The following is an 84,088-nucleotide window of genomic DNA, read 5'->3' on the forward strand; positions in this document are numbered from 1 at the left end:
CCCCCCCCCCCCCCCCCCACCGCCGCCGGTCGAGAAGGTCTGGCATGTGGCTCTGGCCGGGCAGGTGACGGGTCCGTTCAGCCGCGCCAATCTGGGCCGGCAGGCCGCCGCCGGCAGCTTCAGCCGCGAGTCGCTCGTCTGGGCCCCGGGCCAGGACGGCTGGAAGCGCGCCGAGGAAATCACCGAGCTCGCACAGCTCTTCACCATCGCCCCGCCGCCGCCGCCCGAGGCCTGAGCACCCATGCCCGCCGCCCGTCGGCCGGAGGCCGAATTCCACTACCCCTGCGAATCCTGCGGGGCCGATCTGCGCTTCGCCCCCGGGCAGGAGCGGCTGGTCTGCGACCATTGCGGCCATGTGCAGGACATCCCCCGCGCCACCGGCCGCGGCGCGCGCACGCTGCACGAGCTGCCGCTGGAGCTCGGGCTGCAGGCGCGCCTCCCCGAAAGCGAGATCGAGGAGAGCCGCACCCTGTCCTGCCCGAACTGCGGCGCGGCGATCGAGATGCAGGGCGCGGCGCATGCCACCGAATGCCCCTATTGCGCGACCCCGGTCGTGACCGATACCGGCACGCGGCGGCAGATCAAGCCGCAGGGGCTGGTGCCGTTCCGGCTGACGGAGGAGGACGCGCGCGCGGCCCTCGGGCGCTGGCTCGGCAGCCTGTGGTTCGCGCCCTCCGGCATCGCGCAATATGCCCGGCGGGGGCGCAGGATGACCGGGATCTATGCCCCCTTCTGGACCTTCGACGCCCAGACCCGCACCGATTATGCAGGCCAGCGCGGCGATTACTGGTACGAAACCCGGCAGGTGCAGGTGATCATCGACGGCCGCCCCGAGATGCGCACCGAACAGGTGCGCCATGTGCGCTGGAGCCCGGTTTCAGGCCGCGTGGCCCGCGCCTTCGACGACGTGCTGATCTATGCCGCGCGCTCGCTCCGGCCCGCGCATGTGGACGGGCTCTGGCCCTGGAACCTGTCGGAGCTGACCGATTACCGGCCGGATTACCTGGCCGGGCTCGCCGCCGAAGGCTACACCGTGGATCTCAATGAGGGCCACCACCTCGCGCAGGCGGAGATGCTGCGGGTGATCCAGTCCGATGTGCGGCGCGATATCGGCGGCGACGAACAGCGCGTGCTGCGCATGGACCCGGCCTTCTCGGCCGAGACGTTCAAGCACATCCTGCTGCCGATCTGGACCGCGGCCTATCGCTTTCAGGGCCGCAGCTATACTTTCGTCGTCAATGCCCAGACCGGCCAGGTGCAGGGCGACAGGCCCTGGTCGCCCTGGAAGATCGCCGCCGCCGTGGCTGCCGCGCTCGTGGTCATCGGTGTGGTCTACTACCTGGACCGCTCGGGCCGCTTCTGATTGCGCGGGCGGGGGGCGGCGGATAATGCTGTTGGCGCAAACATCGGGGGGAGGACCGATATGATCCTGTGCTGCGGGGAGGCGCTGATCGACATGCTGCCGCGCGAGACGGCCGGAGGCGAGGCCTGCTTCGCCCCCTATCCGGGCGGCGCGGTGTTCAATACCGCGATCGCGCTCGGGCGGCTGGGCACGCCCGCAGGGCTGCTCTCCGGGATCTCCACCGACCTCTTCGGCGTGCAGCTGACCCGCGCCCTGGCTGCATCGCAGGTGCGCACCGATCTGGCGATCCGCTCGGATAGGCCGACGACCCTCGCCTTCGTGACCCTGACCGAGGGCCAGGCGCGCTACGCCTTCTACGACGAAAACACCGCCGGGCGGATGCTGGCCCCCACTGAGCTGCCCGCGATCCCGGCCGATGTGGCCGCGCTGTTCTTCGGGGGGATCTCGCTCGCCGTGGAGCCCTGCGCCACGGCCTATGAGGCGCTCGCGCTGCGCGAGGCACACCATCGCCTGCTGATGCTCGACCCGAATATCCGCCCCGGCTTCATCCGCGACGAAGCCGGATACCGTGCCCGCATCGCCCGGATGATCGCCGCGGCCGATATCGTGAAACTGTCGGACGAGGACCTGCGCTGGCTGGAAGGCCCGGGCGAGACCGAGGCCCTCGCCCGCGCGATCCTCGCCCGCGGGCCGCGGATCGTGTTCATCACCGAAGGCGCGAACGGTGCCTATGGCTTCAGCGCCACCGATGCGGTCTTCGTCCCGGCGCAGCGGGTGGCGGTGGTCGATACCGTGGGCGCAGGCGATACGTTCAACGCGGGCGTGCTGGCGGCGCTGCACCGGGTCGGTGCGCTCAGTAAGGCCGCTGTGGCCGCGGCCGACGGCGCCCTGATCGAGAGCTGCCTGCGGCTCGGTGTACTGGCAGCAAGCGTCACCGTCGGCCGCGCCGGCGCCAACCCGCCCTGGGCAAAGGAGCTGCCATGAGAACCCTGATCCAACGCGTCCGCCATGCCAGCGTGGAGGTCGATGGCCGCACAACCGGCGCCATCGGGCCGGGCCTGCTGATCCTTGTATGCGCGATGCAGGGCGATACCGAGGTACAGGCCGAGAAGCTGGCGGCGCGGGTCGCCAAATGCCGCATCTTCCGCGACGAGGCGGGCAAGATGAACCGCTCGGTGCTCGATATCGGCGGCGCCTGCCTGGTGGTCAGCCAGTTCACCCTGGCCGCCGATACCTCCACCGGCAACCGGCCGGGCTTCTCCTCCGCCGCCGCCCCCGATCTGGGCGAGAAGCTGTATCAGCATTTCAGTGCCGCGCTGCGCGGCTTCGGCCTGCCGGTCGAGAATGGCGAATTCGGCGCCGATATGGCGGTCAGCCTGCTGAACGACGGCCCGGTGACGATCTGGATGGATACCGCGGACCGGAACTGAACCCGGCCCGTTTTCTGCGCCGCAGCGGTTTTCCTTGACTTTCGCGCCGATCCGCCCCATCTGCTAGCCATCCGCAACCCCGCTGCCCGCGTGAGCAGCCGCGCCCGTCAGGCGCAAGGGGCGGACACCATGGCCTCACATCACGCGGGGGGCCGGCGGACCAAACGTCCGCGCCCCGCCCGCCCGCCGGTTCGCCGGCCTCCCCTTCTGCGCGCCCTCCCTGCGCGCCCATGAAAGACAGTCTTTTGGAAAACTTCGAAAACCTCGGCCTCGCGCCGATTCTGGTCCAGAATCTCACGCGCCTTGGCCTGACCAAGCCGACGCCGATTCAGGAACAGGGCATCCCCCATATCGTCCGCGGCCGCGACCTGCTCGGCCTCGCGCAGACCGGCACCGGCAAGACCGCGGCTTTCGGCCTGCCGATGCTCACCCGCATCATCGCCTATGGCAAACGCCCCGGGCCGAAAACGGTGCGCGCCCTCGTCCTCGCGCCCACCCGCGAACTCGCGACCCAGATCCACGAGAACCTGAGCGCCTTCGGCGAAGGCGCCCCGATCCGGATCCAGCGCGTCGTCGGCGGCGCCTCGATCAACGTGCAGACGGAAAAGCTCGCCAAGGGCACCGATGTGCTGATCGCCACCCCCGGCCGCCTGCTCGATCTGCTCGAACGCCGCGCGCTGGTGCTGTCGGAAACCAAATATCTGGTGCTCGACGAAGCCGACCAGATGCTCGACATCGGCTTCATCCACGCCCTGCGCCGGATCGCGAAGCTGATCCCGGCGGAGCGGCAGACGATGCTGTTCTCCGCCACCATGCCGAAGCTGATGGAGGAGCTCGCCCAGAGCTACCTGACCGACCCGGTCAAGGTGCAGGTCGCGCCGCCGGGCAAGGTCGCCGATAAGATCGAGCAGGGCATCCATTTCGTCAATCAGGGCGACAAGGCGACGCTGCTGTCGGAATACCTGGCCAAACACCCGGGCGAGCTCGCGGTGGTCTTCAACCGTACCAAACACGGTTCCGACAAGCTCGCGCGGCTCCTCGAAAACTGGGGCTTCTCCGTCGCAGCGATCCACGGCAACAAATCGCAAAACCAGCGTGAGCGCGCCCTGAGCGCCTTCCGCGCCGGCGAGATCCAGGTCCTGGTGGCAACCGACGTCGCCGCCCGCGGCCTCGATATCCCGCTCGTCGCCCATGTCTACAACTACGACCTGCCGAACGTGCCGGAAAACTATGTCCACCGCATCGGCCGGACCGCGCGCGCCGGCCGCAACGGCCGCGCCGTGGCCTTCTGCGCCCCGGCGGAAATGGACGATCTGAAGGCGATCCAGAAGGCGATGAACGCCAATATCCCGGTCATCGGCGGCGAACCGCACGCGGTGGTGGATGCGCCCCGCCCCGGCCAGTCCAAACAGGGCAAACGCCCGCATCGCGGCCATGGCGGCCAGGGTCAGGGCAAGCCGCAGGGCCAGCGCCCGCGCAGCGATGCCCCGCGCAAACCGGCCCGTGCCGCCGATGGCGGCGCGGCCCGCCCCCGTCGGCGCGGCGCCGCCGCGACGGCGGAGTAGAGCCAGAAAGGGGCCCCTCGGGGCCCCTTTGCCTTGTGGTCACGGCCGGTCCGGCGATCACTCCTGCAGATGCGCCTCCAGGAACCACAGCGCCTTGTCCAGGTCGCGCGAGGCCGCGGTGAAGATATCCGCCGCATCGGCATCGCCCGCCTCATCCGCGGCATCGATCGCCGCGCGCACCATATTCGCCACCTCGCCATAACGCGCGATCAGCGCCTTCAGGTGGTCCTTGATCGCGAAAATATCGGTCGGATAGGCCTTCAGCTCCGACGCCTCCGCCACCACCTGTGTCGTACCCAGGGCCGTACCGCCCAGCTGCACCGCCCGCTCCGCGATCGTGTCGGTATGGCCGTCCAGCGTCGCGCGGAACCCGTCCAGCATCTCGTGCACGGCAATGAACTGGATCCCCTTGAGGTTCCAATGCGCCTGCTTGGTCAGCAGCGCGAGGTCGATCATCGCCGCGAGATTCTTGTTCAAAAGGTCGATCACCGTCTTCTTGGCATTCGAGGGAACATCGTTGAGAGTCTTGTGCGCCGTCATCGCTTCACTCCTTTGCGTGCAGGCCGGCCCGCCGGCCGGTTCCCTGCGCCAACGCGCAGCCCGCGCCGATGTTCCCCCGCTTGCCCCGCCGCAGGCTTCGCGCTAACCCCGGGCCATGGCCAAGCTGTATTTCCACTATTCGACGATGAACGCGGGCAAGAGCACGATCCTGCTCCAGGCCTCCTACAACTATATCGAACGCGGGATGCAGACCTTCCTCGTCACCGCAGCACTCGATGGCCGCGCGGGCACCGGCCGCATCGCCAGCCGGATCGGCATCGGCGCGGATGCCGCGCTTTTCGGCCCCGCAACCGACATGTTCGCGCTGCTGGAGGCCCGCCTGGCCCAGGGCCCCTGCGCCTGCGTCTTCATCGACGAGGCGCAGTTCCTGTCGCAAGATCAGGTCTGGCAGCTCGCCCGCGCCGTCGACGATCTGAACCTGCCGGTGATGTGCTACGGGCTGCGCGTGGATTTCCGCGGTGCGCTGTTCCCGGGCTCGGCGGCCCTGCTCGCGCTTGCCGATGAGATGCGCGAGGTCCGCACCATCTGCCACTGCGGGCGCAAGGCGACGATGGTCGTGCGCCTCGGCGCCGACGGGCGCCCCGCCCATGAGGGCGCCCAGGTCCAGATCGGCGGCAACGAGACCTATGTCTCGCTCTGCCGCCGCCACTGGCGCGCGGCGATGGAGAGCTAGATCGCGTTCGGCGGCATCTGGCCGTCGCGGAACGCGATCAGATTGTCGAGCGCCATGAACCCCATCGCGTCGCGCACCTCCAGCGCCGCGGTGCCCAGATGCGGCAACAGCGTCACATTCTCCAGCCGCCGCAGCGCCTCCGGCACGAAGGGCTCCTTCTCGAACACGTCGAGCCCCGCCCCGGCGATCCGCCCGGCCTCCAGCGTCGCGATCAGCGCCGGCTCATCCACGATGTCCCCCCGCGCGATGTTGATGAAATGCGCATGGGCCTGCATCCGGGCGAATTCCGCAGCCCCGATCAGGTGATGCGTCTCGGGCGCGGCAGGCACCGCCACCACCACGAAATCCGATGCAGCGAGCAGCGCGTCGAGCGTCACCTGCCGCGCCGGGAAGCCAGCCTCTTTGGCCGAGCGGTTGTAGTACAGCACCTGCATGCCGAAGCCGAAATGGCAGCGCCGCGCGATCGCCGCGCCGATCCGCCCGAGCCCGATGATGCCCACCGTCTTGCCGGTCACATGCTGGCCCAGGAACTGCGTCGGCGTCCAGCCGGTCCAGGCGCCGGAGCGCACATAACGCTCGCCCGCGCCCGCCCGCCGTGCGCTCATGAGCAAGAGCGTCATCGCCACATCTGCCGTGGCATCGGTCACTGCGCCCGGTGTATTCGTCACCACGATGCCGCGCGCCTTCGCCGCCGCCGCGTCGATATGGTTGTAGCCCACGCCGAAATTCGAGACGATCCGCGCCCGCAGATCGCCTTGCAGCGCCTGCGCCGTCACCTTGTCGCCCAGCGTGACGAGGAGCGCATCATAGCCCTGCAGGGCCGCATGCGCCTCCTCCTCCGTCATCGGCACGGCGCCGTTGCGGAAGGTCACGTCGAATTCCGCCGCAGCCTTCGCCTCCACCGCAGGGGTCAGCTGGCGCGTCACCAGTAGCTTCATCAGAACAGCCTCCCGCCGATGGGCACATCCTGCCCCGGCCCGATCAACACCACTTCGCCGCTCTCGTCCGGCACGCCGAGCGTCAGCACCTCCGACATGAACGGCCCGATCTGCCGCGGCGGGAAATTCACCACCGCCAGCACCTGCCGCCCGACCAGCTCCTCGGGCGTGTAGTGCCGGGTGATCTGTGCGGAGGATTTCTTCTGCCCCAGTTCGCCGAAGTCGATCAGCAGCTTGTAGGCGGGCTTGCGCGCCTGCGGGAAGAGCTCCGCGGCCACGATCCGGCCAACCCGGATATCCACCTTCTGGAAATCGTCGAATGTGATCATTTGCCGAGCTCCCGCCCACGCGCCGCCGCAGCCTCCACCGCGCGCCGCAGCAGCGCCGGGAAGCCCGCCTCCGGATCCATCAGCACAGCCAGCGCCGCCGCCGTGGTGCCGCCCGGCGAGGTCACATTGACCCGCAGCTGCCCCGGATCTTCGTCCGATTGCATCGCCAGCGCCCCGGCCCCGGCCACGGTGGCCTTCGCCAGCTGCAAGGACAGCGCCTCGGGCAGGCCCTCGGCCACACCGGCCGCGGCCAGCGTCTCGATCAGATGGAACACATAGGCCGGGCCCGAGCCCGACACCGCCGTCACCGCGTCGATCTGCGCCTCGCTCTCCAGCCGCACCACGCCGCCCACCGCGCTCAGCAAGCCCTCGGCCAGCGCGAAGCCCGCCTCGCTCACGGCGCCGTTGCGGCAGATCGCGGTGATCCCCTGCCCGATCGCCGCGGGCGTGTTGGGCATCGCCCGCACGATCGGCACGCCCGCGCCGAACACCTCCTCGAAGGCCGAGATCCGGGTTCCGGCCGCGATCGAGACCACCAGCGTATCGGCGCCGATGCCCTGCAGCTGCGGCAGCGCCGCGCCCATCATCTGCGGCTTCACCGCCACCAGAACCACCGCCGGATGCGGCGGCAGCGGGGCGTTCAGCGCCGCGCCCGTCCCCTTCAGCCAGTCCGACGGATAGGGCTCGATCACATGCACCGCGGCAGGCGCGAGCCCGCCCCGCAGCCAGCCCGCCAGCAGCGCCGAACCCATCTTGCCGCAGCCCAGCAAGACCAGACCGCGCGCCTCGATTTGCGAAAAATCCATGCTATTCCCCTTTGCGAAGGGGACCTTAAGCCCGGCCGTAAGCCTCTGCAATGGCCACGTTCAGCGCCGCTTCGGGGGCCTCGTCGCCCCAGCAGGTGAGCTGCATCGCGGGGTAAAACCGCTCCGCCGCCATCACCGCCGCGCCGATCAGCCGGTCGATCTGGCCCTCTCCCGGCACCTGCCCGCCCGCGAGGATCAGCCCGTGGCGCCAGACCATCATCTTGTGCTCGCTCCAGTAGGTGAAGGCGCCGGTCCAGACCTGATCGTTGATGCGGTTCAGCAGATCGAGCAGCGCCGGCACCCGGCGCCGCGGCGGCTCCATCTCGAAGGTCGAGATCAGCCGCAGCGTCTCGTCCTGCACGGACCAGGCGAGGGTGATGGAATAGGTGCGCCACTGGCCCTGCACCACCATCGCGATCTGGTCCTCGGCGATCCGGTCGAAATCCCAGTCCTGCGCTTCGGCCAGCGTCTCGACCACGTCGATCGGATGGATATCCTCGGCGTAAAGATAGCTCTCGCTCAGCGCCATCGTTCCTGCGTCCCTGCCCCTTGACCGACCCTTGGGTTCATAGCCCTAGGTCTTGGTTCGTGCACCAGTCACGGCGTTGTGACCCGCCTGCTCTACAACATATCGTGGCTGCACGGAGTCAGTCTGTAAAGCAAATTCACGCGTTTTCGGGCCGGATACCGACGAATTCTGTGGACAAAATCACTTTTCCAGCAGGCCTGCGCCCACAGGAAAAACAATCCGCCCCTGACGCGGGGTCAGGGGCGGCACAATCATTACCTACACACTCGGAACAACTCGTTACACAGGCACTGTTTACCGAACAGATCAGCCGCGACGGCGGCGGAACAACGCGAAGCCGCCGAAGGCGCTGGCCATGAGCGGCAGCGCAGCCGGAAGCGGGACGGCGGGAAGTTCATTGGTCACGTTGGTGACCCCGAAGACGAAATCGTTGTAGTCGAAATCGCCCGCGATCGTGTCCTCGAAGGCGACCATGAAGCCCTTGTCAGCCACCAAACCCGCCCGGGCGTAATTGGTTCCCGTCAAAAAGGTGGTCGGCGAGGAGCCATAGCTGTTCAGGCTGAACACGATCTCGGTGCCCTTGGCGAACAGGCCTTCGAGCGTGACGGTCTTGCCGAAGGTATCGACCTTGTTGAAGAACAGCGGCTGGTCGGCCCCGTCGCGGACATAGAAGCCGAAGTTGTAGTTGGCGGCATCCGAGCCGATATAGGTCACGGTGACCGGGCCATCATTGGCCACATAGATATGCGCACTGGTGGCAGCGGCACCGGGGACGTAATCGCTGATGGTGACGGCGGCAGCGGGGAGGGCTGCGGCGAGCGCGATCACGGAAGCGGCAAGGGCGGATTTGAACATTTCACTCTCCAATATGACGACAGTATCTCCTCTTCATCGCCACCATCCGCATTTTCGCGGCGCCCGTCATTCTATTAGTTATCAAATGGTTAAACATGCCATTTTAACCAACCCCCGGTAAACACCCAGCCACTCCACACGAGAACTGGATACCACCCGGACACAATCACGGAAACTGCGTGTAAAATTGATTCGCTAACACGCCAGAGTTGTGCTCCGAACCATGCGCCCCAACCATGCGTTTGACTCGGACGACAGGCCCTCTAGACTGCGCGCCAGAACAGGAGCCACCCCATGTCCGAAACCGGCTATCAGGTCCTAGCCCGCAAATACCGCCCCGCGACCTTCGCCGATCTGATCGGGCAGGAGGACATGGTCCGCACGCTGAAGAACGCCTTCGCCGCAGACCGGATCGCGCATGCCTTCATCATGACCGGGGTGCGCGGCGTGGGCAAAACCACGACGGCGCGGATCATCGCCAAGGGGCTGAACTGCACCGGCGCGGACGGCAAGGGCGGCCCAACCACCGAGCCCTGCCTGCGCTGCGATAATTGCCGCGCCATCGCCGAAGGGCGCCATGTCGACGTGATCGAGATGGACGGCGCCTCGCAGACCAAGGTCGACGACATCCGCAACAACGTGCTCGACAGCGTGCATTACGCGCCGACCTCCGCGCGCTACAAGGTCTACATCATCGACGAAGTGCACATGCTGTCGAATTCGGCCTTCAATGCGCTGCTGAAGACGCTGGAGGAGCCGCCGGCGCATGTGAAATTCATCTTCGCCACCACCGAGATCCGCAAGGTGCCGGTGACGGTGCTGTCGCGCTGCCAAAGGTTCGACCTGCGCCGGATCGAGCCCGAGGTGATGATGGCCCATCTGGCGAAGGTGGCAGGGCTGGAGAGCGCACAGATCGCGCCCGATGCGCTGGCGCTGATCACGCGGGCGGCCGAAGGCTCGGTGCGCGATGCGATGTCGCTTCTGGATCAGGCGATCGCGCATGGCGCGGGCGAGACCACCGCCGACCAGGTCCGCGCGATGCTCGGCCTCGCGGACCGGGCGCGGGTGCTCGACCTGTTCGACATGGTGCTGAAGGGCGATGCGGCGGGCGCGCTCACGGAGCTGTCTGGCCAGTATTCGGACGGCGCCGACCCGATGGCGGTGCTGCGCGACCTGGCCGAGATCACCCATTGGGTCTCCGTGATCAAGATCACCCCCGAGGCCGCCGACGACCCGACCGTACCGCCCGAGGAGCGCACCCGCGGCCAGGCGATGGCGGCGGCGATCCCGATGCGGGTGCTGTCGCGCCTGTGGCAGATGCTGCTGAAGGCGATCGAGGAGGTTTCGGCCGCGCCGAATGCGATGATGGCGGCGGAAATGGCGCTGATCCGGATGACCCATGTGGCCGATCTGCCGGATCCGGAAACGCTGATGCGCAAGATCCAGCAAGGCAATGGCGCGGCGCGGGGCACACCGGCGCCGGGCGGCGGCGGCGCTCCGGCCACCACCCGCGCGCTGCTGAACGGGCCCGCGCTGCATGTGGCGCCATCGGGTGCTGCGGTGGCCGTGGCGGTGGCGGCGGGCGCGCTCGCGGCCTATGCGCGGTTCGAGGATGTGGTCGAGCTGATCCGCCGGATGCGCGACGTGAAGCTCCTCGTCGATGTGGAAAACGGGGTGCGGCTCGTAAGCTACGCCCCCGGCCGGATCGAATTCGAGCCCGCCCCCGGCGCCCCGCGCGAGCTGGCGGCCACGCTGCAGCAGCGGCTGCAGGGCTGGACCGGCGCCCGCTGGGGGGTGTCGATCGTGAACGAGGGCGGCGCCCCCACCATCGCCGCGGTCCGCGATGCCGACCGGCTCGCGGCCGAGGCCGAGGCACGCGCCACCAATCCGGTGGTGCAGGCGATTTTCGCCGCTTTCCCGGAGGCGGCATTCGAGGGCATCACATTGGCCCGCGACATCGTACAGGAACAGGCCCAGGAGGCCCTGCCCGAGGTCGAGGACGAATGGGACCCGTTCGAGGACGGTTGAGGAGAGAACGATGTTCAAGGGTTTGGGCCAGCTTGGCGACATGGCCAAGATGATGAAGGCCGCGAAGGAGATGCAGGAGCGGATGGCCGCGCTGCAGGAGGATCTGGGCCGGATCGTGGTCACCGGGGAGGCGGGCGCGGGCCTGGTGCAGGCGCGCGCGACCGCGCGGGGCGAGCTCACCGGGCTCAATATCGACCCCTCGATCCTGGTCGCCTCGGAGAAGGAGATCGTGGAGGATCTGATCCTCGCCGCGATCAAGGATGCGCAGGCGCGCGGCCGTCCGCGCTCAGGACGAACAGCGCAAGCTGCTCTCGGAGCTGGGCCTGCCCGCCGACATGAACCTGCCTCCGCTCTGACCGGCAATGACCGGGCGCGACGAGATCGAATCCCTGATCGGGCTGATGGCGCGGCTGCCGGGGCTCGGGCCGCGCTCGGCCCGGCGCGCGGTGCTGCATCTGCTGCGCAAGCGCACGGGGCTGATGGCGCCGCTGGCCTCTGCCATGGCCACGGTCGCCGAACAGGCGCGCGATTGCCCCATCTGCGGCAATATCTCCACCGGCGCCACCTGCGAGATCTGCGCCGATCCGGCGCGGGCCACCGGCGAGATCTGCGTGGTGGAGGATGTGGCGGACCTCTGGGCGATGGAGCGCGGCCATGCCTTCAAGGGCCGCTACCATGTGCTGGGCGGCGTGCTTTCGGCGCTCGATGCCATAGGGCCCGAAGAGCTGGGCATCCCGCGCCTCATCGCGCGGATCCAGGCGGAGGAGATCCGCGAGGTGATCCTCGCGCTCAATGCCACCGTGGAGGGCCAGACCACCGCGCATTACATCGCCGAGGCGATCGGCCCCGCAGGGCCACGCATCACCTCGCTCGCGCAGGGCGTCCCGATCGGGGGCGAGCTCGATTACCTCGACGACGGCACCATTTCGGCCGCCCTTCGCGCGCGCCGATCGTTCTGATGCCGACTTCCCCCGAAACCGCGGATTTCCTGCTGGAGCAGCTCGGCGGCCAGGTCCGGCTGCACCGGATGTTTGGCGAATATGCGGTGAAGGTCGGGGCGAAAACCGTGGGCCTGCTGTGCGACGATGCGCTTTTCGTGCGCCAGCTGCCGGAGGTGACGGCCTTCCTCGGCGATCCGGTCGCGGGCCTGCCCTACCCCGGCGCGAAACCCTGGTGGCGCATCGACCCGGACGCCTGGGAAGACAGCGACCGGCTCCGCGCGCTGATCGGCCTGCTGGCGGAGTTGCTGCCCGAGCCCACGCCGCGCGGCAGAAGACCGCGCCATTAACCCATCCGGCATTGATCCCCCTCCCCCCGGAGAGTATCACGGGGGAAATCACCACATGCCCGGGGACGATGGATGAACCGCCTGTATCACGTCGCACTCTCGCCCTTCTGCCGGAAGGTGCGCCTGACGCTCGCGGAGAAGAAGATCGAGGTCGAGCTGGTCGAGGAAAAGCCCTGGGACCCTTCGCCGGATTTCCTGCGCCGCAATCCGGCGGGCAAGGTGCCGGTGCTGCGGATGGGCGCCCTGACCATGGCCGAGAGCCAGGCCATCTGTGAATATGTCGAGGAGACCCATTCCACCCCGCCGCTGATGCCGCGCGATGCCGAGGGCCGCTTCGAGGTGCGCCGGGTCTGCGGCTGGTTCGACGACAAGTTCAACGCCGAGGTCACCCGCAAGATCATGGGCGAGCGGGTCTGGAAGCGGGTGATGAAGAAGGGCTATCCGGACAGCAAGACGGTGAAGGAAGGCCTCACCGCGATCAAGTATCACATCGACTATATGAGCTGGCTGCTCGATCAGCGCCGCTGGCTCGCGGGCGATGTGATGACGCTGGCGGATTTCACCGCCGCCGCGCATCTGAGCTGCCTCGACTATATCTCCGACGTGGACTGGGACCGCTCCGCCAACGTCAAGGACTGGTATGCCAAGATCAAGTCGCGCCCGGCCTTCCGCTCGCTGCTGGCCGATCAGCTGCCCGGCATGCCGCCCGCGCCGCAATATGCGGAACTCGATTTCTGAGCCGATAGCGGCGGGTCCCGCGGGGAGGGCATCCGCATGCAGGAGCTGAAGGCAGCGCTGGAAAGGCAGGCCCTCGCCGAGGGCTTTGCCAAGATGCGCGTGACCCGCCCCGATGCGATCCCCGAGGCGATGGGCCGGCTGCGCGCCTTCCTCGCCGAGGGCCAGCACGGCCAGATGGACTGGATGGCCGAGCGCGCGCACTGGCGCGGCGATCCGGCCGCGCTCTGGCCGGAGGCGCGCGCGGTGGTGATGCTGGCCGAAACCTATACCCCCGAGGCCGATCCCCGCGCCGCTACCCTTCTGCACGATCGCGGCGCGATCAGCGTCTATGCCCAGGGCAAGGATTACCACGACCTGGTGAAGCGGCGGCTGAAGCGGCTCGGACGCTGGCTGATCGAGGAAGCCCGCGGCCGGGGCAGCGCGGCCGAGATCAAGGTCTTCGTCGATACCGCGCCGGTGATGGAAAAGCCGCTGGCGCAGGCGGCGGGCCTCGGCTGGCAGGGCAAGCACACGAACCTTCTGGCGCGCGATCTGGGCAACTGGTTCTTTCTGGGGGCGATCTTCACCACGCTCGAGCTCCCCCCCGATGCGCCCGAGACCAGCCATTGCGGGCGCTGCACCGCCTGCCTCGATGCCTGCCCGACGCAGGCCTTCCCCGCGCCCTACCAGCTCGATGCACGGCGCTGTATTTCCTACCTGACGATCGAGCACCGCGGCCCGGTGGCGCCGGAGCTGCGCGGGCTCCTCGGCAACCGGATCTATGGCTGCGACGATTGCCTGGCCGCCTGCCCATGGAACAAGTTCGCCGCCACCGCGCGCGACATCGGCTATGCCGCGCGCCAGGGCAGCCCCCCGCTCGCGGAGCTGGCAGCCCTCGACGACACCGCCTTCCGTGCCCGATTCGCAGGCTCGCCGATCAAGCGCATCGGCCGCGACCGGATGGTGCGCAATGTGCTCTATGCGATCGGCAATTCGGACGATCCCACCCTCGCGCCCGCAGCCCGCGCCCGCCTCGCGGACCCGGACCCTGCCGTCGCCGAGGCCGCCCGCTGGGCGCTGGCGCGGCTGGGCATTGCGATTGTCGACAATCCTGATATGCCGGAGCCATGACCCCCGTCACCACCCCCACCCCCGCCTTCGGCAAAGGCATCGCGCTGAAGCTCGGCTCCGTCGCCGCCTTCACGGTGATGTTCGCGATGATGAAGGCGGTGGCCGACAGGGTGCCCCCGGGCGAAATGGTGTTCTTCCGCTCCGCCTTCGGCATCGTCCCGATCGTGATCTCGCTCGCGCTCAGCCACGAACTGTCGGGCGGGATCCGCGTGCAAAGCCCGCTGGCGCATATCCTGCGCGGGCTGATCGGTACCTGCTCCATGGGCCTCGGCTTCGCCGCGCTGGCCTTCCTGCCGCTGCCCGAAGCCACCGTGATCGGCTATGCCGCGCCGATCCTCACGGTGATCTTCGCAGCCCTCCTTCTGGGCGAGCAGGTGCGCCTCGTGCGCTCCGCCGCGGTGGTCCTCGGCATGATCGGGGTCGTCATCGTGCTCTGGCCCCAGCTCGAAGGCCAGGCCAGCCGCTCGGAGGCGATCGGCGCCGGGCTCGCGCTCTGCGGCGCCTGCTGCACCGCGCTGGTGATGATCCACATCCGCCGCATGGTGGGCACGGAGCGCACCTCCGCCATCGTGTTCTGGTTCTCCTTCACCGCGGCGACCCTGTCGCTGCTCACGCTTCCCTTCGGCTGGGTCCTGCCCACCCCGGGCGAAGCCGCGCTGCTCATCGGTGCGGGCCTCATCGGCGGCTGCGCCCAGATCCTGATGACCTCGGCCTATCGCTTCGCGGATGCCTCGGTGATCGCGCCGTTCGAATATACCTCCATCGTCGTGGCCCTCATCCTCGGCTATACCGTCTTCGGCGAGGTGCCCGCGCGCACCACGCTCATCGGGGCGGCGGTGGTGATCGCGGCCGGCGTGCTGATCATCTGGCGCGAGCACCAGCTCGGCCTCGAACGCCGCCGCCCGCGCAAGGCGACCACGCCACACGGATAGGCTGATTCCCGCCCTGCGACGCTTCGTCCGGGTGAAATAGGGCCGGATCGGTGCTATATGGGACGGACGTCAACAGTAGGAGGCTGCCATGACCCGCCACGTCATCGACCGCGCCGCGCCCAAAGCCGAAGGCGCCCGCGTGAAACACTTCCTCGAACTGGCCCGCCGCGAAGGGATCCATCCCGCGATCGTCGGCATGAGCCAGCGCCCCGTGGGCCGCACCGCGCGCAAGATCGAGGAATTCCTGCGCATCGACCGGCAGGAACGCCCCGCCCACTGAACAAGGCCTCAAAGCGCGCCCCGCGGGGCGCGCCTCTGCGTTGCCCCCTCAGGCGCGCACATGCGCCTCGTAGGTCTGGGCAATATCGCGCGCAAGTGCACCGACCTCGAACTGGAAGGCGCCGATCTGGCCCACGGGCGTCACCTCCGCCGCGGTCCCGGTCAGCCAGCATTGCTCGAATTCGGCAAGCTCCGTCGGCAGGATGTGGCGCTCGTGCACGGGGATGCCCTTCTGCCGCAGCAGCCCGATCACCGTCTGCCGGGTGAGCCCGTTCAGGAAGCAATCCGCCAGCGGCGTATGCACCGCGCCCTCCTTCACGAAGAAGATGTTCGCCCCCGTCGCCTCCGCCACATAGCCGCGGTAATCCATCATCAGCGCATCCGAACAGCCCTTCGCCTGCGCCGCATGCTTCGACATGGTGCAGATCATGTAGAGCCCCGCCGCCTTCGCCTCCGAGGGAATCGTGGCCGGATCCGGGCGGCGCCATTTGGAAATGTCGAGCTTCGCGCCCTTCATCTTCGCCTCGCCATAATAGGCGCCCCATTCCCAGCCCGCGATCGCCAGCCGCACCGGGTTGCCCGCCGCCGAAACCCCCATCTCGTCGCCCGCGCCGCGGAAGGCCACCGCCCGCACATAGGCGTCGCGCCAGCCGTTCACGCGCAGCATCTCGTATTTCGCGGCCTCGATCTCCTGCACGCTCCAGGGGATCTCCATGTCCAGCAGCTCCGCCGACCGGCGCAGCCGCATCGCATGTTCGACGCCCTTGAAGATGCGCCCGTTGTAGCACCGCTCTCCCTCGAAGACCGAGGAGGCATAGTGCAGCGCATGGGTCAGGACGTGGACCTGCGCCTTGCGCCATTCCACCATCTTGCCGTCCATCCAGATCCAGCCATCGCGGTCCTCATACGAGCCGGTCATTTCGTTCTCCTTTACCCAACCTCATTTTGCACAAGTTGCTCGATAACCGGCCATTCCGGTCATAATATTGCGCAAAACTTGCGCCGGGCTAACAATTGATTCTTGGAAAGTCAACAAGGCTGTCCTAAAATCGCGCAAAAGCGAGGAAGGTCACACATGGCAGACAGCGGCACGCAGGGCGGGGAAACCCTGCTGTTTCTCACCGACGAGCAGCTCCGGCGCGGCATCGAGGCGATGTTCTTCGCCTATCGCGGCTTCACCGCCGATCCGGACCGGATCCTGGAGAAGCATGGCTATGGCCGGGCCCACCACCGGGCGATTCACTTCATCAACCGCGAGCCCGGGCTGACGGTGACGACGCTGCTTTCGGTGCTGGGCGTGACGAAACAGTCGCTCAACCGGGTGCTGCGCGCGCTGATCGACGATGGCCTCGTGGAAAGCCGCATCGGCCGGCGCGACAAGCGCGCCCGGCATCTGCACCTGACCGGCACCGGCGAGGCGCTGGAGCGCGAGCTGTCCGAGGCGCAGCGGGCGCGGATGCGGGCAGCCTACCGCTCCGCCGGACCGCAGGCGGTGGCGGGCTTCCGCCAGGTGCTGGAAGCGATGATGGACAGCGACCTGCGCCGCCACTACCAGATGCTGAAGGACCAGAGCTGATGACCGACGCCAATGCGCCGCACCTGCTGATCGTCGATGACGACGAACGGATCCGGGGGCTTTTGCACAAGTTCCTGGCCCGGAACGGTTTTCTCGTCACGGCGGCGCGCGACGCGGCGCATGCGCGCAGGCTCCTGCTGGGGCTGGAATTCAACCTGATCGTGCTCGATGTGATGATGCCCGGCGAGGACGGGCTGAGCCTCACGCGCGATCTGCGGCGCAAGATGAGCACGCCGATCCTGCTGCTGACCGCGCGTGGCGAGACCCGGGAGCGAATCGAGGGGCTGGAGGCAGGTGCCGACGACTACCTGCCGAAGCCGTTCGAGCCGAAGGAGCTGCTGCTGCGGATCAACGCGATCCTGCGCCGGGTGCCCACCGAGGTACGGGCCGGGCCGAAGTTCATCTCCCTCGGGCCGCTGCGCTACGATCAGGACCGCGGCGAGCTGTGGCAGGGCGAAAGCCCGGTGCGGCTGACCGCGACTGAAGTCGCGCTGATGCGGATCTTCGCCGCCCGCGCGGGCGAGGTGGTGAGCCGCACCGACCTCATCGACGAGCTCGGCCGCGACCGCTCCGCCCCCGCCGAGGAGACCGGCGACCGCGCCGTCGATGTGCAGATCACCCGCCTGCGCCGCAAGATCGAACCCGATCCGCGCGAGCCGCGCTACCTGCAGACGGTGCGCGGCCTGGGCTACATGCTGGCCCCCGACTGAGCCCCCGGGCGGTGGCGCGCGCCTCTCCCCGCCGCCGCGACGGATCGCCGCAAGGCGTTTTCCCCAAGGAAATCACACTCCGGCATATAAACTGGCTGCTGGACTGACAAAAACGTGATTGCTACAAATCCAGAATGATCGGCGGCATGCGAGTGCGGCCCGTCACGTCGTATAGGCCCGGGGTCCGGGCAGGGAAGGAGTACATTCGTGTCCCACGCAGAAGACGCAGGCACCCGGAGGGATTTCCTCTACTACGCAACGGCGGGCACGGGCGCCGTGGCCGCGGGCGCGGCCATCTGGCCTCTGGTGAACCAGATGAACGCCTCGGCAGACGTCAAGGCGCTCGCCTCGATCTATGTCGATGTCTCGGGGGTCGAGACCGGCACCCAGCTCACGGTGAAATGGCGCGGCAAGCCGGTGTTTATCCGCCGCCGCACGCCCCAGGAGATCGAGGCCGGCCGCGCCGTGGATGTCAGCACGCTGACCGACAAGACCGCGGAAAACGCCAACAAGCCGGGCGCCGATGCCGCCGACCAGAACCGCACCCTCGATGAGGCCGGTGAATGGCTGGTGATGATGGGCGTGTGCACCCACCTCGGCTGCGTGCCGCTGGGCAACGGTTCGGGCGATTTCGGCGGCTGGTTCTGCCCCTGCCACGGCTCGCACTACGACACCGCCGGGCGGATCCGCAAAGGCCCCGCGCCGCGCAACCTCGATATCCCGGTGGCGAAGTTCACCGACGAAAAAACCATTCTTCTGGGTTGAGGAGGCGCGCATGTCCGGAATTCCCCACGACCATTACGAGCCCAAGACCGGCATCGAGAAATGGCTGCACGCGCGGCTCCCCGCCGTCGCGCTGATCTACGACACGATCATGATCCCCACCCCCAAGAACCTGAACTGGTGGTGGATCTGGGGCATCGTGCTCGCCTTCTGCCTCGGCCTGCAGATCGTCACCGGCATCGTCCTGGTGATGCATTACACCCCGCATGTCGATCTGGCCTTCGCCTCCGTCGAGCATATCATGCGCGATGTGAACGGCGGCTATGCGCTGCGCTACCTGCATGCGAACGGCGCCTCGCTGTTCTTCGTGGCCGTCTATATCCACATCTTCCGCGGCCTCTATTACGGCTCCTACAAGGCCCCGCGCGAGATCACCTGGATCGTCGGCATGATCATCTACCTGCTGATGATGGGCACCGCCTTCATGGGCTACGTTCTGCCCTGGGGGCAGATGTCGTTCTGGGGCGCCACGGTGATCACCGGCCTGTTCGGCGCCATCCCCGGCATCGGGCCCTCCATCCAGGCCTGGCTGCTGGGCGGCCCGGCGGTGGATAACGCCACGCTGAACCGCTTCTTCTCGCTGCACTACCTGCTGCCCTTCGTCATCGCCGGGCTGGTTCTGGTCCATATCTGGGCCTTCCACACCACCGGCAACAACAACCCGACCGGCGTCGAAGTGCGCCGCGACAGCAAGGAAAACGCGAAGAAGGACACCCTGCCCTTCTGGCCCTATTTCGTGATCAAGGACCTGTTCGCCCTGGCGCTGGTGCTGCTGGTGTTCTTCGCGGTGGTGGGCTTCATGCCCAATTACCTCGGCCACCCCGACAACTACATCGAGGCGAACCCGCTCGCCACGCCCGCGCATATCGTGCCCGAATGGTACTTCCTGCCGTTCTACGCGATCCTGCGCGCCTTCACGGCCGATGTCTGGGCGGTGATCCTCGTCAACAAGATCACCTTCGGCATCGTCGATGCGAAGTTCTTCGGCGTGCTGGCGATGTTCGGCGCGATCGCGGTGATGGCGCTGGCGCCCTGGCTCGATACGTCGAAGGTGCGCTCGGGGCAGTTCCGGCCGGTGTTCAAATGGTGGTTCTGGCTGCTGGTGCTCGATTTCGTCGTGCTGATGTGGGTGGGCGCGATGCCAACCGAATTCCCCTACGACTGGATCTCGCTGATCGGCGCCACCTACTGGTTTGCCTATTTCCTGGTGATCCTGCCCGTGCTGGGCCTCGTCGAGAAGCCGCTGCCGATGCCGGCGACGATCGAGGAGGACTTCAACAACCACTACGGCACCCCGGCGGAATGAGGACGAGGACCATGAAAAAACTTCTGATCACGGCCCTGTCCGCCATGCTGCTCTCCGCCCCGGTGATGGCGGCCGAGGGCGGCGCTCATGTCGAGGATTACGCCTTCAGCTTCGAAGGCCCCTTCGGCAAGTTCGACCAGCAGCAGCTGCGCCGCGGCTTCCAGGTGTACCGGGAAGTCTGCTCCGCCTGCCACGGGCTGAAATACGTCGCCATCCGCGCGCTGGCGGATGACGGCGGCCCGCAGATGGACCCGGACTGGGTGCGCAGCTTCGCCGCCACCCTGGACCCGGCGATCGACAAGGACACCGGCGAAGAGCGCCCGCGCAAGGAAACCGACCACTTCCCCAGCCGCAGCGGCGAGGGCATGGGGCCGGACCTCAGCCTGATGGCGAAGTCGCGCGCGGCCTTCCACGGCCCCTACGGCTCCGGCATCAACCAGCTGGTGCGCGGCATCGGCGGGCCGGAATACATCCACGCCCTGCTCACCGGCTTCACCGGCGAGACCAAGGAGGAAGCCGGCGCGACCTTCTACGAGAACCACATCTTCTCCACCGGCTGGATCACGATGCCGCCGCCGCTCAGCGACGATATCGTGACCTACGAGGACGGCACCCCCGCCACGGTGGAGCAGATGTCGGAAGACGTGGCGGCCTTCCTGATGTGGACGGCGGAGCCGAAGCTGATGCCGCGCAAGCAGATGGGCTTCACCGCCGTTCTGCTTCTGGGCCTGCTCACGGTGCTGCTCTATCTCACCAACAAGCGGCTCTGGGCGCCGCACAAGGGCAAGCACGGCACCGAAGCCTGAGGCACCGCCCCAAACCACCGGAACGCGCCCCTCGGGGCGCGTTTTCCATTGCGCGCCCTTGTGTTCGGCGCGCCGCAGGTCCACCCTGCCGCGGCAAAAGGAGACCTGATGACAAACCGTGCCCCCCGCCTCTGCGTCCTGATCGACGCCGACAACGTTCCCTCCGGCTATGCCGAAGCCATCTTCGAGGAGATCGCGGGCCTGGGCGAGGCCTCCGTTCGCCGCATCTATGGCGACTGGTCCGCCACCCGCCTCACCGGCTGGGCCAAGAAGATCGGCTCGCTCGGCATGGTCCCCGACCAGCAGTTCTCCAACACCAAGGGCAAGAACGCCTCCGACATCGGCCTGGTGATCGCGGCGATGGATTTCCTGCATTCCGGCCTGTTCGACGGATTCGTGCTGGTTTCGTCCGACAGCGATTTCACCCGCCTCGCAGCCCGGATCCGCGAACAGGGGCTCGATGTCTTCGGCATCGGCGAGAAGAAGACCCCGGCCGCCTTCCGCAATGCCTGCAAGCGCTTCATCTATGTGGAGAACCTGACCGGCGACACCGCCGAGATGCCCGAAGCCGAAGCGCCCCAGCCGGCCCGCGCGCCGCGCGCCGCGGAGCAGGCCCGCAGCGCCGCGCCAGACACGGCGCCCCCCGCCGGGCGCACGCCCGAGACCCCCCGGCCGGAGCCCGAGCACGACATCGCCCTGCCCGTGCTCCCGAGCTTCTCCGACGTTCTCGCCGCAAGCCGCCCGCAGCCGCTCCCGGCGGCCCGGGCGGTGCCGCTGATCCGCCGCGCGATGGAGCGGATCGACCAGGAAGCCGAATGGTATTCGCTGGGCCAGCTCGGGCAGTTCATCACCCAGGCCACGCCCGATTTCGACACCCGCACCTATGGCTGCGCCAAACTGTCGGACCTGATGCGCCGCACCGGCCAGTTCGAGCTGAAACAGGGCAGCGGCAACCACCTCCTGGTGCGCCTCATACCGCAGGGCTGAGCCCCCAACCGGGGCCCCTTCAGGCGGGCGCTCACCCTTCCGTGGCGGGCGCCCCCGTGCCATAGCGTGCCATGAACATCTCCACCGCGCCCTCCACGATCCGGCGGGCATCGCGCGCGCTCACCCCCGCCGTCACACCGAAGATCAGCCGGGCATGGATGTCGGCCTTGCACAGCTCGGCGAACTGGTCGGAGGCGAGGTCCACATCCTCGATGCGCAGCTCCCCGCGGGCCACGTATTCGCGCAGGTAATCGCCCAGCCGCGCGCGCAGCAGCATCGGCCCGGAATGGTAGAAATCATGCCCGATCTCGGGGAAGCGCTGCGCCTCGGCCACCCCGATGCGAAACATCGCCATGCCGAAATCCGAGGAGATGAACTCCACGATTCGCCCGCCCACATAGCGCAGCATTTCGGGCGCCCCGGCGAAGGTCGTGACCAGGCTCACCGCCTCGTTGGCCTGGCGCGTGCATTCGCTCTTCGCGGCCTCCAGGAACAGCAGCCGCTTGTCGGGGAAATAGCTGTAGAGCGTCGCCTTGGAGACGCCGGCCGCCGCGGCGATATCATCGACCGAGGCGCCCTCGAACCCGTCGCGCAGGAAAATCGTCCGGGCGCCTTCCGGCACCTGCTCGAACTTGCGCCCGCGACGGATCATCGGCTTTGTCTGGGACATGGCGTTCCTTGCGTGTTACCGCCGAACATAAACCCGGGAGTTCAGCTCCCGCAAGCCTCAGCCGATGCGCCCGCGCTGCCCGCCGGTCTGCGCGCGGTCGAGCAGCAGGTGGTCGAGGATCACGCAGGCCATCATCGCCTCCGCCACCGGCACCGCGCGGATGCCCACGCAGGGGTCGTGGCGGCCCTTGGTCACCACCTCCACATCCTGCCCGGCCACATCCACCGAAGCCCGCGGCGTCAGGATCGACGAAGTCGGCTTCACCGCAAAGCGCAGCACGATCGGCTCGCCAGTGGTGATGCCGCCCAGAATGCCGCCCGCGTGGTTGGAGCCATAGACGACCTCGCCCACGCCGCCCATGTGCATCTCGTCGGCATTGTCGGTGCCGGTCAGGCCCGCCGCCGCCATCCCCTCGCCGATTTCCACGCCCTTGACCGCATTGATCGACATCATCGCCGCGGCGAGGTCGCTGTCCATCTTGGCATAGATCGGCGCGCCGAGCCCCGGCGGCACATGCTCGGCCACCACCTCGATCATCGCGCCGACCGAATTGCGGTTCTTTCGGATCGCCTCCAGGTAATCCGACCACTCATCCACCACCGCCGCATCCGGGATGAAGAACGGGTTGCGCAGGATCTCCTCGCGCTCAAAACGCTCGCGCGCAATGTGCTTCACGCCCATCTGCACCATGTAGCCGGTGATGCGCAGCGCGGGCGCCATATGCGCCAGCACCGCCTGCGCCACGCCCCCTGCCGCGACCCGCGCCGCGGTCTCGCGCGCCGAGGAGCGCCCGCCGCCGCGATAGTCGCGAATGCCGTATTTCTGGTGATAGGTGATGTCGGCATGGCCCGGGCGGAACTGCTGGGCAATCTCGCCATAGTCCTTGCTGCGCTGATCGGTGTTCTCGATCATCAGCTGGATCGGCGTGCCGGTGGTGCGGCCCTCGAACACGCCCGACAGGATCTTCACCCGGTCGGGCTCCTGGCGCTGCGTCGTCATCTTGGATTGGCCCGGCCGGCGCCGGTCCAGGAACACTTGGATGAAGGCCTCGTCCAGCGGCACCCCGGGCGGGCAGCCATCCACCGTCGCCCCCAGTGCGGGCCCGTGGCTCTCGCCCCAGGTGGTGACGCGAAAGACATGTCCGAAGGTGTTGTAGCTCATCGCGGTCTCCCTTTGCCTTCGGGATAGCCGGGCGGGGCGCGGCGCTCAAGCGGATTCCCCTTGCGGGCCACGGGCCAGGCCCTATGCTGGCCGGACCTCGGGGTGCCCGGAGCAATCCGGCTGAGACGCGCAGGCGAACCCGCAGTACCTGATCCGGTTAAAACCGGCGGAGGGAAGGTATCCGGATTCACCGGCCTGCTCCGCCCAAAGGCCCTGGAGGACCGATGAAGAAATCCCTGATGCTCGCGGGTTGCCTGATGGCCGCCGCGCCCCTCGCGGCCCAGACGCCCGTGCTCACCGTCTATGCGCCCGAATATTTCACCTCCGAATGGGGCCCCGGCCCGAAGATCGAGGCGGGCTTCGAGAAGATCTGCGGCTGCGATCTGAATTTCGTCTCGGGCGACGTGCTGCCGCGGCTGCTGCTGGAGGGCGACCATACCACCGCCGATGCGGTGATCGGCCTGACCAGCGACGAGCTCGCCCGCGCCGATGCCACCGGCCTCTTCGCCCCGCACAACGAAGACCTGTCGCGGCTGACCATGCCCACCGTCTGGCAAGACCCGGTGTTCCTGCCCTTCGACTGGAGCGAGACCGCCTTCGTCTATGACAAGACCCGGCTGAAGGCCCCGCCCGCCTCGTTCCAGGCGCTGATCGACGCGCCCGACGATTTCAAGATCGCGATCCAGGATCCGCGCTCCTCGGTCTCGGGGCTGGCGCTGGTGCTCTGGGTGAAGGCCGTGTTCGGCAAAAAATCGGGCGAGGCCTGGGCGAAACTCGCGCCCAAGATCCTCACCGTCACCCCCGGCTGGTCGGAAAGCTACGGCCTGTTCACCGATGGCGAGGTCGATATGGTGCTCAGCTTCACCACCTCCCCCGCCTATCACATCATCGCCGAGCAGGACGATACCAAGGCCGCGCTGATCTTCCCGGAGGGGCACTATCTGCTCCCCGAACTGGCCGCGCAGCTGAAATCCACGAAGCAGCCGCAGCTCGCGCAGGCGTTCATGGATTACATCCTGTCGAACGATTTCCAGGCCATGATCGCCACCGCGAACTGGGCCTATCCGGTGGTGGAGAAGCCGGGCTTCCTGCCGCCAGATTTCGCAGCCCTGCCGAAGCCGCAAAAAACCCTCGTCTACAGCCGCGACGAAGCCGAAGCCCTGCGCGGCCCGGCCATCGAGGAATGGCGCCAGGCGCTGCGCAAATGATGCCCGCGCGGATCAGCGCAGCGCTCGTCGCGGCGCTGGTCCTCGGCCCGATCGCGGCGCTCGCCTGGCGCGGCGGCGGGCTTTCCGCGCTTGGCCCCGCCGATCTGGAGGCGCTGTGGTTCACGCTGTGGCAGGCGGCGGCCTCGGCTGCGCTGTCGTGCCTGTGCGCGGTGCCGGTCGCGCGCGCGCTGGCGCGGCGCCGCTTTGCCGGGCGCGGCCTCCTCATCGCGCTGATGGGGGCGCCGTTCCTGCTGCCCTCGGTGGTGGCGGTGATGGGGCTCATCGCCGTCTTTGGCCGCCGCGGGCTGGTTAACGCGGGGCTTGGCGCCCTCGGCCTGCCCGAACTCTCGCTCTATGGCGCGCAGGGCGTCATCGTCGCGCATGTGTTCTTCAACCTGCCGCTCGCGGTGCGGATGCTGCTGCACGGCTGGCAGGCGGTGCCCGCGGAGCGGCTCCGGCTCGCGGCCGCGCTCGGCTTCGGCCCGGCCGATATCGCCCGCCATATCGAGCGCCCGATGCTGCGCATGGTGCTGCCGGGGGCTTTCCTCGCCATCTTCCTCGTCTGCCTGACCTCCTTCGCCGTGGCGCTGATCCTCGGCGGCGGGCCGCGCGCCACCACGGTCGAGCTCGCCATCTACCAGGCCTTCCGCTTCGATGCCGATCTCGGCCGCGTGGCCGGGCTCGCGCTGATCCAGGTCGGGGTGTCGGTCGCGGCGCTCCTGCTGGCCGCGCGCGTCACCGCGCCCCCGGCCTTCGGCGCCGGGCTGGATCGTTCCCTCACGCTGCCGCCCCCCGGGGGCTGGCGCCGGCTGAAGGACGCAGCCGTGGTAGCCGCTGCCGCGCTGTTCCTGCTCCTGCCGCTCGGCGCCATTCTCGCGCGCGGGCTGCCGGGGCTTCCGGCGCTTCCCGCCCCGGTCTGGCAGGCGGCGGGCCTGTCGCTCGCCCTCGCCGCGGGCGCGACCGCACTCACCCTCGCCCTGACCCTGCCGCTCGCGCTCGCAGCCCCCCGCGCCCGCTGGGCCGAGCTCGCGGGCACGCTGCCCATGGCCGCCTCCTCGCTCGTCCTCGGCGCCGGGCTGTTCCTCATCGCGCGGCCCCTGGTGGCGCCCACGGCGCTTGCGCTCCCGGTCACGCTGCTGGCGAATGCGCTCCTCACGCTTCCCTTCGCGCTGCGCCTCCTGCTGCCCGAAGCCCGCGCGCTTGCCGCCGATTACGGCCGCCTCGCCGATGCGCTCGGCATGCAGGGGCTCGGGCGGCTGCGCTACCTCACCCTGCCGCGCCTCGCCCGCCCGCTGGGCTTCGCCGCGGGGCTTTCGGCCGCCTTCTCCATGGGCGATCTCGGCGTCATCACCCTGTTCTCCGATGGCCGCCGCCAGACCCTCCCGTTCGCCCTCTATCAGCTCATGGGCGCCTACCGGATGGATCAGGCCGCCGCGGCCGCCTGCCTGCTGATGGCGCTCACCTTCGGCCTGTTCTGGGCCTGCGACCGGATCGGACAGAATGCTCGCCCTGACTGACCTCACCCTCGCCCAGGGCGGCTTCCGCCTGCATGCCGATCTGCGCGTCGCCACCGGCGCGCGGGTGGCCCTGATCGGCCCCTCGGGCGCGGGCAAGACCACGCTTCTGTCCGCCATCGCAGGCTTCCTCGCGCCCGCCCGCGGCCGGATCCTGTGGAACGGCGCCGATATCACCGCCCTGCCGCCCGGCGCGCGCCCGCTCTCGATCCTGTTCCAGGACCAGAACCTGTTCCCCCATCTCACCGTCGCACAGAATCTCGGCCTCGGCCTCAGCCCGGCACTGCGGCTCTCCGCGGCCGACCGGGCCCGGATCGGCGCCGTGCTCGCCCGCGTGGGCCTCGAAGGGCTGGAGGCGCGCCGCCCCGCGGCACTTTCGGGCGGGCAGCAGTCGCGCGTGGCGCTCGCGCGCGCGCTCCTGCGCGCCCGGCCGCTCCTGCTGCTCGATGAGCCCTTCGCCGCCCTCGGCCCCGCACTGAAGGCCGAAATGCTCGATCTCGTCGCCGAAATCGCCCGCGATCAGGGCACCACCGTGCTGATGGTCAGCCACGATCCGCAGGATGCGCGCAGGCTCTGCCCCGAGACCATCGTGGTGGCCGGGGGCGAGGCCGCGCCGCCCCGCCCGACCGGCCCTCTCCTCGATGCGCCGCCGCCGGCGCTGCGCGCCTATCTCGGCGGCTGAGCCTCAGCCCGCCGGGCCAAGAAGCGCGCGCAGCTTCGGCAGCGCCGTTTCCAGAGGCTCCTGATAGGCGATCGTCTGCACGAAGCGCCCGTCGCGGCCGAACAGCATCACATAGGCCGTGTGGTCCATCGTATAGCTGTCGCCCTCGCCCACCTTCCGCGCGAAAATGCGAAAGTCCTTCAGCGCCTTGTCCACCTCGGCGCGGCTTCCGGTCACGCCGGTCACCCCCTCCGCCCAGGACAGATAATCGCGCAGCATCGCCACCGTGTCCCGCTCCGGGTCCACCGTCACGAAATAGACCTTCAGCCCCGCCGCCTGCGGCCCCAGCTCCTGCTTCCAGCTGGCAATGTCGCCCAGCGTCGTCGGGCAGACATCGGGGCAATGCGCATAGCCGAAGAACACTACAGAGGGCGCGCCCTGCAGCGAGGCCTCACTGAAGGCCCCGCCGTCGGTCGTCTCCAGCCGGTAGTCTCCGCGCCCGAGCGTGCTCTGGATCGAGCGGTCGAATCGCGGCGCGATCACCGCGAACCACAGCGTCGCCGCCAGCGCCAGCAGCACCAGCGTCCACGCCACCAGCCGGATCCGCGCGAGAGTGCTTTTCCCCGCCATCGCTCAGTGATCCATCTGCATGCCCTTGGCACCGGGCTTGAGCACCACCATCGGCACGCTCACCGCGCCCGCCTTCTCGAAGGTCAGCGTCACATTCACCGTCTCGCCCTCCTTCAGCGGCGCCTTCAGCCCGATGAACATCAGATGATAGCCCCCGGGCTTCAGCGCCACCTCGCCGCCCGCAGGCAGCGCGAGGCCCTCCGGCAGGGCGCGCATCTTCATCACATCGCCCTCCATCGCCATCTCATGCACCTCCACCGAGGCCGCGAAATCCGCGCTGCCCCCGGTCAGGCGGTCGGCGCTGGCGCCGGTATTGCGGATGGTCACGAAGCCGCCCGCCACCGGCGCGCCGGGCTGGGTGGCGCGGGTGAAGGCGCCGGACAGGCTCAGTGCCCCCGCCTGCACCTCGGCGCCATGGCTCATGCCCTCGGCCATCGCCGCCGGAGCACTCAGGCCGATCAGCGCGGCCACGAAAAGGGTATGGATTTTCATTGCAGTCTCCTTCGCCGCGCATGGGGCGGCGGTTGTGTTCGGGAAATGGGCGCGGCTCAGGCCGCGGGCGGGGCCCGCCCGCCCAGGGCCGGGTCGCGCACCCGGCGCACCGGCGCCACCGCCTCCGAAACCCTCCGCCCGATCCGCTGCCAGCCCGCCGGGCGCACCAGCCCCTGCGCCGCCGGCACCGGCATCGCCCCGGCGATGTGGCAGGCCGGGCAATCGGGCGCATGCACCGCGCCGGGCAGCCCGCCGCACACATCTCCGGGCGCGATCCCGGCCAGCGCCAGCGCCCGCACCGCTTCCTCGCGCAGCACCGGCGCACGATGCGCAAAGCCCAGCGCCGCCGAAGCGACGATCAGCGCCAGCACCACCAGGAGCCCACCCGGGCCTATGCGCAAAAGCCTCTGCATCGCGCCAGTCTAGCGGTTTCCGCCCGCCAGACCAGCCCCCCGCCAGCGCAGCCCCGCGGCATCGTGCCGCCCCGATGGACAATCCGCGCGAAGGCCGCCACTGTGGGCCCATGCTCCCGCCCGCCTATCGCCCCCTCGCCGCCTTCGCCGCCCCCGCCCGCCCGCGGGCGGAGCTGTGGCGCAGCCTGGCCGGGCTCGCGCTCATCGCCGGGCTCTACTGGCTCGCGGTGCTGGGCGGGCTGCACCTGCTGCGCGCGCTCTTCGGCGATCTGGCCTTCCTGCATGCGCTCGCGGCCATCGGCCGCGCCGCCAGCCCCGGCGCCATGGCGGTGGTGCTGGCAACTTTCGCGCCCCTCGCCATGGCGGTGCTGTTCGTCGCGCGCAGCCTGCACCGGCGCGGCCCCGCCACGCTGTTCGGCCCGGGGGCGGCCTCGGACGCGCTGCGCATCGCGCTGCCTCTCGCGGGGCTCGCGCTCGCGCTCATGCCGCTCGTGCTTCTGGATCCGCATGTGGGCCGCTCCACCCCGCTCGCTACGGTGCTGCTCTGGGCGCCGCTCGCGCTGCCGCTCCTCCTAGTGCAGGTCACCGCGGAGGAGCTGGTGTTCCGCGGCTACCTGCTGCAGCAGATTGCCGCGCGCACGCCCGCGCCCTGGGCCTGGATGGGGCTGCCCTCGCTTCTGTTCGGGGCGCTGCATTACGCCCCCGAAACCTATGGCCCGATGGCGCTCTGGCCGGTGGTCTGGGCGGTGCTGTTCGGCTGCCTCGCCGCCGATCTGACCGCGCGCACCGGCAATCTCGGCGGGGCGCTGGCGCTGCATTTCGCCAACAATTTCTCCGCCATCTTCCTCGTCGGGCTGTACGGAGACCTCGACGGCCTCGCGCTCTATACCGTGGTGATCAACCCGCGCGACCCGGCCATGCTGCTGCCCTATCTGGCCACGGATGCGGCAATGATCGTCGTCTCGTGGCTGGCCGCGCGGCTGATCCTGCGGGTCTGATTGCAATTCCCGCCCCGCCGGACTATCTGTCGCCACACGCTGCGGAGGGCTCAGGACCGATGAACTGGATCTCGAACTACGTCAAACCGAAGATCAACTCGCTGTTTTCGCGCCGCGAGATGCCGGAAAACCTGTGGACCAAGTGCCCCGAATGCGGGACCATGCTGTTCCACCGGGAGCTGGCCGAGAACCTGAACGTCTGTTCGAACTGCGACCATCACATGGCGATCAGCCCGCGGGCGCGCTTCGCCAACCTGTTCGACGGCGGCATTTTCTCCGAGGTCAAGGTGCCGGAGCCGATCGCGGACCCGCTGCATTTCCGCGACCAGAAGAAATACCCCGACCGGATGAAATCCGCGCAGAAATCCACCGGCGAGAAAGAAGCGATGCTGGTGGCCGAGGGCGAGATGGGCCGCACGCCCATCGTCGCCGTGGCGCAGGATTTCGCCTTCATGGGCGGCTCGATGGGCATGTATGTCGGCAATGCCATCGTGGCGGCCGCCGAACGCGCGGTGAAGCTGAAGCGCCCGCTGATCCTGTTCTCCGCCGCGGGCGGCGCGCGCATGCAGGAAGGCATCCTCAGCCTGATGCAGATGCCGCGCACCACCGTGGCCGTGCAGATGCTGAAGGAAGCGCACCTGCCCTATATCGTCGTGCTCACGCATCCGACGACGGGCGGCGTCACCGCTTCCTATGCGATGCTGGGCGATGTGCAGATCGCCGAGCCCAATGCGCTGATCTGCTTCGCCGGCCCCCGCGTCATCGAGCAAACCATCCGCGAGAAGCTGCCCGAAGGCTTCCAGCGCGCCGAATACCTGCTCGATCACGGCATGCTGGACCGGGTGACGCATCGCAAGAAACTGCGCGAGGAGCTGATCACGATCACCCGGATGCTGACCGGCGCGCCCCCCGCCGTGATCGCCGATCTGCCCGCGCCGGACAAGCCGGTCGAAGCCCCCGCGGCCTGATCCCGCACCTACCGATCCGCCGGGGCCCTGAGCCCCGGTTTTGCTTTGTGGCCCCGATCATGACCCAGACCCCGTCCCAGACATCCGACGAAATCCTCACCCGGCTGATGAGCCTGCACCCCAAGGTCATCGACCTGACGCTCGAGCGCGTGCACCGGCTCCTGGCCGCGCTCGGCCATCCGGAGCGCGCCCTGCCCCCGGTGATCCATATCGCCGGGACCAATGGCAAGGGCTCGACCCAGGCGATGATCCGCGCGGGCCTCGAGGCGCAGGGCAAGCGCGTGCATGCCTATACCTCGCCGCATCTGGCGCGGTTCCACGAGCGGATCCGCCTTGCGGGCACGCTGATCTCGGAGCCCGCGCTGACCGCGCTGCTCGATGAATGCTATGCGCAGAACGGCGGCGCGCCGATCACCTTCTTCGAGATCACCACCTGCGCGGCCTTCCTCGCCTTCGCCCGCACGCCCGCAGATTATACCCTGCTGGAAGTGGGCCTCGGCGGGCGGCTGGACGCGACGAACGTGATCGACCGCCCGGCCGCCACGATCATCACCCCGGTCTCGATCGACCATCAGCAGTTCCTGGGCGAGACCCTGCCCGAGATCGCGGGCGAAAAGGCCGGGATCATCAAGCGCGGCGTGCCCTGCATCGTCGGGCCGCAGGCGCCCGAGGGCCTCGCCGTGATCGAGGCGCGTGCCGAACGGCTCGGCGCGCCGCTTTTCGTCCATGGCCAGCACTGGACCGCCTTCGAGGAGCGGGGCCGCCTGATCTATCAGGACGAGAACGGCCTCATGGACCTGCCCCTGCCGAACCTGCCCGGCCCGCATCAGATAGAGAACGCGGGCGCGGCCATCGCGGCGCTGCGCGTGCTGGGCGCGGGCGCGGGCGCCGAGGCCGCCGTGAGCCGCGCCGGATGGCCCGCGCGGATGCAGCGCCTGCGCCGCGGGCCGCTGGCAGAAAGCGCGCCGGGGGTGGAGCTGTGGCTCGATGGCGGGCACAACCCGGCCGGGGGCGCCGCCGTGGCCGCGACGCTGGCGCGGATGCCCGCGCGGCCCACGCATCTGATCTGCGGCATGATCAACACCAAGGACGTGCTGGGCTACCTGCGCCCGCTGGCGGCGCAGGCCGCGAGCCTCACCGCGGTGACGATCCCCGAGGAGCCGAATGCTGTCGCCGCCGAAACCATCGCCGGCGATGCCCACGCGGCAGGCTTCGCCGCGGTGGGCATGGCGGCTTCGGTGCAAGACGCGCTCAAAGTCATCGCCGCGCAGGATCCGCAGGCGCGGGTGCTGATCTGCGGCTCGCTGTATCTGGCCGGGCGGGTGCTGCGCGACAACGGCTGAGGCACCGGATTAGCCGTGCTTCATCGATGGGCGGCGAAATAAGCGGAGCTTGATCCGGGCGAGGTGCATCGCGCTATGGCGCGGATCAGTGGCGCTTCATCCCGGGCGGCAGGTTAAGCAAAGCTGATCCGGCCCGCCGAACAATACCTGTGCGCTGCTGCGGGATAGGGCGCGGGCCCGCCCTGCCCTATCTTGGCCGCAACAGGAGACACAGCATGACCAACACCCTTGAATTCGGCCTCGACACGTTCGGGGACATCACCCGCGACGACACCGGCCCGCGCTCGGGCGCGCAGGTCATCCGCGACACCCTGGCCGAGGGCATCCTCGCCGATCAGACCGGGGTGGATTACTTCGGCCTCGGCGAGCACCACCGCCCCGATTTCGCGATTTCCTCGACCGAGCCGATCCTCGGCGCGCTGCTCGGGCAGACCGCGCGCATCAAGGGCGGCACCTCGGTGACGGTGCTGTCCTCGGATGATCCGATCCGCGTGTTCCAGCGCTTCGCCACGCTGAACGCGATCGCGCCGGGGCGCGCCGAAATCACCATCGGGCGCGGCTCCTTCACCGAGAGCTTCCCGCTGTTCGGCTATGACATGGCCGATTACGAGGAGCTGTTCCGCGAGAAATCGGACCTGCTGCACCGGCTGCTGACGGAGGAGAAGGTGAGCTTCGAGGGCAAGTTCAGCCCGAAGCTGTCGAATGTCACCGTCTATCCGCGCCCCGAAGCGCCGATCACGCTCTGGCGCGGCGTGGGCGGCAGCCCGCAATCGGTGGTGGAGGCGGCGATGAACGCCATGCCGCTGATGCTCGCCATCATCGGCGGGGATCCGGCGCGCTTCGCCCCCTTCGTGGACCTCTACAAGCGCGCGCATGAGCAGCTCGGCACGGCGATGCTGCCGGTGGGCGTGCATTCGCCCGGCCATGTCGGCCCGACGGATGCGGAGGCGCGCGAGGAGTTCTTCAAGGGCTATGCGAAGATGCACGAGATGGTCGGGCGCGCGCGTGGCTGGGGCCGGCTCAGCCGGGCGGCTTTCGATGCCGAGATCGAGCAGGGCTCGCTCTATATCGGCTCCCCCGAGACGGTGGCGCGCAAGATCGCCCGCACGGTGAAGGTGCTGAACCTGTCGCGGTTCACGCTGAAATATTCGTCGGGCCCGCAGGATTACCGCACCAACCTGCGCAATATCGAGCTTTATGGCACCAAGGTGATCCCGATGGTGCGGGAGCTTCTGGCGACCGAGACCGTCTGATCCGGCGGGCAGGCCCCGGCGCCACGGGCAAACCGGCGCTCCGCGATGCGGAGCGCGCCTTTCGTGGCGCGGCGAAGAGTGCCGGCCTTCGCGGGAACAGCCTCAGGGCCGCCTGCGCCGGATTGGGGCGCCTCTTCGCGGAGCTGCGGTGTTCGGGGCCGCGCACCGGGCGAGATGCCTTGGGGCGGGGCGGGTACCCGGCGCCGCGGCCGCTGCCTTTGAAGCCGCGCCATCTCATGCGCTGCGCCCTCTGCCCCGCTCCGCCGATCTCGCGCGCGGCGCCGCCTCATGCGCGGCGCCGTCTCTCGCCCCAGTACCACGGGGTCCTGCCGAGCGCGGCCTCAGGCCGGGCTGTGGCCCCAGTCCTTGTCCTGCATCTCGCGCAGGCGCGAGGCGGTGCGCTCGAATTCGAACGCGCCCTCGCCCTCGACATACAGCCGTTCGGGCGCGTCTGCGGCCGAGCAGATCAGCCGCACCTTCGCCTCGTAGAGCGCGTCGATCAGCGTCACGAACCGCTTGGCCTGGTTGAAGTTGGAGGCCGAAAGCTGCGGGATGTCGTCGATCATCAGGACCCGCATCGCATCGGCGATCGCGAGATAATCCGCCGGCCCGAGCGCATGGGCGCACAGATCCCAGAACGACGCCCGCCCGACCCCGGAATGGAACTGCGTGATCACCACCTCGCGCCCCTTCACCGCGATCTTCAGCGGCTGACCCGGGTCATGGCCGGTCAGCTCGCCCCAGAGCGCATCCATGGCGGCGGTGGCGGGCTTGCCCAGCGGCTCGAAATAGACCTGCGCGCCGGTCAGCCGGTGCTGGCGGTAATCGGTCTCGCTGGCGATCTCGCGCACGCTCAGCTCGCGGTTCAGGATCGCGATGAAGGGCAGGAACAGCTGCCGGTTCAGCCCGTTCTTGTACAGATCTTCGGGCGGGCGGTTCGAGGTGGTGACCACGGTGACCCCGCGCTTGAACAGCTCCTCGAACAGCCGCCCGACGATCATCGCATCGGCGATATCGGTGATCTGCATCTCGTCGAAGCACAGCAGCCGCACCTGATCGGCCACCTCACGCGCCACCGGCAGGAGCGCATCCTCGGCCTTGGCGCGGCGGGCAGCCTCGATTCGGGCCTGCATCTCCTGCATGAAGGCATGGAAATGCACCCGCCGCTTCGGCACATCGACCGCGCCGCAGAACAGATCCATCAGCATGGATTTGCCGCGCCCGACCCCGCCCCACAGATACAGCCCCTTCACCGGCTGCGGCACGGCCGCCTTGGTGAACATGGCGAGCAGGCCCGGCTTTCGCGGCGGCGGCGCGGCTTCCAGCTTCGCGCGGATCGCCTCCAGCTCCGGCAGCAGCGCGCGCTGCGCCGCATCGGCGCGCAGGGCCCCTTCGGCCACGCGCGCATCGTAGATCTGCATCAGGGTCTGGGTCATCTTGCTCTGCCGGTTCGAAATCCGGCGCACCTTGCCGCGAAGGGCGGCCTTGAGCAAGGCCGGGCGATGACATAGGTTGCGCGCGCAGCCCATGCCACGAGGAAACGTCATGACCAAGGCCCCGCAACGTCTGCATCTCGTCTTCGGTGGCGAGCTTGTCGACCCCGCCCGCTCGGAATTCAAGGATGTGAGCAAGATCCACATCGTCGGCATCTTCCCGAACTATGCCGCCGCCCATTCCGCCTGGAAGGCCGAGGCGCAGCGCACCGTGGACGACGCCCACACCCGCTATTTCATTGCCCACCTGCACCGCCTGCGCGACGAGGAATCGCCTGTTTCCTCGACCGAGGAACTGGGCGGCTGAGCCAGACCCCCGGATGCGCAGATCTCTTCTGCTGCGTCTGCGGCTGGCGCTGTCGCGCCCGCGCAGGCCAGGGCCCGCAACCCTGGCCGCGGTTGCGGCTGCGCGGCCCGAAGGCCCGCTGCTGTGGTTCGTGATCGAGCCGGTGCCGGAGATGGAGACGGCGGCCGCGCTGCTTTTGCGCCGGCTGCGCCAGCAGCGGCCGAACCTGACCTTGCTGGTGAGCGCGCCTGAGGCGATGGCGATGGCGCTGCCGCCGCGCACGATCCGGATCGACCCGGTCGAGGATGCGCCGTCGAGCATTGCGGCCCTGCTGGACCACTGGCAGCCCGAGCTGATCGTGCTGATGGGTAACCTCTTGCCGCCCGCGCTGGTGGAGACGGCCGAGGAAAGCGGCGTACCGGTGATGGCGGTGGATATGCGCCTGCCCGCCGGGGGCGAGAAGATGGGCTATCTGCGCCGCCGGATGGTGCGGGCGCTGCTGGCGCGGCTGGAGCGGATCAGCGTGCGCGATGCCGAGAGCCTGAGCCGGATCATCGCGAATGGCGCCGACCCGGCGCGCACGGAAATGGGGGGGGTGCTGTCGGAGCCGCCCGAGCCCTTGCATTGCTCGGAGGCCGAGCGCGCCTCCATCGCCGCCATCACCCGGACCCGGCCGGTCTGGCTCGCGGCCGCCGTGCCGCCAGAGGAGATGGCGCTGGTGCTGGAGGCCCATGCCCATGCGCTGCGCCACGCGCACCGGATGCTGCTGATCCTGGCGCCGGACCGCGACGGCACCGCCGATGCGCTGGCGCGCAGGCTCGATGCCGAAGGCTGGGTGGTGGGTCAGCGCACGATCGAGGCGGAGCCCGACGAGGACATGCAGATTTTCCTGGCCGACGATCCGCAGGAATTCGGGCTGTGGTACCGGATAGCGCCCGTCACCTATATGGGCGGCACGCTCACCGGCGGGGCGGAGCTGCCGCGCTCGCCGCTGGAGCCGGCGGCGCTTGGCTCGGCCATCGTGCATGGCGCGCAGACGGTGCCTTTCGCCCCCGATTACGCCCGGCTCGACGAGGCCCGCGCCGCCCGCGCGGTGGAGGATGCGCAGGGCCTCGGCACCGCGGTGGCCGATCTGATGGCGCCGGACCGGGCGGCGATGCTTGCGCATAATGCCTGGGCGATCACCTCCGGGGGCGCGGGCGCGGCGGAGGCGGTGGCGCGCGCGATCCTCGGCACGCTCGACGGGCGGGCCGCGTGATGGGCGCGCCGGGCTTCTGGTTCACCCCGCCCGACAGGCCCGCGGCGCTGGCGCGGCTGCTGGCGCCGCTGGGCTGGCTCTATGGCGCGGCCACGGCGCGGCGGGTGGCGCGCGCAGGGCTGCGCGTGGGGGTGCCGGTGATCTGCGTCGGCAATATCAACGCGGGCGGCACCGGCAAGACGCCCACGGTGATTGCCCTGGTGCAGCATCTGGCCGCGCGGGGGATTGCGGCGCATGTGGTCAGCCGCGGCCATGGCGGTAGCCTGGCGGGCCCGGTGCGGGTGGACGAGCGCCGGCATACCGCCGATCAGACCGGCGATGAGCCCCTGCTCATATCCGCCTTCGCGCCGGTCTGGGTCGCGCGGGACCGGGCTGCGGGCGCGCAGGCGGCGGTGGCGGCCGGGGCGCAGGCGGTGGTGCTGGATGACGGGCATCAGAACCCGGCGCTGGTGAAGGACCTGTCGATCGTGGTGGTGGATGCGGCGCGCGGCTTCGGCAATGGCCGCTGCCTGCCCGCGGGGCCGCTGCGCGAGCCGGTGGCGCGGGGCCTTGCGCGGGCGGATCTGTTGCTGTCGATCGGGGGCGAAGCGGCGCAGGCCGAATTTGCCGCGCGCTGGCCCCGGCCCGGCCTGCCGCATCTGAGGGGCCAGCTGCAGCCCCTGCAGACGGGGATGGACTGGCAGGGCCAGCGGGTTCTGGCCTTCGCAGGCATCGGCCATCCGGAGAAATTCTTCGCCACGCTGCGCGCGCTCGGGGCCGAGGTCGTGCGCGGCGAGGCGCTGGAGGACCATCAGCCCTTCGATCCGCGGCTGCTGATGCGGCTGGAAGCGGAGGCGCGGCTGATGGAAGCGCAGCTGGTGACCACGGAGAAGGACGCGGTGCGCCTGCCCGCGGACTTCCGCTCGCAGGTGCTGGCGCTGCCGGTGCGGCTGGTGCTGGCGGATACGGCGCCGCTCGATGCCGCGCTCGCCCGGATCGGGCTTTAGCCTGCGGGTATGGGGTTTGGGGCTTTACGCCCCTGCGGGCGTTCGCGGGTGCGGACCCTGCGGCCATTCACACGGGCTTTACGCGAACCGGGCACTGCGGGCTGCGCCCCCGCAGGCCGGACGTTTGCGGGCTCTTCGCCTGCGGGCTAGGCGTGCGCGGTCAGCGGACGTTTGGGGCCAGTCGCCCACGGGCCGGACGTTTGGGGCCACCCGCCCGTGGGCCGGATCTTAGCGGGCAGCGCACCCGCGGGCCGGGCGCCTGAGTTCAGCGAGGCCCGCGGGCGCGGCCTGCGGGCGCGTGGCCCGCGCTTCTCGCGCCCGCAGGTTTCACGCCAGCAGGGATCAGCCTGCGAGCTTTTCGTCGAGGATCTTCTTCAGGTCCTCGTAGCTCATGTTGGAGTATTTCTGGCCGTTGATCACGAAGCTCGGCGTGCCGTCGATCTGGTCGGCCTGAGCGTTCTTCTGGAAGGTCGCGACCATGGCCTGGGCGTGCTTCTGGTCGTTCATGCAGGTCTCGAGCTGCTCCTTGGTCAGACCGGCCTTCAGGCCGATCTTGCGCAGGTTGTCGGCGATGGTGGTCTCGGTGCCATCGCCAATCCAGTCCTTCTGGCCATCGAACAGCATGTCGGCGATGCCATAGTATTTCGGCGCGCCGCCGCATTGCGCGACCATGCCCGCCCAGAGGCCGAACTTGTCGAAATAGACTTCGCGCAGGATGAACTTGATCTTGCCGGTGTCGATGTAGTCCTTCTTCAGCGAAGGCCAGACGGTTTCGTGGAAATTCGCGCAATGCGGGCAGGTGAAGGAGGCATATTCGATCATCGTCACCTTGGCGTCGGCATTGCCGAGCGGGGTGTCGGGGAGGATCTCGGCGGCGTCCTGCGCGGCCGCGGGGGTGACGAAGCCCGTCTGTGCGGAGCCCCCGCGCGAGGTGATCCAGCCGCCGGTCACGGCGACGATGGCGGCACCTGCGATGCCGAGAAGGAGGGAGCGTCGGGTCATTGTCAGCCTTTCTTTTGCGCGGCGCGGGCCGCGGATCTTGCTAATACGTTTTCCGCCAGCCGTTCGAGGGCCTGGCGCAGTGTGTCGTCGGCGCAGCCCTCCGCGGTCGCGCGGGCGGCGGCCTGGACTTCGGGGCTGGGCGCGGGTTTGGGCTTCGGACTGTGCAGGAAGACCGCCTGGCCATCCTCAAAGCCGGTGGCGGCGGTCTGGGTCAGCACCACGCGGGAAATCGCGTTGTAGCCATAGCAGGCGTTGACCTTGGCGCGGATCTGCTCGCGGCTCATGTCCACGATCGGGGCGGCGGCGCCCTCCACCAGGAGCGTCAGCGTGGCGCCGAAACCGTTGCGGCCATAGCCCACCTTCACCGGGCGCGACATCCGGGCGATTTCCTCGCCCACCACCTCGGGCCAGTGGGTGAGCAGGCGCGACACGGCAAAGCCACGGGATTCGCCCGCGGTACGGATCCGCTCGCGCAGCAGGCGCGAGGCCGCCTCGAAGCCGCGGTTGCGGCGGGCGGCTTTCGGCGCGGCGGGGTATTCGTCGCTCCTCCCGGTCATTGCTGGCCCTGTCCTTCCCTGCGTTCGGCGCTATTCTAGAGCGGCTTCGGGGCAATGCCACCGGATTGATCACGGGGAGCATAAACATTGCGTTACGGTGAGGAAAGCGCGGCCGGGGCGGCGCTGCTCAGCTGGTATGACCTGCATGCGCGCGAAATGCCCTGGCGCATTGGCCCTGCGGCGCGTGCGGCGGGCGTGCGGCCCGATCCCTACCGGGTCTGGCTCTCCGAGGTGATGCTGCAGCAGACGACGGTGGCCGCGGTGCGCGAGTATTTCCGCCGCTTCACCGCGCGCTGGCCCACGGTGGAGGCGCTGGCAGCGGCCGAAGATGCCGAGGTGATGGCCGAATGGGCCGGGCTTGGCTATTATGCGCGCGCCCGCAACCTGCTGAAATGCGCGCGCGCCGTGGCCGGGCGGGGCGGGTTTCCCGAGACCGCCGAGGGGCTGCGCGCGCTGCCCGGCATCGGGCCCTATACCGCCGCGGCCGTGGCGGCCATCGCCCATGACGAGCCCGCCGTGGTGGTGGATGGCAATGTGGAGCGGGTGGTGGCGCGGCTCTGGGCGGTGGAGGCGCCGCTGCCCGGGGCAAAGCCGGAGCTGGTGCGGCTGGCGGGGCTTTTGACCCCGGCGCTGCGGCCGGGCGATCATGCCCAGGCGATGATGGACCTCGGCGCCACCATTTGCACCCCGCGCAACCCGTTGTGCGCACTCTGCCCGGTGGCGGGCTATTGCGATGCGCGCGCGCAGGGGATTGCGGCGGAGCTGCCGCGCAAGAGCCCGAAGCCCGTGAAGCCGGTGCGCGAGGGCTTCATCTATGTGGCGGCTTCGGAGCGGGGCGTGCTGCTGGAGCGGCGACCCGAAAAGGGCCTTCTGGGCGGCATGACCGGCTTTCCCGGCTCGGACTGGGGGGCAGCGCCCGCGCCCTGCCCGCCTCTGGCCGCGAACTGGGTCGAGGCGCCGCTGGTGCGCCATACCTTCACCCATTTTCACCTGCGGCTGCGGGTTTTCGCGGCCGAGGCCGAGGGGCCTGCTTTCACCCCGCGCGCGGCCTTCCGCCCCGCCGCCCTGCCCACGGTGATGCGCAAGGTCTGGGATTCGGCGCAGAGCGTGCTGCTGCCCTGAGCCGGGCGCGCCGCGGGGCGGAGCCTGTGCCCGCCGCGGATTGCCGTGCGCTTCGCGCGCCGGGCGGGCGAATGGCGCGCGAGGCCGGCGGATGGCGCACGGAGCGCGCGAACCGTGCACGAAGCGCTCAGGACGCGCGGATTGCGCGCCATGCGCGCATGGCTATCATGGCGCCAGATTGCGAGGCCCGATGAGCAGACCTACCCCCCCACTGGCACCTGTGCGCAGCCTGCGCCGGGCGCTGCCGTTCTGGATCTCGCTCGGGCTCGTGCCGCTGGCCTGGCTCGGGGCGGCCCTGGGGGGCTGGGTGCTGGCGCTGCTGCCGCTTTGCGCCTGGGCGCTGGTGACGGTGCTGGACGGGGTTCTGGGCGAGAACCCGGGCCAGCCGGACCCGGCCACGCCGGAGGCCGATCTGTTCTGGTACCGGCTGATCACGCTGATCTGGCTGCCGCTGCAGGCCGGTACGATCTACGGGCTGATCTGGTATCTGAGCCATGGCGCGGATCTGGGCCGGGGGGAGGCGCTTGCGCTGTTCTTCGGCGTGGGGGTGCTATCGGGCACGGTCGGGCTCGTCTATGCGCATGAGCTGATGCATCAGAAGAACCGGCTGGAGCGCTGGCTCGCCGATCTGCTGCTGGCCTCGGTGCTCTATGCGCATTTCCGCAGCGAGCATCTGCTGGTGCATCACCTCTGGGTGGGCACGCCGCGCGATGCGGTGACGGCGCGCTACAACGAGGGGTTTCACCGCTATTTCTGGCGGGTGCTGCGCGATTGCCCGGGCTCCGCCTGGCGGGCGGAGCGGGCGCTGCTGGCGCGGGCGGGGCGGCCGGTATGGCACCGGCGCAACCCGTTCTGGCGCTACGGCGCGCTGCAGGGGGCGGCGCTGGCGCTGGCCTATCTGTGCGGCGGCTGGGCGGGCGTCGGGCTTTTCGTGTTTCAGGGCGTGGTGGCGGTGTGGCTGCTGGAGCTCACCAATTATGTGGAGCATTACGGGCTGACGCGGGAGCACCTTGGCGCGGGGCGCTATGAGCCGGTGGCGCCGCGGCACAGCTGGAATTCGGCGCAGATGGCCTCGAACTGGCTGCTGATCAACCTGCAGCGCCATTCGGACCATCACGTCCGCCCGGACCGGCGCTTCCCCCTGCTGCAGACCTATGCACTGGAAGCCGCGCCGCAGCTGCCGCTGGGCTATCCGGCGATGACGACGCTGGCGATGATCCCGCCGCTGTGGCGGCGCCGGATGAACCCGCGGGTACGGGCCTGGCGGCGGCAGTTCTATCCGCATGTGGCGGATTGGGCGCCCTATAACCGCGGCACCAATCCGATGCCGGGGCGCGCGGACTGAGGCGCGTGCCGCTGCTCCGGGGCGCCGGAGACGATGCCTGCGCGGGGGCGCGTGGCGGCCGCGGCGTGGTGGGAATGCCGGGATCGGCGGCCTGCTGCGGGGGGCTTGGCCGGTGGCGCGCGAGGCACGAGGCGGGGCCGGGCCTCAGGTAACGACGCGCAGCGTGAGGTTGATCCGCCCGCCCTTCGGCAGCAGAAGCGAGGTGCCCGGCGCGATCCGGTCCACCCCGTGATGCAGGAGCCGCGCGGCGCCGCCCATGACCAGCACATCGCCCGAGCGCAACCAGAGGCGCTGCGTGCGCCCGCCGCGCTCGGCATTGCCGATCCGGAACAGGCCATCGTCGCCAAGGCTGATGGAGACGACGGGCTGCGAGAAATCGGCCTCGTCGCGGTCCTGATGCAGGCCCATGCGGGCCTCGGGGCCATAATAGTTCACGAGGCAGCATTCGGGCGCGCGCGCCGCGGGCGCCAGCGCGCGCCAGACGCTGAGGATGCTCTCGGGGATCGCGGGCCAGGGCGTGCCCGAGGGGTGGGTTTCGGCATAGCGGTAGCCGCGCCGATCGGAGACCCAGCCGAAGCGCCCGGCCGATGTCATCCGCACGCTCATCGGCCGGCCATGGGGCGTCATCGGCGAAAACAGCGGCGCGGCCTGCACGAGCGCGCGTAAATCCGCCACAATGGCGGCCTGTTCACCCTGCGTCAACCACGCGGAATAGTGAAGAAAACCCCGTATCCGGGCAGGTTCTGGCCGCCTTTCCGGGCAATCCGCAGAATCCGTCAATTGTTCCTTCCTTCCCCCCAGAGGAGTCCTTGCAGCCTGTTTTTTGCCTTCTTATATACGGCCAGAAGCCAGCGGGATCACCCCACCGGCAGTAACCGAAACCCTGGGATAGGGGACGGGGGCCTGATGGGACCCGGCCCCGCCAAATCGCCGAAAAGAAGAGGTATATACATGGCCAAAGTCATCGGGATCGACCTCGGGACCACGAACTCCTGCGTCGCCATCATGGATGGTTCGCAGCCGCGTGTGATCGAGAATTCGGAAGGCGCGCGCACGACGCCGTCGATCGTCGCCTTCACCGACAGCGAGCGCCTCGTCGGCCAGCCCGCCAAGCGGCAGGCGGTCACGAACCCGACCAACACCGTTTTCGCCGTGAAGCGCCTGATCGGGCGCCGCGTCACCGACGCCGAAGTCGAGAAGGACAAGAAGCTTGTCCCTTATTCGATCGTCGATGGCGGCAATGGCGATGCCTGGGTCGAGGTGAAGGGCGAGAAATTCTCCCCCGCGCAGATCTCTGCCGTCATCCTGCAGAAGATGAAGGAAACAGCGGAATCCTACTTGGGCGAAAGCGTCACCCAGGCGGTGATCACGGTTCCGGCCTATTTCAACGACGCGCAACGCCAGGCCACCAAGGACGCGGGCAAGATCGCGGGCCTCGAAGTGCTGCGCATCATCAACGAGCCGACGGCGGCCGCGCTGGCCTATGGCCTGGACAAGAAGGAAACCAAGACGATCGCGGTCTATGACCTCGGCGGCGGGACCTTCGACATCACCATCCTGGAGATCGACGACGGCCTGTTCGAAGTGAAATCGACCAACGGGGACACGTTCCTCGGCGGCGAGGACTTCGACATGCGGATCGTGACCTACCTCGCCGACGAGTTCAAGAAAGAGCACGGCGTCGACCTGACCAAGGACAAGATGGCGCTGCAGCGGCTGAAGGAAGCCGCCGAAAAGGCGAAGATCGAGCTCTCGTCCAGCCAGCAGACCGAAATCAACCAGCCGTTCATCTCGATGGACATGAAGACCGGCACGCCGCTGCACATGGTCATGAAGCTGACCCGTGCGAAGCTGGAAAGCCTGGTCGGCGACCTGATCAAGAAGTCGCTGAAGCCCTGTGAGGCCGCGCTGAAGGATGCGGGCGTCTCGAAGAGCGACATCGACGAGGTGGTTCTGGTCGGCGGGATGACCCGGATGCCGAAGGTGGTGGAAGCCGTGACCGAGTTCTTCGGCAAGGAACCCCACAAGGGCGTGAACCCGGATGAGGTCGTGGCGCTTGGTGCTGCGATTCAGGCGGGCGTGCTGCAGGGCGACGTGAAGGACGTGGTGCTGCTCGACGTGACGCCGCTGTCGCTGGGCATCGAGACGCTGGGCGGCGTGTTCACCCGGCTGATCGACCGCAACACCACGATCCCGACCAAGAAGAGCCAGATCTTCTCCACCGCCGAGGACAACCAGAACGCGGTGACGATCCGGGTCTTCCAGGGCGAGCGCGAAATGGCCGCGGACAACAAGCTGCTGGGCCAGTTCAACCTGGAGCAGATCCCGCCGGCCCCGCGTGGCGTGCCGCAGATCGAGGTGACCTTCGATATCGACGCGAACGGCATCGTGAGCGTGAGCGCGAAGGACAAGGGCACCGGCAAGTCGCAGAACATCACGATCCAGGCGTCGGGCGGGCTCACCGATGACGAGATCGAGAAGATGGTCAAGGATGCCGAGGCCAATGCCGAGGCCGACAAGAAGCGCAAGGAGCTGGTCGAGACCCGCAACCAAGGCGAAAGCCTGCTGCATTCGACCCGCAAATCGCTGGAAGACCATGGCGACAAGGTCGATGGCTCCACCGTCGAGGTGATCGAACTGGCGTGCAACGCGCTGGAAGAGGCGCTGAAGACCGAGGACGCCGGCAAGATCAAGGGCGCGATCAGCAACCTGACCGATGCCGCGATGAAGCTCGGCGAGGCGATCTACAAGGCGCAGCAATCCGAGGCCGACAAGGCCGAGGACGGCGAGGCCGAGGGTCGTGACGATGACGACATCGTCGATGCCGACTTCGAGGACATGGGCGACAACAAGCGCAAGTAAGCGCAACAGGACGGCGGAGCGGGCCCCTTGCGGGCCCGCTCTCCTGTCGAGAGGATTCCCATGGCAAAACGCGATTTCTACGAGGTTCTGGGCGTGGTGCGCACGGCCAGCGCCGAGGAGATCAAGAAGGCCTATCGCGGCAAGGCGAAGGAGCTTCACCCCGACCGCAACCAGGACAACCCGGATGCGGAGGCCCAGTTCAAGGAAGTGAACGAGGCCTATGAATGCCTGAAGGACGCCGAGCGCAAGGCGGCCTATGACCGCTATGGCCATGCGGCTTTCGAGGGCGGCATGGGCGGCGCGCGTGGCGGCTATGGCGGCCAGGGCGATTTCGCCTCGGCCTTCTCCGATGTGTTCGAAGACCTGTTCGGCGATTTCATGGGCGGGCGCGGCGGTGGCGGCGGCGGCCGCAGCCGGGCGGCGCGTGGCTCGGACCTGCGCTACAACCTGCGGGTCTCTCTGGAAGAAGCGTTCAAGGGCGTACAGAAGACGATCTCCGTCCCCGGATCCTCCGCCTGCACCGCCTGCAACGGCACCGGCGCCGAGGGCGGCGCCGAGCCACAGACCTGCCCGACCTGCGCCGGCATGGGCAAGGTCCGGGCGCAGAACGGCTTCTTCACGGTGGAGCGCACCTGCCCGACCTGCGGCGGCGCGGGCCAGGTGGTGAAGAACCCCTGCCGGGTCTGCCATGGCGCGGGCCGGGTGGAAAAGGAGCGCAACCTCTCCGTCAACATCCCCCCCGGGGTAGAGACCGGCACCCGGATCCGCCTGGCGGGCGAGGGCGAGGCGGGGATGCGCGGCGGGCCTTCGGGCGACCTCTACATCTTCATCGAGGTGCGCGAGCACAGCATCTTCCAGCGCGACGGGGTACACCTGTTCTGCCGGGTGCCGGTGAGCATCATCGCGGCGGCGCTTGGCGGCGAGGTCGAGGTGCCGACGATCGACGGCGGGCGCAGCCGGGTGAAGGTGCCTCCGGGCAGCCAGTCCGGCCGGCAGATGCGCCTGCGTGGCAAGGGCATGCCTGCGCTGCGCGGTGGCGGCGCGGGGGATATGGTGATCGAGCTTGCGGTGGAGACGCCGGTGAACCTGACGCCGCGGCAAAAGGAGCTGCTGCGTGAGTTCGAGAAGATCGAAGCCGAGAACAACCCGGAGGGGGCGTCCTTCTTCCAGAAGGTGCGCAATTTCTGGGACAGCATGACCGGCTGATGGCATGAAGATCCGGGCGCCCTGCGGGGCGCCCTTTGCGTTTCGGTACTGCGGGTGATGCGGGCGTTTACATAGCCGGGGGCCATTGTGTCGGGCGGGGGAGCTTTCGGGCGCTTGCATGGCAGGACCGCGCGGGAAGTGCGAGGCGAATGGGCGCCGGCGCTTTTCCCGGCTCTCCGTCTCATGATTAAGCCTTTGTTCACCATCCTGGCCGGATGATCGCGGCATGAGCCCGCATTTTCGCGAATCCCGGTCGCTGTTCGGTGACCCAGACGAAGCCCAGCCCGCGCCGCTGCCGGAGGGGGCGAAGCTGCCGTCTTACCTGCAGGACCACCGCCGGCGCCTGCGCGAGCGGTTCATGACGGGCGGCGCGGCGGCGATGCCGGATTACGAGCTGCTGGAGCTGGTACTGTTCCGCGCGATCCCGCGGCAGGATGTGAAGCCGCTGGCACGGCGCCTGCTGGAGGCCTTCGGGGATTTCGGCCGGGTGCTGGCCGCGCCCCCTGCCCGGCTGCGCGCGCTGCCGGGGGTGGGCGATGCGGTGGTGCAGGAGCTGAAGATCGTGGAGGCGGCGGCGCAGCGGCTGGCCCGCGCGCGGGTGATGCACCGGCCGGTGCTGTCGTCGTGGGATGCGCTGGTGGACTATTGCCACACCGCCATGGCCCATCGCGAGACCGAGCAGTTCCGGGTGCTGTATCTGGACCGCAAGAACGTGCTGATCGCGGATGAGGAGCAGGCGCGGGGCACGGTCGATCATGTGCCGGTCTATCCGCGCGAGGTGGCCAAACGGGCGCTGGAGCTCAATGCCTCGGCCCTGATCCTGGTGCACAACCACCCGTCGGGTGATCCGACGCCTTCGGAGGCCGATATCGCCGTGACCGAGCAGATGCGGCAGGCGGGCGCGGTCCTGGGCCTGACGCTGCATGACCATCTCATCATCGGCAAGAGCCGGGAGCTGAGCTTTCGCGCTGAAGGCTATCTCTAGCGCCCGCAAAGGCTTGGGCCGCAGGGATCGCCCGCGGCCCTGAGCGTCAGAGCTTGCCGTGGCAGTGCTTGAACTTCTCGCCCGAGCCACAGGGGCAGGGGTCGTTGCGGCCCGGGTTGCCCCAGGTGGTGGGGTCGCTCTCGTCGAAGCGCGGCGCGGCCAGCGCCTGCGGCGCGGGGGCCGCTTCGGGGGCCAGTGCGGCGCTGTCGTCCACCTGAATCCCCATCTGCTCCATCTGCTGCTGGAACAGGGCCTGACGCTCTTCCTCGGTCATCGGGCGGATCTGCGCGAGCCGCTTGGTCACGTCGAAGCGCAGCCCGTCGAGCATGCTCTCGAACAGCTGGAAGCCCTCGGTCTTGTATTCCGACAGCGGGTCACGCTGCGCATAGCCGCGGAAGCCCACGACCGAGCGCAGATGCTCGAGCGTCACCAGATGCTCGCGCCATTTGGTGTCGATCGCCTGCAGCAGGACCTGCTTCTCGATCACCTGCATGGTCTCCTGGCCGAAGCCCTCGGCCTTCTGCGCCATGTAGCCATCGGTCTCGGCCTCGATCCGCTCGACCAGAGCATGCTGATCGACGCCCTCCTCATGGGCCCAGTCCGCGATCGGCAGGTCCATGTTCAGGTTCTCGGCGACGGCGGCATGCATGCCCTCGACATCCCACTGGTCCGCATAGCTGCGCGGCGGCATGTGGCGGTCGACCAGATCGGAGATCACCTGCACGCGCATGTCACGGGCGATTTCGGAAATGTCGTCGGTCTCCATGATCTCGCGGCGCTGGCTGAAGATGGCCTTGCGCTGGTCGTTCATCACGTCGTCGAATTTCAGCAGCTGCTTGCGAATATCGAAGTTGCGCGCCTCGACCTTTCCCTGCGCGCGTTCGAGCGACTTGTTCACCCACGGGTGCACGATCGCCTCGCCTTCCTTCATGCCGAGCTTCGAGAGCACCGCGTCGAGCTTGTCGGAGCCGAAGATCCGCATCAGGTCGTCTTCGAGCGACAGGAAGAACAGCGAGCGGCCCGGGTCGCCCTGACGGCCCGAGCGGCCGCGCAGCTGGTTGTCGATCCGGCGCGATTCGTGGCGTTCGGTGCCAAGCACGAACAGCCCGCCGGCATCGAGCACCTTCTTCTTCTCGGCCGCATGCTCCGCCTCGATCCGGGCGCGGATCTCGTCGGGGTTGGCCTCGGGGTTGGCGGCGAGCTCCTCGAGCACCTTCATCTCGACATTGCCGCCGAGCTGGATATCGGTGCCGCGGCCGGCCATGTTGGTGGCGATGGTCACCGCGCCAAGGCGCCCGGCATCGGCGACGATCTTGGCCTCCTGCTCGTGCTGGCGGGCGTTCAGCACGCTGTGCGGGATGCCCTCCTGGTGCAGCAGCGCCGCGAGCATTTCGGATTTCTCGATCGAGGTGGTGCCCACCAGCATCGGCTGGCCCTTGTGATGGGCTTCCTTGATCGCCTCGACGACGGCGAGGTATTTCTCCCGCGCGGTGCGATAGACGCGGTCGTGCTCGTCCTTCCGCGCGATGGGCCGGTTCGTCGGCACTTCGACGACGCCGAGCTTGTAGATCTCGGCGAATTCCTCGGCCTCGGTCGTGCCGGTGCCGGTCATGCCCGAGAGTTTCTCATAGAGGCGGAAGTAGTTCTGGAAGGTGACGGAGGCGAGCGTCACGTTCTCGGGCTGGATCTGCACGCCCTCCTTCGCCTCGATCGCCTGGTGCAGGCCGTCGGAGAGGCGGCGCCCCTTCATCATCCGGCCGGTGAATTCGTCGATCAGCACCACCTCGCCATTGGCGACGACATAGTTCTGGTCCTTGTGGAACAGCTTGTGCGCGCGCAGGCCCTGGCCCAGGTGATGGACGAGCGAGGTCGATTCCGGGTCGTACAGCGTCTGGTCGGCGGGCAGCAGGCCCACTTCGTGGAGGCGGTTCTCCAGGTACTCGTTGCCGTCTTCGGTGAAGGTGGCGTTGCGGGTCTTCTCGTCGATCGAATAATGCTCGGGCTTCAGCTCGGGGATATATTTATCGACAAGTTTATAGAGTTCGGAGCGGTCCTGCGACGGGCCCGAGATGATCAGCGGCGTGCGCGCCTCGTCGATCAGGATGCTGTCCACCTCGTCGACGATGGCGAAGAAATGGCCGCGCTGCATCATCTCCTCGACGGAGCCCTTCATGTTGTCGCGCAGATAGTCGAAGCCGAGCTCGTTGTTGGTGGCATAGGTGATGTCGGCGGCATAGGCCGTGCGCTTCTCGTCATCGGCCTGGAACGGCACCACGACGCCGGTGCTGAGCCCGAGCGCACCATAGACCTTGCTCATCCATTCGCCGTCGCGCCGCGCGAGATAGTCGTTCACGGTGACGACATGCACGCCCTTGCCCGCGAGCGCGTTCAGATAGGCCGGGAAGGTGGCCATCAGGGTCTTGCCCTCGCCCGTCTTCATTTCGGCGATATTGCCCTGGTGCAGAAAGATCCCGCCCATCAGCTGCACGTCGAAGGCACGCAGGCCGAGCGCGCGGCGCGCGGCCTCGCGGCAGTTGGCGAAGGCCTCGGGCAGGATGCTGTCTAGGCTCTCGCCCTTCGCCTGCACCCGCTCCTGCAGCTCGCGGGTCTTGGCCCGGATCCCGGCATCGTCCAGCTTCTGGAATTCCGGCTCGAGCGCGTTGATCTTGGCGACCAGCGGACGGATCGATTTCACCTTGCGGTCGTTCGGCGTACCGAAGACCTTTTTCGCGATAGTTCCGAGGCCGAGCATTTTTTCCCCGCGGGTTCCGTCATGACCAAATCGTGTGAAACTTAGCCTTGCCGCCCAAGGTGCGCCCGCCTAGAACGGCTAGCGAAATAAAGGACGGCGCGCCTTCACAGGACCTATGGCGATGTAAGGGGAGCCTGTCTGAGTGTCAACGCTGCGGGCGTTCCGCGGCCATCACGGAGGCGTTCATGCCGAAACTGTCGAAACTCCTGGGCTCGGTCGCGATCGCCGCATGCCTCGCCGGCGCTGTCCATGCCGAAGACGCGAAGAAGCTCTCTGCGGAGACGGTCGTGGCCAAGGTGAACGGCACCGACATCACGCTGGGCCAGATGCTGACCGTGCGCGAGAGCCTGCCGCCCGAATACCTGCAGCTGCCCGATGACGTGCTGTTTGGCGGCATCCTCGACCAGCTGGTGCAGCAGACCGCGCTGGCCCAGATCGGCGAAGGCATGAAGACCCGCAAGGACGACATCGCGATGGAAGTCGAGCGGCGCGCCTATCTGGCCGGGACCGTGCTCGACAAGACCGCGAAGGATGCGGCCTCGGATGCGCTGGTGCAGAAGAGCTACGACGAGAAATATGCCAAGGCCGAGCCCGGCCTCGAATATCACGCCGCCCACATCATCGTGCCGACCGAGGACGAGGCCAAGGCGGTGAAGGCCGATATCGACGGCGGCAAGGATTTCGCCGACGAGGCCAAGGAAAAATCGCAAGACGGTGCGGCCGCGAATGGCGGCGATCTCGGCTGGTTCACGCTGGACAAGATGGTGCCCGAATTCTCCGAGGTGATCGCCAAGATGAAGGCGGGCGAAGTGACCGGGCCGATCCAGACGCAATACGGCTGGCATGTGGTGAAGCTCTATGAAAGCCGCCCGGCCGCGGCGCCAAAGCTCGACGAGGTGAAGGACCAGATCGCGGGCGAGCTGAAGCAGAAGGCCGTGCAGGACCGCGTGACCGATACGGTCAAGGCCGCTAAGGTCGAGAAGATGACGGACGGGATCGACCCGGCCGTGCTCAAGGACACCACGATCCTCGGCCAGTAAGGCCGGGATCCGCGCGGGGGGCGAGAGAGATGGCGAAGAAACGCGACCTGAAGGACAAGGTCGAGAAGCTGAAGGCCAAAGTCCGGGAGCTGAAGGCCCAGGTCGAGGATGTCGCGGATGAGGTCCTCGACGAGGTGGCCGAAAAGGCGACCGAGGTCCTGGTCAAGGTCAACAAGAAACTGAACCCGGTTTCGCCGCTCGCCCCCGCCGCCTTCCCGGAGCTGCCGGTGATCGAGGGCGTGGAGTTTGCCGCCATCGCCGCGGGCGTGCGCTATGCGGGGCGCACCGATGTGATGCTGGCGCGGATCGCGCCCGGCGCGGCCATTGCGGGCGTGTTCACCACCTCCTCCACGCGCGCGGCCTGCGTGCATGACTGCCAGGCGAAGCTGAAGCTCTCTGTGCCCGAGGGCGCGGGGGCGGCGATCGTCGTCAACTCCGGCAATGCCAATGCCTTTACCGGCACGCGCGGGCAGGAATCCGTCGATGCGGTGACCGGCGCGGTGGCGGCGGCGCTCGGGGTGCCGGCGTCGCGGGTGTTCTCCTCCTCGACCGGGGTGATCGGCGAGCCGATGCCGCATGAGCGCATCGTCGCGGCCATCGACGGGCTGAAGGCCGGGCTGGACCCGGCCGGGATGGAGGCGGCCGCGCGCGCGATCATGACCACCGACACCTTCCCGAAGGGCGCCTGCGCCGAAGTGGCGGGCGACGGCGGCACGATCCGCATCGCCGGGATCGCCAAGGGCTCGGGGATGATCGCGCCGAATATGGCAACGATGCTGGTCTATCTGTTCACCGATGCGAAGATTTCAGCGGCGAACCTGCAGAAGATCCTGTCGCGCAACACCGACGACACCTTCAATGCCATCACCGTGGACAGCGATACCTCGACCTCGGACGCGCTGCTGCTGGCGGCGACCGGCCGGAGCGCGGCCGCGGAGATCACCGACCTGCGCTCCAAGACCGCGCGGGCCTTCGAGGCGGCGCTGCGGGGCGTGATGCTGGACCTCGCGCAGCAGGTGGTGCGCGACGGCGAAGGCGCCACGAAGTTCATCGAGGTGCGGGTGACCGGCGCCGAGACCCCGGCCGATGCCGCCAAAGTGGCCTTCGCCACCGCGAATTCGCCGCTGGTGAAGACGGCCTGCGCGGGCGAGGACGCCAATTGGGGCCGCGTGGTGATGGCGGTGGGCAAATCCGGCGCCAGGGCCGACCGCGACAAGCTGCGGATCAGCTTCGGCGACATGGTTCTGGCCGAGAACGGCTGGCGCGTGCCCGATTACAGCGAGGAGGCGGCCTCGGCCTATATGAAGGGCGATACGCTGGTGATCGGCATCGACCTCGGGCTCGGCAAGGCCGCCAAGACCGTCTGGACCTGCGACCTGACGCACCGCTACATCGACATCAACGCGGACTATCGTTCGTGAGCGGCGGCTGCGGCCCCGAGGGCGCCCCGGCCCCCGCACCGGGGCGCATCGTTCTGGTCTCGGCCGTGGCGCTGATCGATGCCGACGGCCGGGTGCTGCTGGCGCAGCGGCCAGAGGGGAAGTCTCTGGCCGGGCTGTGGGAATTCCCGGGCGGCAAGGTGGAGACCGGCGAGACGCCCGAAGCCGCGCTGATCCGCGAGCTGAAGGAAGAGCTCGGGATCGACACCTGGCACAGCTGCCTCGCGCCGCTGGCCTTCGCCTCGCACAGCTACGCGGCGTTTCATCTGCTGATGCCGCTCTATGCCTGCCGCCGCTGGGAAGGAATCGCCCAGCCCCGCGAAGGGCAGAAACTGGCCTGGGTGCGCGCTGAAGCCCTGCGCGACTATCCGATGCCACCGGCCGATGAGCCGTTGATCCCGATTCTGCAACAATGGCTGTGAGACAAAAATAACACAGCGCCGGTTCGGGCATTTACCAAGCACCCTGAGAACACGCGCGCAATTCTTGTGCGGAACCGGCCGGATCGGGGTGCCTTCCTACCGCGAACCGGCCATTTTTCGCTTATTTTTCGGGCCAGAGATTCTTTCTGCAAAGCAACAAAAGTTTTCTCTGCGGCGCAGAAACGAACGAATGTTTCGCCATCGTGTCTTTTTCATTGGCATTTTGTGAAGATTTCTCCTATCAAGAACTTACAGGAACTGGAGGAAATCATGCTTCGCACTATCACAGTCGGGACCTGCGTTTCGGTGCAAGGCACGTTCGAAGCGCAATTGGACAATGGCCGTATCGTCGTCCGCGTCGACGATCGCCTTTTCGTGGGCCGGCCGGTCTCCAAATAGAGCCCGAACGCCTCGTAATCAGTACCTTGTTACCTACACCTATCCGGAACTCAGCACATTAAGGGGCCCCTCAGGGGCCCCTTTCTGTTGATGCCCGGCTGTGATCGTTGGCGATACGGGAACGATCCCCGAAACGCAAACGGGGCCGGCACTGCCGACCCCGTTGCATTTTCCAAGTCAGGCGCCGTTACAGGCTGCGCTCGACCTCTTCGCGTTCGAAGATTTCGATGACATCGCCGGGGCGGATATCGTCGTAGTTTTCGAAGGCCATGCCGCATTCCTGGCCCGAGATCACTTCCTTGACCTCGTCCTTGAAGCGCTTCAGCGTCTTCAGCGTGCCCTCGTGGACCACCACGTTGTCGCGCAGCAGGCGCACGCCCGCCGAACGGCGCGCCACGCCTTCGGTGACGAGGCAGCCCGCGACCTTGCCGACGCCGGAGACCTTGAAGACCTCCTTGATCGTGGCATAGCCGATGAAGTTCTCGCGAACCTCGTTCTTGAGCAGGCCGGAAGCGGCGGCTTTGATGTCGTCCACCAGATCGTAGATGATCGAGTAGTAGCGGATCTCCACGCCCTTCTGGTTCGCCGCGCCACGCGCCGGAGCATTGGCACGGACATTGAAGCCGATGACCGGCGCGCCCGAGGCTTCGGCCAGGCCGACGTCGCTCTCGGTGATCGCGCCGACGCCGGAATGGATGACGCGCACCCGCACCTCGTCGTTGCCGATCTTCTCCAGCGCCTGGACGATCGCTTCGGTGGAGCCCTGCACATCGGCCTTCACCACCACCTGCAGCTCCGCGACGTTCTCGTCAGCCTTGGCCTTGGCCATCAGCTGCTCGAGCGTGGTCGCGGCGCCGGCAGCGGCGCGCTTGTCCTTCGCGGCCTTGATCCGGTAATCGGCGATCTCGCGGGCCTGCGCTTCGGTCTCGACGACGTTGAGCACGTCCCCGGCCTCCGGCGTGCCGTTGATCCCCAGAACCTCGACCGGCACCGAGGGGCCGGCTTCGTCGACGCGGTCGCCCTTGTCGTTGATCAGCGCGCGCACCTTGCCCCACTGTTCGCCGACGACGAAGATATCGCCGCGCTTCAGCGTGCCGTTCTGCACCAGAACCGTCGCCACCGGCCCGCGGCCGACGTCGAGCTTCGCTTCGATCACCGCGCCCTGCGCCGCCCGCCTCGGGTTGGCGCTCAGCTCCAGGATTTCCGCCTGCAGCGCGATCGCTTCGAGCAGGTTGTCGAGCCCGAGGCCGGTCTTGGCCGAAACCTCGACGGTCTGGACCTCGCCGCCCATTTCCTCGACCACGACCTCATGCTGCAGCAGATCCGTGCGGACCTTCTGCGCATTCGCGGCCGGTTTGTCGACCTTGTTGATCGCGATGATCATCGGCACCTTGGCGGCCTTGGCGTGGTTGATCGCCTCAATCGTCTGCGGCATCACGGCGTCATCCGCGGCCACCACCAGCACGACGATATCCGTCACCTGGGCGCCACGGGCGCGCATCGAGGTGAAGGCCGCGTGGCCGGGGGTATCGAGGAAGGTGAGTACCGCGCCCGATTCCGTCGTCACCTGATAGGCGCCGATATGCTGGGTGATGCCCCCGGCTTCGCCCGAGACCACATTGGTCTTGCGGATCGCATCGAGAAGCGAGGTCTTGCCATGGTCGACGTGGCCCATGATCGTGATGATCGGCGGGCGCGCTTCCAGGTCCTCGGCCTTGTCGGCGACCTGGTCGATCACCTGTTCCACATCCGAATCGGACACGCGCACGGCACGGTGGCCGAATTCCTCGATCACCAGCTCGGCGGTATCGGCATCAATGGTCTGGTTCGCGGTGACCATCATGCCCATCTTCATCAGGGCCTTGATCACATCCGCGACGCGCTCAGCCATCCGGATCGCCAGCTCGGAGACCACGATGGTCTCCGGCAGCTGCACGTCGCGGGCCTGCTTTTCGGCCTTCTGGCCATAGCCCATCGCCTTCTGGCGGGCTTTCTCCTGCTTGCGCTTCATCGCGGCCAGCGAACGCTGACGCCCGCCCTCGCCGTCGATGTCCGACAGGCTCAGCTTGCCGGCGCGGCGGCCTTCGTCGCCCTTGCCCTTGGCATTGCGGTCGCGGTCGCCGCCGGAGCGGTCGTCGCGGTCGCGGTCGGTCTTGCGCGGGCCGACCACAGCCACACCCTTGGTCGCAGCGCGCGCCGCAGCGGCTTCTGCCGCCGCCGGATCGGCCGGGGCAGGCTTCGCCGCGGGCTTCGCGCGGACTTCTTCCTTGCGTTGCGCGCGCAGGGCTTCTTCGCGGGCCTTGCGCTCTTCTTCTTCGGCCTTCAGCCGCAGCGCCTCCTCGCGCTCGCGCTCTTCGCGCTCCTTGGCCTCGATCTCGGCCCGGCGGCGCTCGCGCTCTTCCTCACGGGCCTTTTCCTCGGCCTCGCGCTGTGCGATTTCCTCGGCCTCGCGGGCCTTGGCGGCGCGCAGAGCGGCCAGACGGCGCTCCATTTCCGCGTCCGAAATCCCGGCAGGACGGCGCGACGGATCGCCAAGCGCCGGGTTTCCGGGCTTGCCGCCGGTGGCACCGGGCTTCGGCACCACAACCTTCTTGCGTTTCGTCTCGACCACGACGTTCTTCGTACGCCCGTGGCTGAAGCTCTGCTTCACCGAACCGGGGCGCGCGCCGCCAAGGCCAAGAGGTTTTTTGCCGTCCGTATCGTTCATGCCGTCTTCGTATCCTTCATGGCGGGCTTGCCGCCGTCCTGCTTGCGCATGCCCGCAAGCCTTGCCGCTTCTGTAATCACCCGGGAAGTGAGTCCCCCAGCCGCAAGCGCGCCGTGTATCGCATGATCGCGACCGAAAGCCAAACCCAATTCCGCAGAAGTCAGGCAGCCGAACCAACGCCCGCCGGGAGGGGTCCACAATTTCCCCTTGCCCCGCTCGGATCCGTCCGACGCCTGGAACAGGACCTTGGCCTTGCCGTCGGCCAGCCAGCCCTTGACCTTTTCGAATCCGACGACTGCGTCGCCGGCTTTCCTCGCCAAGGAGATAAGCTCCACGACGCGATGTGCAAGCCCTTCCTCGACCAGATCGGCCAGATTTTCGGGAGCTTTCGCCGGAGCCTTGGCGCCGCGCGCGAACATGCCCTTGTCCGCCGCCTTCCGGATCAGGTCACGGTCCGCCGTGACCCAGATCCCCCGGCCCGGCAGCTTCTCCGCCAGGTCGGGGTAGATCATCCCGTCGGGGCCGAGCACGAATCGCACGAGCCCGGCCTTCGGCCCGACATCGCCCGAGACGATGCAGCGCCGTTCCGGCTCGTCGTTCGTTTTTTCCCGGCCCCCGCGAGTCATTCTTCGTCAGCCTCTTCCTCTTCGGCCTCGGCTTCCAGCTCGGACGGGTCGACCCAGCCCAGCTGCACCCGCGCCGTCATGATCATCGTTTGCGCGTCCTCGAGCGACACGCCGAATTTCTCCAGCAGGCCGTCGTCCTTCACGCGGCTGCCGTCGACCGTGGTCCAGCCGCCGGCCAGCTCCCAGTCTGCGCAGGTCGCGAAATCTTCCAGCGTCTTGACGCCGTCCTTGGCCAGCGCCTCGATCATCTGCGGGGTCAGGCCCTCGAAATCGAACAGCGACTGCTCGGCCCCGAGCTCCTTTGCCGCGGCGATCGCCTTGGCATTCTGCGCCTCGATATAATCGCGGGCGCGCGCCTGCAGCTCTTCGGCGGTGCCTTCGTCCACACCCTCGATCGACAGCAGCTCGTCGAGATCGACATAGGCCACTTCCTCGAGGTTGGTGAAGCCTTCGGCCACCAGCAGCTGGGCGAAGAATTCGTCCAGATCCAGCGCATCGACGAACAGTTTGGTCCGTTCGGCGAATTCGGCCTGACGGCGCTGAGATTCCTCGGCTTCGGTCAGGATGTCGATGTCGAGCCCGGTCAGCTGCGAGGCCAGGCGCACGTTCTGCCCGCGCCGCCCGATGGCGAGCGAGAGCTGCTCGTCGGGGACCACGACCTCGATCTTGCCCGCATCCTCATCCACAACCACTTTCGACACTTCGGCCGGCTGCAGCGCGTTCACGAGGAAGGTCGCCTGATCTTCGTTCCACGGAATGATGTCGATCTTCTCGCCCTGCAGCTCGCCGACCACCGCCTGCACGCGCGAGCCGCGCATACCGACGCAGGCGCCGACCGGGTCGATCGAATTGTCATGGCTGATCACCGCGATCTTCGCGCGCGAGCCCGGGTCGCGGGCCACGGCCTTGATCTCGATGATGTTGTCGTAGATTTCCGGCACTTCCATCTTGAACAGCTCGGCCATGAACTGCGGGTCGGTGCGGCTCAGGAAGATCTGCGGGCCGCGGGTCTCGCGGCGCACGTCCTTCACATAGGCGCGGATGCGGTCGTTCGGGCGGTAGCTCTCGCGGCCGATCTTCTCGTTGCGGCGCAGGATCGCCTCGCCACGGCCGATATCGACGATGATATTGCCGTATTCCTCGCGCTTGACCACGCCGTTGATGATCGTGCCCTTGCGGTCCTTGAATTCATCGAACTGGCGGTCGCGCTCGGCTTCGCGGACCTTCTGCAAGATCACCTGCTTGGCCGATTGCGCCGCGATCCGGCCGAGATCCACCGGCGGGACCTCGTCGATGATCTCGTCCCCGATCTCCGGATTGGAGCGGTACTGCTTCGCCTGCGCGACGGTCAGCTGCGCCTGGTAATTCTCCACCTCGTCATCGGCGACGACTGTGCGCACGCGCGAGAAGGTCGCCCGCCCGGTCTTGCGGTCGATCTGGACGCGGATGTCCATCTCGGCGCCGTAGCGCGACTTCGCCGCCCGCGCGAGGCTGTCCTCCATGGCCTGGATCACCAGATCCGGATCGATCATCTTCTCGCGCGCAACGGCTTCTGCCGTCTGCAGAAGCTCAAGCTGGTTGGCAGAGGTGATTGCCATGTCTCAGTTCTCCTCGTCGGGGGAAGTCGTTTCTTCTTCGATCTCGTCGAAAGCCGTCTCATCGACCGTCTCGGAGACTTTCTTCTGCCGGAGCATCTCCTCGATCAGCTCATCGGTCAGGATCAGCTTGGCATCGGCCAGCCAGTCGAACTGCAGGCCGATGGTCACCGGCGCGCCCTGCTCCTCGATCTCGATCAGCACCTCGTCGCCCTCGGTGCCGCGCAGGAAGCCCTTGAAGCGGCGGCGGCCGTCGATCTGCTCGGTGGTCTCGATCCGGGCCTCGTAATCGGCCCAGAGGTCGAAATCCTTCAGCCGGGTCAGCGGCCGGTCGATCCCCGGGGAGGAGACTTCCAGCGTGTATTTGTCCTCGATCGGATCCTCGACATCGAGCACGGCCGAGACGGCGGTAGAAATCGCCGCGCAATCGTCCACGTCGATCCCCCCTTCGGGCTTGTCCGCCATGATCTGCAAAAGCGGGTGCCGCCCGCCCTGCATGCGCAGGCGCACCAGTTCATAGCCCAGCCCCTCGATCACGGGGCCGACGATCTCTGCGATGCGCCGGTCGATCGCCGTCTTCGCGATCAGGGTGGTGGTGGGCAGGTCGGTCATGTTCCGATCCTCCGAATAACAAAAAACGGGCCGAAGCGGCCCGTTGATATTTCCCGGTGGGCGCCGGGTGTGGACCCCGACGCGCCGCTGTTGAACGCCATATAGGGCAAAGCGCCCGAGTCTGCAAGCCTTCAGGCGCCGGCTTCGTTGCGCGTCTTCAGCAGCGAGACCGCAATGCCGAGGCCGAGGATCGCGAAGGTGATGCCAAGCGACCAGACCGGCGGGAATTTGGCCCAGCCCATGAAATCGGCGATGAACATCTTCGAGCCGATGAACACCAGCAGGACCGAGAGCGCATATTTCAGATAAGCGAAGCGGTGCAGGATCGCCGAGAGCGCGAAATAGAGCGCGCGCAGCCCCAGCACGGCGAAGATGTTCGAGGTATAGACCACGAAGGGATCGGTGGTGATGGTGAACACCGCCGGCACGGAATCGACCGCGAAGATCACATCCGCCGCCTCGATCATGAGCAGCGCGAGCAGGAGCGGCGTCGCATGGCGCCGGATCCTGCCGCTGCGGTCGGGGGCCTGCACGGTGAAGGCATGGCCCTCGATCCGGTCAGTGACCGGGATCACCCGGCGCATCAGCTTCAGCAGCGGGTTCTTCGACAGGTCCGGATGGGCGTCGTCCTTGGTGAACAGCATCTTGATGCCGGTCAGGATCAGGAACACCGCGAACAGATAGAGCACCCAGTGATATTGCGCCACGATCGCCGCGCCAAAGCCGATCATCAGCCCGCGCAGCAAGATCACCCCGAGAATGCCCCAGAACAGCACCCGGTGCTGGTAGATCCGCGGGATCTTGAAGAAGCCGAAGATCAGCGCGATGACGAAGATGTTGTCGAGCGCCAGCGTCTTTTCGACCACGAAGGCGGTGAGATAATCCGCCGTGGCCTCGCCCCCCTTCAGCCACCACACGAAGCCCGAAAAGCCGAGCCCCAGGGTGATGTAGAGCGCCGACATCTTCAGGCTCTCGGCGACGCCGATCTCGTGATCGGTCTTGTTCAGGACCCCGAGGTCCAGCACCAGCAGCGCCAGCACCAGCCCGATGAATACCAGCCACATCCAGATCGGAGTGCCCAGGAAAAGCGATGTAATAAGTTCCAATGCGACCTCTTTCCGCTACACGCCGAGGTCAGCCAAGGGTTCCGGGCGGACATCGAGCGCACTCGATGCGGTCCGACATCACGTTGCGCGGGGCCTGCAACAGGCCGCGCGCGACGCCAGAGGGGCCCGGCCCGCCCCATGCAGATAGCGCAGGAGGGCGCAGTTTCAAGACTTCGTGATGGATTTCTTCTGCGGCTGCATCATCGGGCGGCCTGCTGCGCCTCGCGCAGCGCGGCCAGCGCCACGCCTGCCAGGGGCGCGGGAACGAAGACGTGATCGTGATGGAAGGCCGCGACCACGTTGCACGGCACATCCACCGCGGCCAGCGCCGCAGAGACGGCCGCGGTGAGCCCCACCCCATCGAGCGCGGAGACGACCTGCAGCGTGATCAGCGCCATCGGCGCATTGCAGGGCAGCCCATGCGCCCGCGCCACCGCCTCGGGCAGGATCAGCGACAGGCCCTCGGCCTCCAGAAATGTGCCGATGGCGCGCGCACAAAGATCCGGCCCTGGATCGGGCAGCGTGCAGAACACGAACCAGCCCGGCCGCAGCACGGGCGCCATCTGCGCGATCATCGCCTGCCGCGCGCGCACAGGCCCGGTCATGACAGGCGCAGCCGGTCCATCGCCGCGACCAGCGCCGCGGTGATCGCGGGCTCGCTGAGCGCATGGCCCGCCGCCGGCACCATGCGCAATTCGGCCCGCTTCCAGCCCCGCGCCAGCCGCCAGGCCGACACCGGCGGGCAGATCATATCCATCCGCCCCTGCACGATCACCGCTGGGATATGCTCGATCAGGGGGCGGTCCATCAGGATCTGGCCGTCTTCCTCGAGGAAGGCATCATGGGTGAAATAGTGGTTTTCCAGCCGCGAGAAGGCGCGGGCATAATCGGCCGGGGCCTCACCCGGGAAGCCGTCGTAATCCACCGAAGCCAGCGCGTTTTCCCACATCGCCCAATGGCGGCCGAAGCGCACCTCCTCGGCGTAATCGCCCGAGAACAGCCGCCGGTGATAGGCGGTGATCAGGTTGCCGCGCTCCGCCTCCGGGATCGGGCGGCAGAACTGCTCCCACAGATCGGGGAAAAACTGCCCCGCCCCGCCCGCGTAGAACCAGTCGAGCTCGGCCTTCGTCGCCAGGAACACGCCGCGCAGAATGAGGCCCTCCACCCGTTCGGGATGGGTCTGCGCATAGAGAAGCGCCAGCGTCGCGCCCCAGCTGCCGCCGAAGGCGAGCCAGCTCTCGATGCCCAGGGTTTCGCGGATCAGCTCGATATCGGCAATCAGATGCCAGGTGGTATTGGCCTCCACCGAGGCATGCGGGCGCGACTGGCCGCAGCCGCGCTGATCGAACAGAATGATGCGGTAATGCGCCGGATCGAAGAAGCGCCGCATCGCCGGGCTGCAGCCGCCCCCCGGCCCGCCGTGGAACACCACCACCGGCCGCCCCTGCGGATGGCCAGATTGCTCCACATAGATCCGGTGGCCATCGCCCACATCGAGAAAGCGCCGGTCGAAAGGCTCGATCGGCGGGTAGAGAAAGGCGCTGGCCGTGCGCTTTTGCCCTGCGTTTCTGTCCATGAGCGGACTATATAGCGGCGCAGGGCATCCCGCCATGGGGGGGAGCGCAGGAATTCCGGAGGGTGGCATGGAAACCGCGACGAAGACGATCGACCCGGCCGAGGTGGCGAAATTCGAGGCCATGGCGGCGGAATGGTGGGATCCGGCGGGGAAATTCAAGCCGCTGCACATGCTCAACCCCTGCCGGCTGGACTATATCACCCGCCAGATCGCGGCGCAGTTCGGGCGCGAGCTGACGGCGGAGCGCCCCTTCGCCGGGCTGCGGCTGCTCGATATCGGCTGCGGCGGCGGGCTGCTCGCGGAGCCGATGGCGCGGCTCGGGGCCACGGTGGTGGGCGCCGATGCCGCCGCGCGCAACATTCCGGTCGCGCGGCTTCATGCCGAGCAATCCGGGCTGGAGATCGACTACCGGCACTGCGCCGCCGAAGACATCGACGAGAGCTTCGACGTGGTGCTGGCGATGGAGATCATCGAGCATGTGGCCGATCCGCAGGGCTTTACCGATACCTGCGCGCGGCTTCTGCGGCCGGGCGGGCTGATGATCTGCTCCACGCTGAACCGCAACCCGAAGAGCTACCTGATGGCGATCATCGGCGCCGAGCGGGTGATGCGCTGGCTGCCGGTGGGCACGCATGACTGGGCGAAGTTCATCACGCCCGACGAGCTTTACGCGCTGATCCGCAAGGCCGGGCTGGAGCCTGTGGACCGCAAGGGCATGGTGTTCAACCCGGTCACCTGGGGCTGGAAGCTCTCGGAGCGGGACCTGTCGGTGAATTACGTCACGGCAAGCGTGAAGGCCTGAGGCGGCTCAGGCCTTCGGGCGGAAGGCCACGATCCGGGCGGGATCGGTCTCGATCCGGCCCGCGCCGATCAGATCGAGGCAATAGGGCACCGCGGCGAAGACCGCGTCGAGACAGGTGGCAATGGCGGCGGGCTTGCCCGGCAGGGTGATGATCAGGCTCCGGCCCGCGATCCCCGCCGTCTGGCGCGACAGGATCGCCGTGGGCACCTCGCGCAGCGAGGCGCGGCGCATCTCTTCGCCGAAGCCCTCGAGCTCCTTCTCGATCACATCGGCCACCGCTTCGGGGGTCTCGTCGCGCGGTGCAGGGCCGGTGCCGCCGGTGACGAGGATCAGATCCGCGCCCTCGGCCACCAGCTCGCGCAGCTTCCCGGCCACGCTGGCGCGCCCGTCGGGGATGATATGGCGCGTGATGCTCAGGGGCGAGGTGACCACGCCCCGGAGCCAGTCCTCGCAGCCCGGGCCGCCCTTGTCCTCATACAGCCCCGCGAAGGCGCGGTCCGATACGGTGACGATGGCGGCCCGCACCGTCATTTCTTCACACGGGCGTTGCGCGTCGCGATCAGCTTCAGGCGCAGCGCGTTCAGGTGGATGAAGCCCGCCGCATCGCGCTGATCGTAGGCGCCGGCGTCTTCCTCGAAGGTCACATGCTTTTCGCTGTAGAGCGAATAGTCCGACCAGCGCGCCACGGTGCGCACCGCGCCCTTGTAGAGCTTCAGCCGCACGGTGCCGGTCACATATTCCTGGGTCTTGTCGATCAGCGCCTGCAGCGCCTCGCGCTCGGGCGAGAACCAGAAGCCGTTGTAGACCAGCTCCGCATAGCGCGGCATGACCGAATCCTTCAGATGGCCCGCGCCGCTGTCGAGGGTTATCTGCTCGATGCCGCGGTGGGCCTCCAGCAGGATGGTGCCGCCGGGGGTTTCATAGACCCCGCGCGACTTCATCCCCACGAAGCGGTTTTCCACGAAATCGAGCAGGCCGATGCCGTGCTTGCCGCCATATTCGTTCAGCGCGGTCAGGATCGTCGCGGGCGACATCGCTTCGCCGTTGATCGCCACCGCATCGCCCTTCTCGAAGGTCACTTCGATGAATTCCGGCGTATCGGGCGCCTGCTCCACCGGCACGATGCGCTGCGCGACGTAATCGGGCGCCTCTTCGGCCGGGTTTTCCAGAACGGTGCCCTCGGAGGAAGTGTGCAGCAGGTTCGCATCTACGCTGAACGGGGCCTCGCCGCGCTTGTTCTTCGCGATCGGGATCTGGTTCTGTTCGGCGAATTCGAGCAGCTTCGTGCGCGAGGTCAGGTCCCACAGCCGCCAGGGCGCGATCACCTTGATCGACGGGTCGAGCGCGGCGACGCCGAGCTCGAAGCGGACCTGGTCATTGCCCTTGCCGGTGGCGCCATGCGCGACGGCATCGGCGCCGGTGCGCTGCGCGATCTCCACCAGATGCTTCGAAATCAGCGGCCGCGCGATCGAGGTCCCGAGCAGATACAGCCCCTCATAGACCGCATTGGCGCGGAACATCGGGAACACGAAGTCGCGCACGAATTCCTCGCGCAGATCGACGATATTGATGTTCTCGGGCTTGATGCCCAGCAGCTCGGCCTTGTGCCGCGCGGGCTCCAGTTCCTCGCCCTGGCCGAGATCGGCGGTGAAGGTCACCACCTCGCAGCCGTATTCGGTTTGCAGCCACTTGAGGATGATCGAGGTGTCGAGGCCGCCCGAATAGGCAAGCACGACTTTCTTCGGCGCAGACATGGGAAGGCCTCCGGTTGAACTTTTGCGGGCCGGGATAGTGCGTTTCGCCCTGTATCTCAAGGCCCGGCGGATGCGGAATTGTGCCCGTTACAAAGCGATTTCCCTTGCCTCGCCGCGGCGCGCGCGCCAAGAGCGATGATCATGACCCAATTCGCCCTTGCCGCCCTGGCCGCCACCCGCGCGCTGCGCACGCTCTTCGAGCCGACGCCGCTGCAGCGCAACGACTTCCTGTCCAAGCGTTTCGGGGCCGATATCTGGCTGAAGCGCGAGGACCTGACGCCGGTGCGCAGCTACAAGCTGCGGGGCGCCTTCACCGCCATGCGCAAGCGGCGCGAGGCCGATCCGGAGGCGCGGCATTTCGTCTGCGCATCGGCCGGGAACCACGCCCAGGGCATGGCCTTCGCCTGCCGCCATTTCGGGGTGAAGGGCACGATCTTCATGCCGGTGACCACGCCGCAGCAGAAGATCGACAAGACCCGCGCCTTCGGCGGCGATGCGGTGGAGATCGTGCTGACCGGCGATTATTTCGACCAGACGCTGGCCGCCTCGCAGCAGTTCTGCGCTGAGGCGGGCGCGCAGTTCCTCGCGCCCTTCGACGATGAGGCGGTGATCGAGGGCCAGGCCTCGGTCGCGGTGGAGATCCTCGATCAGCTCGGCCAGGCGCCCGATATGGTGATCGTGCCGGTGGGCGGCGGCGGCCTCGCGGCGGGCGTGACGGGCTATCTGCGTGCCACCGCACCCGGGACGGACTTCCGCTTCGTCGAGCCTCTGGGCGGGGCGAGCCTGACCGCAGCGGTGGATGCCGGCGCGCCGGTGACCATCACCCAGGTGAACAGTTTCGTCGACGGTGCCGCGGTGGCCCGGATCGGCGACCGGCCCTTTGCGGCGCTGGACTGGATCCGGCCCGAGCAGATCCTGCGCGCGCCCGAGGACCGGATCTGCATCACCATGATCGAGATGCTGAACGTCGAGGGGATCGTGCTGGAGCCGGCCGGGGCGCTCTCGGTCGACGTGCTGCCCGAACTCGCGGGGGATATCCGCGGCAAGACCGTCGTCTGCGTCACCTCCGGCGGGAATTTCGACTTCGAGCGGCTGCCCGAAGTGCGCGAGCGCGCTCAAAGGTTCTCCGGCCGCAAGAAATACTACATCCTGCGGATGCCGCAGCGCCCCGGCGCGCTGCGCGAATTCCTGCAGATGCTCGGGCCGGAGGATGATGTCGCGCGGTTCGAATATCTGAAAAAATCCGCGCGCAACTTCGGCTCTGTGCTGATCGGGATCGAGGCCAAGCGCCCGGAGGCTTTCACCGAGCTGACCGCGAAGCTCGATGCCGCGGGGTTCAGCTATCGCGACATCACCGATGATGCCGCCCTGGCCGAATTCCTGATCTGATGCCTGGTGCGCGGCGTTACGCGCGCGCCAGGAACTCCTCGCGCGATGCGAGATAGACCCCGCGCAGCGCGGGGAGATCGACCTCGTCCATCAGCCCGAGTGCGCAGAGTTTCTCTCCGGCATGGCACAGATCGCCGAACTGGCCGAACCCGAGATTCCAGGCCGAGCCGCGCAGGAAGTGGAGCCGCGCCCCAAGCTCCGCCGGATCGGTGTCAAGGATCTCCATCACCCCCTCCACCTCCTCCAGAAACAGCTCCACCACCTCGGAGAAATCATCTTCTCCGATCTCTTCGCGCAGCTCCGAAATGCGCCCCCAGTTGATCATCGTCCCTCTCCAAGCGGCAGCCCTTGTGGTGGCAGATTGCACCAAAACAATTTCTGGAGGCTTAAGCGGTTTTGCGGAAAACATTCACGAAATCTTAAGCGCGCGCCGCCAAGCTGCGGGCATAGGATGGAACATTCTGCGAAATACCTAGATCGGCGACAGGAACGTAATGCAACACGCGAGGCTTGCGACACCACACAAGGAGGCCTGCACCGTGCGGCGGGTGCTCGTCGTGGACGACAGCCGGATGGAGCGCCGCATCCTGACCGCGCAGCTCGTCCGGCATGGCTATGAGGTGATCGAGGCGAGCTCCGCGGAGGAAGCGCTGATGATCTGCGCCCAGGAGCCGCCGGATTTCGTCCTGTCGGACTGGCTCATGCCGGGGATGTCGGGAATCGAGTTCTGTCGTATCTTCCGCCGGATGGACCGGCCGAACTACGGCTATTTCGTGCTGCTCACCTCCAAGAACGACAAGAACGACGTCGCCGTCGGGCTGGAGAGCGGAGCGGACGACTTTCTGGCGAAGCCGGTCAACGGCGAGGAGCTGCGCGCGCGGCTGAGCGCCGGGGAGCGGATCTTGCGCATGGAGCGCGAGCTGACCGAGAAGAACCGCATGCTCGGCTCGGCGCTGCGCGAGTTGCAGGGGCTTTATGATTCGATCGATCGGGATCTTGTCGAGGCCTGCAAGCTCCAGCAAAGCCTGGTGAAGGAGAAGTTCCGCTCTTTCGGCAATGCGCAAGTGTCGCTGCTGCTGCAATCGTCGGGCCATGTCGGCGGCGATCTGGTCGGGTTCTTCCCGATCAACGCGCGCCGCATCGGCCTCTATGGTATCGACGTTTCTGGCCACGGCATCACATCGGCGCTGATGGCGGCGCGGATCTCCGGCTATCTCTCGGGCTCTTCACCGGATCAGAACATCGCGCTGGAGCAGACGGAGCTCGGGATTTACGACGCGCTCGAACCGGCCGTTCTGGCCGACACGCTGAACCGGCTCGTCTTTGATGAGCTGCGGACCGAAAGCTATTTTACGCTGATATATGCGGATGTCGATTTGATCTCTGGCAAAGTCTCGATGGTTCAGGCCGGCCATCCGATGCCCGCCGTGCTGCGCAGCGACAACAGCGTCGAATACCTGGGCACAGGCGGCCTGCCGATCGGCCTGATCGAAACGGCCAGTTACGAGACGATCGAAACGCAGCTCCGCCCGGGCGACCGCTTGCTGCTTGGCTCCGATGGCATCACCGAAGCCACGGCGGCAACCGGCCAGATGCTGGGCGAGACGGGCTTGGCGCAGCTGATGAGCGCCTGCGCGGGCCACCGCGGCACGGATTTTATCGATGCTCTCTATGCCAGCCTGCAGACATTCACCGGCACGCATCTGACCGACGATGTCTCGGCTGTCTTCTTCGAATTCGAGGGCTCGAAACAGAATGTGGATTGAGGCCGTGTAAGCCGGATCCGGGGGCGCGCCGCCCGCAGTTAACAGGCGGTGGGGCTCCCCGGCGCATGGCTGCTGACGACACGGCTTGGCAGACCCCGCGCACCGCATCGGCAAGCACGGAGATGCTCCAATGCCCGGCTCAAGCTTCAGGTGCGCAGGCCCAGAGCTTCAACCGTTACCAAGAAGACGACAGGGCATCCCGGCCGTTTCACATTGCGAACCGGAGCCCGCCTGACGCGAGGCGAAGCGTGGGCCTGGAGGCCGTTTTCCGCCGCTCATGCGCAATGCTGAAAGATCAAAGCAGACCGAGTCCCCGAAGCGCGAGGATCAGATGATGACGGTCGCCCGCATTCGGCACCAGTTCGACAGCCGCCTGCGGCTCCGCCCAGACTGCCCTGTGGCCAGCCTCGCGCGGCGGGCCGCGCCGCAGCACCGGCCGCGCCAGATAGACATGGCACAGCTTCTCCGCCCACATATCGTATTCCGGCATATAGACGAAGCGCCGGTAGGCGCCGATCCTGCGCGGAAGGCCGATGCTCCAACCGGTTTCCTCAAACACCTCGCGGTGCAGGGCGGCCACAGGCCCCTCACCCGGATCGACGCCCCCGCCCGGCAGTTGATATTCCGGCACCGGCGCGTCCTGATGCGTCAGCAGCACCGCACCGTCACGCACCAGTACCCCATAGGCCCCGGGCCGGCGCCGATAGGCCTGCCCCTGAACCACCCTCTCGCCGAACCGTCTCATCGCTGTTCCCTTGGGTCTGCGGTTGTCGCCACTATATAGGCGGGGTATGCCAGCCTCCGGGCTGAACGAAAACCCCGGGAAAACCATGACCACGCTTTCGCAAATCGCTTGGGACGATACCGTCCTGCCGTTCCAGCTCGACCGCTCCGACGTGCGGGGCCGCATCGCGCGGCTCGATGGCGTCCTGGAGCAGGTCCTCGCACAGCATGATTATCCGCCCGTCGTCGAGGCGCTGGTGGCCGAGGCCGCGCTCCTCACCGCGCTGATCGGACAGACGATCAAGCTCCGCTGGAAACTGTCGCTTCAGGTCCGCGGCAATGGCGCGATCCGCACCATCGCCACCGATTATTACGGCCCCGGTGAGGACGGCGCCCCCGCCCGCGTGCGCGGCTGGGCCAGCTTCGATGCGGCGGCGCTCGACCACGACGCCAGCCCCTTCGGCCAGATCGGTGAGGGCTATTTTGCCATTCTCATCGACCAGGGCGAGGGCACCATGCCCTATCAGGGCATCACGCCGCTCGACGGCGGATCTCTGGCCGCCTGCGCCGAGACCTATTTCGCGCAATCCGAGCAACTGCCCACCCGGTTCGAACTGGCCTACGGCCGCTCGATCCTGCCCGGTCAGGGCGAACGCTGGCGCGCGGGCGGCGTGATGCTGCAGATGATGCCGCAGGCGCCGGGCGTCGCGCGCGAGGGCTCGGGCGAAGGCGGCCTGCTGCGTCACTCCGACATCCTCGCCGGTGAGGAGGACGAGAACTGGGTCCGCGCCAATGTCCTGCTCGATACGGTCGAGGACATGGAGCTGATCGGCCCCTCGGTCGAGCTGACCTCGCTCCTCGTGCGCCTGTTCCACGAGGAGGTGCCGCGCGTGTTCGATCCGCAGCGGGTGGAGTTCGGCTGCACCTGCTCCGAGACCAAGGTCCGCGACAGCCTGGCGATCTATTCCGCCAAGGACATCGCCACCATGACCACCGAGGCCGGCACCGTCATCGCCGATTGCCAGTTCTGCGGCGCGCATTACGAATTCGATGCCGCCTCGCTCGGCTTCGAGGCCACGGTGAACCCCGATGGCTCGCCGCGGGAGGCGGGGGATGCCTGATCCGCTTGCCCCGGTCCGCGCGGCGCTGGCCCGGCCGGGGCGGCCCTCCTCGGATTACGATCTGAACCCGGAGCTGAGCCTGCCGGAGGGGCGCAAGCTGCGCCCGGCCGGGGTGCTGGTGGCGCTGGAGGAGGGCCCGGGCGGGCTCAGGCTGTGGCTGACCAAGCGCAGCTCGCAGCTGCGCCACCATCCGGGGCAGATCGCCTTCCCGGGCGGCAAGGTCGAATCGGGCGACCCGAGCCCGGTCTTCGCCGCCCTGCGCGAGGCGCAGGAGGAGATCGGCCTGCCGCCGGAGGCCGTCGAGGTTCTGGGTACGCTCGACCCGCATGAAACCGTCACCGGCTTCACCGTCACCCCGGTCATTGCCCGGCTGCGCGCGCCCTTCACCCCGGTGCCGGAGCCGGGTGAGGTCGAGGAGGTCTTTTCCGTCCCCTTCGCGCATCTCTCCGATCCACGGAATTTCCGCATCGAGAAGCGGATGTGGCGCGGCACCTGGCGGCACTATTATGTGGCGCCCTATGGCCCCTACTACATCTGGGGGGCCACAGCGCGGATCCTGCGCGCGCTGAGCGACCGGATGGCCCCATGCGGCTGAGCGCCCCCTGGATCGCGGCGGCGCATGTGCAGCGCGTGCTGGCGCTTCTGACGGGCGCCGGGCATCGCGGCCTCCTCGTCGGCGGCTGTGTGCGCAACGGGCTTCTGGGTGCGGAGGTCTCGGATATCGACATCGCCACCGATGCCCTGCCCGCCCGCGTGGTGGAGCTGGCGCGCGCCGCAGGGATCCGCTGCGTGCCAACGGGGATCGAGCATGGCACCGTGACCCTGATCGCCGAAGGCCTTCCGCATGAGGTCACCACCTTCCGCCGCGATGTGGAGACGGACGGGCGCCGCGCCACCGTGGCCTTCTCCGAGCGGCTGGAGGAGGACGCGGCGCGGCGCGACTTCACCATGAACGCGCTTTACGCCGAGGCCGATGGCACCGTGCTGGATCCGCTGGGCCTGGGGCTCGGGGATCTTACGCAGCGCCGGCTGCGCTTCGTGGGCGATCCGGCGGAGCGCATCCGCGAGGATTACCTGCGCATCCTGCGCTTCTTCCGCTTCACCGCATGGTATGGCGATCCGGCGCAGGGGATGGAGCCCGAGGGGCTCGCGGCCTGCGCAGCGCTCGCCGAAGGCATCGACACCCTCTCGCGCGAGCGCATCTGGCACGAGATGCGCAAGCTGCTGGCGGCCCCCGATCCGGCCCCGGCGGTGGCGGCCATGGCCGCCGCGGGCGTGCTCGCGCATGTAGTGCCCGGCGCCGATCCGCGGGCGCTGGCGCCCCTCGTGCATCTGGAGGCGGGTGCCGCCCCCGATCCGCTGCGCCGCCTCGCGGCTCTCGGCGGCGATGCGGGCGGGCTGCGCCTGTCGAAGGCCGAGGCCCGCCGCCTGCAGGCCCTGCGCGATGCCGCCCTTTCGGGCGACGGGGCGGAGCTGCTGGGATATCGCCTCGGGCAGGCGGATGGCATGGATGCCGCCCTGATCCGCGCGGCCCTTGCCGGGGTCGCGCCCGAACCGGCTCAGCGCATCGCCTTTGGCGCGGCGCAGCGCCTGCCCGTCACCGCGGCGGATCTGATGCCCGCGCTCTCCGGCCCCGCCCTCGGCGCGGCGCTGCGCGCCATGGAGGCGCGCTGGATCGCCTCCGGGTTCCGCCTGAGCCGCGACGAATTGCTGCGCTGACTTTGCCGCAGCCGCACTCCGGGCTATATCCGGAGCGACCCCACCGCGGGAGGAGCTCTGCGCATGACCCTCATCGACGCCTTCCGCCCTGCTGACGGGCCGCCCCCGCAGCGCCTCGGCGCCTTCTTCGGCTGGTGCCTGCGCGGCGCCTGGCCCGCGCTGTGGCTGGCGGGGGTGCTTTCGGCCGCAGCCGGGACGATGGAGGTCGTCTCCGCCTGGCTGCTCGGCCGGGTGATCGACGGCGTTCTGGCCTCCACCCCCGAGACGGTATTCGCCGAAAACGGCCTGCTGATCGGGCTTCTGGCGCTGTTCTACCTCGTGCTGCGGCCCGGGGTGTTCGGCCTGTCTTCGGCCGCGTCGAACCTGCTGATCAACCCGAATGTGATGCCGCTGGTGCTGTCGCGGCTGCACCGCTGGACGATGGGCCAGGCCGTCACCTTCTTCGACAACGATTTCGCCGGGCGCATCGCGCAAAAACAGATGCAGACCGCCCGCGCCGTGACCGATACCGCGACCGAAGTCATCAACACCGGCATGTTCGCGCTGGCTTCGGTGGTGGGCTCGGTCGCGCTGCTGGTGGGCATAGACAAATGGGCCGCGGTGGCGCTGTTCGTCTGGATGCTGCTCTATATCTGGCTGATCCGGGCGTTCCTGCCGCAGGTGCGCGCGCGCTCCGCCGCCCGCGCCGCGGCGCGCGCCATGGTCACCGGCCAGGTGGTGGATACGATCACCAACATCAAGACGGTGAAGCTCTTCGCCCATGCCGCGCATGAGGACCGCGTGGCCCTGGGCGCGATGCAGGAATTCCGCGAGAAGGCGCATGATTTCGGCCTGACATCGACCTGGTACCGGCTGGCGCAGATGGCGTTTTCGGGGCTGCTGCCGGTGCTGCTGATCGGGGGCACGGTGCTGTCGTGGCGCGCGGGCGCGGCCACGGCGGGCGATATCGCGGCTTCGGGCGCGATCGCGATGCGGATCTCGCAGATGTCGGGCTGGGTCAGCATGTCGCTGATGGGGATCTGGGGCTCGGTGGGCGAGGTCGAGGACGGGATGCACACTCTCGCGCGCAACCATGCCCTGACCGACAGCCCCGATGCCGTGGCGCTGCAGCGGGTGCAGGGCGCGATCGGGTTCGATCATGTGACCTTCGCCTATGGGCGCACCGTGGGCGGGCTCGATGACGTCACCCTAGAGATCCGGCCAGGCGAGCGGATCGGCATCGTCGGCGCTTCCGGCGCGGGCAAATCGACGCTGGTCGCCCTCCTGCTGCGGCTCTACGACGCCGAGCGCGGCTGTGTGCGCATCGACGGGCAGGACGTGCACGCCGTGACCCAGGAAAGCCTGCGCCGGCAGATCGGGATGGTCACGCAGGAGACCGCGATGTTCAACCGCTCCGCGCGCGAGAACATCCTTTATGGCCGCCCCGATGCCACCGAGGCCGAGATGATCGCCGCCGCCCGCGCCGCCGAGGCGCATGAGTTCATCCTCGGGCTGGTCGATTTCAAGGGCAACAAGGGCTATGACGCGACGCTTGGAGAGCGCGGGGTGAAGCTCTCGGGCGGGCAGCGGCAGCGGATCGCGCTGGCGCGGGCCTTCCTGAAGAACGCCCCGATCCTGGTGCTCGACGAGGCGACCTCGGCGCTCGACAGCGAAGTCGAGGCGCAGATCCAGGAGGCGCTCCGCCGGGTGATGGAGGGCAAGACGGTGCTTGCCATCGCGCACCGGCTCAGCACCATCGCCGAGATGGACCGGATCGTTGTGCTGGACCAAGGCCGGATCGTCGAACAGGGCACGCATGCCGAGCTGCTGGCCGGGCGCGGGCTCTATGCGCGCTACTGGGAGCGGCAGTCGGGCGGCTTCCTCGGCACCGAGGAGGAGGCCGCGGAATAGTGGCGCCCGGCCGCGGGCTTTGCTACACGGCGCCAAAGGAGCCCGCCCATGACCCTGACCATCGACCGCCTTTCGCTCCATGCCGACGGCGTGGCCCGCACCGCCACTGGCAGTGTGCATGTCGCCATGGCGCTGCCGGGCGAGGTGGTGGAGGGCGAGATCATCGACGGCCGGATCGCCCAGCCGCGGATCATCACGCCCTCGCCGGAGCGGGTGAAGCCGCCCTGCCCGCATTACCGCGCCTGCGGCGGCTGCCTGCTGCAGCATGCCTCCGACGGTTTCGTGGCGGGCTGGAAGGCCGAAGTGGTGCGCAGCGCGCTCGCCGGGCGGGGGATTACGGCACAGATCACGGCGGTGGAGACCTCGCCGTTGCAATCGCGCCGCCGGGCCACCTTCTCCGGCCGGCGCACGAAGAAGGGCACGCTGGTGGGCTTTCACGCCCGCGCCTCGGATACGGTGGTGGAGGTGCCGGGCTGCCTGATCCTGCGCCCGGAGCTGATGGCGGCGCTGCCCGCGCTCAATGAGGCCGCGGCGCTCGGCGCCTCGCGCAAGGGCGAGATCGGCTTCGCCCTCACCCTTTCCGAAGCGGGCGTCGAAGTGGCGGCGAAGGGCGGCAAGGAGATCGACGCGGCGCTGTTCGAGGCGCTGGCCGGGCTCGCGCACCGCCACGACCTCGCGCGGCTGAGCTGGGGCAGCGAGACCATCGCCGCACGCCGCCCCGCGCGGCAGAGCTTCGGCCGCGCCCGCGTCACCCCGCCCCCCGGCGCCTTCCTGCAGGCCACGGCCGAAGGCGAGGCGGCGCTCGTGGGCTTCGTGCGCGCGGCGGTGGGCGATGCGGCGCGGGTGGCCGATCTGTTCGCGGGCTGCGGCACCTTCGCGCTGCCGCTCGCGGCCGGGGCCGAGGTCCATGCGGTGGAGGGCGAAGCCACGATGCTCGCCGCGCTCGATCGCGGCTGGCGCGAATCGCAGGGGCTGAAGCGCGTCACCCACGAGACGCGCGACCTGTTCCGCCGCCCGCTCCTGCCCGATGAGCTGAACCGTTATGACGCCATCGTGATCGACCCGCCCCGCGCCGGCGCCGAGGCCCAGATCCGCGAAATCGCCGCCTCCGAGCTGCGCACCGTCGCACATGTCTCCTGCAATCCCCTAACTTTTGCGCGCGACGCACAGATTCTCGCCGAAGCCGGCTTCCGCATCGACCGGATGATCGTCGTCGATCAGTTCCGCTGGTCCGATCATGTCGAGCTTGCAGCGCTGTTCATCCGGTATTAGTGGGTTCGCTCAGATAAGCGCATCTGCTAGGATGCGAAAAAACGAGCAGTGAACACAGGCAAATCATGCAGCGACGCACCCTTCTGGCAGGGCTGTCGGGCCTTACCCTCCTCGCATCCTGCGGCGGGGATTCGGCGCGCTTCCTGCCCTATACCGGTCCGAAGATCACCCAGGTCCAAGTCTACAAGTCCCGCCGGAAGATGTATCTGATCTCCGGCAACACGGTGATCAAGGAATATGACGTCGCGCTCGGCGGCAATCCGCATGGCAAGAAGCGCTTCGAGGGCGATGGCAAGACGCCGGAAGGCCTCTATTTCATCGACCGGCACAACCCGCGCTCGGCCTATCACCTCTCGGTCGGGATCTCCTATCCGAACCCGCAGGACGTGGCCTATGCCCAGGCCAACAACCGCAAGCCGGGCGGCGATATCTTCATCCACGGCCGCGCAGGCAAGGACCGCGGCCGCGGCAAAGACTGGACCGCGGGCTGCATCGCCGTCACCGACGAGGAGATCGAGGATATCTACAAGATGATCACGGTCGGCACGCCGATCTGGATCTTCCCGTAAGGCGCGGATTGCGGCCCCCGCCGCCCGCCCCTATCCTCGCGCAGAACCAACGGAGGTCCCGATGAAATATGCTGCTGCCCTGGCGCTGGCGCTCACCCTTGCAGGCTGCGGCGGCGGCGAGCCTCTGGACGAGCTTTATACCCGTCAGGCCACCGCCGCCTGTCAGGCGCAGGGCCTGGCCGAGGGCACATCGGAATTCAAGGCCTGCTTCGGCCCGGCCTACGACCACGCCCGCGACGTCCGCTGACGGAACCCGCCCGCCCAGCCCGCGTTTCCTCTCCGACCGAAGGAGGGGTCACACCATGAAGGGTATCATCGCCTGGCTGCTCGGCGTGCCGATCTTCGTGATCATTCTGCTGTATCTGACCGGGATCTTCTGATCCGAAGCGCGCGCGCCCCTCAGGGCGCGCGTCTTGCATTACAGCCGGAACGGATCGGCCTTCGCCAGCCGGTCGAAGGCCATCAGCGTATCGATCAGCGCGGGCATCTGCTCCAGCCGCACCATATTGGGCCCGTCCGAAGGCGCATGGTCCGGGTCCTGATGGGTCTCGATGAATACGCCCGCAATCCCCATGCTCACCGCCGTGCGCGCCATCAGCGGCGCGAATTCGCGCTGCCCGCCCGAAGAGCCGCCCTGCCCGCCCGGCTGCTGCACCGAATGGGTGGCATCCATGATCACCGGATACCCCGTCTGCATCATGATCGGCAGCGAGCGCATATCGGCCACCAGCGTGTTGTAGCCAAAGCTCGCGCCGCGTTCGGTCAGCAGGATGTTCTCGTTGCCGGTGGAGGCGACCTTGTCGGCCACATTGGGCATGTCCCAAGGCGCGAGGAACTGGCCCTTCTTCACGTTCACCACGCAGCCGGTTTCGCCCGCCGCGATCAGCAGGTCGGTCTGGCGGCACAGGAAGGCCGGGATCTGGATCACATCGACCACCGCCGCCGCGGCCCGCGCCTGCTCGATATCGTGCACATCGGTCAGCACCGGGCAGCCGAAGCGTGCGCGCACCTCTTCCAGCATGCGCAGCCCCGCCTCCATGCCGACGCCGCGGCGCCCCTTCAGGCTGGTGCGGTTGGCCTTGTCGTAGCTGGCCTTGAACACGAATTGCGTGCCGGCCTTCGCGCAGGCCGCAGCCAGCGTTTCGGCGATCATCAGCGCATGATCGAGCGTTTCCAGCTGGCACGGCCCCGCGATCAGCGCCAACGGCTGGTCATTGCCGACGGTCAGACCGCCGATCCGGACATTCTTCATCACGCTCTCCTCTTTCGAGGCCTCAGCTGGAGACCTGCTCGCGCAGGATGGAGGCCGTCAGCGACAGCATGAGATATATCCCGGCAAAGATCAGAAAGGCCAGCAGCGTATCCTCGAAAGCGCGTGGATAGGTCGGCTCGTCGGGCGCGATCGGGCGCACGCCGGTCTCGAGATAGCGCACCTGCCTGTTGGCCTCGATCCGCGCGGCCTCCATCTGCTGCGCGGCGGCGGCCAGAAGCGCCTGCCGGGTCTCGAGATCCGCCTCCGCGATCCGCAGCTGCCCGGTCACCGCGGCAAGCGAGGCGCTTCCCGCAGCCGGTTTCGTCAGCTGCCCGCGCAGATCGGCGATGGTTTGCTGCAGCCGCTCGATATCGCCGCGCGCGCCCAGCACCCGCGAAGGATTCGGGCTCGGGTTATCGAGCAGCTGGCCCAGGTCCAGCTGCCGCGCCTGCAGCTGGGTCTGCAGCGTGGCGATCTGCTCCATCTGCAGGGCATTCTCGCTCACCGGATCGAGCACCCCCACCTTCTGCTGCAGCGCCAGCACCTTTTCCTGCGCGGCAAGCACCTTCGCCTCGGCATCCTCATAGCTCTCGCGGGCGCCGCGCATCTGGTCCTCGCGCAGCCGCGCCGTCAGCCGGTCCACCTGCTCCTCGGCATAGGAGATCAGCGCCTGCGAAAAGGCCATGGAGGCGCCCGGGTCCGCCGCCACCACCTCCATCCGGATCACCCCTTCCGAAGGATCGTAGCCGATCTTCACCCGGTCCTGATACAGCTTGAACGCGGCCTCGTTGGAGGCATCGGCCGGCAGGCGCTGCAGACGGTCGATCTGCGGCTGCTGGAAATGCGCCTTGAAGCCGTGCTCCCGGTCCAGCCGCTGCATCGCATCGCGCGATTGCAGATAGCTCTGCACGGTGATCGAATCCTGGTTGGTGGCCAGTTGCGTGCCGGCAAACAGCCCGCCAAGGCCCCCCGCGCCAGCGACCATGCCATCGGCCTTCTGGATCACGAATTCCGAATCGGTCGCGTACATCGGCGTCGCAATGGCAAAGAAGTACCCCCCCGCGATCAGCGTCGGCAGCAGCACGAACAGCGCCAGCCGCGCGCCCAGCAGCGCCATCTTGCGCCGCCGGCGCCGGGCGATGTCGCGCTGCATGCGCATGATCTCCGCGGCCCGCCCGGCCCCGGTGAGGGGCGCAGCCGGCGGCGGCACGATCGGCGGGGATTGCGGCAGTTGCGCGCGCATCCTGGCCCCGATCCGCGCCAGCGGCCCGCCCGGCGCGGGCACGGGCTCCTCGGCGGGCGTGATCTCGAACGACAGCAGCGCGGAGCGGTCGAACGGGTCGATGCCGCGGGCGCGCAGCTCGGTCACCGCCTCCTGGTCGCTCAGCACCTCGATCCCGTGCTTGCGCGCGATCCGCCGCGCGAGGCGCAGCTGCCAGCCGGTCGGCGTCTCGGCGGCCTCCGGCGCGGCCGGGCCCTCGGGCGCGGACGGACCCTCAGGCGCGGGCGGGGCCTCCGGCGGCACCGGGGCAAACAGCTCCGGGTCGAAGCCATCCTCGGCCCGGGGCGCCTCGGCGTCGGTCAGCTTGCGGATGCGGTAACGGGTGGCCTTAGGCGCTGTAGTCATACATCCGCTTCGCTTCTTCCAGAGTGTCGAACATGGTCAGCTGCCCGTCGCGCAGCACGGCCGCCGAGCGGCAGAATTTCTCCAGCGTCGCCGCCTGGTGCGAGACGACGACCACCGTGGCCTCCTGCAGGCGCTCGTACAGGATCTGCCCGGCGCGGCGGTTGAAGGCCACATCGGTGGTCGAGGGCATGCCCTCGTCGATCAGATAGACATCGAATTCCAGCGCCAGCAGCAACGCGAAGGTGAACCGCGCCCGCATCCCGGCGCTGAAGGTGCCCACCGGCATGTCGAAATATTCCTGCAGGTCGCAGAGCCAGCGGCAGAAGGCCTCCACATAATCCGGATCCAGCCCGTAGAGGCGGGCGATGTAGCGGGCATTTTCGCGCGCGGAATGGCGCGGCACCACCCCGCCCATGAAGCCCAGCGGGAACGATACGCGGCAGCTCTTGCGGATCTCGCCCTCGTCGGGCTTTTCCAGCCCGGCCATCATGTTGATGATCGTGGTCTTGCCGGTGCCGTTCGGTGCGAGAATGCCCAGCGAATGGCCCAGTTCCACCCGGAAGCTGGCGCGGTCCAGGATCACCTTGCGCTGCTTGCCCGTCCAGAAGGACTTGCTGACATTGACGAACTCGATTCCCCGCGACACGATCCGCTGCGCTCCGCCCCTGCACTGACCCCGCTTGCCGGGCTTACGATTTCAGTCCGGCATCATTATGTCCAAATCCGCACGACTATAGAGAGCACAGGCGAATGCGCCAGATGGAATGCAACGCATGAGCGAAACCGCGGCGGACCTCGGCGCCGAAATCACCGGCTGTCGCCTCTGCGCGGCGCGCTTCGCCGCCACCGCAACCGGGCATGCGCCGCGGCCGGTGGTGTGGTTCGGCGCGGGGGCGCGGCTGCTCATCGTGGGCCAGGCGCCCGGCGCGCGGGTCCATGCCTCCGGGCGGCCCTTCACCGACCCCTCGGGCGACCGGCTGCGCGACTGGATGGGCGTCGGCGCCGATGTATTCTACGACCGTACCCGGGTGGCGATCGTGCCGATGGCCTTCTGCTTTCCGGGCTATGATGCGAAGGGCGCAGACCTGCCGCCGCCGCCGCTCTGCGCCGCCACCTGGCGGGCGCGGGTGCTGGCCGCGCTCGGGCCGTTCGATCTCACGCTGCTGGTCGGGGGCGCCGCGCAGCGCTGGCACCTGGGCACGCGCAATGTCACCCAGGCGGTGGCGGGCTGGCGCGGCCATGCGCCCCGCGTGTTTCCCTTGCCACATCCGTCCTGGCGCAATACGGCATGGCTGAAACGCAACCCGTGGTTTGCGCAGGAGCTGCTGCCCGCGCTCCGCGCCCGGGTGAAGGAGGTGACATGACCCCATATGACCGCGCCCATGCCGCGATGGACGCCGACCCCGAGAACGAGGCGCTGCGCCTTGCGGTCTATGACCGGCTGGCCGATGCGGAGCTGTTCCTGCTGCTGGAGCACGAGCCCGATGCCGACAACGACATCATCCCCCAGGTGTTCGAGACCGAGGAGGGCGATTTCGTCCTGGCTTTCGATCTCGAGGAGCGGCTGGCGGCCTTCGGCGAGGGCCCCGCGCCCTATGCCGCGCTGCCGGGCCGGGTGATTGCGCAGCATCTGGCGGGCGAGAATATCGGGCTGGGCATCAACCTCGGCGTGGCCGACAGCGCCATGCTGCTCCCGCCCGAGGCGCTGGAATGGCTGACCCATACCCTGACCCACACCCCGGTTGCGGCCGAGGCGCGCCCGCTCGGGTTCGATGCGCCGGCGCTGCCGCCCGCGGTACTGGCGCTGCTGCTGCCGGCCTTCACGGCGAAGTTCGATCAGCTGGCGGGGCTTGCCTCGCATGCGCTGCTGGGCGGTGTCACCTATGAGGGCGGCCGGCGCGGCCATGTGCTGGCCTTCCTCGGCACGCCCGAACCCGCGCGCGCAGGCATCGCCAAGGCCATGCATGAGGCGCTGACCTTCTCCGGGCTGGAGGCGGGAGAGCTGGATGTGACCTTCCTCTCCGAGGAAGATCCGGCGGCGCAGGTTCTGCTTGAAAAGGCGCTGGTGCTGCATCTGCCCGAGGTGGAGGAAGATACCGCCCAGCATGTCCATGTCGGCCCCGGAATGGACCCGGACAAGCCGCCGGTGCTGCGCTGACAAGGCGCCGCCGCGCGGCGAGGGCCTTGCCCGTGACGGCCTGAGCAACCCCTTCGGGCGGCAGCACCAGCGGCACCCAAGGCTGCGCCTCGGGGAAACACGCGGGCACTTCACCGGGCAGAGCGCCAGGGCTGATCCTGCACATGGGGAGAGAGGTCACGGCGGCAGGGCTTGTCGGCCCCGCCTCCGGCGCGGGAATCCTCATGGCCCGGATGGCACCCGCCCGCCGTGCATGCCCCTCCAGTTTCTCCGCCATGCGCGGATGGGCCCGCCGCCCCCGTGCCAGGGGGCCGCGCCAGCGCGATGCAGCGCCCCCGGCCTCCGCGCTCCTGCCCCTGAACAGCATCAGATCCGTCGGCCCGTCGCGCGTGTTCGCCCGCCTTGTCGGCATAGTTTCCTAGGCCCGGGTCCAGATACGGGCCCGGCCGAAGCTCTGCCCCGCCCCGGCCTCAGCGCAGGCCGATTTCGGAGAGCGCCGCCTGCAGTTCGCGCGGCAGCGGGTCCTCGCGGTCGCGCCCGGCGCGCAGATCGGCCGGCGCATCCGCGGCCGCGAGATAGCGCCAGCCCTGGAACGGGCGGCGCGGCACGGCTTCGGTGCGCACCACCTCGCGGTCGAGCACGATCGCGCAGCGCGCGATGCCATCGGCCCCGATCACCTCCTCGAGCCCGATGATCCGCTGGCGCGCCAGAATCACGCCCTTGAACACCCAGTAGAGCGACCCGCCGTCGAGCACCTCCTCGGTGCGCTTCGGCCACATCCGCGTGACATGGCGGGCCGGCCCCTCGCCATAGGTGTGGGCCTGCCACTCCAGCAGATCCTCGACGCGCTCGGCGCCGACGCAGAGTTTGACGATGTGAATCATGCCCCATGGATACGCCCGCGCCCGCCGCGCCGCAACGCTGGTTTTCCGTCAAAGCCGCGCTATGGTGGTATTGCGCATACTGCCCCACCATATCTGGCCTTCCCGCATGCCGGAGGATCCGATGACCCGCTTTGCCGCCCCCATCGCCCAGCAGATCTGGGATATGAAGTACCGCCTGAAACAGGCCGATGGCACCCCCGTCGACCAGAGCGTGGAAGACAGCTGGCGCCGCGTGGCCCGCGCGCTGGCGGCGCAGGAGACGGCCCCGGAGCAATGGGAGCCCAAATTCTACGCCGCGCTGGAGGATTTCCGCTTCCTGCCCGCGGGGCGGATCCTGGCGGGCGCAGGCACGGGCCGCGCGGTGACGCTGTTCAACTGCTTCGTCATGGGCACGATCCCCGACAGCATGGAGGGCATCTTCCAGGCGCTGAAGGAGGCCGCGCTGACCATGCAGCAGGGCGGCGGCATCGGCTATGATTTCAGCACGATCCGGCCGAAGGGCGCGCTGGTCAGTTCGCTCGGCGCGGATGCCTCCGGGCCGCTGAGCTTCATGGATGTGTGGGACGCGATGTGCCGCACGATCATGTCTGCGGGCGCGCGGCGCGGCGCGATGATGGCCACGCTGCGCTGCGACCACCCCGACATCGAGGCGTTCATCACCGCGAAGCAGGACCCGAACCGGCTGCGGATGTTCAACCTCTCGGTGCTGGTGACGGACGCGTTCATGGCTGCGGTCGCGGCCGATGCGCCCTGGGCGCTGCGCTTCGGCGGAGAGGTGGTGCGCAGCCTGCCCGCCCGCGCGCTGTGGGACCGGATCATGCGCGCGACCTACGACTATGCGGAACCGGGTGTGATCTTCATCGACCGGATCAATGCGATGAACAACCTGCATTATGTGGAGAGCATCGCCGCCACCAACCCCTGCGGCGAGCAGCCGCTGCCGCCCTACGGCGCCTGCCTGCTCGGCTCCGTGAACCTCGCGCGGCTGGTGCGCGCGCCGTTCACGGCGGAGGCTGCGCTGGACCTGGAGGCGCTCGACGATCTGGTGGCGGTGGCGGTGCGGATGATGGACAACACCATCGACGCCTCGCGCTTCCCGCTGCCGCAGCAGGCGGCGGAGGCACGCGCGAAGCGGCGGATCGGGCTCGGTGTAACGGGGCTCGCGGATGCGCTGCTGATGCTGGGGCTGCGCTATGGCGCGGAGGAAGCGGCGCGCATCACGGAGCACTGGCTGCACCGGATCGCCCGCGCCGCCTACCAGGCCTCGGTGCAATTGGCGCAGGAGAAGGGGCCGTTTCCGCTGTTCGATGCCGAGGCCTATCTCGCCTCCGGCACGATGCAGCGGATGGATGACGATATCCGCGAGCAGATCCGCCGCCACGGCATCCGCAACGCGCTGCTGACCTCCATCGCGCCCACCGGGACGATCTCGCTCTATGCCGGGAATGTCTCCTCCGGGATCGAGCCGGTGTTCGCCTGGAGCTACCGCCGCAAGGTGCTGCAAAAGGACGGCAGCCGCAGCGAGGAGGAGGTGACGGATTATGCCGTGGCGCAATGGCGCGCGCTGAAGGGCGATGCCCCGCTGCCCGAATGGTTCGTGGATGCGCAGGGGCTCGCGCCCGCGGACCATGTGCGCATGCAGGCCGCGGCGCAGACATGGGTGGACAGCTCCATATCGAAAACGATCAACCTGCCCGAAGACATCTCCTTCGCCGCGTTCAAGGACGTGTACCTCGCCGCCTGGGAAAGCGGCTGCAAGGGCTGCACCACCTACCGGCCGAATGCGGTGACGGGATCGGTGCTTTCCGTGGCCCCGGCCGCGCCGGCGGGCCTGACCGAGCCGATCGCGCGGCCGCAGGCGCTGGAGGGCACCACCTACAAGCTGAAATGGCCCGGATCGGAACATGCGATCTACATTACCGTGAACGATATCGTCGCGGATGGGCGCCGGCCTTTTGAGGTGTTCATCAACTCGAAAAACATGGAGCATTTCGCCTGGACGGTGGCGCTGACGCGGATGATTTCGGCGGTGTTCCGCCGCGGCGGCGATGTGAGCTTCGTGGTGGAGGAGCTGAAGGCGGTCTTCGATCCGCGCGGCGGCGCCTGGATCGAGGGCAAATACATCCCCTCGATCCTCGCCGCGATCGGCGGTGTGATCGAGCGCCACCTGATCGAGATCGGCTTCATCCCGGGCGAGGGGCTCGGGCTGAAAAGCGACCCGGCCGCGCCGGCGGGTGGCCCCGTGCCCGAGGCCTGCCCCTCGTGCGGATCCTATGCGGTGCAGCGCGGCGAGGGCTGTCTCGTCTGCCCCGAATGCGGCTTTTCCGAATGCGGATGAGGCCCCGCTTGGCCTCGACAGGGTGGGTGCGCCACGGTAGAGAGGGCCGATGACAGAAAACACCCCCGACACCCCCCGGAAGGGCACGCCGAAACCCGCGGAAAACACCCGCGAGGAGCGGCTGCGCGCGGCGCTCAGGGCGAACCTGCAAAAGCGCAAGGCGCAGGCGCGCGGACGGGCCGCCGGGGACAATGAGGGGCAAGAGGACGGGTAGATGGATTCCATTCTCGTGCGCGGCAACGGGCCGCTGAACGGCCAGATTCCGATTGCCGGCGCCAAGAACGCCTGCCTCGCGCTGATGCCGGCAACGCTGCTCTCGGATGAGCCGCTGACGCTCACCAATGCGCCGCGGCTGAGCGACATCCGCACGATGACGCAGCTGCTGGCCTCGCTCGGCGCAGAAGTGTCCTCGCTGCAGGACGGCAAGGTGCTGGCGATGTCCTCGCACAGCGAGATCAACCCGGTCGCCGATTATGACATCGTGCGCAAGATGCGGGCCTCGAACCTGGTGCTCGGGCCGCTGCTGGCGCGGCTCGGCCATGCGGTGGTGTCGCTGCCGGGGGGCTGTGCGATCGGGGCGCGGCCGATGGATATCCATGTGGATGCGCTGGCCGCACTCGGGGCGGAGATCGAGCTGCGCGAGGGCTATCTGCATGCGAAGGCGCCGGGAGGGCTGAAGGGCGCGGTGCATGAAATGCGCTTTGCCTCCGTCGGCGCGACCGAGAACTTCCTGATGGCGGCATCGCTCGCGAAGGGCACTTCGGTGCTGCGCAATGCCGCGCGCGAGCCGGAGATCGTGGATCTGGCGCGCTGCCTGCGCAAGATGGGCGCCCAGATCGCGGGCGAAGGCACCTCCGAGATCGAGATCCAGGGTGTGGACCGGCTCCACGGCGCGACCCACCCGGTGGTGACCGACCGGATCGAGCTCGGCACCTATATGCTGGCCCCGGCCATCTGCGGCGGCGAGGTGGAATGCCTCGGCGGGCGGCTGGAGCTGGTGGAGAGCTTCGCCGAGAAGCTCGATGCCGCCGGGATCGCGGTGGAGGAAACCGCGACCGGCCTGAAGGTGCGCCGCAAGAACGGCCGGATCCGAGCGGTGGATGTGGTGACGGAGCCCTTCCCCGGCTTCCCGACCGACCTGCAGGCGCAGATCATGGCGCTGCTGTGCACGGCCGATGGAACCTCGGTGCTGGAGGAAAAGATCTTCGAGAACCGCTTCATGCATGCGCCGGAGCTGGTGCGGATGGGCGCGCAGATCGAGGTTCATGGCGGCCATGCCACCGTGCATGGCGTGGAGCGGCTGAAGGGGGCGCGGGTGATGGCGACGGACCTGCGCGCCTCGGTCTCGCTGATTTTGGCGGGGCTGGCGGCGGAGGGCGAGACCATCGTCAGCCGGGTGTATCACCTCGATCGCGGCTATGAGCGGGTCGAGGAAAAGCTGCGCGCGGTGGGCGCGCAGATCGAGCGCATAACGGGCGAGTAGCCCCGGGGAGGCGGCATGACGGATGCACGGTTCGAGGACGGGGGCGAGCAGCCGCTGACGCTGCGCGCGCAGACGCCGGAGGACCTGTCGGTGATCGCGGCACTGGCGCAGGACGCGGTCCTGACCGTGGGCGACATCGCCTGGGAGCCGAAATCGCGCCGCCTCGCCTTCCTGATCAACCGCTTCCGCTGGGAGGACCGCGCCGCCGCCGAGCGCGACAAGCGCCCCTATGAGCGGGTGCGGGCGCTGCTCGTCGTCTCCGATGTGACCCGCGTCGCCTCGCAGGGGATCGACCGGCACGACCGCGACACGGTGATCTCTCTGATCGACCTGACCTGGACCCCGGGCGCCGATGGCACCGGGGAGCTGCAGCTGGTTCTGGCGGGCGATGGCGCGATCGCGGTGCAGGCAGAATGCCTGTCGGTCGATCTGCGCGATGTCAGCCGCCCCTACCGCGCGGTGTCGGGGGCGGCGCCCTCGCATCCGGCCTGAGGCGGCTGCGTCGATTCCGGTTGCAGCGCGCCACCGCGCAGGCTAGAACGCCGGGCAAGGCGGGTATGATGTAATGGCAGCCTGTCAGCTTCCCAAGCTGAATGCGCGGGTTCGATTCCCGCTACCCGCTCCAATCCCCTATCGCTGACGCCGGGCCATGAAGGCCAGCCGCTCGAACAGATGCACATCCTGTTCGTTCTTCAGCAGCGCGCCATGCAGCTTCGGCAGCAGGTTGGCGCCATCCGCCTTCAGGTCCTCCGGCGCCAGATCCTCGGCCAGCAGCAGCTTCAGCCAGTCCAGCACCTCGGAAGTGGAGGGCTTCTTCTTCAGCCCCGGCGTCTCGCGGATCTCGTAGAAGCGGGTCAGCGCCGTGGCCAGCAGCGCCTCGCGGATCCCCGGGAAATGCACCCGCACGATCGCGGCCAGGGTCTCGGCATCGGGGAACTTGATGTAGTGGAAGAAGCAGCGCCGCAGGAAGGCATCGGGCAGCTCCTTCTCGTTGTTGGAGGTGATGATCACCACCGGCCGCTGCCGGGCGCGAATCGTCTCGCCGGTCTCGTAGATATGGAACTCCATCCGGTCGAGCTCCTG

Annotated in this window: 84 protein-coding genes, 1 tRNA gene, 3 pseudogenes and 1 riboswitch; of the genes and pseudogenes, 55 read left to right on the plus strand and 33 right to left on the minus strand. The window is 68.2% G+C overall.

All coding sequences use genetic code 11. The features are described 5' to 3' along the window. The 5 genes from ACOMG5_RS06780 to ACOMG5_RS06800 form a co-directional block, all read left to right on the plus strand. The coding region (locus tag ACOMG5_RS06780) for a DUF4339 domain-containing protein (protein ID WP_420343037.1) at positions 1-235 on the plus strand (235 nt) is incomplete at its 5' end. A gap of 6 nt (positions 236-241) precedes the next feature. Then, positions 242-1,363 carry a primosomal protein N' (replication factor Y) - superfamily II helicase gene (locus ACOMG5_RS06785; RefSeq protein ID WP_420343038.1) on the plus strand — a complete coding sequence of 374 codons (1,122 nt, stop codon included), beginning with the start codon at positions 242-244 and terminating at the stop codon, positions 1,361-1,363. A 60-nt stretch (positions 1,364-1,423) separates the two neighbouring features. Continuing rightward, on the plus strand, positions 1,424-2,347 hold the full coding sequence (locus tag ACOMG5_RS06790; protein ID WP_420343039.1) for a carbohydrate kinase family protein: 924 nt from the start codon (positions 1,424-1,426) through the stop codon (positions 2,345-2,347). Further along, positions 2,344-2,793: a D-aminoacyl-tRNA deacylase gene (gene dtd / locus ACOMG5_RS06795; RefSeq protein WP_420343040.1), complete on the plus strand. Its 450-nt coding sequence runs from the start codon at positions 2,344-2,346 to the stop codon at positions 2,791-2,793. Before ACOMG5_RS06790 ends, dtd begins: the two co-directional genes overlap by 4 nt. 230 nt (positions 2,794-3,023) lie before the next feature. Next, positions 3,024-4,358 (plus strand): DEAD/DEAH box helicase, encoded by a 1,335-nt coding sequence (locus ACOMG5_RS06800; RefSeq protein WP_420343041.1) that lies wholly within the window; start codon positions 3,024-3,026, stop codon positions 4,356-4,358. A gap of 57 nt (positions 4,359-4,415) precedes the next feature. Here ACOMG5_RS06800 and dps read toward each other — a convergent pair. Then, positions 4,416-4,910 (minus strand): annotated as a pseudogene (dps, locus tag ACOMG5_RS06805) (DNA starvation/stationary phase protection protein Dps); the annotation flags it as partial. A 103-nt stretch (positions 4,911-5,013) separates the two neighbouring features. On the opposite strand from dps, the gene ACOMG5_RS06810 reads away from it, so the two are divergent. Next, complete coding sequence (locus tag ACOMG5_RS06810; protein ID WP_420343042.1) at positions 5,014-5,592, plus strand: thymidine kinase; 579 nt, start codon at positions 5,014-5,016, stop codon at positions 5,590-5,592. On the opposite strand, the gene ACOMG5_RS06815 is transcribed toward ACOMG5_RS06810, so the two are convergent. The 5 genes from ACOMG5_RS06815 to ACOMG5_RS06835 form a co-directional block, all read right to left on the minus strand. After that, positions 5,589-6,530, minus strand: a complete 942-nt coding sequence (locus tag ACOMG5_RS06815) for a 2-hydroxyacid dehydrogenase (RefSeq protein ID WP_420343043.1) — start codon at positions 6,528-6,530, stop codon at positions 5,589-5,591. The two genes, ACOMG5_RS06810 and ACOMG5_RS06815, sit on opposite strands and share 4 nt — an antisense overlap. Then, the gene (locus ACOMG5_RS06820) at positions 6,530-6,859 is read right to left on the minus strand and encodes a tRNA-binding protein (protein ID WP_420343044.1); all 330 of its coding nucleotides are present in this window, start codon (positions 6,857-6,859) and stop codon (positions 6,530-6,532) included. Before ACOMG5_RS06820 ends, ACOMG5_RS06815 begins: the two co-directional genes overlap by 1 nt. Then, positions 6,856-7,665 carry a pyrroline-5-carboxylate reductase gene (gene proC / locus ACOMG5_RS06825; RefSeq protein ID WP_420343045.1) on the minus strand — a complete coding sequence of 270 codons (810 nt, stop codon included), beginning with the start codon at positions 7,663-7,665 and terminating at the stop codon, positions 6,856-6,858. The genes ACOMG5_RS06820 and proC overlap by 4 nt, the downstream gene beginning before the upstream one ends. 25 nt (positions 7,666-7,690) lie before the next feature. Continuing rightward, a complete protein-coding gene (locus ACOMG5_RS06830; protein WP_420343046.1) occupies positions 7,691-8,194 on the minus strand; it encodes a YbjN domain-containing protein in 504 nt (167 codons plus the stop codon). A gap of 306 nt (positions 8,195-8,500) precedes the next feature. Continuing rightward, positions 8,501-9,049 (minus strand): VPLPA-CTERM sorting domain-containing protein, encoded by a 549-nt coding sequence (locus tag ACOMG5_RS06835; RefSeq protein ID WP_420343047.1) that lies wholly within the window; start codon positions 9,047-9,049, stop codon positions 8,501-8,503. Between the two features lie 288 nt (positions 9,050-9,337). Here ACOMG5_RS06835 and ACOMG5_RS06840 point away from each other — a divergent pair. The 8 genes and pseudogenes from ACOMG5_RS06840 to ACOMG5_RS06875 form a co-directional block, all read left to right on the plus strand. After that, positions 9,338-11,077, plus strand: a pseudogene (locus ACOMG5_RS06840) (DNA polymerase III subunit gamma/tau); the annotation flags it as partial. 10 nt (positions 11,078-11,087) lie between these two features. Further along, positions 11,088-11,433 (plus strand): annotated as a pseudogene (locus ACOMG5_RS06845) (YbaB/EbfC family nucleoid-associated protein). A gap of 6 nt (positions 11,434-11,439) precedes the next feature. Beyond that, complete coding sequence (recR, locus tag ACOMG5_RS06850; protein WP_420343048.1) at positions 11,440-12,036, plus strand: recombination mediator RecR; 597 nt, start codon at positions 11,440-11,442, stop codon at positions 12,034-12,036. Then, positions 12,036-12,365, plus strand: coding sequence for a TfoX/Sxy family protein (locus ACOMG5_RS06855; RefSeq protein ID WP_420343049.1), 330 nt, complete (start codon positions 12,036-12,038; stop codon positions 12,363-12,365). The genes recR and ACOMG5_RS06855 overlap by 1 nt, the downstream gene beginning before the upstream one ends. Before the next feature lie 72 nt (positions 12,366-12,437). Further along, on the plus strand, positions 12,438-13,103 hold the full coding sequence (locus tag ACOMG5_RS06860; protein WP_420343050.1) for a glutathione S-transferase family protein: 666 nt from the start codon (positions 12,438-12,440) through the stop codon (positions 13,101-13,103). Positions 13,104-13,139: 36 nt separating this feature from the next. Continuing rightward, positions 13,140-14,213, plus strand: coding sequence for a tRNA epoxyqueuosine(34) reductase QueG (gene queG, locus ACOMG5_RS06865; RefSeq protein WP_420343051.1), 1,074 nt, complete (start codon positions 13,140-13,142; stop codon positions 14,211-14,213). Then, entirely contained in the window at positions 14,210-15,145 is a 936-nt protein-coding gene (locus ACOMG5_RS06870) for a DMT family transporter (RefSeq protein ID WP_420343052.1), read from the plus strand. The genes queG and ACOMG5_RS06870 overlap by 4 nt, the downstream gene beginning before the upstream one ends. 88 nt (positions 15,146-15,233) lie before the next feature. Next, positions 15,234-15,425, plus strand: coding sequence for a hypothetical protein (locus ACOMG5_RS06875; protein WP_420343053.1), 192 nt, complete (start codon positions 15,234-15,236; stop codon positions 15,423-15,425). Between the two features lie 48 nt (positions 15,426-15,473). Here ACOMG5_RS06875 and ACOMG5_RS06880 read toward each other — a convergent pair whose 3' ends face one another. Continuing rightward, positions 15,474-16,343: a branched-chain amino acid aminotransferase gene (locus ACOMG5_RS06880; protein WP_420343054.1), complete on the minus strand. Its 870-nt coding sequence runs from the start codon at positions 16,341-16,343 to the stop codon at positions 15,474-15,476. Positions 16,344-16,499: 156 nt separating this feature from the next. Between ACOMG5_RS06880 and ACOMG5_RS06885 the strand changes: the two genes are divergently transcribed. From ACOMG5_RS06885 to ACOMG5_RS06910, 6 genes are all read left to right on the plus strand, one after another. Continuing rightward, on the plus strand, positions 16,500-17,000 hold the full coding sequence (locus ACOMG5_RS06885; protein ID WP_420343055.1) for a MarR family winged helix-turn-helix transcriptional regulator: 501 nt from the start codon (positions 16,500-16,502) through the stop codon (positions 16,998-17,000). Next, complete coding sequence (locus ACOMG5_RS06890) at positions 17,000-17,710, plus strand: response regulator (protein WP_420343056.1); 711 nt, start codon at positions 17,000-17,002, stop codon at positions 17,708-17,710. Before ACOMG5_RS06885 ends, ACOMG5_RS06890 begins: the two co-directional genes overlap by 1 nt. A 207-nt stretch (positions 17,711-17,917) precedes the next feature. After that, positions 17,918-18,475: a ubiquinol-cytochrome c reductase iron-sulfur subunit gene (gene petA / locus ACOMG5_RS06895; protein ID WP_420343057.1), complete on the plus strand. Its 558-nt coding sequence runs from the start codon at positions 17,918-17,920 to the stop codon at positions 18,473-18,475. A gap of 10 nt (positions 18,476-18,485) precedes the next feature. Further along, positions 18,486-19,799, plus strand: coding sequence for a cytochrome b (gene petB, locus ACOMG5_RS06900; protein ID WP_420343058.1), 1,314 nt, complete (start codon positions 18,486-18,488; stop codon positions 19,797-19,799). An 11-nt stretch (positions 19,800-19,810) separates the two neighbouring features. Further along, a complete protein-coding gene (locus tag ACOMG5_RS06905; RefSeq protein WP_420343059.1) occupies positions 19,811-20,605 on the plus strand; it encodes a cytochrome c1 in 795 nt (264 codons plus the stop codon). Positions 20,606-20,710: 105 nt separating this feature from the next. Then, positions 20,711-21,592, plus strand: a complete 882-nt coding sequence (locus tag ACOMG5_RS06910) for an NYN domain-containing protein (RefSeq protein ID WP_420343118.1) — start codon at positions 20,711-20,713, stop codon at positions 21,590-21,592. Between the two features lie 31 nt (positions 21,593-21,623). Here the strand turns inward: ACOMG5_RS06910 and ACOMG5_RS06915 are convergent, their stop codons facing one another. Next, on the minus strand, positions 21,624-22,262 hold the full coding sequence (locus tag ACOMG5_RS06915) for a TetR/AcrR family transcriptional regulator (protein ID WP_420343060.1): 639 nt from the start codon (positions 22,260-22,262) through the stop codon (positions 21,624-21,626). 57 nt (positions 22,263-22,319) lie between these two features. Next, positions 22,320-23,423 (minus strand): chorismate synthase, encoded by a 1,104-nt coding sequence (gene aroC, locus ACOMG5_RS06920; protein ID WP_420343061.1) that lies wholly within the window; start codon positions 23,421-23,423, stop codon positions 22,320-22,322. An 88-nt stretch (positions 23,424-23,511) separates the two neighbouring features. Beyond that, a riboswitch (TPP riboswitch) is annotated at positions 23,512-23,615 on the plus strand. A gap of 32 nt (positions 23,616-23,647) precedes the next feature. Here aroC and ACOMG5_RS06925 point away from each other — a divergent pair. From ACOMG5_RS06925 to ACOMG5_RS06935, 3 genes are read left to right on the plus strand one after another with little or no spacing between them, the layout of a single operon-like run. Beyond that, positions 23,648-24,631: a thiamine ABC transporter substrate-binding protein gene (locus ACOMG5_RS06925; protein ID WP_420343062.1), complete on the plus strand. Its 984-nt coding sequence runs from the start codon at positions 23,648-23,650 to the stop codon at positions 24,629-24,631. Continuing rightward, entirely contained in the window at positions 24,631-26,148 is a 1,518-nt protein-coding gene (locus tag ACOMG5_RS06930; protein ID WP_420343063.1) for a thiamine/thiamine pyrophosphate ABC transporter permease ThiP, read from the plus strand. Before ACOMG5_RS06925 ends, ACOMG5_RS06930 begins: the two co-directional genes overlap by 1 nt. Then, positions 26,132-26,827, plus strand: a complete 696-nt coding sequence (locus ACOMG5_RS06935; RefSeq protein WP_420343064.1) for an ATP-binding cassette domain-containing protein — start codon at positions 26,132-26,134, stop codon at positions 26,825-26,827. The genes ACOMG5_RS06930 and ACOMG5_RS06935 overlap by 17 nt, the downstream gene beginning before the upstream one ends. 3 nt (positions 26,828-26,830) lie before the next feature. On the opposite strand, the gene ACOMG5_RS06940 is transcribed toward ACOMG5_RS06935, so the two are convergent. Genes ACOMG5_RS06940 through ACOMG5_RS06950 form a run of 3 tightly spaced genes read right to left on the minus strand, consistent with a single transcriptional unit; the run spans position 26,831 to position 28,341 of the window. Then, the gene (locus ACOMG5_RS06940; RefSeq protein WP_420343065.1) at positions 26,831-27,436 is read right to left on the minus strand and encodes an SCO family protein; all 606 of its coding nucleotides are present in this window, start codon (positions 27,434-27,436) and stop codon (positions 26,831-26,833) included. Between the two features lie 3 nt (positions 27,437-27,439). Continuing rightward, positions 27,440-27,928, minus strand: a complete 489-nt coding sequence (locus ACOMG5_RS06945; protein WP_420343066.1) for a copper chaperone PCu(A)C — start codon at positions 27,926-27,928, stop codon at positions 27,440-27,442. Between the two features lie 56 nt (positions 27,929-27,984). Continuing rightward, positions 27,985-28,341 carry a hypothetical protein gene (locus tag ACOMG5_RS06950; protein ID WP_420343067.1) on the minus strand — a complete coding sequence of 119 codons (357 nt, stop codon included), beginning with the start codon at positions 28,339-28,341 and terminating at the stop codon, positions 27,985-27,987. A 110-nt stretch (positions 28,342-28,451) separates the two neighbouring features. Between ACOMG5_RS06950 and ACOMG5_RS06955 the strand changes: the two genes are divergently transcribed. The 4 genes from ACOMG5_RS06955 to ACOMG5_RS06970 all read left to right on the plus strand — a co-directional run bounded on the left by ACOMG5_RS06955 (position 28,452) and on the right by ACOMG5_RS06970 (position 32,903). After that, positions 28,452-29,339: a CPBP family intramembrane glutamic endopeptidase gene (locus ACOMG5_RS06955; protein WP_420343068.1), complete on the plus strand. Its 888-nt coding sequence runs from the start codon at positions 28,452-28,454 to the stop codon at positions 29,337-29,339. 59 nt (positions 29,340-29,398) lie between these two features. Next, positions 29,399-30,307 carry an acetyl-CoA carboxylase, carboxyltransferase subunit beta gene (gene accD, locus ACOMG5_RS06960; protein WP_420343069.1) on the plus strand — a complete coding sequence of 303 codons (909 nt, stop codon included), beginning with the start codon at positions 29,399-29,401 and terminating at the stop codon, positions 30,305-30,307. A gap of 59 nt (positions 30,308-30,366) precedes the next feature. Further along, on the plus strand, positions 30,367-31,650 hold the full coding sequence (locus ACOMG5_RS06965; RefSeq protein ID WP_420343070.1) for a bifunctional folylpolyglutamate synthase/dihydrofolate synthase: 1,284 nt from the start codon (positions 30,367-30,369) through the stop codon (positions 31,648-31,650). Positions 31,651-31,865: 215 nt separating this feature from the next. Beyond that, positions 31,866-32,903: an LLM class flavin-dependent oxidoreductase gene (locus tag ACOMG5_RS06970; protein ID WP_420343071.1), complete on the plus strand. Its 1,038-nt coding sequence runs from the start codon at positions 31,866-31,868 to the stop codon at positions 32,901-32,903. Between the two features lie 341 nt (positions 32,904-33,244). On the opposite strand, the gene zapE is transcribed toward ACOMG5_RS06970, so the two are convergent. Further along, positions 33,245-34,339: a cell division protein ZapE gene (gene zapE, locus ACOMG5_RS06975; protein ID WP_420343119.1), complete on the minus strand. Its 1,095-nt coding sequence runs from the start codon at positions 34,337-34,339 to the stop codon at positions 33,245-33,247. Positions 34,340-34,448: 109 nt separating this feature from the next. Here zapE and ACOMG5_RS06980 point away from each other — a divergent pair, with 109 nt between their 5' ends. From ACOMG5_RS06980 to lpxK, 3 genes are read left to right on the plus strand one after another with little or no spacing between them, the layout of a single operon-like run. Then, positions 34,449-34,703 (plus strand): DUF4170 domain-containing protein, encoded by a 255-nt coding sequence (locus ACOMG5_RS06980; protein ID WP_420343072.1) that lies wholly within the window; start codon positions 34,449-34,451, stop codon positions 34,701-34,703. A 13-nt stretch (positions 34,704-34,716) separates the two neighbouring features. Further along, on the plus strand, positions 34,717-35,940 hold the full coding sequence (locus ACOMG5_RS06985; protein ID WP_420343073.1) for a 3-deoxy-D-manno-octulosonic acid transferase: 1,224 nt from the start codon (positions 34,717-34,719) through the stop codon (positions 35,938-35,940). After that, on the plus strand, positions 35,940-36,926 hold the full coding sequence (gene lpxK / locus ACOMG5_RS06990; RefSeq protein WP_420343074.1) for a tetraacyldisaccharide 4'-kinase: 987 nt from the start codon (positions 35,940-35,942) through the stop codon (positions 36,924-36,926). Before ACOMG5_RS06985 ends, lpxK begins: the two co-directional genes overlap by 1 nt. A 342-nt stretch (positions 36,927-37,268) precedes the next feature. On the opposite strand, the gene ACOMG5_RS06995 is transcribed toward lpxK, so the two are convergent. Continuing rightward, on the minus strand, positions 37,269-37,928 hold the full coding sequence (locus tag ACOMG5_RS06995; RefSeq protein ID WP_420343075.1) for a DsbA family protein: 660 nt from the start codon (positions 37,926-37,928) through the stop codon (positions 37,269-37,271). Between the two features lie 2 nt (positions 37,929-37,930). Further along, complete coding sequence (locus ACOMG5_RS07000) at positions 37,931-38,485, minus strand: DUF721 domain-containing protein (protein WP_420343076.1); 555 nt, start codon at positions 38,483-38,485, stop codon at positions 37,931-37,933. Between the two features lie 87 nt (positions 38,486-38,572). Between ACOMG5_RS07000 and ACOMG5_RS07005 the strand changes: the two genes are divergently transcribed. After that, positions 38,573-39,607 (plus strand): A/G-specific adenine glycosylase, encoded by a 1,035-nt coding sequence (locus ACOMG5_RS07005; RefSeq protein WP_420343077.1) that lies wholly within the window; start codon positions 38,573-38,575, stop codon positions 39,605-39,607. Between the two features lie 190 nt (positions 39,608-39,797). After that, positions 39,798-40,952, plus strand: coding sequence for an alkane 1-monooxygenase (locus ACOMG5_RS07010; RefSeq protein WP_420343078.1), 1,155 nt, complete (start codon positions 39,798-39,800; stop codon positions 40,950-40,952). Between the two features lie 144 nt (positions 40,953-41,096). Here the strand turns inward: ACOMG5_RS07010 and ACOMG5_RS07015 are convergent, their stop codons facing one another. Beyond that, a complete protein-coding gene (locus tag ACOMG5_RS07015; protein WP_420343120.1) occupies positions 41,097-41,684 on the minus strand; it encodes an alpha-ketoglutarate-dependent dioxygenase AlkB family protein in 588 nt (195 codons plus the stop codon). Between the two features lie 219 nt (positions 41,685-41,903). Here ACOMG5_RS07015 and dnaK point away from each other — a divergent pair, with 219 nt between their 5' ends. From dnaK to radC, 3 genes are all read left to right on the plus strand, one after another. Further along, positions 41,904-43,814 (plus strand): molecular chaperone DnaK, encoded by a 1,911-nt coding sequence (gene dnaK, locus ACOMG5_RS07020; RefSeq protein ID WP_420343079.1) that lies wholly within the window; start codon positions 41,904-41,906, stop codon positions 43,812-43,814. A gap of 60 nt (positions 43,815-43,874) precedes the next feature. After that, entirely contained in the window at positions 43,875-45,020 is a 1,146-nt protein-coding gene (dnaJ, locus tag ACOMG5_RS07025; protein WP_420343080.1) for a molecular chaperone DnaJ, read from the plus strand. A gap of 226 nt (positions 45,021-45,246) precedes the next feature. Continuing rightward, on the plus strand, positions 45,247-46,005 hold the full coding sequence (gene radC, locus ACOMG5_RS07030) for a RadC family protein (protein ID WP_420343081.1): 759 nt from the start codon (positions 45,247-45,249) through the stop codon (positions 46,003-46,005). A 46-nt stretch (positions 46,006-46,051) separates the two neighbouring features. On the opposite strand, the gene secA is transcribed toward radC, so the two are convergent. Continuing rightward, positions 46,052-48,757, minus strand: a complete 2,706-nt coding sequence (gene secA / locus ACOMG5_RS07035) for a preprotein translocase subunit SecA (protein WP_420343082.1) — start codon at positions 48,755-48,757, stop codon at positions 46,052-46,054. A gap of 185 nt (positions 48,758-48,942) precedes the next feature. Here secA and ACOMG5_RS07040 point away from each other — a divergent pair, with 185 nt between their 5' ends. The 3 genes from ACOMG5_RS07040 to ACOMG5_RS07050 are packed head-to-tail and all read left to right on the plus strand — an operon-like array spanning position 48,943 to position 51,658. After that, entirely contained in the window at positions 48,943-49,797 is an 855-nt protein-coding gene (locus ACOMG5_RS07040) for a peptidylprolyl isomerase (protein ID WP_420343083.1), read from the plus strand. 29 nt (positions 49,798-49,826) lie between these two features. Continuing rightward, a complete protein-coding gene (gene argJ / locus ACOMG5_RS07045; RefSeq protein WP_420343084.1) occupies positions 49,827-51,218 on the plus strand; it encodes a bifunctional glutamate N-acetyltransferase/amino-acid acetyltransferase ArgJ in 1,392 nt (463 codons plus the stop codon). Then, a complete protein-coding gene (locus ACOMG5_RS07050) occupies positions 51,215-51,658 on the plus strand; it encodes a (deoxy)nucleoside triphosphate pyrophosphohydrolase (RefSeq protein ID WP_420343085.1) in 444 nt (147 codons plus the stop codon). The genes argJ and ACOMG5_RS07050 overlap by 4 nt, the downstream gene beginning before the upstream one ends. A gap of 586 nt (positions 51,659-52,244) precedes the next feature. On the opposite strand, the gene infB is transcribed toward ACOMG5_RS07050, so the two are convergent. The 7 genes from infB to pip form a co-directional block, all read right to left on the minus strand. Then, complete coding sequence (gene infB, locus ACOMG5_RS07055; RefSeq protein ID WP_420343086.1) at positions 52,245-54,764, minus strand: translation initiation factor IF-2; 2,520 nt, start codon at positions 54,762-54,764, stop codon at positions 52,245-52,247. Then, a complete protein-coding gene (locus ACOMG5_RS07060) occupies positions 54,761-55,390 on the minus strand; it encodes an RNA-binding protein (protein ID WP_420343087.1) in 630 nt (209 codons plus the stop codon). The genes infB and ACOMG5_RS07060 overlap by 4 nt, the downstream gene beginning before the upstream one ends. Further along, on the minus strand, positions 55,387-56,988 hold the full coding sequence (gene nusA, locus ACOMG5_RS07065) for a transcription termination factor NusA (RefSeq protein WP_420343088.1): 1,602 nt from the start codon (positions 56,986-56,988) through the stop codon (positions 55,387-55,389). Before nusA ends, ACOMG5_RS07060 begins: the two co-directional genes overlap by 4 nt. A gap of 3 nt (positions 56,989-56,991) precedes the next feature. Next, positions 56,992-57,597, minus strand: a complete 606-nt coding sequence (rimP, locus tag ACOMG5_RS07070; protein ID WP_420343089.1) for a ribosome maturation factor RimP — start codon at positions 57,595-57,597, stop codon at positions 56,992-56,994. 131 nt (positions 57,598-57,728) lie between these two features. Further along, the gene (locus ACOMG5_RS07075; protein ID WP_420343090.1) at positions 57,729-58,661 is read right to left on the minus strand and encodes a TerC family protein; all 933 of its coding nucleotides are present in this window, start codon (positions 58,659-58,661) and stop codon (positions 57,729-57,731) included. Between the two features lie 242 nt (positions 58,662-58,903). Next, complete coding sequence (locus ACOMG5_RS07080) at positions 58,904-59,308, minus strand: ACT domain-containing protein (RefSeq protein WP_420343091.1); 405 nt, start codon at positions 59,306-59,308, stop codon at positions 58,904-58,906. Continuing rightward, positions 59,305-60,279 (minus strand): prolyl aminopeptidase, encoded by a 975-nt coding sequence (gene pip / locus ACOMG5_RS07085; RefSeq protein ID WP_420343092.1) that lies wholly within the window; start codon positions 60,277-60,279, stop codon positions 59,305-59,307. The genes ACOMG5_RS07080 and pip overlap by 4 nt, the downstream gene beginning before the upstream one ends. A gap of 67 nt (positions 60,280-60,346) precedes the next feature. On the opposite strand from pip, the gene ubiG reads away from it, so the two are divergent. Beyond that, positions 60,347-61,081 (plus strand): bifunctional 2-polyprenyl-6-hydroxyphenol methylase/3-demethylubiquinol 3-O-methyltransferase UbiG, encoded by a 735-nt coding sequence (gene ubiG, locus ACOMG5_RS07090; RefSeq protein WP_420343093.1) that lies wholly within the window; start codon positions 60,347-60,349, stop codon positions 61,079-61,081. A gap of 6 nt (positions 61,082-61,087) precedes the next feature. On the opposite strand, the gene mog is transcribed toward ubiG, so the two are convergent. Further along, positions 61,088-61,612: a molybdopterin adenylyltransferase gene (mog, locus tag ACOMG5_RS07095; protein WP_420343094.1), complete on the minus strand. Its 525-nt coding sequence runs from the start codon at positions 61,610-61,612 to the stop codon at positions 61,088-61,090. After that, positions 61,609-62,835, minus strand: coding sequence for an argininosuccinate synthase (locus tag ACOMG5_RS07100; protein ID WP_420343095.1), 1,227 nt, complete (start codon positions 62,833-62,835; stop codon positions 61,609-61,611). Before ACOMG5_RS07100 ends, mog begins: the two co-directional genes overlap by 4 nt. Before the next feature lie 141 nt (positions 62,836-62,976). On the opposite strand from ACOMG5_RS07100, the gene ilvA reads away from it, so the two are divergent. After that, positions 62,977-64,224 (plus strand): threonine ammonia-lyase IlvA, encoded by a 1,248-nt coding sequence (gene ilvA, locus ACOMG5_RS07105; protein ID WP_420343096.1) that lies wholly within the window; start codon positions 62,977-62,979, stop codon positions 64,222-64,224. Between the two features lie 16 nt (positions 64,225-64,240). Here ilvA and ACOMG5_RS07110 read toward each other — a convergent pair whose 3' ends face one another. Continuing rightward, positions 64,241-64,549: an Hpt domain-containing protein gene (locus ACOMG5_RS07110; RefSeq protein WP_420343097.1), complete on the minus strand. Its 309-nt coding sequence runs from the start codon at positions 64,547-64,549 to the stop codon at positions 64,241-64,243. 214 nt (positions 64,550-64,763) lie between these two features. Here ACOMG5_RS07110 and ACOMG5_RS07115 point away from each other — a divergent pair, with 214 nt between their 5' ends. Next, positions 64,764-65,990 carry a PP2C family protein-serine/threonine phosphatase gene (locus tag ACOMG5_RS07115; protein WP_420343098.1) on the plus strand — a complete coding sequence of 409 codons (1,227 nt, stop codon included), beginning with the start codon at positions 64,764-64,766 and terminating at the stop codon, positions 65,988-65,990. A gap of 295 nt (positions 65,991-66,285) precedes the next feature. On the opposite strand, the gene ACOMG5_RS07120 is transcribed toward ACOMG5_RS07115, so the two are convergent. Beyond that, positions 66,286-66,735, minus strand: coding sequence for an NUDIX domain-containing protein (locus ACOMG5_RS07120; RefSeq protein WP_420343099.1), 450 nt, complete (start codon positions 66,733-66,735; stop codon positions 66,286-66,288). An 85-nt stretch (positions 66,736-66,820) separates the two neighbouring features. Here ACOMG5_RS07120 and ACOMG5_RS07125 point away from each other — a divergent pair, with 85 nt between their 5' ends. From ACOMG5_RS07125 to ACOMG5_RS07155, 7 genes are all read left to right on the plus strand, one after another. Then, positions 66,821-67,834, plus strand: coding sequence for an Hsp33 family molecular chaperone HslO (locus ACOMG5_RS07125; RefSeq protein WP_420343100.1), 1,014 nt, complete (start codon positions 66,821-66,823; stop codon positions 67,832-67,834). After that, on the plus strand, positions 67,827-68,429 hold the full coding sequence (locus ACOMG5_RS07130; protein WP_420343101.1) for a CoA pyrophosphatase: 603 nt from the start codon (positions 67,827-67,829) through the stop codon (positions 68,427-68,429). Before ACOMG5_RS07125 ends, ACOMG5_RS07130 begins: the two co-directional genes overlap by 8 nt. Next, positions 68,420-69,553, plus strand: coding sequence for a CCA tRNA nucleotidyltransferase (locus tag ACOMG5_RS07135; protein WP_420343102.1), 1,134 nt, complete (start codon positions 68,420-68,422; stop codon positions 69,551-69,553). The genes ACOMG5_RS07130 and ACOMG5_RS07135 overlap by 10 nt, the downstream gene beginning before the upstream one ends. A gap of 63 nt (positions 69,554-69,616) precedes the next feature. Continuing rightward, positions 69,617-71,443 carry an ABC transporter ATP-binding protein gene (locus tag ACOMG5_RS07140; RefSeq protein ID WP_420343103.1) on the plus strand — a complete coding sequence of 609 codons (1,827 nt, stop codon included), beginning with the start codon at positions 69,617-69,619 and terminating at the stop codon, positions 71,441-71,443. A 48-nt stretch (positions 71,444-71,491) separates the two neighbouring features. Next, positions 71,492-72,715: a class I SAM-dependent RNA methyltransferase gene (locus ACOMG5_RS07145; RefSeq protein ID WP_420343104.1), complete on the plus strand. Its 1,224-nt coding sequence runs from the start codon at positions 71,492-71,494 to the stop codon at positions 72,713-72,715. 65 nt (positions 72,716-72,780) lie between these two features. After that, the gene (locus tag ACOMG5_RS07150; protein WP_420343105.1) at positions 72,781-73,284 is read left to right on the plus strand and encodes a L,D-transpeptidase family protein; all 504 of its coding nucleotides are present in this window, start codon (positions 72,781-72,783) and stop codon (positions 73,282-73,284) included. Between the two features lie 61 nt (positions 73,285-73,345). Beyond that, positions 73,346-73,531: a hypothetical protein gene (locus ACOMG5_RS07155; protein WP_420343106.1), complete on the plus strand. Its 186-nt coding sequence runs from the start codon at positions 73,346-73,348 to the stop codon at positions 73,529-73,531. Positions 73,532-73,702: 171 nt separating this feature from the next. Here the strand turns inward: ACOMG5_RS07155 and kdsA are convergent, their stop codons facing one another. The 3 genes from kdsA to ACOMG5_RS07170 are packed head-to-tail and all read right to left on the minus strand — an operon-like array spanning position 73,703 to position 76,809. Continuing rightward, positions 73,703-74,536, minus strand: coding sequence for a 3-deoxy-8-phosphooctulonate synthase (kdsA, locus tag ACOMG5_RS07160; RefSeq protein ID WP_420343107.1), 834 nt, complete (start codon positions 74,534-74,536; stop codon positions 73,703-73,705). Between the two features lie 22 nt (positions 74,537-74,558). Continuing rightward, entirely contained in the window at positions 74,559-76,163 is a 1,605-nt protein-coding gene (locus ACOMG5_RS07165) for a capsule biosynthesis protein (RefSeq protein ID WP_420343108.1), read from the minus strand. Continuing rightward, on the minus strand, positions 76,147-76,809 hold the full coding sequence (locus ACOMG5_RS07170; RefSeq protein ID WP_420343109.1) for an ABC transporter ATP-binding protein: 663 nt from the start codon (positions 76,807-76,809) through the stop codon (positions 76,147-76,149). Before ACOMG5_RS07170 ends, ACOMG5_RS07165 begins: the two co-directional genes overlap by 17 nt. A gap of 127 nt (positions 76,810-76,936) precedes the next feature. Between ACOMG5_RS07170 and ACOMG5_RS07175 the strand changes: the two genes are divergently transcribed. Together ACOMG5_RS07175 and ACOMG5_RS07180 are read left to right on the plus strand one after the other, a co-directional pair. Beyond that, a complete protein-coding gene (locus tag ACOMG5_RS07175; RefSeq protein WP_420343110.1) occupies positions 76,937-77,527 on the plus strand; it encodes a uracil-DNA glycosylase family protein in 591 nt (196 codons plus the stop codon). Beyond that, on the plus strand, positions 77,524-78,321 hold the full coding sequence (locus ACOMG5_RS07180) for an SseB family protein (RefSeq protein WP_420343111.1): 798 nt from the start codon (positions 77,524-77,526) through the stop codon (positions 78,319-78,321). The genes ACOMG5_RS07175 and ACOMG5_RS07180 overlap by 4 nt, the downstream gene beginning before the upstream one ends. Positions 78,322-78,770: 449 nt before the next feature. On the opposite strand, the gene ACOMG5_RS07185 is transcribed toward ACOMG5_RS07180, so the two are convergent. Continuing rightward, the gene (locus ACOMG5_RS07185) at positions 78,771-79,184 is read right to left on the minus strand and encodes a DUF1489 family protein (protein WP_420343112.1); all 414 of its coding nucleotides are present in this window, start codon (positions 79,182-79,184) and stop codon (positions 78,771-78,773) included. A 121-nt stretch (positions 79,185-79,305) separates the two neighbouring features. Between ACOMG5_RS07185 and ACOMG5_RS07190 the strand changes: the two genes are divergently transcribed. The 5 genes from ACOMG5_RS07190 to ACOMG5_RS07210 all read left to right on the plus strand — a co-directional run bounded on the left by ACOMG5_RS07190 (position 79,306) and on the right by ACOMG5_RS07210 (position 83,630). Continuing rightward, a complete protein-coding gene (locus ACOMG5_RS07190; protein ID WP_420343113.1) occupies positions 79,306-81,522 on the plus strand; it encodes an adenosylcobalamin-dependent ribonucleoside-diphosphate reductase in 2,217 nt (738 codons plus the stop codon). Between the two features lie 49 nt (positions 81,523-81,571). Next, positions 81,572-81,736, plus strand: a complete 165-nt coding sequence (locus tag ACOMG5_RS07195; RefSeq protein ID WP_420343114.1) for a hypothetical protein — start codon at positions 81,572-81,574, stop codon at positions 81,734-81,736. Further along, entirely contained in the window at positions 81,737-83,005 is a 1,269-nt protein-coding gene (murA, locus tag ACOMG5_RS07200) for a UDP-N-acetylglucosamine 1-carboxyvinyltransferase (protein ID WP_420343115.1), read from the plus strand. Between the two features lie 15 nt (positions 83,006-83,020). Continuing rightward, complete coding sequence (locus tag ACOMG5_RS07205) at positions 83,021-83,497, plus strand: DUF2948 family protein (RefSeq protein ID WP_420343116.1); 477 nt, start codon at positions 83,021-83,023, stop codon at positions 83,495-83,497. Positions 83,498-83,556: 59 nt separating this feature from the next. Then, a tRNA-Gly gene (locus tag ACOMG5_RS07210) sits at positions 83,557-83,630 on the plus strand. Between the two features lie 5 nt (positions 83,631-83,635). Here the strand turns inward: ACOMG5_RS07210 and ACOMG5_RS07215 are convergent. Next, positions 83,636-84,088, minus strand: a 453-nt coding sequence (locus ACOMG5_RS07215; RefSeq protein ID WP_420343117.1) for an AAA family ATPase, incomplete at its 5' end; no start/stop codon positions are given.

The sequence above is a fragment of the Paenirhodobacter sp. genome (genome assembly GCF_041916475.1).
GTDB lineage: Bacteria > Pseudomonadota > Alphaproteobacteria > Rhodobacterales > Rhodobacteraceae > Rhodobacter.

Excerpts from the sequence above, each read along its gene's own strand:
- ACOMG5_RS06785 (WP_420343038.1), top strand. The coding sequence starts at position 242 with ATGCCCGCCGCCCGTCGGCCGGAGGCCGAATTCCACTACCCCTGCGAA.
- ACOMG5_RS06790 (WP_420343039.1), top strand. The coding sequence starts at position 1,424 with ATGATCCTGTGCTGCGGGGAGGCGCTGATCGACATGCTGCCGCGCGAG.
- dtd (WP_420343040.1), top strand. The coding sequence starts at position 2,344 with ATGAGAACCCTGATCCAACGCGTCCGCCATGCCAGCGTGGAGGTCGAT.
- ACOMG5_RS06800 (WP_420343041.1), top strand. The coding sequence starts at position 3,024 with ATGAAAGACAGTCTTTTGGAAAACTTCGAAAACCTCGGCCTCGCGCCG.
- ACOMG5_RS06810 (WP_420343042.1), top strand. The coding sequence starts at position 5,014 with ATGGCCAAGCTGTATTTCCACTATTCGACGATGAACGCGGGCAAGAGC.
- ACOMG5_RS06815 (WP_420343043.1), bottom strand. The coding sequence starts at position 6,530 with ATGAAGCTACTGGTGACGCGCCAGCTGACCCCTGCGGTGGAGGCGAAG.
- ACOMG5_RS06820 (WP_420343044.1), bottom strand. The coding sequence starts at position 6,859 with ATGATCACATTCGACGATTTCCAGAAGGTGGATATCCGGGTTGGCCGG.
- proC (WP_420343045.1), bottom strand. The coding sequence starts at position 7,665 with ATGGATTTTTCGCAAATCGAGGCGCGCGGTCTGGTCTTGCTGGGCTGC.
- ACOMG5_RS06830 (WP_420343046.1), bottom strand. The coding sequence starts at position 8,194 with ATGGCGCTGAGCGAGAGCTATCTTTACGCCGAGGATATCCATCCGATC.
- ACOMG5_RS06835 (WP_420343047.1), bottom strand. The coding sequence starts at position 9,049 with ATGTTCAAATCCGCCCTTGCCGCTTCCGTGATCGCGCTCGCCGCAGCC.
- recR (WP_420343048.1), top strand. The coding sequence starts at position 11,440 with ATGACCGGGCGCGACGAGATCGAATCCCTGATCGGGCTGATGGCGCGG.
- ACOMG5_RS06855 (WP_420343049.1), top strand. The coding sequence starts at position 12,036 with ATGCCGACTTCCCCCGAAACCGCGGATTTCCTGCTGGAGCAGCTCGGC.
- ACOMG5_RS06860 (WP_420343050.1), top strand. The coding sequence starts at position 12,438 with ATGAACCGCCTGTATCACGTCGCACTCTCGCCCTTCTGCCGGAAGGTG.
- queG (WP_420343051.1), top strand. The coding sequence starts at position 13,140 with ATGCAGGAGCTGAAGGCAGCGCTGGAAAGGCAGGCCCTCGCCGAGGGC.
- ACOMG5_RS06870 (WP_420343052.1), top strand. The coding sequence starts at position 14,210 with ATGACCCCCGTCACCACCCCCACCCCCGCCTTCGGCAAAGGCATCGCG.
- ACOMG5_RS06875 (WP_420343053.1), top strand. The coding sequence starts at position 15,234 with ATGACCCGCCACGTCATCGACCGCGCCGCGCCCAAAGCCGAAGGCGCC.
- ACOMG5_RS06880 (WP_420343054.1), bottom strand. The coding sequence starts at position 16,343 with ATGACCGGCTCGTATGAGGACCGCGATGGCTGGATCTGGATGGACGGC.
- ACOMG5_RS06885 (WP_420343055.1), top strand. The coding sequence starts at position 16,500 with ATGGCAGACAGCGGCACGCAGGGCGGGGAAACCCTGCTGTTTCTCACC.
- ACOMG5_RS06890 (WP_420343056.1), top strand. The coding sequence starts at position 17,000 with ATGACCGACGCCAATGCGCCGCACCTGCTGATCGTCGATGACGACGAA.
- petB (WP_420343058.1), top strand. The coding sequence starts at position 18,486 with ATGTCCGGAATTCCCCACGACCATTACGAGCCCAAGACCGGCATCGAG.
- ACOMG5_RS06905 (WP_420343059.1), top strand. The coding sequence starts at position 19,811 with ATGAAAAAACTTCTGATCACGGCCCTGTCCGCCATGCTGCTCTCCGCC.
- ACOMG5_RS06915 (WP_420343060.1), bottom strand. The coding sequence starts at position 22,262 with ATGTCCCAGACAAAGCCGATGATCCGTCGCGGGCGCAAGTTCGAGCAG.
- aroC (WP_420343061.1), bottom strand. The coding sequence starts at position 23,423 with ATGAGCTACAACACCTTCGGACATGTCTTTCGCGTCACCACCTGGGGC.
- ACOMG5_RS06925 (WP_420343062.1), top strand. The coding sequence starts at position 23,648 with ATGAAGAAATCCCTGATGCTCGCGGGTTGCCTGATGGCCGCCGCGCCC.
- ACOMG5_RS06930 (WP_420343063.1), top strand. The coding sequence starts at position 24,631 with ATGCCCGCGCGGATCAGCGCAGCGCTCGTCGCGGCGCTGGTCCTCGGC.
- ACOMG5_RS06935 (WP_420343064.1), top strand. The coding sequence starts at position 26,132 with ATGCTCGCCCTGACTGACCTCACCCTCGCCCAGGGCGGCTTCCGCCTG.
- ACOMG5_RS06940 (WP_420343065.1), bottom strand. The coding sequence starts at position 27,436 with ATGGCGGGGAAAAGCACTCTCGCGCGGATCCGGCTGGTGGCGTGGACG.
- ACOMG5_RS06945 (WP_420343066.1), bottom strand. The coding sequence starts at position 27,928 with ATGAAAATCCATACCCTTTTCGTGGCCGCGCTGATCGGCCTGAGTGCT.
- ACOMG5_RS06950 (WP_420343067.1), bottom strand. The coding sequence starts at position 28,341 with ATGCAGAGGCTTTTGCGCATAGGCCCGGGTGGGCTCCTGGTGGTGCTG.
- ACOMG5_RS06955 (WP_420343068.1), top strand. The coding sequence starts at position 28,452 with ATGCTCCCGCCCGCCTATCGCCCCCTCGCCGCCTTCGCCGCCCCCGCC.
- accD (WP_420343069.1), top strand. The coding sequence starts at position 29,399 with ATGAACTGGATCTCGAACTACGTCAAACCGAAGATCAACTCGCTGTTT.
- ACOMG5_RS06965 (WP_420343070.1), top strand. The coding sequence starts at position 30,367 with ATGACCCAGACCCCGTCCCAGACATCCGACGAAATCCTCACCCGGCTG.
- ACOMG5_RS06970 (WP_420343071.1), top strand. The coding sequence starts at position 31,866 with ATGACCAACACCCTTGAATTCGGCCTCGACACGTTCGGGGACATCACC.
- zapE (WP_420343119.1), bottom strand. The coding sequence starts at position 34,339 with ATGACCCAGACCCTGATGCAGATCTACGATGCGCGCGTGGCCGAAGGG.
- ACOMG5_RS06980 (WP_420343072.1), top strand. The coding sequence starts at position 34,449 with ATGACCAAGGCCCCGCAACGTCTGCATCTCGTCTTCGGTGGCGAGCTT.
- ACOMG5_RS06985 (WP_420343073.1), top strand. The coding sequence starts at position 34,717 with ATGCGCAGATCTCTTCTGCTGCGTCTGCGGCTGGCGCTGTCGCGCCCG.
- lpxK (WP_420343074.1), top strand. The coding sequence starts at position 35,940 with ATGGGCGCGCCGGGCTTCTGGTTCACCCCGCCCGACAGGCCCGCGGCG.
- ACOMG5_RS06995 (WP_420343075.1), bottom strand. The coding sequence starts at position 37,928 with ATGACCCGACGCTCCCTCCTTCTCGGCATCGCAGGTGCCGCCATCGTC.
- ACOMG5_RS07000 (WP_420343076.1), bottom strand. The coding sequence starts at position 38,485 with ATGACCGGGAGGAGCGACGAATACCCCGCCGCGCCGAAAGCCGCCCGC.
- ACOMG5_RS07010 (WP_420343078.1), top strand. The coding sequence starts at position 39,798 with ATGAGCAGACCTACCCCCCCACTGGCACCTGTGCGCAGCCTGCGCCGG.
- dnaK (WP_420343079.1), top strand. The coding sequence starts at position 41,904 with ATGGCCAAAGTCATCGGGATCGACCTCGGGACCACGAACTCCTGCGTC.
- dnaJ (WP_420343080.1), top strand. The coding sequence starts at position 43,875 with ATGGCAAAACGCGATTTCTACGAGGTTCTGGGCGTGGTGCGCACGGCC.
- radC (WP_420343081.1), top strand. The coding sequence starts at position 45,247 with ATGAGCCCGCATTTTCGCGAATCCCGGTCGCTGTTCGGTGACCCAGAC.
- secA (WP_420343082.1), bottom strand. The coding sequence starts at position 48,757 with ATGCTCGGCCTCGGAACTATCGCGAAAAAGGTCTTCGGTACGCCGAAC.
- ACOMG5_RS07040 (WP_420343083.1), top strand. The coding sequence starts at position 48,943 with ATGCCGAAACTGTCGAAACTCCTGGGCTCGGTCGCGATCGCCGCATGC.
- argJ (WP_420343084.1), top strand. The coding sequence starts at position 49,827 with ATGGCGAAGAAACGCGACCTGAAGGACAAGGTCGAGAAGCTGAAGGCC.
- infB (WP_420343086.1), bottom strand. The coding sequence starts at position 54,764 with ATGAACGATACGGACGGCAAAAAACCTCTTGGCCTTGGCGGCGCGCGC.
- ACOMG5_RS07060 (WP_420343087.1), bottom strand. The coding sequence starts at position 55,390 with ATGACTCGCGGGGGCCGGGAAAAAACGAACGACGAGCCGGAACGGCGC.
- nusA (WP_420343088.1), bottom strand. The coding sequence starts at position 56,988 with ATGGCAATCACCTCTGCCAACCAGCTTGAGCTTCTGCAGACGGCAGAA.
- rimP (WP_420343089.1), bottom strand. The coding sequence starts at position 57,597 with ATGACCGACCTGCCCACCACCACCCTGATCGCGAAGACGGCGATCGAC.
- ACOMG5_RS07075 (WP_420343090.1), bottom strand. The coding sequence starts at position 58,661 with ATGTGGCTGGTATTCATCGGGCTGGTGCTGGCGCTGCTGGTGCTGGAC.
- ACOMG5_RS07080 (WP_420343091.1), bottom strand. The coding sequence starts at position 59,308 with ATGACCGGGCCTGTGCGCGCGCGGCAGGCGATGATCGCGCAGATGGCG.
- pip (WP_420343092.1), bottom strand. The coding sequence starts at position 60,279 with ATGGACAGAAACGCAGGGCAAAAGCGCACGGCCAGCGCCTTTCTCTAC.
- ubiG (WP_420343093.1), top strand. The coding sequence starts at position 60,347 with ATGGAAACCGCGACGAAGACGATCGACCCGGCCGAGGTGGCGAAATTC.
- mog (WP_420343094.1), bottom strand. The coding sequence starts at position 61,612 with ATGACGGTGCGGGCCGCCATCGTCACCGTATCGGACCGCGCCTTCGCG.
- ACOMG5_RS07100 (WP_420343095.1), bottom strand. The coding sequence starts at position 62,835 with ATGTCTGCGCCGAAGAAAGTCGTGCTTGCCTATTCGGGCGGCCTCGAC.
- ilvA (WP_420343096.1), top strand. The coding sequence starts at position 62,977 with ATGACCCAATTCGCCCTTGCCGCCCTGGCCGCCACCCGCGCGCTGCGC.
- ACOMG5_RS07110 (WP_420343097.1), bottom strand. The coding sequence starts at position 64,549 with ATGATCAACTGGGGGCGCATTTCGGAGCTGCGCGAAGAGATCGGAGAA.
- ACOMG5_RS07120 (WP_420343099.1), bottom strand. The coding sequence starts at position 66,735 with ATGAGACGGTTCGGCGAGAGGGTGGTTCAGGGGCAGGCCTATCGGCGC.
- ACOMG5_RS07125 (WP_420343100.1), top strand. The coding sequence starts at position 66,821 with ATGACCACGCTTTCGCAAATCGCTTGGGACGATACCGTCCTGCCGTTC.
- ACOMG5_RS07130 (WP_420343101.1), top strand. The coding sequence starts at position 67,827 with ATGCCTGATCCGCTTGCCCCGGTCCGCGCGGCGCTGGCCCGGCCGGGG.
- ACOMG5_RS07135 (WP_420343102.1), top strand. The coding sequence starts at position 68,420 with ATGCGGCTGAGCGCCCCCTGGATCGCGGCGGCGCATGTGCAGCGCGTG.
- ACOMG5_RS07140 (WP_420343103.1), top strand. The coding sequence starts at position 69,617 with ATGACCCTCATCGACGCCTTCCGCCCTGCTGACGGGCCGCCCCCGCAG.
- ACOMG5_RS07145 (WP_420343104.1), top strand. The coding sequence starts at position 71,492 with ATGACCCTGACCATCGACCGCCTTTCGCTCCATGCCGACGGCGTGGCC.
- ACOMG5_RS07150 (WP_420343105.1), top strand. The coding sequence starts at position 72,781 with ATGCAGCGACGCACCCTTCTGGCAGGGCTGTCGGGCCTTACCCTCCTC.
- ACOMG5_RS07155 (WP_420343106.1), top strand. The coding sequence starts at position 73,346 with ATGAAATATGCTGCTGCCCTGGCGCTGGCGCTCACCCTTGCAGGCTGC.
- kdsA (WP_420343107.1), bottom strand. The coding sequence starts at position 74,536 with ATGAAGAATGTCCGGATCGGCGGTCTGACCGTCGGCAATGACCAGCCG.
- ACOMG5_RS07165 (WP_420343108.1), bottom strand. The coding sequence starts at position 76,163 with ATGACTACAGCGCCTAAGGCCACCCGTTACCGCATCCGCAAGCTGACC.
- ACOMG5_RS07175 (WP_420343110.1), top strand. The coding sequence starts at position 76,937 with ATGAGCGAAACCGCGGCGGACCTCGGCGCCGAAATCACCGGCTGTCGC.
- ACOMG5_RS07180 (WP_420343111.1), top strand. The coding sequence starts at position 77,524 with ATGACCCCATATGACCGCGCCCATGCCGCGATGGACGCCGACCCCGAG.
- ACOMG5_RS07185 (WP_420343112.1), bottom strand. The coding sequence starts at position 79,184 with ATGATTCACATCGTCAAACTCTGCGTCGGCGCCGAGCGCGTCGAGGAT.
- ACOMG5_RS07190 (WP_420343113.1), top strand. The coding sequence starts at position 79,306 with ATGACCCGCTTTGCCGCCCCCATCGCCCAGCAGATCTGGGATATGAAG.
- ACOMG5_RS07195 (WP_420343114.1), top strand. The coding sequence starts at position 81,572 with ATGACAGAAAACACCCCCGACACCCCCCGGAAGGGCACGCCGAAACCC.
- murA (WP_420343115.1), top strand. The coding sequence starts at position 81,737 with ATGGATTCCATTCTCGTGCGCGGCAACGGGCCGCTGAACGGCCAGATT.
- ACOMG5_RS07205 (WP_420343116.1), top strand. The coding sequence starts at position 83,021 with ATGACGGATGCACGGTTCGAGGACGGGGGCGAGCAGCCGCTGACGCTG.